This window comes from Methylophilus sp. 42 (assembly GCF_000384155.1).
Classification (GTDB): Bacteria; Pseudomonadota; Gammaproteobacteria; order Burkholderiales; family Methylophilaceae; genus Methylophilus.
Genome location: NZ_KB913031.1, coordinates 1439139 through 1554481, shown reverse-complemented (window position 1 = coordinate 1554481; position 115343 = coordinate 1439139). Strand labels below are relative to the sequence as shown.

103 protein-coding genes and 5 tRNA genes (2 of these 108 cut by a window edge) are annotated in these 115343 nt (G+C 50.1%); 43 read left to right on the top strand and 65 right to left on the bottom strand.

Annotated elements, in window-relative coordinates; genetic code table 11:
• The 6 genes in view from flhA to MET42_RS0107620 are tightly spaced (at most 18 nt apart) and all read left to right on the top strand, a layout consistent with a single transcriptional unit that may run on beyond the window.
• Nucleotides 1–411 carry the end of a flagellar biosynthesis protein FlhA gene (gene flhA, locus MET42_RS0107645; RefSeq protein ID WP_029512368.1) on the top strand. The gene continues 1677 nt to the left of window position 1, outside the view, so the window shows 411 of its 2088 coding nt (coding positions 1678–2088); its start codon lies beyond the left edge, outside the window; its stop codon occupies nt 409–411.
• Between the two features lies 1 nt (nt 412).
• Nucleotides 413–1768 carry a flagellar biosynthesis protein FlhF gene (gene flhF, locus MET42_RS0107640; protein ID WP_019882290.1) on the top strand — a complete coding sequence of 452 codons (1356 nt, stop codon included), beginning with the start codon at nt 413–415 and terminating at the stop codon, nt 1766–1768.
• On the top strand, nt 1761–2555 hold the full coding sequence (locus tag MET42_RS0107635) for a hypothetical protein (RefSeq protein WP_019882289.1): 795 nt from the start codon (nt 1761–1763) through the stop codon (nt 2553–2555). Before flhF ends, MET42_RS0107635 begins: the two co-directional genes overlap by 8 nt.
• Before the next feature lie 18 nt (nt 2556–2573).
• Nucleotides 2574–3308, top strand: a complete 735-nt coding sequence (locus tag MET42_RS0107630) for an RNA polymerase sigma factor FliA (protein WP_019882288.1) — start codon at nt 2574–2576, stop codon at nt 3306–3308.
• Complete coding sequence (locus tag MET42_RS0107625) at nt 3308–4060, top strand: flagellar motor protein (protein ID WP_019882287.1); 753 nt, start codon at nt 3308–3310, stop codon at nt 4058–4060. Before MET42_RS0107630 ends, MET42_RS0107625 begins: the two co-directional genes overlap by 1 nt.
• The gene (locus MET42_RS0107620; RefSeq protein ID WP_019882286.1) at nt 4060–4968 is read left to right on the top strand and encodes a flagellar motor protein MotB; all 909 of its coding nucleotides are present in this window, start codon (nt 4060–4062) and stop codon (nt 4966–4968) included. Before MET42_RS0107625 ends, MET42_RS0107620 begins: the two co-directional genes overlap by 1 nt.
• Here MET42_RS0107620 and MET42_RS0107615 read toward each other — a convergent pair.
• The 9 genes from MET42_RS0107615 to smc all read right to left on the bottom strand — a co-directional run bounded on the left by MET42_RS0107615 (nt 4965) and on the right by smc (nt 18576).
• On the bottom strand, nt 4965–7274 hold the full coding sequence (locus MET42_RS0107615) for a bifunctional diguanylate cyclase/phosphodiesterase (RefSeq protein ID WP_019882285.1): 2310 nt from the start codon (nt 7272–7274) through the stop codon (nt 4965–4967). The two genes, MET42_RS0107620 and MET42_RS0107615, sit on opposite strands and share 4 nt — an antisense overlap.
• Before the next feature lie 207 nt (nt 7275–7481).
• Entirely contained in the window at nt 7482–8009 is a 528-nt protein-coding gene (locus MET42_RS0107610) for a DoxX family protein (protein WP_019882283.1), read from the bottom strand.
• Nucleotides 8010–8081: 72 nt separating this feature from the next.
• Nucleotides 8082–8705: a sulfite oxidase heme-binding subunit YedZ gene (locus MET42_RS0107605; protein WP_019882281.1), complete on the bottom strand. Its 624-nt coding sequence runs from the start codon at nt 8703–8705 to the stop codon at nt 8082–8084.
• A 1-nt stretch (nt 8706) separates the two neighbouring features.
• Nucleotides 8707–9654, bottom strand: a complete 948-nt coding sequence (msrP, locus tag MET42_RS0107600) for a protein-methionine-sulfoxide reductase catalytic subunit MsrP (protein WP_019882279.1) — start codon at nt 9652–9654, stop codon at nt 8707–8709.
• Between the two features lie 177 nt (nt 9655–9831).
• Entirely contained in the window at nt 9832–10395 is a 564-nt protein-coding gene (locus MET42_RS0107595) for a PEP-CTERM sorting domain-containing protein (protein ID WP_232411384.1), read from the bottom strand.
• 174 nt (nt 10396–10569) lie between these two features.
• Nucleotides 10570–11391, bottom strand: a complete 822-nt coding sequence (locus MET42_RS0107590; RefSeq protein WP_019882276.1) for a hypothetical protein — start codon at nt 11389–11391, stop codon at nt 10570–10572.
• A 58-nt stretch (nt 11392–11449) separates the two neighbouring features.
• Nucleotides 11450–13537: an NAD-dependent DNA ligase LigA gene (ligA, locus tag MET42_RS0107585; protein ID WP_019882275.1), complete on the bottom strand. Its 2088-nt coding sequence runs from the start codon at nt 13535–13537 to the stop codon at nt 11450–11452.
• A gap of 1 nt (nt 13538) precedes the next feature.
• Nucleotides 13539–15014, bottom strand: a complete 1476-nt coding sequence (locus MET42_RS0107580) for a cell division protein ZipA C-terminal FtsZ-binding domain-containing protein (protein WP_019882274.1) — start codon at nt 15012–15014, stop codon at nt 13539–13541.
• 52 nt (nt 15015–15066) lie between these two features.
• Nucleotides 15067–18576 carry a chromosome segregation protein SMC gene (smc, locus tag MET42_RS0107575; protein ID WP_019882273.1) on the bottom strand — a complete coding sequence of 1170 codons (3510 nt, stop codon included), beginning with the start codon at nt 18574–18576 and terminating at the stop codon, nt 15067–15069.
• Nucleotides 18577–18666: 90 nt separating this feature from the next.
• Between smc and queF the strand changes: the two genes are divergently transcribed.
• On the top strand, nt 18667–19113 hold the full coding sequence (gene queF / locus MET42_RS0107570) for a preQ(1) synthase (RefSeq protein ID WP_019882272.1): 447 nt from the start codon (nt 18667–18669) through the stop codon (nt 19111–19113).
• A 166-nt stretch (nt 19114–19279) separates the two neighbouring features.
• Here queF and MET42_RS14590 read toward each other — a convergent pair whose 3' ends face one another.
• From MET42_RS14590 to MET42_RS0107550, 4 genes are all read right to left on the bottom strand, one after another.
• Entirely contained in the window at nt 19280–19432 is a 153-nt protein-coding gene (locus MET42_RS14590; protein WP_019882271.1) for a PEP-CTERM sorting domain-containing protein, read from the bottom strand.
• A gap of 321 nt (nt 19433–19753) precedes the next feature.
• Nucleotides 19754–19829, bottom strand: a tRNA-Glu gene (locus MET42_RS0107560).
• Nucleotides 19830–19917: 88 nt separating this feature from the next.
• Nucleotides 19918–19993, bottom strand: a tRNA-Ala gene (locus tag MET42_RS0107555).
• Nucleotides 19994–20172: 179 nt separating this feature from the next.
• Nucleotides 20173–20703, bottom strand: coding sequence for a glutathione peroxidase (locus MET42_RS0107550; protein ID WP_024930083.1), 531 nt, complete (start codon nt 20701–20703; stop codon nt 20173–20175).
• Between the two features lie 221 nt (nt 20704–20924).
• On the opposite strand from MET42_RS0107550, the gene MET42_RS0107545 reads away from it, so the two are divergent.
• Both MET42_RS0107545 and queD read left to right on the top strand, forming a co-directional pair.
• Nucleotides 20925–21098 carry a hypothetical protein gene (locus MET42_RS0107545; protein WP_228519760.1) on the top strand — a complete coding sequence of 58 codons (174 nt, stop codon included), beginning with the start codon at nt 20925–20927 and terminating at the stop codon, nt 21096–21098.
• Between the two features lie 117 nt (nt 21099–21215).
• Complete coding sequence (queD, locus tag MET42_RS0107540; protein WP_019882268.1) at nt 21216–21656, top strand: 6-carboxytetrahydropterin synthase QueD; 441 nt, start codon at nt 21216–21218, stop codon at nt 21654–21656.
• 38 nt (nt 21657–21694) lie between these two features.
• On the opposite strand, the gene rfbD is transcribed toward queD, so the two are convergent.
• From rfbD to MET42_RS0107505, 7 genes are all read right to left on the bottom strand, one after another.
• Nucleotides 21695–22615, bottom strand: coding sequence for a dTDP-4-dehydrorhamnose reductase (gene rfbD, locus MET42_RS0107535; protein ID WP_019882267.1), 921 nt, complete (start codon nt 22613–22615; stop codon nt 21695–21697).
• Nucleotides 22616–22630: 15 nt separating this feature from the next.
• A complete protein-coding gene (gene rfbC, locus MET42_RS0107530; RefSeq protein ID WP_019882266.1) occupies nt 22631–23182 on the bottom strand; it encodes a dTDP-4-dehydrorhamnose 3,5-epimerase in 552 nt (183 codons plus the stop codon).
• Nucleotides 23182–24063 (bottom strand): glucose-1-phosphate thymidylyltransferase RfbA, encoded by an 882-nt coding sequence (gene rfbA, locus MET42_RS0107525; RefSeq protein ID WP_019882265.1) that lies wholly within the window; start codon nt 24061–24063, stop codon nt 23182–23184. The genes rfbC and rfbA overlap by 1 nt, the downstream gene beginning before the upstream one ends.
• Complete coding sequence (rfbB, locus tag MET42_RS0107520) at nt 24063–25148, bottom strand: dTDP-glucose 4,6-dehydratase (protein WP_019882264.1); 1086 nt, start codon at nt 25146–25148, stop codon at nt 24063–24065. Before rfbB ends, rfbA begins: the two co-directional genes overlap by 1 nt.
• A gap of 112 nt (nt 25149–25260) precedes the next feature.
• Complete coding sequence (dnaQ, locus tag MET42_RS0107515) at nt 25261–25941, bottom strand: DNA polymerase III subunit epsilon (RefSeq protein ID WP_019882263.1); 681 nt, start codon at nt 25939–25941, stop codon at nt 25261–25263.
• A gap of 12 nt (nt 25942–25953) precedes the next feature.
• Nucleotides 25954–26379, bottom strand: coding sequence for a ribonuclease HI (gene rnhA, locus MET42_RS0107510; protein ID WP_019882262.1), 426 nt, complete (start codon nt 26377–26379; stop codon nt 25954–25956).
• Complete coding sequence (locus MET42_RS0107505) at nt 26369–27163, bottom strand: class I SAM-dependent methyltransferase (protein WP_019882260.1); 795 nt, start codon at nt 27161–27163, stop codon at nt 26369–26371. The genes rnhA and MET42_RS0107505 overlap by 11 nt, the downstream gene beginning before the upstream one ends.
• A 101-nt stretch (nt 27164–27264) precedes the next feature.
• On the opposite strand from MET42_RS0107505, the gene gloB reads away from it, so the two are divergent.
• From gloB to MET42_RS0107435, 14 genes are all read left to right on the top strand, one after another.
• Nucleotides 27265–28050, top strand: a complete 786-nt coding sequence (gloB, locus tag MET42_RS0107500) for a hydroxyacylglutathione hydrolase (RefSeq protein ID WP_019882259.1) — start codon at nt 27265–27267, stop codon at nt 28048–28050.
• A 201-nt stretch (nt 28051–28251) separates the two neighbouring features.
• Nucleotides 28252–29802, top strand: a complete 1551-nt coding sequence (locus MET42_RS0107495) for a transglycosylase SLT domain-containing protein (protein ID WP_019882258.1) — start codon at nt 28252–28254, stop codon at nt 29800–29802.
• 38 nt (nt 29803–29840) lie between these two features.
• Nucleotides 29841–31517, top strand: a complete 1677-nt coding sequence (locus tag MET42_RS0107490; protein ID WP_019882257.1) for a peptide-binding protein — start codon at nt 29841–29843, stop codon at nt 31515–31517.
• A gap of 2 nt (nt 31518–31519) precedes the next feature.
• Nucleotides 31520–32545, top strand: coding sequence for an ABC transporter permease (locus MET42_RS0107485; protein WP_019882256.1), 1026 nt, complete (start codon nt 31520–31522; stop codon nt 32543–32545).
• 28 nt (nt 32546–32573) lie between these two features.
• Complete coding sequence (locus MET42_RS0107480) at nt 32574–33395, top strand: ABC transporter permease (protein ID WP_019882255.1); 822 nt, start codon at nt 32574–32576, stop codon at nt 33393–33395.
• Nucleotides 33396–33432: 37 nt separating this feature from the next.
• Nucleotides 33433–34218, top strand: a complete 786-nt coding sequence (locus MET42_RS0107475; RefSeq protein ID WP_019882254.1) for an enoyl-ACP reductase — start codon at nt 33433–33435, stop codon at nt 34216–34218.
• 306 nt (nt 34219–34524) lie between these two features.
• Complete coding sequence (locus MET42_RS0107470; protein WP_019882253.1) at nt 34525–34950, top strand: hypothetical protein; 426 nt, start codon at nt 34525–34527, stop codon at nt 34948–34950.
• Nucleotides 34951–35036: 86 nt separating this feature from the next.
• Nucleotides 35037–35678: a hypothetical protein gene (locus MET42_RS0107465; protein ID WP_019882252.1), complete on the top strand. Its 642-nt coding sequence runs from the start codon at nt 35037–35039 to the stop codon at nt 35676–35678.
• Nucleotides 35679–36215: 537 nt separating this feature from the next.
• Nucleotides 36216–36482 (top strand): hypothetical protein, encoded by a 267-nt coding sequence (locus tag MET42_RS0107455; RefSeq protein WP_019882250.1) that lies wholly within the window; start codon nt 36216–36218, stop codon nt 36480–36482.
• A gap of 60 nt (nt 36483–36542) precedes the next feature.
• The gene (locus MET42_RS0107450) at nt 36543–37067 is read left to right on the top strand and encodes a hypothetical protein (protein WP_019882249.1); all 525 of its coding nucleotides are present in this window, start codon (nt 36543–36545) and stop codon (nt 37065–37067) included.
• Nucleotides 37068–37129: 62 nt separating this feature from the next.
• Nucleotides 37130–37546, top strand: a complete 417-nt coding sequence (locus MET42_RS14770; protein WP_157380506.1) for a hypothetical protein — start codon at nt 37130–37132, stop codon at nt 37544–37546.
• An 11-nt stretch (nt 37547–37557) separates the two neighbouring features.
• Nucleotides 37558–37974, top strand: a complete 417-nt coding sequence (locus MET42_RS0107445) for an RDD family protein (protein ID WP_019882247.1) — start codon at nt 37558–37560, stop codon at nt 37972–37974.
• A gap of 50 nt (nt 37975–38024) precedes the next feature.
• The gene (locus MET42_RS0107440) at nt 38025–38366 is read left to right on the top strand and encodes a hypothetical protein (RefSeq protein WP_019882245.1); all 342 of its coding nucleotides are present in this window, start codon (nt 38025–38027) and stop codon (nt 38364–38366) included.
• A 159-nt stretch (nt 38367–38525) separates the two neighbouring features.
• Nucleotides 38526–39146, top strand: a complete 621-nt coding sequence (locus tag MET42_RS0107435) for a cold shock and DUF1294 domain-containing protein (protein ID WP_019882244.1) — start codon at nt 38526–38528, stop codon at nt 39144–39146.
• Nucleotides 39147–39211: 65 nt separating this feature from the next.
• On the opposite strand, the gene MET42_RS0107430 is transcribed toward MET42_RS0107435, so the two are convergent.
• The 10 genes from MET42_RS0107430 to MET42_RS0107385 all read right to left on the bottom strand — a co-directional run bounded on the left by MET42_RS0107430 (nt 39212) and on the right by MET42_RS0107385 (nt 48921).
• Nucleotides 39212–41110 (bottom strand): SurA N-terminal domain-containing protein, encoded by a 1899-nt coding sequence (locus MET42_RS0107430; protein ID WP_029512367.1) that lies wholly within the window; start codon nt 41108–41110, stop codon nt 39212–39214.
• Nucleotides 41111–41437: 327 nt separating this feature from the next.
• Nucleotides 41438–41514, bottom strand: a tRNA-Asp gene (locus MET42_RS0107425).
• 163 nt (nt 41515–41677) lie between these two features.
• A tRNA-Val gene (locus MET42_RS0107420) sits at nt 41678–41753 on the bottom strand.
• Between the two features lie 61 nt (nt 41754–41814).
• A complete protein-coding gene (locus MET42_RS0107415; RefSeq protein ID WP_019882242.1) occupies nt 41815–42087 on the bottom strand; it encodes an HU family DNA-binding protein in 273 nt (90 codons plus the stop codon).
• A 120-nt stretch (nt 42088–42207) separates the two neighbouring features.
• On the bottom strand, nt 42208–44643 hold the full coding sequence (gene lon, locus MET42_RS0107410) for an endopeptidase La (protein ID WP_019882241.1): 2436 nt from the start codon (nt 44641–44643) through the stop codon (nt 42208–42210).
• 135 nt (nt 44644–44778) lie between these two features.
• Nucleotides 44779–46068: an ATP-dependent Clp protease ATP-binding subunit ClpX gene (clpX, locus tag MET42_RS0107405; protein WP_019882240.1), complete on the bottom strand. Its 1290-nt coding sequence runs from the start codon at nt 46066–46068 to the stop codon at nt 44779–44781.
• 27 nt (nt 46069–46095) lie between these two features.
• Complete coding sequence (gene clpP / locus MET42_RS0107400) at nt 46096–46743, bottom strand: ATP-dependent Clp endopeptidase proteolytic subunit ClpP (RefSeq protein WP_019882239.1); 648 nt, start codon at nt 46741–46743, stop codon at nt 46096–46098.
• 3 nt (nt 46744–46746) lie between these two features.
• A complete protein-coding gene (tig, locus tag MET42_RS0107395; protein ID WP_019882238.1) occupies nt 46747–48057 on the bottom strand; it encodes a trigger factor in 1311 nt (436 codons plus the stop codon).
• A gap of 303 nt (nt 48058–48360) precedes the next feature.
• The gene (locus MET42_RS0107390; protein WP_019882237.1) at nt 48361–48735 is read right to left on the bottom strand and encodes a RidA family protein; all 375 of its coding nucleotides are present in this window, start codon (nt 48733–48735) and stop codon (nt 48361–48363) included.
• Nucleotides 48736–48836: 101 nt separating this feature from the next.
• Nucleotides 48837–48921: transfer RNA gene (locus MET42_RS0107385), tRNA-Leu, on the bottom strand.
• A gap of 146 nt (nt 48922–49067) precedes the next feature.
• Between MET42_RS0107385 and MET42_RS0107380 the strand changes: the two genes are divergently transcribed.
• Genes MET42_RS0107380 through MET42_RS0107365 form a run of 4 tightly spaced genes read left to right on the top strand, consistent with a single transcriptional unit; the run spans nt 49068 to nt 55003 of the window.
• A complete protein-coding gene (locus MET42_RS0107380) occupies nt 49068–49304 on the top strand; it encodes a hypothetical protein (protein WP_189524813.1) in 237 nt (78 codons plus the stop codon).
• A gap of 45 nt (nt 49305–49349) precedes the next feature.
• Nucleotides 49350–50768, top strand: a complete 1419-nt coding sequence (locus MET42_RS0107375; RefSeq protein WP_019882234.1) for a TolC family protein — start codon at nt 49350–49352, stop codon at nt 50766–50768.
• Complete coding sequence (locus tag MET42_RS0107370) at nt 50765–51829, top strand: efflux RND transporter periplasmic adaptor subunit (protein WP_019882233.1); 1065 nt, start codon at nt 50765–50767, stop codon at nt 51827–51829. Before MET42_RS0107375 ends, MET42_RS0107370 begins: the two co-directional genes overlap by 4 nt.
• 36 nt (nt 51830–51865) lie before the next feature.
• Nucleotides 51866–55003 (top strand): efflux RND transporter permease subunit, encoded by a 3138-nt coding sequence (locus tag MET42_RS0107365; protein WP_019882231.1) that lies wholly within the window; start codon nt 51866–51868, stop codon nt 55001–55003.
• 30 nt (nt 55004–55033) lie between these two features.
• On the opposite strand, the gene MET42_RS0107360 is transcribed toward MET42_RS0107365, so the two are convergent.
• Genes MET42_RS0107360 through MET42_RS0107345 form a run of 4 tightly spaced genes read right to left on the bottom strand, consistent with a single transcriptional unit; the run spans nt 55034 to nt 59308 of the window.
• Nucleotides 55034–55705 (bottom strand): hypothetical protein, encoded by a 672-nt coding sequence (locus tag MET42_RS0107360; protein WP_019882230.1) that lies wholly within the window; start codon nt 55703–55705, stop codon nt 55034–55036.
• Nucleotides 55706–55722: 17 nt separating this feature from the next.
• The gene (gene pabB / locus MET42_RS0107355; RefSeq protein WP_019882228.1) at nt 55723–57174 is read right to left on the bottom strand and encodes an aminodeoxychorismate synthase component I; all 1452 of its coding nucleotides are present in this window, start codon (nt 57172–57174) and stop codon (nt 55723–55725) included.
• Nucleotides 57165–58235, bottom strand: coding sequence for a hydantoinase/oxoprolinase family protein (locus tag MET42_RS0107350; protein ID WP_019882227.1), 1071 nt, complete (start codon nt 58233–58235; stop codon nt 57165–57167). The genes pabB and MET42_RS0107350 overlap by 10 nt, the downstream gene beginning before the upstream one ends.
• Nucleotides 58232–59308, bottom strand: a complete 1077-nt coding sequence (locus MET42_RS0107345; RefSeq protein ID WP_019882226.1) for an ATP-grasp domain-containing protein — start codon at nt 59306–59308, stop codon at nt 58232–58234. The genes MET42_RS0107350 and MET42_RS0107345 overlap by 4 nt, the downstream gene beginning before the upstream one ends.
• Between MET42_RS0107345 and MET42_RS0107340 the strand changes: the two genes are divergently transcribed.
• Nucleotides 59303–60010 carry a HisA/HisF-related TIM barrel protein gene (locus MET42_RS0107340; RefSeq protein ID WP_019882224.1) on the top strand — a complete coding sequence of 236 codons (708 nt, stop codon included), beginning with the start codon at nt 59303–59305 and terminating at the stop codon, nt 60008–60010. The two genes, MET42_RS0107345 and MET42_RS0107340, sit on opposite strands and share 6 nt — an antisense overlap.
• A 64-nt stretch (nt 60011–60074) precedes the next feature.
• Here the strand turns inward: MET42_RS0107340 and hxlB are convergent, their stop codons facing one another.
• The 3 genes from hxlB to tal form a co-directional block, all read right to left on the bottom strand.
• Nucleotides 60075–60611, bottom strand: coding sequence for a 6-phospho-3-hexuloisomerase (hxlB, locus tag MET42_RS0107335; RefSeq protein WP_019882223.1), 537 nt, complete (start codon nt 60609–60611; stop codon nt 60075–60077).
• 102 nt (nt 60612–60713) lie between these two features.
• Complete coding sequence (hxlA, locus tag MET42_RS0107330; RefSeq protein WP_019882222.1) at nt 60714–61346, bottom strand: 3-hexulose-6-phosphate synthase; 633 nt, start codon at nt 61344–61346, stop codon at nt 60714–60716.
• 172 nt (nt 61347–61518) lie between these two features.
• Complete coding sequence (tal, locus tag MET42_RS0107325) at nt 61519–62472, bottom strand: transaldolase (protein ID WP_019882221.1); 954 nt, start codon at nt 62470–62472, stop codon at nt 61519–61521.
• Nucleotides 62473–62746: 274 nt separating this feature from the next.
• Between tal and MET42_RS0107320 the strand changes: the two genes are divergently transcribed.
• Together MET42_RS0107320 and MET42_RS0107315 are read left to right on the top strand one after the other, a co-directional pair.
• Entirely contained in the window at nt 62747–63898 is a 1152-nt protein-coding gene (locus tag MET42_RS0107320) for an aromatic ring-hydroxylating dioxygenase subunit alpha (RefSeq protein WP_019882220.1), read from the top strand.
• Between the two features lie 11 nt (nt 63899–63909).
• A complete protein-coding gene (locus MET42_RS0107315; RefSeq protein ID WP_019882219.1) occupies nt 63910–64809 on the top strand; it encodes a DMT family transporter in 900 nt (299 codons plus the stop codon).
• A 63-nt stretch (nt 64810–64872) separates the two neighbouring features.
• Here the strand turns inward: MET42_RS0107315 and MET42_RS0107310 are convergent, their stop codons facing one another.
• The 5 genes from MET42_RS0107310 to typA form a co-directional block, all read right to left on the bottom strand.
• Nucleotides 64873–65493: a response regulator transcription factor gene (locus tag MET42_RS0107310; RefSeq protein ID WP_019882218.1), complete on the bottom strand. Its 621-nt coding sequence runs from the start codon at nt 65491–65493 to the stop codon at nt 64873–64875.
• Between the two features lie 28 nt (nt 65494–65521).
• Nucleotides 65522–66823: an ATP-binding protein gene (locus MET42_RS0107305; RefSeq protein ID WP_019882217.1), complete on the bottom strand. Its 1302-nt coding sequence runs from the start codon at nt 66821–66823 to the stop codon at nt 65522–65524.
• 139 nt (nt 66824–66962) lie between these two features.
• Complete coding sequence (locus MET42_RS0107300) at nt 66963–67778, bottom strand: polyphosphate kinase 2 family protein (RefSeq protein WP_019882216.1); 816 nt, start codon at nt 67776–67778, stop codon at nt 66963–66965.
• Between the two features lie 157 nt (nt 67779–67935).
• Nucleotides 67936–68190 carry a hypothetical protein gene (locus MET42_RS0107295; RefSeq protein WP_019882215.1) on the bottom strand — a complete coding sequence of 85 codons (255 nt, stop codon included), beginning with the start codon at nt 68188–68190 and terminating at the stop codon, nt 67936–67938.
• A gap of 214 nt (nt 68191–68404) precedes the next feature.
• On the bottom strand, nt 68405–70210 hold the full coding sequence (gene typA / locus MET42_RS0107290; protein ID WP_019882214.1) for a translational GTPase TypA: 1806 nt from the start codon (nt 70208–70210) through the stop codon (nt 68405–68407).
• 387 nt (nt 70211–70597) lie between these two features.
• Here typA and MET42_RS0107285 point away from each other — a divergent pair, with 387 nt between their 5' ends.
• Both MET42_RS0107285 and MET42_RS0107280 read left to right on the top strand, forming a co-directional pair.
• Nucleotides 70598–72163 (top strand): DEAD/DEAH box helicase, encoded by a 1566-nt coding sequence (locus tag MET42_RS0107285; protein WP_019882213.1) that lies wholly within the window; start codon nt 70598–70600, stop codon nt 72161–72163.
• A gap of 9 nt (nt 72164–72172) precedes the next feature.
• On the top strand, nt 72173–73609 hold the full coding sequence (locus tag MET42_RS0107280) for a DEAD/DEAH box helicase (RefSeq protein ID WP_019882212.1): 1437 nt from the start codon (nt 72173–72175) through the stop codon (nt 73607–73609).
• A gap of 78 nt (nt 73610–73687) precedes the next feature.
• Here the strand turns inward: MET42_RS0107280 and MET42_RS0107275 are convergent, their stop codons facing one another.
• The 8 genes from MET42_RS0107275 to dnaE all read right to left on the bottom strand — a co-directional run bounded on the left by MET42_RS0107275 (nt 73688) and on the right by dnaE (nt 86195).
• Nucleotides 73688–74113 (bottom strand): group II truncated hemoglobin, encoded by a 426-nt coding sequence (locus tag MET42_RS0107275; protein ID WP_019882211.1) that lies wholly within the window; start codon nt 74111–74113, stop codon nt 73688–73690.
• Nucleotides 74114–74117: 4 nt separating this feature from the next.
• Nucleotides 74118–75314, bottom strand: coding sequence for a formate-dependent phosphoribosylglycinamide formyltransferase (gene purT, locus MET42_RS0107270; RefSeq protein WP_198289765.1), 1197 nt, complete (start codon nt 75312–75314; stop codon nt 74118–74120).
• A gap of 155 nt (nt 75315–75469) precedes the next feature.
• On the bottom strand, nt 75470–76039 hold the full coding sequence (locus tag MET42_RS0107265) for a PEP-CTERM sorting domain-containing protein (protein ID WP_232411379.1): 570 nt from the start codon (nt 76037–76039) through the stop codon (nt 75470–75472).
• A 142-nt stretch (nt 76040–76181) separates the two neighbouring features.
• On the bottom strand, nt 76182–77597 hold the full coding sequence (locus MET42_RS0107260) for a sigma-54 dependent transcriptional regulator (protein ID WP_019882208.1): 1416 nt from the start codon (nt 77595–77597) through the stop codon (nt 76182–76184).
• A gap of 23 nt (nt 77598–77620) precedes the next feature.
• Entirely contained in the window at nt 77621–80023 is a 2403-nt protein-coding gene (locus MET42_RS0107255) for a TonB-dependent receptor (protein WP_019882207.1), read from the bottom strand.
• Between the two features lie 212 nt (nt 80024–80235).
• The gene (tilS, locus tag MET42_RS0107250; protein WP_019882205.1) at nt 80236–81684 is read right to left on the bottom strand and encodes a tRNA lysidine(34) synthetase TilS; all 1449 of its coding nucleotides are present in this window, start codon (nt 81682–81684) and stop codon (nt 80236–80238) included.
• 1 nt (nt 81685) lies between these two features.
• Complete coding sequence (locus MET42_RS0107245) at nt 81686–82681, bottom strand: acetyl-CoA carboxylase carboxyltransferase subunit alpha (RefSeq protein ID WP_019882203.1); 996 nt, start codon at nt 82679–82681, stop codon at nt 81686–81688.
• 34 nt (nt 82682–82715) lie between these two features.
• Nucleotides 82716–86195, bottom strand: coding sequence for a DNA polymerase III subunit alpha (gene dnaE, locus MET42_RS0107240; RefSeq protein WP_019882202.1), 3480 nt, complete (start codon nt 86193–86195; stop codon nt 82716–82718).
• A gap of 183 nt (nt 86196–86378) precedes the next feature.
• Between dnaE and tpx (MET42_RS0107235) the strand changes: the two genes are divergently transcribed.
• Nucleotides 86379–86885, top strand: a complete 507-nt coding sequence (gene tpx, locus MET42_RS0107235; RefSeq protein WP_019882200.1) for a thiol peroxidase — start codon at nt 86379–86381, stop codon at nt 86883–86885.
• An 88-nt stretch (nt 86886–86973) separates the two neighbouring features.
• The gene (gene tpx / locus MET42_RS0107230) at nt 86974–87477 is read left to right on the top strand and encodes a thiol peroxidase (protein ID WP_019882198.1); all 504 of its coding nucleotides are present in this window, start codon (nt 86974–86976) and stop codon (nt 87475–87477) included.
• 62 nt (nt 87478–87539) lie between these two features.
• Here the strand turns inward: tpx (MET42_RS0107230) and fabF are convergent, their stop codons facing one another.
• The 8 genes from fabF to MET42_RS0107190 all read right to left on the bottom strand — a co-directional run bounded on the left by fabF (nt 87540) and on the right by MET42_RS0107190 (nt 93977).
• Nucleotides 87540–88772 (bottom strand): beta-ketoacyl-ACP synthase II, encoded by a 1233-nt coding sequence (fabF, locus tag MET42_RS0107225; protein ID WP_019882197.1) that lies wholly within the window; start codon nt 88770–88772, stop codon nt 87540–87542.
• A 52-nt stretch (nt 88773–88824) separates the two neighbouring features.
• Nucleotides 88825–89061 (bottom strand): acyl carrier protein, encoded by a 237-nt coding sequence (gene acpP, locus MET42_RS0107220; RefSeq protein WP_019882196.1) that lies wholly within the window; start codon nt 89059–89061, stop codon nt 88825–88827.
• Nucleotides 89062–89147: 86 nt separating this feature from the next.
• Nucleotides 89148–89888 carry a 3-oxoacyl-ACP reductase FabG gene (gene fabG / locus MET42_RS0107215; RefSeq protein WP_019882195.1) on the bottom strand — a complete coding sequence of 247 codons (741 nt, stop codon included), beginning with the start codon at nt 89886–89888 and terminating at the stop codon, nt 89148–89150.
• Between the two features lie 9 nt (nt 89889–89897).
• On the bottom strand, nt 89898–90821 hold the full coding sequence (gene fabD / locus MET42_RS0107210) for an ACP S-malonyltransferase (protein WP_019882194.1): 924 nt from the start codon (nt 90819–90821) through the stop codon (nt 89898–89900).
• Nucleotides 90822–90898: 77 nt separating this feature from the next.
• On the bottom strand, nt 90899–91843 hold the full coding sequence (locus MET42_RS0107205; RefSeq protein ID WP_019882193.1) for a beta-ketoacyl-ACP synthase III: 945 nt from the start codon (nt 91841–91843) through the stop codon (nt 90899–90901).
• A 48-nt stretch (nt 91844–91891) separates the two neighbouring features.
• Complete coding sequence (gene plsX, locus MET42_RS0107200; RefSeq protein ID WP_019882192.1) at nt 91892–92944, bottom strand: phosphate acyltransferase PlsX; 1053 nt, start codon at nt 92942–92944, stop codon at nt 91892–91894.
• A 157-nt stretch (nt 92945–93101) separates the two neighbouring features.
• Nucleotides 93102–93281 (bottom strand): 50S ribosomal protein L32, encoded by a 180-nt coding sequence (gene rpmF / locus MET42_RS0107195; protein WP_018985326.1) that lies wholly within the window; start codon nt 93279–93281, stop codon nt 93102–93104.
• 189 nt (nt 93282–93470) lie between these two features.
• Entirely contained in the window at nt 93471–93977 is a 507-nt protein-coding gene (locus MET42_RS0107190) for a DUF177 domain-containing protein (protein ID WP_019882191.1), read from the bottom strand.
• Nucleotides 93978–94312: 335 nt separating this feature from the next.
• Between MET42_RS0107190 and MET42_RS0107185 the strand changes: the two genes are divergently transcribed.
• The 5 genes from MET42_RS0107185 (at nt 94313) to MET42_RS0107165 (ending at nt 100639) form a co-directional block, all read left to right on the top strand.
• Nucleotides 94313–95731, top strand: coding sequence for an acetyl-CoA carboxylase biotin carboxylase subunit (locus tag MET42_RS0107185; RefSeq protein WP_019882190.1), 1419 nt, complete (start codon nt 94313–94315; stop codon nt 95729–95731).
• A 39-nt stretch (nt 95732–95770) separates the two neighbouring features.
• Nucleotides 95771–97624, top strand: coding sequence for a sodium-extruding oxaloacetate decarboxylase subunit alpha (gene oadA / locus MET42_RS0107180; protein WP_029512362.1), 1854 nt, complete (start codon nt 95771–95773; stop codon nt 97622–97624).
• Nucleotides 97625–97674: 50 nt separating this feature from the next.
• Complete coding sequence (locus MET42_RS0107175) at nt 97675–98271, top strand: Maf family nucleotide pyrophosphatase (RefSeq protein ID WP_019882188.1); 597 nt, start codon at nt 97675–97677, stop codon at nt 98269–98271.
• A 109-nt stretch (nt 98272–98380) separates the two neighbouring features.
• The gene (locus tag MET42_RS0107170) at nt 98381–99820 is read left to right on the top strand and encodes a DUF4139 domain-containing protein (RefSeq protein ID WP_369751523.1); all 1440 of its coding nucleotides are present in this window, start codon (nt 98381–98383) and stop codon (nt 99818–99820) included.
• Between the two features lie 105 nt (nt 99821–99925).
• Entirely contained in the window at nt 99926–100639 is a 714-nt protein-coding gene (locus MET42_RS0107165; protein ID WP_019882186.1) for an SAM-dependent methyltransferase, read from the top strand.
• A 62-nt stretch (nt 100640–100701) separates the two neighbouring features.
• On the opposite strand, the gene MET42_RS0107160 is transcribed toward MET42_RS0107165, so the two are convergent.
• Complete coding sequence (locus tag MET42_RS0107160; RefSeq protein WP_019882185.1) at nt 100702–101283, bottom strand: PEP-CTERM domain protein; 582 nt, start codon at nt 101281–101283, stop codon at nt 100702–100704.
• Between the two features lie 504 nt (nt 101284–101787).
• Between MET42_RS0107160 and MET42_RS0107150 the strand changes: the two genes are divergently transcribed.
• Together MET42_RS0107150 and MET42_RS0107145 are read left to right on the top strand one after the other, a co-directional pair.
• Nucleotides 101788–103815, top strand: a complete 2028-nt coding sequence (locus tag MET42_RS0107150) for a calcium-binding protein (RefSeq protein ID WP_232411377.1) — start codon at nt 101788–101790, stop codon at nt 103813–103815.
• A 116-nt stretch (nt 103816–103931) separates the two neighbouring features.
• Nucleotides 103932–104588 carry a PEP-CTERM sorting domain-containing protein gene (locus MET42_RS0107145; RefSeq protein WP_148296195.1) on the top strand — a complete coding sequence of 219 codons (657 nt, stop codon included), beginning with the start codon at nt 103932–103934 and terminating at the stop codon, nt 104586–104588.
• Between the two features lie 60 nt (nt 104589–104648).
• On the opposite strand, the gene mutL is transcribed toward MET42_RS0107145, so the two are convergent.
• Nucleotides 104649–106529 (bottom strand): DNA mismatch repair endonuclease MutL, encoded by a 1881-nt coding sequence (mutL, locus tag MET42_RS0107140; protein WP_019882182.1) that lies wholly within the window; start codon nt 106527–106529, stop codon nt 104649–104651.
• A gap of 34 nt (nt 106530–106563) precedes the next feature.
• Between mutL and MET42_RS0107135 the strand changes: the two genes are divergently transcribed.
• Nucleotides 106564–108087 carry a helicase-related protein gene (locus MET42_RS0107135; RefSeq protein WP_019882181.1) on the top strand — a complete coding sequence of 508 codons (1524 nt, stop codon included), beginning with the start codon at nt 106564–106566 and terminating at the stop codon, nt 108085–108087.
• A gap of 659 nt (nt 108088–108746) precedes the next feature.
• Here MET42_RS0107135 and MET42_RS0107125 read toward each other — a convergent pair.
• Together MET42_RS0107125 and tsaE are read right to left on the bottom strand one after the other, a co-directional pair.
• Complete coding sequence (locus MET42_RS0107125; RefSeq protein WP_019882179.1) at nt 108747–110069, bottom strand: N-acetylmuramoyl-L-alanine amidase; 1323 nt, start codon at nt 110067–110069, stop codon at nt 108747–108749.
• A complete protein-coding gene (tsaE, locus tag MET42_RS0107120; protein ID WP_019882178.1) occupies nt 110069–110527 on the bottom strand; it encodes a tRNA (adenosine(37)-N6)-threonylcarbamoyltransferase complex ATPase subunit type 1 TsaE in 459 nt (152 codons plus the stop codon). The genes MET42_RS0107125 and tsaE overlap by 1 nt, the downstream gene beginning before the upstream one ends.
• Between tsaE and queG the strand changes: the two genes are divergently transcribed.
• Nucleotides 110526–111614: a tRNA epoxyqueuosine(34) reductase QueG gene (queG, locus tag MET42_RS0107115; RefSeq protein WP_019882177.1), complete on the top strand. Its 1089-nt coding sequence runs from the start codon at nt 110526–110528 to the stop codon at nt 111612–111614. The genes tsaE and queG overlap by 2 nt on opposite strands.
• A gap of 8 nt (nt 111615–111622) precedes the next feature.
• On the opposite strand, the gene MET42_RS0107110 is transcribed toward queG, so the two are convergent.
• The 3 genes in view from MET42_RS0107110 to MET42_RS0107100 are tightly spaced (each overlapping or abutting the next) and all read right to left on the bottom strand, a layout consistent with a single transcriptional unit that may run on beyond the window.
• A complete protein-coding gene (locus MET42_RS0107110; protein WP_019882176.1) occupies nt 111623–112552 on the bottom strand; it encodes an ROK family protein in 930 nt (309 codons plus the stop codon).
• On the bottom strand, nt 112545–114077 hold the full coding sequence (gene malQ, locus MET42_RS0107105) for a 4-alpha-glucanotransferase (protein WP_019882175.1): 1533 nt from the start codon (nt 114075–114077) through the stop codon (nt 112545–112547). The genes MET42_RS0107110 and malQ overlap by 8 nt, the downstream gene beginning before the upstream one ends.
• Nucleotides 114046–115343, bottom strand: the 3' portion of a protein-coding gene (locus tag MET42_RS0107100; protein ID WP_019882174.1) for a glycoside hydrolase family 57 protein. It continues 409 nt past the right edge of the window; only the last 1298 of its 1707 coding nucleotides appear in the window; the start codon falls outside the window, past its right edge — the gene reads right to left on this strand; its stop codon occupies nt 114046–114048. Before MET42_RS0107100 ends, malQ begins: the two co-directional genes overlap by 32 nt.

Sequence of the window (115343 nt, the reverse complement as noted above, 5' to 3'; positions counted from 1 at the left end):
CTGGCTGACCATGCACAATACACCCAGGACACGAATGACCTGACTTCCATGGTGCGTATCAAACTCGGCCGCGCCATTGTGCAGGACCTGTTCCCATACAGTAATGAAATTACCGCCATGACGCTGGATGGCCAACTGGAAAGACTGTTGTTGCAAGCCTTGCAAAACAATCAGTCCAACCAGAGCGTGATTGAGCCTGGCATTGCAGAAAGACTGTCGCAACAGACTGAAGTCGCTGCCAGACAACAAGAGCAAATGGGCCTGACACCCGTTTTGCTGGTCGCTGCCCCGCTACGCCAGGCTTTATCCAGATTTTTAAGAAGAACCGTCCCGCATCTCAGAGTGCTGTCGCATGATGAGCTGCCAGATAACAAATCCATTCGTGTCACCAGTTTAATCGGAGCGCAATAATATGAACATCAGAAGATTTTTTGGCAAAAATGCACGTGAAGCATTGGCGCAAGTCAAACAGGCATTAGGGGACGATGCCATTATTGTCGCGAACCGCAGTGTCAATGGCGGCACCGAAATCATGGCCATGCTTGAAACGGATATTGCATCCAACGCCAGCTCAGCGCCGACCGATATGGGCACGGATCAATCTCGCAGCTTGCTGGACTTTGTGAATGCACAAGGCCAGCCGACTCGCCAGGCAGCGCCGCAAGCGGTGATGTCTGCACCTGGCGTGCAAAATAACACGCCCGTGGCTGAAGAGCCCGCCGCCAATGAAGGCGCCATCATGGATATGCTGAAACTGCATAGCGAGCAACAAGAACAGGCTTACCAGGTGGCAACGCAAACACTGGAAGACAAAATGATGGGCATGATGCAGGAAATGCGTCAGATGCGTAGCCATTTTGAAACCCAAATGAGCGCGATGACCTGGCAGCATCACTTGCAACACAGCCCGGCTAAATCGAAAGTGCTGAGCACCCTGCTCTCTGCCAACTTCAGTGCCTCCCTGTCACGCCAGATAGCTGAAAAAATGCCACAGCATATTGATGTCAACAAAGCACCAATGTGGGCCAAAGAAGTGATTAGCCGTAACCTGCATACACTGGACGACGAGGATGCATTGCTGGACCGTGGTGGCATCTATGCGCTGGTTGGCCCGACAGGTGTGGGTAAAACTACCACCACAGCCAAACTGGCCGCGCGTTATGTGATGAAACATGGCACCCAGAACCTGGGCCTGATCACCACCGACAGCTACCGTATCGGCGGTTACGAACAACTGCGTATCTACGGCAAGATCCTGGGCGTGATGGTGCATGCCGTCAAAGACGAAGAAGACCTGAAAATTGCGCTGAATGAACTGAAAAACAAACATATGATCCTGGTAGACACGGTGGGTGTCAGCCAGCGTGATCAAGCCGTGACTGAGCAGCTTTCCATGTTAAGCCGTGCCGATAGCCCAATTCAGAAATTGTTGTGCCTGAATGCCACCTCTACCGGTGACACGCTGACCGATGTGATGCGTAGCTACAAAAAACATGATATCGCCGGTTGTATCGTCACCAAGCTGGACGAAGCCGCAGCGATTGGCAACGTATTGGATGTATTGATCCGCGAACGCATGCGCTTGTTCTACACTACCAGTGGCCAGCGTGTGCCTGAAGATATTGAAGTGGCCGACAAACCAGCCCTGATCGAACGCGTGCTGACACCGCATCAGGCCAGTTTGCCTTACCAGTACCTGGACGAAGAGTTGCCACTGGTGATTTCCAGCATGATGCAAACGGCTGGCCAGGAGCAGCAACATGTTTAATTACCGCGACCAGGCAGATGGTCTGCGCCGCATTATGGCCAAGACGTCGGCACGGATTATCAGTGTGATCGGCGCCAATGGCCAGCCAGCCACGCCATGGATGCGCAATCTGGCATTGGGCATGCTTGCCCCTGAGCAACGCTTGCTGTTGATACACGCGAACCGCCAGCCAGCGCTCGCGCACTCATTACAGTCGATTGTGACGCACAACAGTGCACTCAAACGCGCCATTCTCAAACATCCGCAAGGCTATGACCTGACCTGTTTGGCTGAAAATGACCTGTTAACCTCGCCTTTATCTCAAGATTTAAAAGTGCAGCTGGACGGTATAGTGAAGCAACTTTCGTACGATTACGATACCGTCATGATAGAAGCACAGCTGGATACACAAGACCACAGCTTGATGATGCCATTGATTGCCGAGCATGAACTGGTGATTCAAATGGACAGATCTGAAGCGGCCATTAAAGCCGCCTATACGACGATCAAGCATATCAGCCAGCAACATGGCCAGATTCCTTTGGGTGTGGTTGTCACAGGGGCCAATCATGATCAGGGTCAACAATACTTTATGCGTTTGAACCAGGTATGCAAACAGTTTCTGGGCGTCACCCTGGACTTTATCGGTGCGATGCCGGCAGAAGAGCCAGCGGGTGCCGCGCAGAAAAAAACAGGCAATGCCAAGACAGAGGTCGCCAAGGCTGGACAGACCGCATTGGCGTTTAAATCAGTGGCACATCGTCTCGAAAAACAACGGATCACCACGCCATCGCTGGCTGTTGCCTAAAGTAAAAAGAGGAAAAACATGTATACCGCTAAAGGCAAGACTCAAAATACAGATCAAATGCTGAAACAGCATAGCGGCTTGGTCAAAAAAATGGCTTATCAGTTAAAAGCCAAGCTGCCCTCCTGTGTCGAGCTCGATGACTTGGTGCAAGCTGGCATGATCGGCCTGATGGATGCGATTCAGCGTTACGAAGATAATCACGGCGCACAATTTGAAACCTATGCGTCACAGCGCGTGCGCGGAGCCATGCTGGATGAGTTGCGCGGCGCGGACTGGCTGCCACGCGGCATTCGCAAGAATATGCGTGATATTGAAGTTGCCGTGCAGCAACTGGAACAAAAGTTTGGCCGTCCGCCAACTGAGTCCGAAATTGCCAAGCATATGAACTTCACGCTGGATGACTACTATGATGTCTTGAGCGATTGCCAGGGCCACCAGCTGATTTACTACGAAGATTTTCAGGACGACGATGGCGGCGAGCACTTTCTTGACCGTTATGTCGATGACGATACCAGTGACCCAGTCAAATCATTGCTGGAGAGTGATTTCCGCGAAGCATTGATCGACTCGATCGACCACTTGCCCGAGCGCGAAAAAATGCTCATGGGCTTGTATTACGAGCAAGAGCTCAACCTGAAAGAGATCGGCGCCATTATGAGCGTTTCAGAATCACGCGTCTGCCAGTTGCATAGCCAGGCAGTGGCGCGCTTGCGTGCGTCTATGCGCGATAAATCCTGGACCGGAGTGGCCTAATGGATTGGGGCAGTATCGCCGGGCTGGTCATCGCCCTCGCCGGACTGGTAGTTGGTCAAGTCATCGACGGCGGTCACCTTAACTCGCTGATGCAGCCTGCAGCGTTTGTCGTCGTCATTCTCGGCACGACTGGCGCGGTGTTACTGCAAACCGAATTCAAGCAATTCATCAAAGGCATGCGCATGCTACGCCTGGTGTTTGTGCACCCACAGGACGATAGAAAAAAACTCGCCATTAAAATCAATCAATGGAGCTTGCAGGCGCGCAAGGAAAGCGTGTTGTCGCTGGAAAGTTATATCAAGCGCGAGCAAGATCCTTTCGTACGCAAAGGCTTGCAATTGCTGGTTGACGGTACGCCCGCTGACCGTATTCGCGAAGTGTGTGCCATTGATATGTACTACTATGAATTACAGGAACGCGAAGCCGTCAAAATCTGGTCGGCTGCTGGCGGTTATGCGCCAACAGTTGGTATTCTGGGCGCTGTACTGGGCCTGATTCACGTCATGGAAAACCTGTCTGACCCGGCCAAGATCGGTAGTGGCATTGCGGTTGCCTTTGTGGCCACCATTTATGGTGTGGCATTGGCTAACCTGGTATTTTTGCCGATTTCAAATAAATTAAAAGGCCATGTCCAGCACGAAATGTCCAGGCGTGAGATGTTACTCAATGCCTGGGTGTCGATTGCTCGCGGGGATAACCCTAAACTGGTCACTGAGCGCCTTGAGTCCTACCTGCACCTGCGGGAGTCCTGATGTACAGACGCCAGAAGCTGGATGAGGATGATGAAAGCCACGAACGCTGGCTGATTTCTTACGCCGACTTTATCACCCTGCTATTTGCCTTTTTTGTGGTGATGTACGCGACCTCGACCATCAACCTGAATAAATACCGCGCACTCTCCAGTGCCGTGGTCACTGCGTTTCAAGGCAAGCCTGGTCAAACGGATGCACCTGAAGCCCAGACACAAGCCACGTTGCAAAACCAGAGCTCCGTGCTCAAGCCCTTGCCATTAAGCTATCTATATCAAGAGAAAAAGCTGCGCGACCAGGAGAAGGTACGCGCAATCGGCCAGCAAGTGGCGAATGCACTCACGCCATGGATAGAGCAGAAACTGATCACGGTGTACCAGTCTGAGCTCGGGATTGAGGTTGATATTCAAAGCAGCCTGCTGTTTAACAACAATCAGACGAGCTATAACGCACAAGCACCTGCGATCTTGAATGCACTGAGTGCGCAGCTAAAAAACGAATATCGCACCATACAGGTCGAAGGCCATAGCGATAAACAACTGTTTAGTGGTCAGGCAGATGCAGAAACCAAGCGTTGGGAATTAACGGCAGCACAAGCCGCGCATATCACCGCCAGCCTGGTAGCGCAAGGCATTGCCAGCAAACAACTGACCGCCATCGGCATGGCAGAGACCAAGCCTGTGTCGAGTAGTGACAATGCGCTGGCACAAGCAATGAATACGCGCATGACTATCCGTATTTTAACGGCTGAAAGCAGTGCCCAGCAAACCAGCAATGTGGCTAACAGGCAAGAGATACAGGCTGGTGCAGTGGATGCCACATCGCCGTCAACAGACGCCGCATCTAGTTCAGCACCGGCACCAGAAACAAGCCAAGAGACAACCAGCGCAGCAACACCATCAGTCCGCTAAACCAGCGCTTCCTGCAACCAGTCGTTAAACTGTTCAATCGGCATCGGCTTACCGAATAAAAAACCCTGATAGCGGCGGCAGCCGTTATTCAATAGCAACTCCATCTGCTCTTGTGTTTCCACACCTTCAGCGATCACACTGAGATACATGCTTTGTGCCATGGCAATAATCGTCCGCACAATCGTACGATCATGGCTATCGGTGACAATATCATTCACAAACGAGCGGTCGATTTTGAGTTGATACAGCGGTAACTTCTTCAAATACTGTAGCGACGAATAACCAGTACCAAAGTCATCCAGCGAAAATTGAATCCCCAGTTGGCTCAGTTCGGCCATGATACGCACGGCGTCATCCACGTTTTCCAGCAAGACGCTTTCTGTGAGCTCCAGGCGCAATGCATTGGGGTTAATCTGATGGCGCTGAATACAGGCTTTGACCATCGCCACAAAATTGGCCTGGCAAAATTGGCGCGCGCTGATATTGACCGATAAACTCAGCTCGCGGGTATTTAATGAGCGTTGCCAGAGCGCAACTTGGGCGCAAGCCTGGTCTAGCACCCACATGCCGATTTCGATAATCAGGCCACTGGTTTCAGCCACAGCAATAAATTGCAACGGTGAAATCAAGCCCCGCTGCGGATGCAGCCACCTTAACAAGACTTCTGCACCAAACGGGCGCCCGGTATGATCGACCTGCACCTGGTAATGCAAGCGCAACTGTTGCTGGGCGATGGCTTCACGCAGCTCTGTTTCAAGCATGACCTGCGTCGCAATTTCAGTCTGCATGCCTGGCTGATACACACAGGCATGGTTACGTCCGCCCTGCTTGGCTTTATGCATGGCAATATCAGCGGCTTTCACATAATCGGTGTCGTCCGTGCTGATATCGTTAAAGCTGCATAAGCCCATGCTGGCCGTAATCGGCAATTTTTGGCCACTGACTTTAAACGGGCGTTCAAACACCTTTTGCAGTTTACGCTGCATGGACAATAGCTGCTGCAACGCTTTATCTGCGGATGCCGCCAGGCCTGAAAGCAAGACCAGAAACTCGTCGCCACCCATACAGGCAGTAAAGTGCGGCTCGGCTACTTTTTGCAACCGTTCTGCTACTTGCTGTAACAAGCTATTGCCTGCGGCATGGCCATGCGCCTCATTAATCCATTTAAAGTGATCGAGGTCGATATATACCACGCCCCAATGCGCATCGGTAGCAGGCTGCGCACGTAATTGCTGCAGCACCTCATAAGCCCTTTTGCGGTTGGGCAAGCCAGTGACAGGCTCCAAGTAGGCCAGGCTTTGAATCGATTCTTGTGACAAGTGGCGATCAACCACCAGGCTCATCAGTTTGGTCGCCTGCTCTATCATGGATTGCTCAAGCGCACTTGGCGTTTGTGGCTGGCGATAATAGATGGCAAACGCACCCAGTACCTCACCATCTGCATTTAAAATAGGCTCAGACCACCCTGCCTGCACGCCTGAGGCCAATGCAGCCTCCCGGTGATTGCCCCAATAAGGATGCGTCATCACATTTTCGACAATCACCCGCTGCTTGATTGCGATGGCGGTTGCCAGCGAGCCATTACCGGCTTCAAGCTGCAACTGGCGCAAGGTTTGCAACAATGCTTGTGGTAAGGAGGGAGCAATCACGGTTTGTACCAGTTTGCCCAGATTTTTTGTCAACACCAGCGCGCAATACACATCGGCGTGCATCGCCTCAATATCACGCACCATTTTTTCTAAAATCCTGACCGCATCCTGTTCTTTTAGGATCAACTCCAGAATAGAAAATTGGAAGCGCTCATAGGCAATCGCGCGTAACTTCTCTTGTTGAAACGCCAAAGCAGACTGCTGTTCATTGGTGATCTCCCGCACCAGCAACAGGCTGCGCGGTTCACCAGTCTCCAGGCTAAAGTAATGGGCACTGCATTCCAGCCAGCGGTTTTGGCTGTCATGGCAGGCAATCTGTATCGTACGCTGAGTAATTTCTGGCGCAGGCTGGGCCAGGATGGATTTAATCGGGTCATGTGTGATCAGTGGCAGGCAAGCCCACAAGTCACAACCCGACTCAAGTGTATGGCAGACCAAAACCGAGCGGCAATTGCCGAGAGAATCAGTCTCTGCCGCAATATAAAAACCGGAATAATCGACCAGTGAGCGCCACTGATCAAAGGCGTGACTTACGCCCAAAGAAGCGCCAAGGCCCAAAGAAGCGTTCAAGCGCGCTGAAGCCTCCGAACTGCGTGACGCACTCAAGACCTGACCTGCCAATACCACTGCATTTGGCTCGATATTTACTATAGACATCGCATACTTTCACAACCGCAGTGCAAAATCTAACTGCCGACAACTAGGCACCCTCTGCCCGTCGGTTGTTAAGATGACACACCCCCGAAGAATTTTAGTTGGGAGTCAATCCAGCATTGATTGCTCCCTTTTATATTTACGATGATGTGTCAAAAAGCAAATTGATGTCAAGACAAATTCATGACTAAGGCCAGACATTAACAACTGTCATCTGCGACCGTCACATAGATGTGACAACAGGCGGTCAAAACTCCATTTTCCGGCCCCTTGCGTCACCAGAGGCAACAGCATCAACAAGTAAATCAGGGGCAGTTTGTAGTTACCAAACCCATCCCCCTCCACGTCCTCAAAACGGTAACCGTTGAATAAATCCGCCATACTGCTCCAATGCTCTGGCCAATGCACGCTGGCAATCGCTACCACGGTCAACACCATTAGGCTGAGGCTGAAAAAACGTGTAAACAGTCCCAGCAGTAGCGCAGCAGCACCGACTAATTCAAAGGTCATGGCAATATTCCAATTGACCTCCACGGGCAACAAATCAAACGGGAAAGGAAATTGCAAGTCTGCAAACCAGTTTTGACCGTGCAGTTTGGCCCACCCTGCTTCACCGAACTCCCAGGCCAAGATCAGGCGCAAGAGCAAACCCGGTAGCCAGTCATTCACCGTGTGGAGCGTTAAAATCAGGGATTGATATTTGAGAACGAAAGAGTGACGAACGAAATGTTGAAACATGGGCGGCTGCCTTTCCAGGATTGAAGTAGTATTGCTTAGTCTTCAATCTAGAAAATACCTTACATATTACCGCTAACTTTTTCTATTATTTGAGAAAGGTAGCCAACGAAGTGCTATCAACAGCGCAAATACCAGACTGTAAATCACAGGCTCAGTCACATCTTTTTTCACCAGCCACCAAAAGTGTAGCAACACCAGTACGCCAATCACATACACCAGCTTATGCAAGCTTTTCCAGCGTTGCTTGAGTGCTTTTATCGCGCGCTGGTTAGACGTTGCTGCCAAGGGCAAGGTCAGCAACAAGGCAGTCGCCCCCACCAGCACGTAAGGATGCTTGACGATATCTTTCACAATATCGGCCCAGTCAAACTGGTAATCCAACCAGAGATATGTCGTCACGTGCAGGCAGGCATAAGCAAACATCCACAACCCCAGCAAGCGACGCACCGCAATCAGCCAGGCTTGTTGCGTGAGATGCCTGAGCGGCGTGATGCTGAGCGAGAGCAGTAAAAACACCAATGCCCAGGTGCCGGTAGAGCGCTCAATAAACTCAACGGGGTTTGCGCCAAGACCATCGGTAACGCCCAGGTAAATCAAGCGCGAAACAGGGATGCATGCACCCAGCCAGATCAGGCATTTAAGGTACTTGATTGCAACCTTTGCTGACCATGCAGAGGACCATTGCGGCATAGTCATGCTAGAAATTTTTCTGCAAATCCATACCGGCATATAACTGCCCTACTTCATCATAGCCATTAAACAATCTGGTTTTAATTCGCCCGGCAAATAAGCCTGCGCCGATGCGTTTTTCAGAGGACTGTGTCCAGCGCGGATGATCCACCTGCGGATTCACATTGGCGTAAAAACCATACTCGCGTGCACTCGCTTTCATCCAGGAGGTATTCGGCATCTGCTCAACAAAACGAATCATACTAATGGCCTTGGCCCCTTTAAAACCATACTTCCATGGCACCACCAGGCGCACAGGCGCCCCATTCTGATTAGGCAACACCTTGCCATACAAACCAACCGCCAGAATCGTTAATGGCTGCATGGCTTCATCCATGCGCAAACCCTCGTTATAAGGCCAATCCAGCACCGGAATACGTGCTCCAGGCATATGGCGTGGATCGTTATAAGAAATAAACTCAATATATTTGGCATTGCCGGTTGGCTGCGCCCAGTCGATAAGCGCTTTGAGCGGCAACCCGACCCACGGAATCACCATAGACCAACCTTCCACGCAACGCATACGGTAAATGCGCTCCTCCAGTGGTGCCAGTTTCATCAGTTGCTCAATACTGATGGTCTTCGCCTGCTTCACCGCGCCTTCAATCCTGATCGTCCACGGCGTCGGCTTAAACAACACCGCCTCGCGCGCCGGGTCTTCCTTGCCTGTGCCAAACTCGTAATAATTGTTATAGCTGGTCACATCTTCAACGCTGGTCAGCTTCTCTTCTTTGCCATAAGCTGTTTTATGGAAATCCAGCGTTTGTGCCGCGTGCGCCTGCGTAGGGAGTAAAAGACTGGCTGCCGCCACGCCCGCCGCTTTTAATACAGTACGGCGCTGCTCAAACACGGCTTGTGGCGTGATTTCTGAAGGCAAAATACCGCTAGGATTGCGGCGATTGTTATCCAGTAGCATAAAATTTCCTGTCTGCCTGATTGTGTATGCTTATTTGTCGCATATGACAGGGAAACCTTACAGGGGATTCCAGCAAAAAGGTAAATCTTTTGCAAGTGAGGCGCTAGGACGAGAGAACGGGCTTTCAAAAACAAAAAAGGCGCCTAAAGCGCCTTTTTCACTGCGTAGCTAAGCGAATTAAGCGCGCCTGCGTTGCACTAAAGAAATAACTGCCAGGCCTGCCAGCAAAAAGCCTAAAGTATCTGGTTCAGGCACGACACTGTTGCTCACACTCGCCTCTGTATTCACACCTAATGCAATAGAACCCAGACCGCCCGGCACTTCATTTTTCACAACCAGTGCCAGCGAATTGAATTCGCCAGAGATCGCAGCAAAGGTATAGCTCAAATATGTCAGGCCGGTACCACTGGTGCTCGTCCAGGTCCAATCGCCTACATCCACACCATTGACCAGTACATCCCAATCTACTGACGCGCCTTGTGACAGCACATTCTGAGTGACATTCAACTCCAGTTCCAGGCTGGTCGCGCCGAACAGGCCGGATCCGCTAAATGTTTCACTCACTTGATCACCACGTGAAACAGACCAGAAATAGCCGATATCTATTGCTGACAGAGAACCGACAGAACTCACCACATTGGAAGTGTAGCTTGGAAAATTAAAGTTGTATGTGGCGGCATGTACCATGTTTGTGCCTGCCAGCATAAGTGCAGACAATGCCGCACCTACGATGCTTTTCATAGCGATCGCTTTCATTGAAAATCTCCCCTTATATATATACATTAATTAAATTGATGCCGGCGAAATGCTAGTGCATTTTAATGGCAATGTCGAGTGACACTCAGACTAGGTCATCTTTAGTCATTGCTCATGGATCAAGATGCAGACATTACGGCGTTGATTGTTGCGCGTAACCTATTTGGTTTTCGCCAGCAATTCATCCAATTCAGCATCTTTAAACTTGGCAGCAATCGCCTCAGCTTGTTGTATTAATTGCTGCGCACCAGCCACATCGCCTTGCGCACGTTTGTTTTCTGCCCAATAAATCGCGGTTTTAGCTTCATAAAATTCGCCACCATTGTCGTGGGCATATTCCATCAGGCGCTGGTAGGTTTTGTCTGCACTCACGTAATCTTTTTTTGCTGAAAACAGCTGACCCAAGGTCAGGCTGGCTTCTGCGTATTGATCAGGGGTGCCAGACTTGCGCAGCATCATGACGCCTTTTAATTGGTGCTCGATGGCTTTATCTACTTGTTGCAGTTTCTGGTAGGCCATGGCTTCGTGAATGAAACTGTCAGCGCGCTCGTCGTCGTTCATGGCAAGTTTCTCGCCAACTTCAAATGACTTGAGTGATTCAGCGTATTGGCCAATCTCGAAATAAGCTTCGCCGATCAGGTTATGCGCGACACGCGCATAGCGGCGCATATTTTGCTGCTCGCTGAATTTGAGGGCTTGCTGATAGCTTTCGAGCGCGGCGTCATGCACTTTAGCTTCAAGCTGCGCGTTACCAAGTAACATATGGGCAGAAATCAGATCCAGGCCGGTAGGCTTCAGGCTGATGGCCTGTTTAAAGCTTTGTTGCGCAGCGGCATTTTGGGCCAGCCCGGATTGTGCACGGCCTTTACACAGCCAGAACTCTGCCTGGCTGGCGTGTTGCTCAGCGACCTGGATGGCTTGTGCATACTGCTGGTTTTTTACCGCGCTATCGCAAGTTTCTAACGCAGCATCTTTAGCCATTGATTCATTAATAATCAATAAATTAAACAATACTATTAAAGTTAATTTTGAATTCATATCAAAACAAATCCGATTGTGTGAGTGAGGTTTCTGAGAGTGTTAACGCAGGTGCTTCAATTAAGTCTGTCGGCGTTGCAGAGGGTTGCAACATCGCAAGTAAAGCAGACTCATCCAGCACAGGGATATTCAGCTGCTGCGCCTTTTCCAGCTTACTGCCTGCCTCGGCGCCAGCCACCACATAGCTGGTTTTGGCTGAAACGCTACCGCTAACTTTACCACCAACCGCTTCAATCATCGCCTGCGCCTGATCGCGTTTGAGCGTGGGCAAGGTACCGGTGAGTACAAAGGTTTTTCCGGCAAATGTGGCTGATGTGGTTGTTTTGGCAATATCGGCCCACTGCACGCCAAGTGCACGCATCTCGGCAATGACTTCACGGTTGTGCGGCTCCTGAAAAAACTGGTAAGCGGCTTCAGCCACAATCGGGCCGACATCGTTGACCTGCATCAGCGCGTCCACATCAGCGGCCATCAAGGCATCGAGATTACCGAAATGTTGCGCCAGATCCTTGGCTGTTGCTTCACCGACATTGCGTATGCCTAACGCGTAAATAAAACGTGGCAACGTGGCCTGTTTGCTTTTTTCAATGGCGGCCAGCACATTCTGCGCAGACTTCTCGGCCATGCGCTCCAATTCGCTCAATACGGGCAAGCTCAGGCGATAAACATCGTCCAGATGATGCACCAGGTCGCGCTCAACCAATTGATCCACCAGTTTTTCACCCAGGCCTTCAATATCCATGGCGCGGCGGGAGGCAAAGTGCGTAATCGCCTGCTTGCGCTGCGCCGGGCAAATCAGGCCGCCAGTACAACGTGCCACGGCTTCGTCTTGCGGCCGTACGACGTGTGAGCCGCATTCCGGGCATGTGGATGGCATGACAAACACACGTGCATCTGCCGGTCGTAATTCAGGCTTGGCAGCTACCACTTCAGGAATCACATCGCCTGCCCGCCGCACAATCACGGTGTCGCCGATATGAATATCTTTACGGCGTAACTCGTCCTCATTATGCAAAGTGGCATTAGTCACGGTGACGCCACCGACAAATACAGGCTTCAGACGCGCCACTGGTGTAATCGCACCAGTGCGCCCTACTTGCACGGTAATATCTTCCACCACCGTGACAGCCTCTTCGGCGGGGAATTTATGGGCGATTGCCCAGCGTGGTGCACGTGAAACAAAGCCGAGCGCATCCTGCAGGCGAAAAGCGTTCACCTTGTAGACCACGCCATCAATATCAAATGGCAGGCTACTGCGTTTGGCGCCAATCTCGGCATAATAGTCACGTAGGCCTTGCGCACCAGTTTTAACGCCACGCAGCTCAGAGACCGGGAAGCGTAAATCAGCCAGGTATTGCATGGCCTCAGCATGCGAATGCAACGCCGGGATGCCTTCACTAGCCCCCAGGCCATAAGCAAAGAAATGCAAGGGCCGTTTAGCCGTAATATTTGAGTCTAGCTGACGCAGGCTACCTGCCGCGGCATTGCGCGGATTGGCAAATAGTTTGCCACCGGCAGCCGCTTGTTGCTGGTTAAGCTTTTCGAAGTCTTTTTTCAGCATGAGCACTTCACCACGCACTTCAAGCAATGCGGGTGGATGCGCAATATTCAGGCGACTGGGGATGGCACGGATGGTTTTCAGGTTATGTGTCACATTCTCGCCGGTATACCCGTCACCACGCGTCGCACCTTGTACAAACATGCCATGTTCGTAAGTCAGCGTGATCGCCAGACCATCGAATTTGGGCTCTACGGCGTAGTCTACTTGCGACTGGTCTGCGCCTTCACGTACACGCCGGTCAAATGCCTCTAGCTCTTCGTCACTAAAGGCGTTATTGAGCGACAGCATGGCCTGCCGGTGCTGCACACTGTCGAATGCAGCCAGCGCCAGGCCACCTACACGCTGGCTGGGCGAATCTGCCGTAATCAGTTCGGGATATTGCTGCTCGAGATCAAGCAGCTGTCGGTAAATGCCGTCATACTCATTATCACTGACCAGCGGCGTATCAAGCACATAGTAGTGATAATCGTATTCGGCAATGCGCTGCTTAAGCTGTTGTAAAAGCAGCGCAGCTTCTTGAGCTGGCATATTAAGAGAACAGGCGTTTGGCGTGGCTGCTGCCAGGAGTGATCCCCTGCGCAGCCATGGCATTGGAGATATTTTTCAGTTGCTGGCGGATTTTATCCAGTTGTGCATCGCCGATGGCCTTGCGATTCACATCAATCATGCTGGCACTCAAACTGCTCGCCATGCTTGCAGCAATATCCACCATATGGTCAAACACACGCAAGCTATTTGGCGTGGTCGGGATATCCAGCTGGAAGGTGACACCAGTCATGACGGCCGTTTTCAGCATATCCGCCGAAAACGGTTTACCTTCATAGTTACGCACAGAAAACTCCAGCTGGCCTTCTGTGTTGAATGACTCAAAGCGGCCATCTACACTCAGTTGCATACCACAAGCCTCGGCCAGGCCCCGTAACTTGGTCGCGTGGAACATGCCCTGATTAGCCAGCACATGAAATTCGACTGCTTTATCGACTTCAATACAAAATGCGTCAATAGATTGCGATTGTTGTGACGGCTCGTAACCGCCTTGCCAGTGCACAGTGAGCCCAAGCGCACGCGCCAGGGTTTCCATGGACTTCTGGAATCGTTTAAGGGTTTCTTCATCCACCGGGCCACCGCGGTCGGCCAACTGCAAACTACAGGCAACCTGGCTGGCGGGTGTCTGGTCTTGCATGGCTTTAGCATCCAGTGCCAGCACATCTTGCCAGTCGCCAGTGGTCGAGCTTTGTGCCCACAACGTTGCATGCTGCGGAAAGGTTCTGACTTCAGCTTGCATGTCTTCGAGCTCTGCCAGCATCACGCCCAGCGGTGCATCGATCAGCCCAACCCAATCCATAGAGGTATGTACGGCGGCTGGCAGCACAGATTCTTCAATGTGCGCAGTCAGGACTGAGTCATCTTCGTCGTCTCCTGAAGAGTCTTCAGGAAAATCTAAAATGGGCTGTTCAAAGGCTGGTTGCTGGATGTCATCAAAAGATTGCGCGACGGGGGCGCTTGCCTCAGGCTTGGCTGAAATAACCGGTTCGACCTTCACAGGCTCAATCCTTGCAGGTTCTGTCTTGGCTGGCGTCACTTTTGACGACGCAGCAACTGCTGCTTCACCTGGCTGCTTGTTTAAATTCAAGCCATTTTTATCGAAATTTGCCGTTGTCGCTGCATTAATTCTGGCTTTAGCGGACTCACCTACCGTGAAGTCAGGTTCAACCTTGGCAGACTGGCGCACGCGTGGCTCAGACATCCAGCCTTCGACGTCTTCTGAAACCACATGTTTATCCGTGCTGGCTTTTTTAAGTGGCTCTTTTTTCAAGCCATCGGCTTTAGCAGCATCACTGGTTTTCACAGAAGAAGTGTCGCTATCCAGAACATCACCACGGGTATGGCTAAAACGATATTCAACATCTCTGCGATATTTTTTTTCCTGCCACCAGTTAAAAACTACCACTGCCAGAACGATGCTGACCCCAAGCAACACCAATATCATCCACAAATCAGACATGTGACCTTACAATCCTTAATAACGCTTGCATAATAATACAACAAAACTGGCATTAAGCCGCATGCATGCGTATCGCTTCATCGATATCAACATCGACAATTCGCGATACACCAGACTCCTGCATCGTGACCCCAATCAACTGTTGTGACATCTCCATCGTGATTTTGTTGTGCGACACAAACAGGAATTGCGTTTTTTCTGACATCACACGTACCAACTGGCAAAAACGCTCGGTATTACTGTCATCCAGCGGTGCATCCACTTCATCCATCAGGCAAAATGGGGCCGGATTTAATCTGAATAAGGCAAACACCAGCGCCATCGCCGTCAGCGCTTTTTCGCCGCCGGAAAGTAGTTGTATCGTCGTGTTTTTTTTGCCTGGCGGCTGCGCAAACACCTGTACACCAGTATCCAGTATCTCGTCACCAAGTAATTCAAGTTTGGCATTGCCGCCATTGAACAAGGTCTGGAACAATTCGCCAAAATTGCGGTTGGCTTCATCGAAGGTCGCACGCAGCTTGCCGCGCGTTTCTCTGTCGATTTTCTGAATGGCCTCTTCCAGCGTTTCACTGGCAGTCAGCAAATCTTTTAACTGGCTATCCAGGTAACCTTTGCGCTCTTTCTCCACCGACAACTCTTCAATCGCCGCCATATTCACAGGCCCCAATTGCTGTATCTGTTGCTGTAGCTTCTGGGTATTTTGCGCCAAGGCCTGCGCCTGGCTATCCAAGCCCAGGCCTTGCTGAATCAGCGCCTCATCCAGGCCGGTTTCAGCCAAAGCGGATTGGCATTGCTCCACTTGCAGGCGACACTCCTGCTGCTTAAGGCGGCGTTGCTCTACAGCATCCCGCAGCGGATGCAATTGCTGCTCGATTTGCAAGCGATGCCGCTCTTGTACCTGTAATGCAGTTTCTTGCGCTGCAGACTGGTTTCGCGCTTGCGCAAGTGCCTGTTCACACGTGTGCTGCTGCGTCAACGCGTGGGCCAGATTGGCCTTGAGCGCTTCCATATTGCTAATCGCCAATGCCTGCTCAGTCTCAAGCAGGCGATGCTGCAAGTGCTGGCTTTCCTGTTCGTTCTGCGTCAATCGCTGTTGTAAATCACCCACCGCATTTTTAAGCAGCGTTTGCTCAAACACTTGTGACTGATGCGCTTTTTCCGCCTGCTGTACAGTATCACGCAAATTAAAATAGGTTTGCTCGGCCTGCTGTTTTTGTGCCTGCGTTTCACGCGCGGTTTGCTCTAGCTCGGCAAATTGTGCTTGATGTTTGGCAATCGTTGCCTGCGCCTGTGCAACTTCCGCATTCAGTCCAGCCTGGCGGCTTTCAGCCTGTGCAATATCTTGTTGCAAGGCGGTCTGGCGGCGCAAGGCATTATCATGCGCCTGTTGCAGGCGTGATACCTGCAGTTGCGCTTCATGCATGCTGCTCGTTAGCTGCTTAATACGCTGGTGGCTTTGCTGTTGTTGCTGGCGCGTTGCCTGCAAACTGGTTTCCAGCAATTGCACTTGCTGCTGCGCAGCTGTGACGTCGTCTTGCGACTGGCTCAAACCTGCCTGCAATGTATCCAATTGCTGCTGACGCTCTAGCACGCCTTGCATTTGATTTTGGCGTCCATGAAAAACGGCACTATATCGCTGGTAAACATCGCCATTTTTGGTCAGCAAGCTTACCCCTGCTGGCAATGTGGCTTGATAATGCGAAAGTTGCTGCACGTCATCTAGCACATACACCCCAGCCAGCCAGTGCTGCAAGGCCGCAGAGACTTCTGCTTGCTTGATCGTCAATAAACTATACAGACTAGGCAAACCATGCCATTGCTCTGGCAATATTTCAGTCGCGATCGCCGCTTGGGCAACTGCCAAAGCCGCTTGCGGATGCGGCAATTGCGACCAGTCAGGGTGATTTTCCGGTAATACCGCATTTAATTTATGCCCCAGGAATACCTCCAGGGCGGGCTGCCACTGGCTATCAAGCTGTATCGCCTGCCACAAGCGCGGCGCTGATTGCATGCCTGTTTTTTGCAGCCACGGTCCTAATTGCTGATCCTGCTTCATACTTTGCTGCAATTTTTGCAGCGACTGAATCTCGGCTTCTAATTGATGTAGCGCGCGTTGGGCCTGTTGCCAGTCATGGCGCGCTTGCTGCAACGCCTGTTGCTGCGTATTTTCTTCTGTACGCAAATGCGTCAATTGCAGCTCGTCGTGCTGCAAGGCCGCTTGCTGCTCAGCTAACTGCTGCTGATGCGCGCCCAAGGCCTGCATGTCCGGCAAGGCCCACTGCCCCAGTTCATGCTGCAATTGCTGTAAACGTTGCGCGACTTCAGCCAGGTTACGCTGGATAAAATTCACATTATTTTGTTCCAGCTGCATGTGCTGGCGGCTTTGCTGTACGGCTTGCTGTGCCTGGTTCGCAGCTTGCTGAACCACCTGCAATTGGCTCGCTTGCTCTGGCAACCCTTGCTGCATGCTGTTCAAATCAAGCGCATGCTGCGCTACCGAGTTTTCGGTTGTGGTCAGTGCACTATTTTTTTCTACCAGCTGCATTTGCAGCTGTTTGTGCTGCTGCGCCCTGTGCTCCATCTGCCGCAATAATTGCTGCTGTTCTTGCAACAAGCGATCCCGCGCCTCTTCAGATTGCTTCACCTGTAGCCCGAGGGTGGAAACCTGTGAATTCGCCTCATAAAATGCGGCTTGTGCAGTATGTAACTGATTGGAAGTTTCCTGATGTTGCTGTCGTAACAGCTCAAGCTGCAGCTCGTGATTGCGCAAGCTGGCCATTTGCGCCTCTAGGGCATTCACGGCTTGCTCAACCGCTTGTGAGGCCGTTTCATGTGCCAGCACGGCGTCGCGTTTACGTAGCCACCACCATTGCGCCTCGGCTAATTGATGTGCCTGTTGCAAAGCCTGAAACTTTTGCGTCACTAACGCCTGCGCTTCCAGCTTGATAATTTGCTTGTTCATTTCACGCGAAATATCTTCTACGCGTTCAAGATTTTCACGCGTATCCCGTAAGCGCAGCTCAGTCTCACGCCGGCGCTCTTTATATTTGCTGATGCCGGCGGCCTCTTCCAGAAATACACGCAACTCTTCCGGCCTGGCTTCTACAATCCGTGAAATGGTGTTTTGACCGATAATGGCATAAGCACGCCCGCCCAGGCCAGTGCCTAAAAACAAATCGGCAACATCGCGTCGACGCACCGCAATATTATTGATGTAATAGGTCGAGCCCTTATCGCGCTCAATCACCCGTTTGACGGAGATTTCGGCATATTGGCTCCATTCGCCATTGGCGCCCCCCAGGCTATTATCGAAAATCAGTTCAACACTGGCCCGAGAGATCGGCTTTCGATTGGACGAGCCATTAAAAATAACGGCATCCATGGCGTCGGCACGCATTTCCTTGGCAGACGATTCCCCCAGCACCCAGCGCACGGACTCCATGACATTCGATTTGCCACAGCCATTGGGGCCAACCACACCCACACGTTGCCCATGCAGATGTATGGTGGTCGGATCGACAAAAGACTTGAACCCCGCCAGTTTTAAATGAGTCAGACGCAAAGTAAGAAAACCGCTTATAAGAATTTGAATGGTTGCTTAAGCGGTATAATACCCATTTTTATCAAGAAACAATCAACAAACATGAGTGCAATGAACGAACATTTACTCGGTGGCAAGCCAACAGCCCAAGCGGCAAAGACGCTGGAGACTTTTGATAACCCGAATCCTAACCGCGATTTTCATATTCATATGGAAGTGCCGGAATTTACCTGCCTGTGCCCGAAAACCGGTCAGCCTGACTTCGCGGTGATTTACCTGGACTATATTCCTAACAAATTGTGCGTGGAATTAAAGAGCCTCAAACTGTATATGTGGTCATTCCGTGACGAAGGCTGTTTTCATGAAGCCGTTACCAACCAGATTCTGGATGACCTGGTCAGCGCGATCGATCCGAAATTCATGCGCGTGACTGCCAAGTTTTATGTGCGTGGCGGGATTTTTACCAATGTGGTGGCAGAACACCGCGCAGCGGGCTGGCAGCCTCAGCCATATGTAGAGTTATCGCAATTTTCTGCGCAAAGTAATATTCGCGGATAAAAGCTAAAGCGAAGAAATATCAAGCCCGGCCTGCCGGGCTTTTTATCGCCATGTGATATCACACAAGAATCTCGCATCCCCTTTATACGTTCAGGCGTATCTTCGCAATACGCATAAAAAAGCCCCACATTAAGTGAGGCCCTTTATTTCAGCTGACAACTCAGGACTATTTCTTTCTAGCCACGATCACGCCAATCAGCCCTAAACCCATGGCAATTAAGCTCATGCTTTCGGGTTCTGGTACAGAGAGTGGCTCAGAGGCTGCATAAGCCACCGTTGAAACCAGCAGCCCTGCAAGTAAGGTTATTTTCGATAGCATATTTGTTTCCTTCTATTTTTATGAATGCCGAATCCCATCATGGGTGCACGTTAATAGCATTAACGTTCGATAAGCCTTAAATCTTTAATAGTTAGCGTCAAAGATATGTTGAGTATCAGTTTGAGATATAACTTCACTCCAACAAAACAGGACATGTCATACATGAGCCCATACGGAGAAATCCCGAGGACTTTTTGTATAACATTGCTATTGAGAATAGTATTAAGAAATAAAACAGATTTTTCGCATATGTGCGATACATGAGCACATATGGATTTTCTACATGATTGAATTTACTGCTAGAAATCACTGAGTGATTTTTGGCGTCCCCACGGGGATTCGAACCCCGGTCGCCTCCGTGAAAGGGAGGTGTCCTAGGCCTCTAGACGATGGGGACCTAAGAAATTTAACAACCTGCGCATTATACCAGTTTTTCAAATAATTGAAATATTTATTTTTAAAAAAATTCAATATTTTCAATCACTTGGTGGAGATAAGCGGGATCGAACCGCTGACCTCTTGCATGCCATGCAAGCGCTCTCCCAGCTGAGCTATACCCCCGAATCTCTGGTATTGCAGTTCTTCGTTTTGCAGTGCAATTCAAAGAAGGCGCCATATTAATGATGGCTAGAAGTCTTGTCAACGGCTTTCAACATAAATCTTTAAAAAAACTGCATATCGTTTTGTTTACAGCGCTGACCTGCTGAAAAAATCAGCAAATCAGCCCGCGATGACGGAAACTATTTGAGGTAGGGCTTGATCTTGCTCATGATCTCTTCGCTCTCTGGCCGCGTCATGCTATTAAATGAATACACTTTTTGGCCACCAGGCAGAATGACATATTTATAAAAATTCCATTGCGGTGCCTGCCCGGTTTGCTTGATTAACTGTTGATACAAAGAATTAGCACTACTGCCGGTGACACTGGATTTCTCAACCATGGGGAATTTGACAGAATAAGTCAGCTTGCAAAAGTCACCAATTTGCTTGTTATTGCCTGGCTCTTGCCTGAAGTCATTAGACGGAAAGCCAATGATCACCAGGCCTTTGTCCTTATATTGGTCATATAAAGACTCCAGTGCTTCAAATTGTGGCGTGAAGCCGCACTTGCTGGCCGTGTTCACAATAAGGATAGGTTTATCCTGAAATTGACAAAAATCGACAGTTTGCCCTTGCAGGGTCTTAAATTGGTGTTGATATATTGGCAGACAGTCAGCCTGCGCCAATGAATAGCCTCCCAAGCCCAACAACATGAATATCACACCTCGCATTGCATCTCTCCTGAAACTTTTGTTTATGTTATGCCTTTACAGACAGTCAGTTAGCTTGATTGTTCTGTATGAATGGCGCATATTTTACTTTTTTTAATAGTTGCCGTTAATAAAATTGTAAGGAACAAAAATGATCATTGGCATAGTCTATGCTAATGCATTATTAAGAACAGTAAGGACTGACATGTTTGAGTAAATTAACGATGTACTGGGAGACCACCATGTTACAAAAAGCAACGCCTACCGACAAATTTAAAAAAATTGATCAAATGCTGGAAGATTTTGCCGGCGATGAAGTCGATGATTTCGAGTCTAGCTATGGCAGCTATGAGAAGAGCCACAAGCACTACTCTGCTGACGAAGATGCTTTAATGAATATTGACGATCTGTATTAATCTGCCCGAAGCATGAATGCAGGCGCTAATGCCTGATCAATCATCACGCACAGCGTGCACCATTGCTGACTGATATCACGGTGGTTACTGATTATAGTTGCCTGATATAATGCCGGGATGGAAATTACTACACGCTTGGAATTCGATGCCGGACATCGTATTCCTGATCATAAAAGTCAATGTCGCAATCTGCACGGCCACCGTTACGCCATAGAGATTACCCTCTCGGGCGACATCATCCACGCTGAACACGCTTCAGAAAACGGAATGGTGATGGACTTTGCCGACGTCAAACGCATTGCCCGTGAAACCATCGTTGACCGCTGGGACCATGCCTTCCTCGTCTACCGGGGAGATGCCGCCGTTCTGGACTTTCTCAATAGCCTGCCAAATCACAAAACCATTGTATTCCCGACCATTCCAACGGCCGAGAATATGGCTGCAGAGGCCTTCAGATTGCTCAAAGCGCAATACAGGGACACTTTTGGCAACCATCTGAAACTGATGAAAGTCAGGCTCTACGAAACGCCCAATAGCTGGACCGATGCGTTTGACTAGGCCTAACCAGGTTCAAACGAATTAGTCATTAAAACAGGTTAATCAGTCGCGGCGGCGGCTAATTCAGCCATCACCTGATTTAAGGCGATCGACCACTCCGGCAAGGTCACACCAAACGTTTGTTCAAGCTTGGCGGTTGAGAGCCTTGAGTTTGCCGGGCGTTTGGCTGGCGTGGGATATTCGGCTGCCGCAATAGGCTGCACGTCTTTCACGGCTAAAGCTGGCCAGCCGCGTACGCTCTCTAATGCACGATACTGCGCCACGATTTCACTGGCAAAGCCAAACCAGGATGTTTCTCCGCTATTCACCAGATGATACACACCAGTTTGTGTCACATCTTCCTGATGCCAGCGTGTGACTAATTCTGTCACTGCTTTGGCAATGGCAGCATCTGATGTCGGTGCGCCGTACTGGTCTGCCACAATACGCAAGTTTTCGCGCTCTTTGGCTAAGCGAATAATGGTTTTTAGAAAGTTTTTACCATAGCTGCCATAAACCCAGCTGGTACGTAAAACCAGGTGCGGCAGCCCAACTTGGCGAATCGCCTCTTCACCGGCCAGCTTGCTAGCGCCATAGATGCTGATCGGGTTAACGGTATCGCTTTCTACATAAGCAGAGTGTTGTGTGCCGTCATAGACATAATCGGTTGAAAAATGAATCAGCCCGGCGTTGAGCCTGGCGGCTTCTTCCGCCAATACGCCTGGCGCAACCGCATTAATGGCATAGGCCAATTCACGCTCAGACTCTGCTTTATCCACCGCCGTATACGCCGCCGGATTAACGATCAAATCTGGTGCAATTTCGCGCACCATGCGCCTGATATGATCAGGCTGCGTTAAATCCAGCTGGTGGCGGTCACAGGCCACCACTTGCCACTCATTGGCTAACTCTAAAGCCAATTGTTGCTGTAATGCGTGACCCACTTGACCGCTGACGCCGGTTAACAGAATTTTTTTCATAGCTCAATCAACTGGTCAAATGACATCAAATTTAGGTGCATCTGCCCAGGATAAGCCCTGCTGGTCTTTGGCCGACAGGCTAGGCGCCTGAGTCAAGGGCCAGTCTACGCCCACCGTGGCATCATCCCATTTCAGGCAAGCCTCATGCTGCGGCGCATAATAGTCGGTGGTTTTATACAAAAAGTCTGCCGTCTCAGACAACACGACAAAGCCATGTGCAAATCCCGGCGGAATCCACAGCTGACGGTGATTTTCCGCATTCAAATGTGCACCCGTCCATTGGCCAAAGGTCGGCGAGTCACTGCGCATATCCACCGCGACATCAAATACCTCGCCCTGCACCACCCGCACCAGCTTGCCCTGCGGTTGCTGTATCTGGTAATGCAGGCCGCGTAATACACCTCTGCCAGACCGCGAGTGGTTATCTTGTACAAATTGCACATCCAGCCCGGTGCAATCTTTAAAGGTGTTGGCGTTAAAGCTTTCCAGGAAAAAGCCACGGGCATCGCCAAATACTTTAGGCTCCAGAATCAATACTTCTGGAATGTTTGTTGCCAACACTTGCATTAAAACACCTGCTCTTTGAGAATTTGTTTCAGATACTGCCCATAGCCATTTTTGGCATATTTATCAGCCAATTTATCCAATTGCTCGGCATTGATAAAACCCTGGCGGTAGGCAATTTCTTCCAGGCAGGAGATTTTCAAGCCCTGGCGCTTTTCAATGGTTTGAATAAAGCCACTGGCTTCAAGCAGAGACTCGTGGGTGCCGGTATCCAGCCATGCCATGCCACGGCCCATGACCTCAACGTTGAGCTCACCCCAGGCCAGGTATTGCTTATTGACATCGGTAATTTCAAGCTCACCGCGTGGCGAGGGTTTGAGGTTTTTGGCAATATCGACCACACGTTGATCGTAAAAATACAAACCCGTCACTGCATAGCGGGATTTCGGCTGTGTCGGCTTCTCTTCTAGGCTAATGGCGGTGCCTTGCGCATCAAACTCCACTACGCCATAACGCTCGGGATCATTCACCGGGTAAGCAAACACAGTCGCGCCCTGCTCACGCTGCCCGGCAGCCATGGCCATTTCGCCCAACTCATGCCCATAAAAAATATTGTCGCCCAGTACCAGTGCGCTGGTATCGTTTCCAATGAAGGACTCACCGAGGATAAATGCTTGTGCCAGGCCATCTGGAGACGGCTGCACCTGATATTCAATGCGCATGCCCCACTGGCTGCCATCGCCCAGCAGCTCTTTAAAACGCGGGGTATCCATGGGCGTGGAAATAATCAGCACCTCGCGTATGCCTGCCAGCATCAGGGCCGACAAAGGGTAGTAAATCATGGGTTTGTCATACACGGGCAACAGCTGCTTGGAAACCACTTGGGTCACCGGGTACAAGCGTGTGCCGGAGCCACCGGCCAGTACAATGCCTTTTCTTGCCATTATGCGAGCTCCTCTCCACGTTCGTGGTAATTCTTGTTCAGCCAATGCTGGTATTCACCGCTGGTGACACGCGCCACCCACGCATGATGCTCCAAGTACCAGCGCACGGTTTTACGGATACCGGTTTCAAACGTTTCCTCTGGCTTCCAGCCCAGCTCTTGCTCAATCTTGCTGGCATCAATCGCGTAGCGCGCATCATGGCCCGGCCTATCCTTAACAAAGGTCATCTGGTCACGGTAACTGCCTTGCGCTTTTGGTCGCTCCTGATCGAGGATATCGCACAAGGTATGCACCACATCGAGGTTGGTTTTTTCATTCCAGCCACCGATGTTGTAGGTTTCCCCTACTTTGCCTTTGGCCAATACCTCGCGAATCGCACTGCAATGGTCTTCGACATACAACCAGTCGCGAATATTACTGCCATTACCATAAATAGGTAATGGTTTACCAGACAAGGCATTGTGTATCACCAGCGGAATCAGCTTTTCCGGAAAGTGATACGGACCATAATTGTTGGAACAGTTGGTGGTCAGCGTCGGCAAGCCATAAGTGTGGTGATAGGCACGCACCAGATGGTCAGAGGCCGCTTTTGAAGCTGAGTATGGGCTATTCGGCTGATAAGTATTGGTTTCCTTAAACGCCGGATCATTTGGCCCCAGCGAACCGTAGACTTCGTCAGTGGACACATGCAGGAAGCGGAACTGCTGTTGCTCGTCCACCGGCAACGCTTGCCAATAGGCGCGTACTTCTTCCAGCAAGTTAAAAGTACCCACGACATTGGTTTGAATAAAGGCATCCGGCCCATGGATAGAACGGTCCACGTGGCTCTCGGCCGCGAAATTGAGTATCGCACGCGGCCGATGCGTTTCCAGCAACGCTTTAACCGCCACACGGTCACCGATATCCGCATGCACAAAAATATGGTGAGGATTTTGGCTGATACCGGCCAGGTTTTCCATGTTGCCGGCATAGGTCAACTTATCCAGATTGATCACTGTCCCCAACTTGTGCCTGACCCAGGCATTGACAAAGTTGCTGCCAATAAAACCGGCGCCGCCGGTAACTACGATTGTTTCTGTAAGCATAAAAGACCTAAATCCAGAATAGTTTTACCGATTGATACTTACTGCATATTAGCTTATGGCGTCTGATCTCAAATGCCCGATAAGCAGCCATGACATCATGTTAATGCTGTCGCTACCATGAAGTTGCACCGGCCTTGGCAAGGCCGCTGATGTATTGTTGATGCGCGTCCAACTCTTCTGCATCTGCCGTGACCAGCTTTAATGCAGAAAAATCTACTGCCAGATGCGTATGCGTCGTTTGCTCTACCGGGCTGGATAACTCCATCAGCAAGCTTTCCTGGCCACGCGTCATGGCGATATAGACTTCAGCCAGCAACTCCGCATCCAGCAAAGCGCCGTGTAAGGTACGCTGCGAGTTATCAATGCCAAAGTGGCGGCACAAGGCATCCAGGTTGTTACGCTGCCCTGGCCGCATTTCCTTGGCCATTTTCAAGGTATCGATAATGCCGCTGACATAGGTCTCCAGCTTGTCCTGGCCGAGTTTGGCGAGTTCCATATTAAGAAAGCCAATATCGAACGGCGCATTATGGATAATTAACTCGGCACCCCGGATAAACTCGACAAACTCTGCGGCAATACTTGCGAATAACGGTTTGTCCTGCAAGAACTCCAGAGAAATACCATGCACTTCTTGCGCGCCTGGATCGATCTCACGTTCTGGATTGATGTAGATGTGAAAATGGCGCTGGGTCGGCCTGCGGTTAAAGATTTCTACTGCCGCAATTTCAATAATGCGATGGCCCTGGTCCGGATATAAACCGGTGGTTTCCGTATCGAGAAAAATCTGTCTCATGCAATCCCCCTGTTAACCCGCTGCAACCGTCAGCACGCCCTGATTGGCCAGTGCATCGGCGCGCTCATTGCCTTCATTACCGGCATGTCCTTTGACCCAGATCCATTCGATCTGGTGCGTGACTGCCAGTGCGTCCAGCATTTGCCACAAGTCAGCATTTTTGACCGGTTTTTTATCTGCTGTTCGCCATTGCTTTTTTTTCCAGCCTGCCAGCCACTCTGTCATACCTTTTTGCACATAGCTGGAGTCTGTATACACCTTCACCTGAGAGGGCTTTTTTAATGCTTGCAGCCCTTGAATCACCGCCATCATTTCCATGCGGTTATTCGTGGTCAGCGCTTCGCCCCCAAACAGTGACTTTTCATGCTCACCTGCTTTGAGCCATACACCCCAGCCCCCGACGCCAGGATTGCCTTTGCAGGCACCATCAGCGTACATTTCTATCCATTGTTGTGTCGACATCCGCGCATTCTAACTGTTTTTGTGCCTGTTTTTGTATGCTGGACTGGCCTTTTCGCACTTGCAAAGCATGGTTGAGCGGAGATTTTTTCCATTCAGGTTTCAGCAAGCGCACATTCAATACCCTTTTTTTGGCAATCAGGAAATACACACCACCGGTCATGCCACAAGTGTGCCGCCCCCAACGCTCAAGGCAAGATTGCCGCGCCAGCCACAACGGGTCATTCACCGGCAAGGCATGCACCAGGCTACCGCTATGCACCACTTCAAATCCCAGCACGTTGAGCCAATCGCGTATACGCCAGGCAGTGAACAAGCGCTGAAATCGTCCAGCCTGCTTAAACTGGCCGACCCGGGCGCGCAGCCCTAACCCACTCAGCGGTGTGATGCCCGTCAGTATCAGCGTGCCTTCAGGTACCAACACGCGGAATACTTCACGTAGCGTCTGTTGCGGGTCGGCACACTGTTCCAGCACATGCGGCATGCACACCAGGTCCACCGACTGTTCGGCAAAAGGCAAAAACTCACTTTCACAAAGCAATGAAGCATTTGGCGCAGCGGTGAGTTGCAAGGAATGTTTGTAGGGGATGCGGCATTGCTCAAGCAAGTCATGCGTCGGCCAGCCGATCTGCAAGGCATGAAAGCCAAACACATCAGCGACCGTTTGCGCATAGAGCGGAATCTCGCGCTGCGCGATGTAGCTGCCCAAAGCCATGGCTTCAAAAGCAGTTGTATTCAAAGTAGCAGACTGGCTGGATTGCAAGGTAGACTCCCCAAAATGCCAGAGTTAAAACAAAGCGAACAAATAAGCGCTTAAACACGATTGTGCCTTGACAATCATGACCATTTTTTCAATGATGCGGGATGCACGTCACTTCTGCAAGCATAGAGATCACCGCACTGCCCGCTTTTAGCGATAATTATTTATGGCTGATTCACTGTGGTCAACATGCGCTGGTGGTCGACCCTGGTGATGCCGAGGTCGTAGCACAAGCGCTACAGGATCGCCAGTTGCAACTTGATGGCATATTGCTGACCCACCACCATGCAGATCATGTTGGCGGGGCCGCAGCGCTACAGCAGCGCTGGCAATGCCCGGTCTATGCGCCGGACAGCGACCACCCGGCTTATCAGTCATTGCAGGCCAAGCGCGTCAAACAAGGTGATCACCTCACATTTGCACACTTTGGCACTGGCACATTAACTTGCGATGTGCTGGCTTTGCCAGGGCATACCCTGGATCATGTAGCTTACTACCTCAACCACCAGCACCTGTTTAGTGGCGACGTATTGTTTGGCGCAGGCTGTGGCCGTTTGTTTGAAGGTACGCCCTCACAAATGTATGCCTCGCTGCGACACATCGCTGCACTGCCAGCTGACACGCTGATTTATCCGGCGCATGAATATACGGCCCACAATATCGCTTTTGCACAAACAGTGGACCCCGACAATCCGGACTTGCAGCAGCGTGCGCAAAATACTGCGAATTTACGCGCGCAAAACTTGCCCACATTGCCCACCACCTTGGCCCTGGAATTAGCAACTAACCCTTTTCTGCGCTGCGAAGCCTTGTCAAAACAAATAGCTTTTCAGCACTGGTCGCCGATTGATGTGTTTACCGAACTGCGCGCCCGGCGCAACCACTTCTGATGCAGATCGCCTGTGCAGACATAAAGACTTGTCTCACTGAAAAATTAACGTAGAATGATGTCCTCCTTAAAGCGCTTGTATGCGTTACGTCAATCACGTGCTGGTTGGCATGGCCACCTGGCCGCCCGGTTTCATCAATGCATGCGCAAGTTTTTTCGTGTATCCGCTTGCGCGACAGTCTCAGGATTAAGTATTACCGTCATGCGTTTTAAAAAATTACTGCTATGTGCCGCCCTTTCGGCCTTTCCATTATTGGCATTGGCTGAATACGTAGAGCCAGCCAGCATGTCGGATGACAACGGCAGTTATGATGAAAGTTACGGCGGCCCGGAATCAGAAAACTATAATTCCAGTTACCAGTTTGAAGACTCGTTAACCCTGCAAGATAGCCTGTGGGATCGTGTGCGTGACGGCTTTAACATGCCTGACATAGATTCCACCTATACCAACAAGCACGAGCAGTGGTATGCCTCACGCCCGGACTATGTGTCACGCATGCTGGAGCGCAGCAAGAAGTACCTTTACCATATTGTGGTTGAAGTCGAAAAAAGAGGCATGCCGACTGAAATCGCGCTGCTACCCATGATTGAAAGCGGCTTTAACCCGAAAGCACTGTCTACCAGCAAAGCCTCGGGTATCTGGCAATTCATCCCCTCTACCGGCAAAGACTTTGGCCTCAAGCAAAACTACTGGAAAGACTCACGTAAAGACGTCACCGCTGCCACCCAGGCTGCGCTTAACTACCTGCAAAAACTCTACACCATGTTTGGCGCCTGGGATCTGGCGCTGGCTGCTTACAATGCTGGTGAAGGCACCGTGGCACGTGCGATTGAGCGTAACCGCCAGTTAGGCTTACCGACCGACTACCAGCATTTGTCTTTGCCTGACGAAACGCGTAATTACGTACCAAAATTGCAGGCGATTAAAAACATTATTTTCCGCCCTGAAAACTATGGGTTAACGCTTAATGAAATCCCCAACAAACCATATTTCACTACAGTGCAAGCGCCTAATAAAATCGACGCCAAACTGGCGGCTGAACTGGCAGGGATTTCACTGGAGGAATTTAACGCGTTGAATCCCAGTTTTACGCGCCCGGTGCTGATTACTGAAAATAGCCATCAAAAGCTATTGTTACCTACCTGGGCTGCCAGCAACTTTACCAACAACCTCAGTGGTTACAATCGGCCATTATCTAACTGGCACAGCTACCAGCCCAAGCGCGGTGAGCGCCTGGGTGTGATTGCCAGCCAGTTTGGTATCAGCATTTATGAATTGAGCGCCACCAATAACCTCAAGCCTAACCGTAACCTGATTGTGCGCAGACCACTGCTGGTCCCTGCCAGTGTGCAATCCGGTCTGACGCGCCCGATTGATGTCGCCGCGATGGCACAATTACCGATTGAGATCCCAGTTGAAAGAGAATATTCAAGCAAATCCGTATCCATCTCGCATAAGGTGAAACAAGGTGATACATTGGCAAAACTGGCAAAACGTTATGGCATCACTAGCAAACAAATCATGCAGCAAAACCACCTAAAATCGAAAAATCTGGCCGTTGGCCAGGTATTGCAGTTCGAAAAGCAGGAAGAGAAAGCCAGCAACACTAGCCAAACACGCGGATCAAAAACAAGCGGGAAATCTAGTCACAAAAAAACAACGGCCTCTAGCAAAACACGCACGAGTACATCCTCTGCTGCACATAAAAAAACGACCGCGACCCATAGTAAAAAAACTAAATCGACACACTGACACGGCCCCACACCATGACAAACCAACCATTGTCCGGCATGCATAACATTCGCACCAAGCGGCATGTGTCGACCGGTCAACGATTTGCCGTCGGCGTGTTGTCTAGCTGCTTGATCGCTTGCGGCTCAGATCAACCGGATAAAAATATCCCAGCCCTTAACCAGACCTACCCTGCACAACCTGGCGGCACTATGATCAGCGCCATGCCCTCAGACCCGAGCAGCATGATAGGCATGGTTGCGGGTGAATCTGCCTCTCTGGCGATTGGCGCTTACCTGTTTAACTCAGTGCTCAAGTATGACCAGAATCTGGATTTGACCGGTGAACTGGCTGAGTCATGGCAAGTGGCCGATGACAAGAAAACCATTACCTTTAGATTGAAACCCGGCTTGCAATGGGCGGATGGCAAACCACTTACCAGTGCAGACATCCTATTCACCTGGCAACTGATTACCGATGAAAATACGCATAGCCCCTATGCCTCGGACTACCAGTTAGTCACAAAAGCCGAGGCACCGGATGCCCGCACGTTTATCGTGCATTATTCACAACCGTTTGCGCCAGCACTCGAGAGTTGGGCCAGCTTGCAAGTATTGCCCAAACATAAACTGGCCGGACAGGATATCCGCACCACCAGTTTTGCGCAAAAACCGTTAAGCAGCCATTATTACCAGTTAAAAGAATGGCGACATGGTGAATATATCAAACTGGAAAAGAATCCTAAATCCGTGTTAGGCCCGGCCAACATTGACCATTTGATTGAGCGCATTATCCCCGATCCGGCGGCACAATTTCTGGAGTTAATGGCGGATAACATTGACAGCATGAATATGGACCCGATTACCTATGCGCGCATCATTCCATCACGCCCAGCCCTGCAAGCCAGGCTCAATCAGTATAAAGAGCTGGGCAATAGCTACACCTATCTTGGCTTTAACCTTAAACGCAAACCATTTGATGATGTACGCATCCGTAAAGCAATCAATTACGCCATAGACAAGCAAGAAATTATTGACGGTGTTTACTTAGGTTTGGGCATTACCATTGCCTCCCCTTACAAGCCCGGCACGCGCTGGAGCAATCCACAACTGACGCCCTACCCATTCGACCCAACGAAAGCAAAACAACTGCTGGCAGAAGCAGGCTACCAAGACAGTGACGGTGACGGCATTGTGGAACGCAACGGCAAAAAATTATCGTTTGAAGTGCTGACTAACCTCGGCAATAAACAGCGCGAAAAAACAGCGGTGATTATCCAGCGCCGCTTGAAAGAGGTCGGCATTGAAACGCATATCCGCACCCTGGAATGGGCCAGCCTGCTGACCAACTTTATTAAACCAGGCGACTTTGACGCGGTCGTCATGGGCTGGGGCTTGGGGTTAGATCCAGATCAATACACCATCTGGCATTCCAGCCAGCAAAAGCCTGGGCAATTCAATTTTATTGGCTATAACAATCCAGCCGTGGATAAATTACTCGAGCAAGGTCGCCTGGAATTTGATCCGGAAAAACGTATGCAGATTTATCATGATTTTGCCAAGGTGCTTTATGATGATAGCCCACTGGTGTATTTATCTGCAGGCTACGGCCTGACGGCCATCCATAAGCGCATACAAGGTATTATGAATCCAGTACCGCCTGCAGGTGTCGGCTACGACTCACAAAAGTGGTACGTCCCCGAACCACTCAGGCGCACGCAAATACAGGCAGAATAGGCATGCTTAATTATTTGATCAGGCGCGTATTATGGCTGATTCCGATGTTGATCGGCATCAGTCTGATTTCTTTTTTCATCATGCACCTGGCTCCTGGCGATATCACCAGTAGCGAAGCGGCATTTGATCCCAAATCGTCTGAAGAATCGCGCCAAAAGCTACGCGAACTCTATCATTTAGACAAACCCATCATCGTGCAATATGGCTTGTGGCTGGAGCGCATGGTGCATCTGGACTTTGGCCACTCGTTTGCCAGCCATCAAAAACCAGTGTTTTGGGCAGAAACCGATAAAGAAGGAAACACCACGCCTGGCATGATTCAAGAGGCGTTACCTATCACGCTGCTGATGAATATCGTCGGCTTGTTGTTGACCCTGACACTGGCCGTGCCGCTGGGCGTCATTGCGGCCAAGAAGTATGGGCAGTGGCCAGACCGTAGCATCACGCTATTTAACTTTATTGGTTTCTCTATTCCCGGTTTTTGGCTGTCTTTATTATTGATGTATTGGCTAGGCGTGATTCACCCCTGGTTTCCCATTTCTGGCCTGCATAGCCTCAACTACGCCCAACTCGACGCCTGGCAAAAATGCCAGGACCTGTTTATGCATTTATTTCTGCCCGTGGTGATTCCAGCCATCACAGGCCTCGCCGGTGTCACCATGTTTGTTAAAAACGGCATGCTGGATGTACTGAGCCAGGATTTCGTCACCACCGCGAGAGCAAAAGGCCTCAGTGATCGTACCGTCACTTACCGCCATGCCTTGCGCAACGCGCTATTACCGCTGATTACCCTGATCGGCTTATCCCTGCCCGGCCTGATTGGCGGCTCGGTGATTGCCGAAACCATTTTCGCCATCCCCGGCATGGGTAAATTATTTTACGAAGCCGTCATGATGCGTGATTTTCCCGTTGTCATGGGTATTTTGACCATAGGCTCAGCACTCACCCTGATGGGCAACCTACTGGCCGACCTTGCTTATGCCTGGGCAGATCCGCGCCTGCGCAGAGGCGTCATGCCGCAACGCTAAATAGAGAACGATAAGCAGAGAACATACAATGCAAAGAATCCTGCAAAATCCGTTGGCGCTGACCGGGCTCTGCTTCATCGGCGTCATTCTGCTGCTTGCGCTGCTCGCGCCATTGATCGCGCCCTATGACCCGGATGCGATTCAAGTCAAACAAATCCTGGTTGCGCCTTCAGCCGAACACTGGATGGGCACCGACGGCCTTGGCCGTGATGTCTGGAGCCGGATGCTGTTTGGCGGTCGCGTATCCTTGTTGGTCGGCTTAGTTGCCGTGGGTATTTCGACCGTAATTGGCGTCATTCTCGGCGCCCTGGCTGGTTATTACCGCGGCTGGGTAGACACCGCCATCATGCGCCTGGTCGACATCATGCTCTCCATCCCCAGTTTTTTCCTGATTCTGGCGGTGATCGCCTTTTTAAGCCCTTCGATTACCAACGTCATGATCGTGATTGGCCTCACCTCATGGATGAGCGTCACACGCCTGGTCAGGGCCGAGTTCCTGAGTCTGACCCAGCGTGAATTCGTCACCGCTTCAACCGCCTTGGGCGCACAAGACTGGCGCGTCATTTTTAAACATTGCCTGCCGAATAGCCTCACGCCTGTTTTAGTCAGCGTGGTGTTAGGCATTGCCAGTGCGGTATTGCTCGAATCCGGCCTGAGCTTTCTGGGCCTCGGTGTGCAACCGCCACAAGCCTCTTGGGGCAACATTCTCACCGACGGCAAGGAGTATATCCAGTTTGCCTGGTGGCTCTCGCTCTACCCTGGACTTGCCATATTAATTACCGTGTTAGGGTATAATCTGCTCGGCGAAGGTTTGCGTGATGTGTTTGACCCGCGTTCTCACACCCGCTAGCCCAATTAACTGAACTCATTACCAAACAGGAACAAGCATGGCATTTCTTGCTGGAAAAAAAATTCTGATTGCCGGTTTGCTGAGCAACCGTTCAATCGCTTATGGCATTGCTGCCGCAATGAAGCGTGAAGGCGCTGAACTGGCCTTTACCTATCAAGTCGACAAACACGAAAAGCGTGTGCGCGACCTTGCTGCTGACTTCGAGTCCGACATCGTTTTACCCTGTGACGTTGCTGAAGATGCGCAAATCGACAACCTGTTCGTAGAGTTGGCTAAAGTCTGGGATGGCCTGGACAGCTTGATACACTCTATCGCTTTTGTGCCTAAAGTCGCCCTTGATGGTGACTATCTGGACAATATCAGCCGCGAATACTTTCATATCGCGCACGATATCAGCTCCTACAGCTTCTCTGCCATGGCGAAAGCAGCCTACCCAATGATGCAAGGCCGCAACGGCAGCCTGCTCACACTGAGCTACCTGGGTGCAGAACGCACCATGCCTAACTACAACGTCATGGGCGTGGCTAAAGCCAGTCTGGAAGCCAACGTCCGCTACCTGGCACAAAGCCTTGGCCCCCGTGGCATCCGCGTCAATGCAGTTTCTGCTGGCCCGATCAAAACGCTGGCTGCTTCAGGCATTGCAGACTTCGACAAGATGATCGGCTTCAATGAAAAACACGCCGCCCTGCGCCGCAACGTCACGATTGAAGAGGTGGGTAACGTTGCCGCCTTCTTATCCAGCGACCTGGCCTCTGGTGTCACTGGTGAAATCACCTACGTGGATGGTGGTATGAATATTACCGCAGCGGGTCAAATCGACTAAAACGATTTTTCTAGCAGAATAAAAAACGCCTGAACTCTCAAAGTCAGGCGTTTTTTTACAGCTCAATGCTGAACACTTGCATGATTTAACAATAATGCAGTAAATTACTTAGAACTTATTCGTCGTTATCTAAAACGGTAAATAAAGACAAGGTGCACTAAAATATAAATAGAATTAAAAGTGGTGCACGAAAAAATAGTAACTATATGATTATTAAAAAATAATGAATAATTTTATGTTTATATACACTATCCCCAATAAAATATTAAGTTCGCTTTTGGTGTTTAATTTACGTTGGGCATCAGTATGTTGAACATTGAGTTTGAGCCAGAAAATCAATCCGAGCTATGTAAATGCTGTGGTGGGCTAACTACATCGCTCACCCGCTTTGTTTACAACGATGATGACGCTTATGCTGTTTATTATGCGAAATTTTCTAACAACCACCCTGAGCGTGTTGTCGTTGCAACAGTGAGTTTAGGTGAGTGGGGAGAGGGTTCAACGCCAGCCCAGAGAGTGGCTTTCGCATTCGAACTAAGAAACTCAGAAAATGAGTATCAAGTTGGTTTAATTGATGCTCAGTTTTCACCGTGGCATGAAGCAAAAACGATTGGACGTACTCTAAATCGAGATGAGGCACTGGCTCATCCGCTGCTTAAAGAGGCATTCCATGTTACCGATCACATGGTTACAGATGATGAGCCAATCCGAGAGTATTTAAATGCACAGTAAAGTTATGCCCAACCCATCCATCAAGCGGGACGCCTAACGGCGCCCCTTATGTCAAACGTTAGATTTCATTCGAGTCTGCACACACTATGACCAGTGATCTTTGGAACATTTTTTTAAACGTTGTCGCCGCATTTATCTATGCGGGAATCGTGTGGCTTTGGCAAAACCGAGCTAAGAAGAAACAGTTACCGACACAACCACCACCTACATCTGCGCCAATATCAGGTAATGAGCCAACAGACCGCCGTGCACGCAATCTGCAAGCCCTAGAAGCTGGAACGCAAGCATTTCTCTTTTACTTGGTTACGTTTGCAGCCTTGTATCTATCAATCACAATGCCTGCGCTGTTTAAGGCTCTGTTTGCAAAAGAGCCGGTGTTACTAAGCCAAGCTAGGTACATTGGGGAATTCTTGCCTTCAATCCCGATTGGGAAAGATTACTTACAAATCTCGTTTTTTGTTGTAGCCGCTGTCATCTATTGGCCTTTGCTTATCCTTTCTGAAGCAATCATGTCACTGCTTTACCCATTGGTTGACGCATTCCGCCCTGTGACAAAGAGAATATGGAATGCAATCACAATGCTAGTTTTCCTTGTGTTTTGTATCCCGGTGGCAGCAACATCGATTTGGCTCTTCTATGAAAAGTCATACACTGATTCGTTGTTAACTGTTTTGTTTTTCATTTTTCTTGCCTTTGCTCTTGGGCAGGCGCAAGGCGGACGCAGATGAAACCAACATGGCGCCCAACCTCGCTCCCTTTGGTCGCTGGACGCTGCGCGAGAAGACCGCGCAACGCCGGTTAGCTCTACGTTAGACGACATGTGGCCTTTTTCTAAAACGAAGTTGAAACCCAGCTCAAACGGAGTTGGTCAGCTATTTCTGTTCAAAGAGCGCATGTTTAAGGAGGGTGCCTCGCAACCCATTCTTCAACTGGGTCTTCGTTCTTTTGTTGAGACATACATACCCGAGGCTGAATTTGAAGTCTTGTTTGGTGGTTACGCTGCTCGAAACATCTGTGGTGAAAAATACATTGGGGTGTGGAGCGTTCGAGTTGCAAGCCGTATGCGGCGTATTTTACGAGAGCGAGGTGCCTCGTTCACCTTGATAAATAATCATCCACGTGAAACTAACCTAAGTTTTAGTCTAACCCATCAGTCAAGCGGGACTGGCGAAAACAAGCATCTATGAAGTTAGTTTTAATAACTTCGGCTGTGCCGCCATCATCGCCAGCCCCTTACTTCAAACGTTAGGCATAAGGAGACTTCTGTGACTTACAAAGTCGAGCACGCGGGTCGCACCAATAGTTCATTTGACGACTACAAGTACAAAATATTTGAGGATGGTCGCTTGGTCGCGGAGTATTGGCATGACTACCGAGGAGATGATCACGGCATCAAGTTTGTTAACGGCAAAGAGGAGAATGGACCGCTTGGTCGTATGGTCGATTTCCTTGAAGGGGGGGGCCCGCAACCTTTGGTACTCTCTTTGAAGGCCATTACTTACCTTAACAAGGTGTTACATGAAACTGCCTAACCCATCCATCAAGCGGGACGCGCTAAAGCGCGCCCCTTATCTCAAACGTTAGGCAACATCATGAAAACATTTCTGATCTCTCGACTACTTTTTCTCTTTTTTCTCTTTAGCTGCCTTCCATCGATAGCCGGTACGCTTTGCAAAAAGGATGAAGTGAACTACTTCACATGCAATATAAAGTCTAGTGAGAAAGTTGTTTCTCTTTGTGGAAGTAATTACTGGGATTTAGAAAAACGAATATTAATAACCGATGCATGGCTTCAATACAGGTTTGGGAAACCAAATAATGTTGAGATTGTTTTCCCTACGGAGAAAAAAGATTCTTTGGCCAAGTTTGAAGCTGAGTATTACCACCCATATCACGGCTTTCTGCATTCCATAGGCTTTAAAAATGGGGGCACTAATTACAGCATTGATGTTGTTGAGACTGAAACCACTACCTTTTATGGTGTTACTGTAAAGCGAGGCAATAAAACTATAGAGCTTGCCTGTTCTGGTATGCCATCTACTCCTAGAGTTGTTTCGGGTATAAATTTTTACACGCTTATTGAAGAGCTTGCTGATAAGGACAATGATAGTAAGTGATAAAAAGGCTAACCCATCATTCAAGCGGGACTGGCTCAAGCCAGCCACTTATAGAGCCAATCATGTTCATCCGCCTCATATCTCTAATTACTGGGCTGCTTGCTTTAACAGCGCCAGTCTTGCTGGCCTTACTTGTCTCGGGCGCTCTTGAGCCTTTACGTCCTGTTCGGTTTTCATATTTATCAACATTCATTCTAGCTGGGTTGGTTTTATCAATTGGTTATTTTTGTGTTGCAGTTTTTGCTCGCAAACTTGCGGCCTTCTGTTTAACAATTCGTTGCTTAGTCACGCTTATGTTGGCTTTGCCACTTACCTTCGCTCTGTATCTCGCAATCGCGAGTGATGTGTTACTTGTTACCATTGCTTGGTTAGCTATTTCCACTTTTACAGTCTGGCTTCTTTTCGTTTGCGTGTGGCCTGGCTCTAGCCCATCATTCAACAGGGACGCGCTAATGCGCGTCCCTTATCTCAAACGTTAGGCAATTAGCTCATGAACTCACAACAAATAGAATCGTCAATTAAGCTGGCCCACCCAGGAAAACGGTTTCAAGGGCAATTCATAGATGGGCTGGTTTCTTATTTGCTCGGAATAATAGTGTTCTACGTATCTGATTTCTTTATCAGCAGAGAGCCCGCCGTATATTTTGGCTTTGCTGTTGGTTTTTTGTACTTCCTGTTATCAGACGCTTTACCTAATGGTCAAAGTGTTGGTAAACGGCTTCTAAATATTCGGGTAATTCACAAGGAAACGAAGCTTCCCTGCTCTTTGTTTCAATCATTTCTACGAAACGCTACGTTTCCGCTAGGCATCCTTGATTGGGCTCTAATATTTTTTGGCGCACATCGCAGACTGGGCGACTTCATTGCGTCCACGATAGTTGTTAAAAATGATAGCAAATCGACCTAATCCCTCCATCAAGCGTGACTTGCTAAAGCCAGCCTCTTAATTCAAACGTTATGTATAAAGACACCAACTACACTCCTAATCACATACCTGCAAATGAAAGAATGCAAAATATTGTTTTCTCTCTTTTGCTAGCTGCCTATGGCGCATATGGTGTCTGGGTTAACGATCTGTATATCCCGGGGAAACGCTCTAAAGGCATTCATCTTCACGATGTCCCTGCTTGGATAATGTATGCAGCATTTATTTGTGCCTGTTTAGTGATGCTCTCAGTGGTCGTCGACCATTACGACAAACGTAACAACGAGACCAATTACAAGCTATTCGCAAATGTTTTTAAGTATCTTGGGTGGGGATTTTTTGGGCTTTCCTTAATAATGGCAATCATTCGGTAATGCATAACCCATCCATCAATGGGACGTGCTAAAACGCACTGCACTTCGCAACCAAACCTTACCAATGAGATGCGAACATAAGATCTACTATAGTATTCACAAGCGCTCCACTGTCAAAATAGCCAAAGTTAATTTGACAGACGAGCCATAGATTTAAAAATGTTAGGTAATCGTGTTATGCGCTATCAAGGCAGAGTCACCTCTTGGAAAGACGAACAAGGTTTTGGCTTTATCACACCGCATGGCGGTGGCAACCAGATGTTTGTTCATATTACGGCTTTTACGAATCGTTATCGCCGACCGATGAATAATGACATTGTGACTTACACAGTCAAAAAGGCTGAAAATAGAAAACTGCAGGCTGAACACGTTAAATACATTGATGATGCAGTACGATCCAAAGATGGTACCTTTCTGTTACTTTTTGCCATTGTTTTTCTTGCCTGCATGGCTACCGCGGTCTTTTTGAGAAAACTACAGCCACTTATCTTTTACCTTTATATCGCAGCAAGCATTTTGTCGCTGATCGTCTATCAGCGAGATAAATCAGCAGCCAAGCGAAATCTGAGACGCACACCAGAAATTACATTACATATACTGGCATTGATTGGTGGCTGGCCGGGCGCAATCCTGGCACAAAGGTGGTTTCGCCACAAATCGAAAAAGCTTTCTTTCCAACTCTTATTCTGGATGACGATTACTCTTAACTGTGCCGCGCTTGCCTGGTTGCTTTCATCTGGTATTACAACCGCTTTGAGTTTTTTTGCCAGTTCGCAATAAAAACCTCTCTATACAAAATAAAAAAGGAGGGCAATGCCCTCCTTTCTTTACTTCAGCTCGCTAAATTATTCATTACCTTTTGATAACAATACTTTCGCATTGAACTGAATATCTTTCTTGGCTTTGAGTGAGCCGACATAAGCGTGGGACATTTCATCACCCAATGCTGCCTGATAGGCTTTAAACGCTCTGTCAGCCACGTCCGGCTGGTCTTTGAGCTTCTGGTTAACCGCAATCACTTTAATCACGGTGTAGCCCTTATTAGCTTCATTAAAACCATAGTAGGCTGGCAAGGCATGCGTATTCACCTTAAACACATTTCTCATCACGCCATCGCTTAAACCTTGTGCATTTCTGCGATCAATTGTCACCGGAGTGATCCAGTCAGTGTCCGCCGCTTTACCTGCTTTAAGGTCTGCCAGCAGTGCTTCACCTTTTTGTTGTGCCAGCTTGCCTGCGGCTTCGGCTTTCAACAGTGCCTCAATGCCACCTTTCACTTCATCAAAGCTACGTGGTGCTTCTGGCGCATACTCGACCACGCGTCCGGCGATCAAGTTGTTTGGTGACACTTCAACAGCTTCGGTATTGCGTTTTTCTTTCAGTACTTCATCAGAAAATACCAAGGTTGCAAAACGATCACTCTTAAAGAATTTAGAGATTTCGTCTTTGCTCATCGCCGGAGAGGTTTGTACTTGTACATTAAACTTCTTGGCGACCGGGTCCAGGCTGCCGGATTGCTCGTAGACAGTGTTACCGAAGTCATCTGCCAGTTCTGCATATTTGGCTTGTGCTTTCTGGAACAGCAATTCTGCTTTCAGTTTGAGTTTCACAGAGTCGAAGTCAGAAGACTCACCAGTAATGCCAGTCAGCTTGATAATGTGGTAACCAAACTCGGACTCAACCAGGTCACTCATATCGCCGACCTTCATCGAGAAGGCTGCGTCTTCAAACGGTTTCACCATAGCGCCACGACCAAAGCTACCCAGGTCGCCACCCTTACCAGCAGAACCGGTGTCTTGTGAATTTTCAATTGCCAGCTTTTCAAAGCTCTTGGGGTTGGCTTTGACTTGTTTCAGAATAATCTCGGCTTTCTGTTTGGCGGCTGCTTTTTCAGCTGGCGTTGCTGTGCTGCTGAAGCCAATCAGGATATGACTGGCTTGACGCTGTTCGTCGCCTTGCAATTTAGCCGCATTTTCGTCGTAGAACTGCTTCAACTCTGCATCCGTCACACTTACCTGCCCCATCAAACCAGCGGCCGTCAGCAAAGCAAATTGCAGCTTCACCTTGGCTGGCGCGATGAACTTGGTTTTATGCTGATTGTAATAGGCTTGCACTTGCTCTGGTGTGACGTTGACCTGATTCACGAAATCAGACACTTTAACGTCAACCACAGTGACTTCACGTTGCTCAAACTCTGACATGAGTGATTGCTCAGCCACTTTTTTCGGCATAAACACCAGGTTAGTCAAACCATCACGCACCTGCTGTACAGCCAGGTCCTTACGTACGCTTTGTTCAAACTTGGCTGGGGTCAGTTTATTTTGCGTCAGCAGCTGATTATAAGTCTCTTCAGAAAACTTACCGTTGCTCTGAAATTCTGGCATCCCTAATACGTGTTGGCTCAATTGCTCATCACTGATCTTGAAGCGATAGTCCTGAACTGCGCCTTCTACCAAACGGCGGGTAATAATGCCATCCAGCACGGACTGCTTGAATGCCGGGCTTTCCAGCATGGCTGGATCAACTTTTTGCCCTTGTGACTGCATGTAGTTACGTGCATTTTCAACGGCGTTAGAGAACTCCTGTAAAGAGATCTTTTGGCCATCTACTTTAGCCACAGCGACTTGACCACCGGCCTGATTTAAATAGGAGTCGATCCCAAACAATGCAAATGGCACCACAATCAGCGCCAGAATGATTTTTGCCATCCATCCTTGTGTATGTTTTCTTAGTGCTTCCAACATTTTATAGTTTCCATTACCTGATTTTTTGCAACGGTAAACTATACCATAAACCCGCCAATATAGCCGGATTCCAGCCTAGTGTTCATACTTTGACAGCGGCTTTATTGGCAGGAAACAAGTGGGCGCATCAGTACGGGATGCTTAGAATGAAGCATTATTAAATGTGCATGCCGAAAGCTTGAGATCCATGCATGACGCAATGCAAAAAATATCGATTTAAATATTCAATCTAAATTGAAATGCAAAGCTTAAAGGCGGATATGAATAGCAAAGAGATGACAGAAATGCAGAAAAGAAAAAAGCCCTGAATAATCAGGGCTTTTTATTTGGCGGAGCGGACGGGACTCGAACCCGCGACCCCCGGCGTGACAGGCCGGTATTCTAACCAACTGAACTACCGCTCCCGGTAATCGTTAAGCTGAAATTATAACATCGTTTTTTATAAAATCAACAACTATTTTTTAATTATTAATCAGCACTTAGCTTCACTAATTAAAGTAACTTCTCAAGTACTGCGTCACTCAAAAAATTAAGAGCGCATACTTCGCACTCTTAATTTTAATTGTTTGGTGGGTGCTAACGGGGTCGAACCGCTGACATTCGCCTTGTAAGGGCGACGCTCTACCAACTGAGCTAAGCACCCGTAACAACCACTTGTGTTGCTACTGCTGGCAGAGCAACTAACGCTGCTCAACCAAAGAATGCTAGTTTACAGCATCTTTAAGGCCTTTACCAGCCCTAAATTTAGGAGATTTTGCAGCTTTGATATTAATTGTTGCGCCGGTACGAGGATTACGGCCAGAACGGGCAGAACGCTCACCTACATAGAATGTACCAAAACCAATCAAGGTTACCAGATCACCTTTTTTCAATGCGCCGGAAATAGCCTCAGTTGTTGCATCCAGAGCACGAGCCGCAGCGGCTTTAGAAATACCAGCAGCACTTGCAATATGATCTATCAATTCTGATTTATTCACGTGTTTCCCCTAATAACTAGTTAAAAAGACAGGTACATCCTGTACCGTCTTTATATCAAGCCGCAAAACGAGCTGTCAAGCGCTAATCCGGCCTTTTGACAATAATTCGCATCAATTTTACTAATGCGTGACAGCTTGCTCCGAATTCGCATCCCCAGAAGCGACAATCTCAACAGCTGGCGCATCGACTACCAGAGGTTGCGGCGCACTTTCGAGGGCCAAATCCAGCACCTGATCGATCCATTTTACGCAATGAATCTCCAGATCCTTCTTGATATTGGCCGGAATTTCGACCAGATCTTTTTCGTTGGCAGAAGGAATTAGCACTGTTTTAATCCCACCTCTATGGGCTGCCAACAGTTTCTCTTTCAATCCGCCAATCGGCAAGACTTCACCACGTAACGTAATTTCGCCTGTCATCGCGACATCAGCACGCGCTGGAATGCCAGTGAGTACCGATACAATCGCTGTTGTGAGGCCAATACCAGCACTTGGGCCATCTTTAGGGGTCGCCCCTTCTGGCAAGTGAATATGGATGTCCTTCTTCTCGTAGAAGTCGGTTGGGATGCCCAAGCCTTCTGAACGGCTACGCACAACGCTCATCGCAGCGGTCACAGACTCTTGCATCACATCACCCAGCTTACCAGTGGTAATGGTTTTGCCTTTACCTGGCAAAGTCACGGCTTCAATGGTCAGCAACTCGCCACCGACTGAAGTCCAGGCCAGCCCTGTCACCTGCCCCACCTGGTTTTCTTTGGCAGCAACACCAAAGTCGTAGCGCTTTACGCCCAGATATTGCTCAATGTTTTTGCTAGTAATATTGACCTTCTTAACCGTTTTGCTTTTACCTTTAGCCAGCAATTGCTCTTTAACGGCTTTACGGCAAATTTTGGCGATCTCTTGCTCCAGACGGCGAACACCGGCCTCACGCGTGTAATAACGCACGATATCGCGCAATACACTCTCGGCCACAGAAATATCTGTGGTTTTCAGCGCGTGCGCTTTTAATTGCTTAGGCAGCAAGTAGCGTTGAGCGATATTAATCTTTTCGTCTTCGGTGTAGCCGGACAGGCGAATGATTTCCATACGATCCAGCAATGGCTCAGGAATATTCATACTGTTAGCCGTTGCCACGAACATGACGTCGCTCAGGTCATAGTCCACTTCAACATAGTGATCGGCAAAAGTATGGTTTTGCTCTGGGTCCAACACCTCCAGCAACGCGGAAGATGGATCACCACGCATGTCTTGCCCCATCTTGTCGACTTCGTCGAGCAGGAATAAAGGGTTTTTCACGCCAACCTTGGTCATGCTCTGCAGCACTTTACCCGGCATGGAGCCAATGTAAGTACGACGGTGGCCTCGAATTTCGGCTTCATCACGCACACCGCCCAATGCCATACGCACAAACTTGCGGTTCACGGCTTTAGCGATGCTCTGTCCCAGAGAGGTTTTACCTACCCCTGGAGGGCCCACCAGGCACAAGATGGGGGCCTTGAGCTTGCCTACGCGTTGTTGTACTGCCAGATACTCCACAATCCGCTCTTTGACTTTATCCAGGCCGTAATGGTCTGCATCCAGAATCTCTTCTGCGGTTTGCAGATCTTTGCTGATTTTGGTTTTCTTTTTCCAAGGCAGGTTAAGCAAGGTATCAATATAGTTGCGCACCACGGAAGCTTCAGCTGACATCGGGGACATCAATTTGAGTTTCTTGAACTCGGCAGTGACCTTAGCCAAGGCTTCTTTAGGCATGGCCGCATTTTTGATGCGCTGCTCAAGCTCTTCCATCTCGGCATTTTCGTCTTGCTCGCCCAACTCTTTCTGAATCGCTTTGACTTGCTCATTCAGATAGTACTCACGCTGGCTTTTCTCCATTTGGCGTTTCACACGGCCACGGATGCGTTTTTCTACCTGCAAGATGTCAATTTCAGACTCCATCAGGAACAGCAAGTGCTCCAATCGCTCGATGACACTGAGCATTTCCAGTACTTTCTGCTTTTCCTCAAGCTTGAGGGTCAGATGTGCAGAAATGGTATCCGCCAAGCGACCAGGCTCGTTAATCGTCGCCAATGAGGTCAGGATTTCAGGGGGAATCTTTTTGTTCAGTTTGACGTATTGGTCAAACTGGGTCATGACGGTACGCATCAAGGCTTCAGCCTCTTTGTCGTCCTGGTCGGTTTGCTCAACTTCTACACCCAATGCCATAAAGCAATCGTCGGTTTCCATAAAATCGGAAACACGCACACGATGCAGACCTTCAACCAATACTTTCACGGTGCCATCCGGCAACTTCAGCATTTGTAATACGGTTGCCAGCGTCCCGATTTCGTACAGGTCTTCTGCCGTAGGATCGTCTTTGTTGGCCGATTTCTGGGCCACCAGCAAAATCTTTTTATCGCCTTCTGAGGCGCGTTCCAGCGCTTTAACCGACTTGGTGCGGCCAACAAACAGCGGAATCACTAAATGCGGGTAGACAACGACATCGCGCAATGGCAATAACGGGATTAAAGCGTTTTCTTCGGGTATCTCGGAGTCAAGCAAAGTGTGTTCTGTCATAGCGTCTTTCAAAAAGTGTCAAAGGAGCCAGTCCTTTGCATTTAGATGGGAACATTCTTTGAGAATTCAAGAGAGCAGGCATCTAATGTTGTAGATGCTATCTTGCAATAGCCAGGTGGCTATTGCAAGGGGGATTTAGTTTGCGTTTTCAACGCGTTTTTGCGCATCCTGATAAATCAGAATTGGTTCGGAAGTGTGTTCAATCACGCCAGCATCTACAATCACCTTAGCCAGGCCCTTGAGTGATGGCAATTCATACATGAGGTCAAGTAATGAATGTTCCATGATAGAACGCAAACCACGTGCACCGGTTTTACGCTCAAGCGCTTTTTTAGCGATCAAAAGCAGTGCGGAATCTTCAAACTCCAGCTCCACGCCTTCCATCTTGAACAACTTCATATACTGTTTGGTCAATGCATTTTTCGGCTCAACCAAAATCGTCATCAAAGCCGCTTCATCCAGAGACTCCAGCGTTGCCACCACTGGCAAACGACCAATAAACTCAGGAATCAGGCCAAACTTGATCAGATCTTCTGGCTCAACTTCGCGCAGGACTTCGCCAACAGCACGTACATCCTCTTTGCTCTTCACTTCAGCGCCAAAACCAATGCCGCCTTTTTCCGAGCGATGACGAATGACTTTTTCCAGACCATCAAATGCACCACCGCAAATGAACAGGATGTTAGTCGTGTCCAGTTGCACAAATTCCTGGTTAGGATGTTTGCGGCCACCTTGTGGTGGTACAGAAGCAATCGTGCCTTCGATCAGTTTCAGCAAGGCCTGCTGCACGCCCTCACCTGACACATCACGCGTAATAGATGGGTTGTCAGATTTACGGGAAATCTTGTCAACTTCATCGATATAGACAATACCGCGCTGCGCTTTCTCAACGTCGTAGTCACACTTTTGCAGCAATTTCTGCATGATGTTTTCAACGTCTTCCCCCACATAACCAGCTTCAGTCAACGTGGTGGCATCGGCCATGACGAATGGCACATCCAGCAGGCGTGCCAACGTTTGTGCCAGCAAAGTTTTACCTGAGCCCGTTGGCCCGATTAGCAAAATATTGCTTTTTTGCACTTCGATGTCATCTTTACCGGTCTGATTGGCGTCAGACAACGGGTTGTAACCCAGGCGTTTGTAGTGGTTGTATACCGCTACAGCCAGATTCTTTTTCGCCTGTACCTGGCCAATGACGTATTGATCCAGAATCAGGCAGATTTCCTGTGGTGTCGGCAGTTTTTTATCTGCGGACTTGATTTCGTTCAGGCTCTGGATTTCTTCGCGGATAATGTCGTTGCACAAATCAACGCATTCATCGCAAATGAATACAGAGGGACCAGCAATCAGTTTTTTGACTTCGTGCTGGCTTTTGCCACAAAACGAGCAATATAAAAGCTTTTCGCTATCAGATTTGTTTGCCATGCTATTCCCCTGCTGGTTGCTCGCTGATTAAACAGCGCTACGTGCGGCAATCACCTGGTCTACCAGACCATAAGCCTTGGCAGCGTCAGCACTCATAAAATTGTCACGATCGGTATCGTTGGCAATAGTTTCAATATTTTGACCCGTATGATGAGCCATGATGCCATTCAATTTGTCTTTGAGGTACAAAATCTCTTTGGCGTGAATCGCGATATCAGACGCCTGGCCCTGGAAACCGCCCAGTGGCTGATGAATCATCACGCGAGAGTTAGGCAGGCAAAAACGCTTGCCCTTGGCGCCTGCAGTCAGCAGAAACGCGCCCATGCTGGCCGCCTGGCCAATGCACAATGTGCTCACGTCCGGTTTGATAAACTGCATGGTGTCATAAATTGACATACCGGCAGTCACCGAGCCGCCTGGAGAGTTAATGTACAAGGAAATATCCTTGTCCGGATTTTCTGCCTCAAGGAACAACAGCTGCGCCACTACCAGGTTGGCTGTCATATCATTGACAGGACCCACCAGGAAAATGACGCGCTCTTTGAGTAATCTTGAATAGATGTCATACGAACGCTCACCGCGGCCACTTTGCTCAATGACCATTGGGATATAGCCAAGCCCTTGCGGCTCCATTCTTTGTTGCATCATGCCCTCGTTCGCGTTCATATAATTCATGGTTTAAGCACCTGCCATCATCAATTCATCAAATTTAATTTTTTTGTTAGTGACTTTGGCTTTATCCAGCACCCAAGCCACTACATTCTCTTCTGTTGCCAATGCTGCAGGCTCATCCAGACGTTTAACATCTGCATAATACCAGCTGACCAGCTCATCAGGCTTCTCAAAGCTTTGCGCAAAGCTATCAACCATCGCACGTACTTGATCAGCTGACGCTTGCAAGTTATTGGTATTCACCAACTCAGTCAATACCATACGCAATTTGGCGTTACGTTGCGCCTGTGTTTCAAACACAGAAGGCTCCATCGGCACTTGCGCTGGATCTACACCACGTTGGCGCAGGTTTTGTGCCGCTACTTGCATCAGGCGGTTGGTTTCAGCAGACACAATCGCTTTTGGCAATTCGAAGCTGGTTTCATCCACTAGGGCCTGGAATACAGACTCTTTGACACGCGCTTTGATACGCTTGTCGACTTCTTGCTCCAGACTTTGTTTGATTTCAGATTTCATGGTGTCAAGGTTACCGTCTTCCACGCCCAGGTTTTTAGCAAACTCAGCGTCGATTTCAGGATAAACCGGTTGTGACACAGACACGAATTTCACGTCATAAGTCACTGTTTTACCTGCTAATTGTGCAGGATTGTGATCAGCCGGGTAAGTAATATCGAATGACTTCTCAGTACCCGCTTTACCACCGACCAAGGCATCATCAAACTCCTTGACGCGGCCTGGCTCACCAATCACCAGGTCAATACCACGATCGCCCGTGCTTTCAACCTGTTGACCATCGATAGAAGCCGTCAATGTAATGTTAATACGATCCGCCTTTTTAGACGCACGTTTCACAGGCTCGTAACTGACGCGCTGCTTCACCAACACATCCAGTGTTTTTTCTACGTCAGCATCGGACAACTCCAGTGCCGGGCGCTCGATTTTCACTTTGCTCAGATCACCCACAGCAACTTCCGGGAAAATCTCAAAAGTAGCGATGTATTCAAACTCTTCTGCAGCATCTTTAAATGGCAGGTGTTCAATATTCGGGAAGCCAGCAACACGCAGTTTGTTCTGCTCAACAGCATCGCCAAAGCTGGTCTCAACCGCTTTGGAGTAAACCTCGTCACGCACCTGATCACCATAGTGCTGATTAACCAGGCCAATAGGCGCTTTGCCCGGACGGAAACCAGAAAATTTGGCTGTACGAGAAATTTGCTGTAAACGTTGTCTGATTTGCCCTTCCAGCGGAGCTAAAGGGACTTTGATAGTCATGCGACGTTCCAAGTTGCTGACTGTTTCAACAGATACTGCTGCCATGCTGAACTTCCTGTAAAAATCGTTTTAATAACGATGGGTTATGTAAGTAGACGCCTGCTTGTGCGTCTTAATAAATGTTTAAACACAACCTGACCACACTCTAAAGGCTTTTAATGGCGATCAAATTATGAAAAAAGAGCCTAAAAATATAACACAAGTCTCAATTGAAATAAACTTCAAGCCGATGCCTACGCAATAAGCGTATCACTTCGCTTCATCAAATAGAATAAAGCTAGTCAAAAAGCCTGTGTTTAAGTGTTATATGGCGCCAGAAAAACAGACTTCAAGCGCCATCTGCCAGCATTATTTTAAAGCAACAATAGCTTCAATTTCCACCAATACATCGCGTGGCAACTTGGCCACTTGCACAGTAGAGCGCGCAGGCGTATGTGTCACAAACGCTTCAGCGTAAATCTGGTTCATCGCAGCAAAATCATCCAGGTTTTTAAGAAACACCGTTGTTTTAACCACTTGCTGCAAGCTGCCGCCTGCGGCTTCAATAATTGCTTGCAGATTTGCCAACACCTGGCGGGTTTGTGTCACGATGTCGCCATCATTCAAACTGCCGTCCGGACGCAATGCAATTTGGCCAGAGGTATAAAGAATATTACCGACGACAACCCCTTGCGCATAAGGGCCAATCGCAGCGGGTGCATTTGGTGTTTGTACAATATTCATATGTCATCTCTTTCTGCTCATTATCCAACGCTAAAAACAATAAAGGCCTCCTGCAACGGAAGCCTGTTATTTCGTTTATGCACCACCCGATTATAATAAGGTGGTGCGAAAGGAGAGACTCGAACTCTCACGCCTCGCGGCGCTGGAACCTAAATCCAGTGCGTCTACCAATTCCGCCACTTTCGCATCTTGCCAGCCAACACCGACAATTCGCTATTATAGCCCATTTTTAAGCGATTCCACAAACTTGGAGCGTTCACATTGACAAGCCTGACGTTCAACTGCAAGATGCTGGATTAAAGATCATAAAGAAGTTGTTGATGGGACAGGATATGCATTCAGCCGAAGAAAATATGCTTAGAGCGGAACTTGAGCTTTTAATGCGAGAGCGTGAGATTTTGCTCAAAATTACTGGTGTGGCTGCCGGTTTAATCGCAGAACTCAATACAACCGACTTGCCGATTCGCACAGTCGAAGCAGCGGATTTGCTGGCAACTACCATCAATCAGTTGCCAGAAGAACTGTTGCAAGACGCGCTGGATGCTGTCCACGCGACCATCGTCGAATAAATTCTCGCCGGGTGCTGGTGTGTGTGCACCAGCCCTGCAAACGCCATGCGTCTGCTCGCCTACCTTTCCCCGCTGCTGTTAACGGCGTGCGGCATTGCCTTTCAGGCCAAGCCTATTCCACAGCAACAGAATATTGATGTCATTCAACAGGCAACGCCTGCTGCAGATGGTTTTAAAACCTTTATTGAATCTAAATCGCCACCCATGCCGTGGCCGATTAATGCGTGGGATCTGGATAGCCTGACGCTGGCAGCGCTCTACTTTCACCCTGCTCTCAAAGTCGCCAAGTCTGACTACGCCGTGGCCTTGGCAGGGATTACCAGCGCCGGTTTGCGCCCGCAAGTTGGCCTGAATGGCCAGTTATCGCACAGCAACCGTGCCAATGGTGATATTAATCCTTGGTCTTACGGTTTGCAGGTGGATCTCCCGCTGATTACCGCCAACAAGCGGCAGATCAATATCGACATTGCACAATACCAGGCCGACATTGCAAAAATAATGATTTCGGAAACTGCCTGGACTTTACGGCAGCAACTGAGCCTGGACTTGATTCTGCTGGCTGAGCAACAAGCCATGCAAGGCAACCTGAGCAGATTGCAGAAAGCCCAGCAGACACTGCTTGCCGCCTACCAGAAGCGGCTGGACTATGGTGTAGCGGGCAAATCAGATGTACTGCCAATCCGCCTGCAACATGACCAATCCGCCTGGCAATTGCAGCAACTGACCTTGCAAATCAGGCAAACCGAGCAAAAGATTCTGCATGATGCCGGCCTGACCGAGCAACATAATCTGCCACTTAATATCGCCCCACTTCAGTTGTCGCAGATATTGAAAGCACGCTTTGCACAGTCGCAGGCCTATGCAGATGCGTCCACCATCCAGAATACCGCTTTAACCAACCGCATGGATATCCAGCGCGGGCTGGCACAATATGCAAAAGCTGAATCACAACTCCGATTGGAAATGGCCAAGCGTTACCCGGACCTGTCACTCAACCCGGGCATGATTTATGAGTATGGCGACAAAATCTGGTCTTTGGGCATAGGCACTATGCTTAACCTGCTCAATAAATCTTCTGACCTGTGGGCACATGCCGAGCAGGTGCGGCAGAATGAAGCGGTTCGCTTTTATGCCTTACAACACCAGGTCATCCAGCTTTCAGAGCAGTCTTTTATCAAGTACCGCGACGCTGCCAAGCTGTTGGTAACATTAACCCATGAATATGAACAGCAATCCGGTCGCAAACTGCAACTGGAAAAGCAGTGGCATCAAGGGCTGATCGATAAAACAGAATACCTGCAAATAGAAATCCAATTCTATAGTGCACAGCAGCGCCTGATCACGCAACAGGCCAATGTCATGCGTGCATTGCAGGAGATTGAAAATGTGATGCAAAAACCGATTGCGCTATCACAACGTGCAACGGCTTTTGCCAACCAGCAACAAGAGGCGCCAGCAAAATGAATAAAAAAGCACTCTGGATTATCGGGGCCCAGATTATTTTAATTGTCATTCTGATTTGGGCCATCGTGTTTGTTGGCCGCGATGAATATGAGTCGATTCAGGATGATAGCGAAGAAGAAATTGAAGGGCCGGTGCGCGTCACTGAGCAAAACGGCCTGCAAGTGGTGCAACTCAATCTGGCGACGCAACAAAACAGCGGCATCAGTGTACAACCATTACAGCCCTATGATTACCACGGCAATATCAAAGTGCTGGGTTCTGTGATGTCAATTCAAACTCTGGTCGACTACAACAGCCAATATCAACTACTTAAATCACAACTGGCGCTGGCTGAAAGTGTGCTTCCCAACCACCAGTTACAATATCAACGCTATAAACATCTGAATGAAGACGACAAGAACGTCTCTGATAAAGCCGTGCAGGAAGCGCAGGCATTGGTGATTAACGACCAAACCCAGATCAAAACCGCACAGGCACAGCTGAAAGCACTCACCGACACCATTATTGCGCAATGGGGCCAACCACTGGCCATGCTGGTGACGCAGCACCCGTCACCCGGCCCACTGCATGAGTTGCTGATGCAAAAGAAAGTCTTGGTGCAGGTCAGCTTCCCGCTCAATTTCAAGGCGCCGGAGGGCAACTCCAGCCTGTATATTTCGCCTATCCAAGACGAAATTGCACCGATTAAAGCCGACTATGTGTCGCAATCCATCCAGACCGATATCAGCAATATTGGTAAAACCTATTTCTATAGTGCGCCAGCAGACTATTTGCGCGTCGGTATGCGTGTCAATGTCGTGCCGGCACAATCTTCTTCTGCCACCATGAAAGGGGTCATTGTGCCTAACCAGGCCATTGCCTGGCATGGCGGCATGGCCTGGATTTACGTTAAAACCAAGCCGGATACCTTTTTGCGCAAACCAATCGCCTCTGATATTGAGCTGGACAATGGCTGGTTTGATAACAGTATCGCGCCAGGCACTGAAGTGGTGACCCGCGGCGCGCAGCTATTATTGTCAGAAGAATTCAAGTTTCAGATCAAAAATGAAAATGAAGACTAAGCTGAGAATGCTGACAAACCATAGAGGCCTGCAAACATGATGGCGGCACTGGTCAGGTTTGCCATCCGCTTTTACGGCGTGATGATCGGACTCGCCCTGCTGGTCATTGTTTATGGCGCCTACAGCCTGACACAGAGTGACCTCAACGTATTCCCGGAGTTTGCCCCAACGCAGGTGGTGATTCAAACCGAGTCGCCAGGACTCTCGGCTAGCCTGGTCGAGAAACTGGTCACGCAGCCGATTGAAAATGTCATTTCGGGAGCGATCGGCATTAAAAGCCTGCGCTCGCAGTCGATCCCTGGTCTGTCTATTATTACGGTGATTTTTCAGGATAAATCAGACATTTACCGTAACCGGCAAATCGTCGCCGAACACCTGAATATGCTGGGCAGCCAGTTGCCGCCCGGGATTGTGCCCAATATCACCCCGCTCACCTCCTCGGCCAGCACGGTGATGGGCATCGGCGTGACCTCAGACAAACTGTCACTGATGCAACTACGCACCCTGGTCGACTGGCACCTCACACCGCATTTGATGGCGATTCCTGGCGTCGCTGATATCAACGTCTACGGCGGCGAAGTGCGCCAGTTTCAAATCAAGATTGATCCACGCAAACTGATGCTGTATCAATTGAATGTGCAAGACGTCGTCAATGCGGCCAGCCGTGCCACCGGCGTACGTGGCGCAGGCTATATTCAAAACGACAACCAGCGCATTATCCTCAATAGCCAGGGCCAGACCACTACGCCGCAACAATTAGCCAATATCACCCTATTACGCAAACTGGGCCGTACCATCCGCATCAGTGATGTGGCAGAGGTCGCCGAAGGGGCTGCCCCTTCTATCAGCGCAGCGGCCATCAATGGCCATCCCGCGGTCTATTTATCAGTACAAGGCCAACTGGGCGCCAATGTCTATGCGTTGACCAAGCTGCTGGAACGCAAACTGGCAGATATCAAGCCCAGCCTGACCGCACAAAAAGTGACCCTGCATGAAGGCTTGTTCCGTCCGGCCAACTTTATTGAAACCGCCATACACAGTTTGCGTACGGATATTTTAATCGGCTCATTCCTGGTGGTGCTGGTGCTGTTTGCATTCCTGTTTAACGTGCGTACTGCAGTCATTTCAGCAACAGCGATTCCATTGTCGTTGCTGACCGCGATTGTGGTGCTGTATCAATACGGCGTTGGGCTGAACATTATGGTGCTGGGCGGCTTGGCTATTGCCTTAGGCGAAGTAGTTGACGATGCCATTATTGATACGGAAAATATTTTCCGCCGCTTGCGTGAAAACCGTTTACTGTCGCAACCGCTGCCCGCGGCACAAGTGGTATTTCGTGCCTCCATGGAAGTCCGCAGCTCCGTGGTCTATGCCACCATTATCGTGGCACTGGTCTTTTTACCGCTGCTAACCTTGTCTGGCGTGGCTGGTAAATTATTTGCCCCTTTGGGCTACGCGTATATTTCAGCCATCCTGGCCTCACTGCTGGTTGCCCTCACCCTCACGCCCGCGCTTTGCTACGCCTTGCTGGCCAACGCACCATTGCAAAACGAAGACTCACCGGTGTTGCGCTGGCTGAAGCAGCGCTACGTGAAACTGCTGCACCAAATTGAGCATCGTTACCAGTTGATCCTGATGACCAGCTTTGTCTGCATTGCGCTGGGCCTGGCTATTCTGCCTTTATTCAGAAGCCAGTTTATCCCGGCGTTGCGCGAAGGCCACTATATCCTGCATATGACAACGGTGCCTGGCACCTCGGAAATACAATCACTCAAGCTGGGCAACCAGGTCACCAAAGTACTGCTGGAGATTCCTGGCGTGAAAAGTGTCGCACAATGGGTAGGCCGCGCGCCCAATGCCGCCGATACATTTGGCACGCATTACAGTGAATTTGAAGTCGAAATCGGCACTGTATCCGGCAAAGAGCAAGAACGTATTTTTCACGATATTCGCGAAGAGCTTGCCGGCGAAACAGAAGATGACGATGGTGATGGCAAAGTCGAACTGGGCTTTGTCGGTGCCAACTTTGCCATTAATACCTTTTTAACCGAGCGCATTGAAGAAACCATCTCAGGCTATGCGGCAGGCCTGGTGATTAATATTTTTGGCCAGGACCTGGATGCGCTGGACAGGGATGCCCAGAAGGTTGCCAACCTGCTTGGCAGCATCCGTGGCGTGCGCGATGTGATGGTGCAATCGCCACCAGAAACGCCGGAAATTGTGATTCGCCTAAAACAGGAAAAACTGGCGCTATGGGGCCTGCAACCCGTAGACGTGCTGGATACAGTGAAAGCCTGTTACGAAGGTGTCCCGGTCAATCATGTGTTTATGGGCAACCGCTCCATCGGCGTCAGCGTACTGCTCAATGATGCCTCGCGCGACGATATTGCAGACATGCGCAATATCCCGATCTTCAACCCTGAAGGCCAAATGCTCAAATTGTCCGATGTCGCCTATGTGGCGCAAGAAGGTGGCCGCTCCAAGATTCTGCACTCGGGTGCCAAACGTATTCAAACTATCACGGCCAATATTGTTGGTCGCGACCAGGGCTTATTGCTCGAAGACATACGCAGTACTTTGCATAAAAAACTGCAATTAAACAGCGGCAACTACCTCGAGTTTTCTGGTGAAGCAGAAGCCAATGCGCAATCGCGGCAAGACTTGATTATTCACTCGCTGGTGGCTGGCGTGGCGATTTTTCTTATGCTGTATATCGCGTTTGGCCGCTTGCGTAACCTGATGCTCACGTTCGCCAACCTGCCGTTTGCGCTGATTGGCGGCGTTGTCGCTACCTTCTTTACCGGCGGCTGGATTTCGGTCGGCACACTGGTGGGCTTTGTGACCTTATTCGGTATCACGCTGCGCAACTCCATTATGATGGTGTCGCACTTTCAGCACCTGGTGGATGTAGAAGGCTATGAGTGGAATCTGGAAACATGTATCCGTGGCGCCTCTGAACGTTTGCCTTCAGTCTTAATGACAGCGTTGGTCACGGCACTTGGACTGTTACCGTTAGCGATTGGTAGCGGCGAGCCGGGACGGGAAATTGAGGGGCCGATGGCAACGATTATTGTCGGTGGCCTGATTTCTTCCACCATCCTCAACTTGCTGATTTTACCGACCATCATGTTGCATTTTGGCCGTTTCGAGAAAAGTGATGCAACAGTCTCCTAAGTGATTAAATAACCACTCAAAGCGAGCTTATTACTCGCTTTGCAAGAGGCGGTCTTTTAACAGCTTGGCCATTAAGGCTCCCCCGGCAAACCCCTGCTCAAACAGCGCATACTCGCTTTGGTGCACCACATAAGTCTGGAATTTAGCCTCTGCGAGCAAGCCAGATAAGCCCTGATCAACCATATCCATGGACTGCAACGCTTGCAGCCCTAGAGGCATCTGCCCATCTAGCAATCTGTCGTCTGATTTGACCAGCAATACATATTGCGCCTCCAGTTGCCAGGCGAGCCATGCAGCCAGGCTATCAGAGGTCACATCCCAACTTTCGGCCAGCACATGTTCATTGGCAAACGTGGTATTGAGCGCCATCTCGCTAGGCAGCCAGACCAGTCCGCGATGCTGCCAGCCGCTTTCTGCAATTTCAAGTGGATTTCGTACCAGGGCAAGCTCAGGCACCATGGCAACCAGGCTGCGCGCCATTTGATCCATGGCATAGATGGCCAGTGCATGCGCTTGCTGATCATCAATATGGCCGTCCGGGTGTACTGCCCGCATACGCTGAAAATCACGCACGGCATCAGCATACAAGCCGCCGCCAGGCACAATAATGACTTTGCCATCGCCCCAACGGACAACCAGTCGCAGCCACTGTACCAGGCTGTCGTAGTGTGTCACGCTACCCCCTAGCTTGATCACCCACATAGGCACGTTCCCGAATATTATTTTGTCATTTTAAAGTGTGCTACCAACTTGAAAAATTGCGAGGCTTTATCAAATGTTTCCTGATATTCCCTGGCGCAATCCGAATCAGCCACCACACCACCACCGGCAAAAAAAGTCATTTTATCATTACCTATCACGGCAGTTCTTATTGCGATATTCGTATCCATACTACCATCAAAACCAATATAGCCAATGCTGCCACAGTAAATACCACGTCGGTGCGGTTCCAGCTCTTCGATAATCTCCATGGCACGCAACTTGGGTGCGCCGGTAATGGAACCGCCAGGAAAGCATCCGCGCAATAAATCCAGCGCATGAAACTTTGGTGCCAGCAAGCCGCGCACAATACTCACCAAATGATGCACATTGGTAAACCGCTGCAATTTAAATAAGGCATCAACTTTAACCGACCCTACTTCGCACACCTTGCCGATATCATTGCGCAATAAATCCACAATCATCAGATTCTCGGCGCGATCTTTGACGCTATGCGCTAACTCCTCTGCGGCTTGCGCATCCGCAATGGCGTTCTGGTGCCGTGGGCGTGTGCCTTTAATCGGCCGCGTTTCAACTTTGCGATCAATGACCTGCAAGAACCGCTCCGGCGACATCGATAACACCGCCAGGGGCTTACCTGCGCCATCTTCTACTTGCAAATAAGCCATAAATGGCGCGCGGCTCAATTGCCGGAAATGGTCATAAGCCTCACAAGCATCTCCTGCCACATCCACTTCAAAGCGCTGTGCGAGATTAATCTGATAGCAATCGCCCGCGCGGATATAGTCTTTCACTTTTTGGAAGGCGCTGGCATAGGCTGCTTGATCCATATTCGGCCGAATCTCGCCAGTGACCTTAAACGCTGCTTCATGCTGCTCAATGGATGGTTGTAATAACTGTTGATGCAATGCCTGCAGGGCCTGCTCCTCGGTGAAACGAGCGTGCGATACCAGCTTGCTGATACCCAAATGGTGATCGACGATCACCGCCCAATCATAGATACCCACCAGTAATTCAGGCAGCGGCATATCCTCAGCAGCCAATGTTGGCAAGGTTTCGATACTGCGCCCCAGATCATAGGCAAAGTAACCCAGCGCACCGCCTGCAAATGGAATATCGGCTATGCGCTCAACCGCATGCGGCAACAACCATTGCTGGATAACCTGGAAAGGATCCAGCTGGGATTTCTCTATGATGGTCTGGTTCGTTTGGGCCTGCTGCGTATGCACTTCAGTATCAGGGTGGCGATGTATGATTTTGGCCACGGGCGCAGCCACCACAATATCAAAACGGGCACCCAGGCTGATTTCCTCATCTACACTTGTTTGCAGCTGGGACTGGCTGGCTTCCACCCGGCCGCTTTCCAGCAGCATCGGCCATGGCAGATGCCTGACTTGCCGCAGCCAGTGCATGCCCTCTGCATAAGGTAAATCCAATTGAATTAATGCCATGCTTGCCATAACCTCGCCACCGCATAGGCTGGAAAACAGACCTCTGCATCTTGTTTTAATTGTAAATTACCTGCGGACATCCATGCCGTGGCTGGCTGATAAACCAGGCCCAGACGCTGCGCCAGCGCTGCCACCAGAAAACTGCCCGCCCCCAGCCCCACCATGATCTGAGGTGACCTTGGCACCTGCACCATGATTGATTGTATGGCCTGTTGCAAGTGATGCAATTGCGCGGCTTTAAACGCAAGCGCCAGCGACTGCCAGACATCGTCCGTTTGATCTTCAACATCATGCCCCACCATCCGCGCCAGACGACGCATACTGTCAACCATAGCGCGCCCTTGACCGTCCGCAGTCTCGGCCAGGTCATAATCAGGGGGTAACTCGCCCAGCACGCGATAGACATCCGCAGTCGTGGCAAAATATTCTGCGGCGATATGGCGTGACTCAGGCTGCGCCTGCCCGGGTGCTAACCAAGTGATTAACGGTCCCAGTGCCATCAGCGGCGTGCGCACGACGCCGGTATAAAATAAACCCAGCTTCGCCATACGCTCCGCGTCAGACCAGCCCACGGGCACTACCTGCCGCTGCTCACACAGCGTGATATCACAAGTCGTGCTACCAATATCCACCACCAACATAGCGGCATCTGTCATGCTGGTCGCCAGGCATTGTGCCGAGGCATGCCAGTTCATGGAGGCAATATGCGCCTCCTGCCCTGCTACGCTGGCCGTAAAGCCTGCGCCTTGGGCCGCTGAGGCCAGGTAGAACTCGGCGTGTGGCAAATAGTCCTGCACCGTCTCGGCAATCGCTCGCACCCCCTGCAAGCGATTATCAAACAAATCGACCAGTTCACCGGTCATGGTGACCGCATGGTCACAAGCCTCTGCCTCCATTTGCCATTGATGCAACACATATTTGATGGCATCTTCCAGTAACGGCAGGCCTTTCCATAAGGCACAGGCTTGCTGTAATACGCGCACAATATCACCTTGCCCATCCAGCATCACCGCTTTCACATGCGCACCACCGATATCCCACCCTATGACAGCGCGTTTCATGCTGACAATACCTCAGTACGGCTTTTTGTAGCCAAGGACAAAGTACACGATGCCTGTGCTTGAGCAGTACTCAGTTTATTTTCTAAAATAGCATCCAGGATCATGGCGGCAGGATTTTCTGTGAGTAATGGCGATAAGGCGATATAAGGCGTGGTGAGGCGCGGATTCACTTCAACCAGCATCAATTGATCGTCTGGGGTCAAAATCATGTCTGCGCCCCAGTAGCCTAGCAGGCCAGGAATCGCACGGTGAACCTGCTCGGCTAACGCTTGCATCGCGGGCAGATGGGTGGCAGCTTCGTTCACGCCAGCGCCATCAAAATGGAAACATCCCTGCTGGATATCTATCCGTTGCCGATGCCCGGCAATCACCTGTACACGCTCTTGTGTCGATAACACCGACATGCTCAGCGCCAAGCCTGGCACATAAGGCTGCAGCAAAAGCTTAGCGAACAACAAAGGATTTTCAATTGATATTTTTAATTTAAAATCAATAAGTTCATTGATATTTTTAAAGTAATAAGTGAATTCACAACCTGCGCCATCATCGGGTTTCACTACCCAGCCAGTCGTCGTAGCATCGTAATACCAGTTCAGGCTTTCCAAGGCATCGGCTTGCGCTAAAAACACATGCGGCAACACGGTAATCCCCGCCTGCTGGCAAATCTCAGCCATGATCGATTTGGCACTGGTCTGCGCGATTGCGTCGGCACTACAGCCTATCCAGACTTTGCCAGCGGTTTGTACCAATTGCTGCATATGCTGCAAAATGCCTCCTGTTTCAGGCGCAATTATCCAGCAAGCATCAATGTCATCAGATGCTAATTGCTGGCGCCAAAGCACATAAGGATCATCACTGGCGTGTAATGGCAGGCTATGGGCATGGATGGGAGCTGCAACGCGGCTATCGTGGCTAGTGATACAATCAACGCCCAGCGCTGACAAGTCTGCCAGCAAGGCATCGCGCATCAGTAAGCCTTCCTGCAACAAGCTGGCAGGCAATGCTTCAGAGGCCAGGCCACCAGCGCTGACATATTCACAGACCCAGATTTTCAAGCGAGATTTATTGTGCATATTATTCCCGTCATCGATTTGATGCATGGCCAGGTAGTGCAAGCCATACAAGGGCAACGCCAGCACTACCGTGCGATCCAATCGCAGTTAACCGATAGCCACGCCCTGCTCGATGTCATCACTGCTATTTTACAAGTTTATGCCTTCGACTGCGTGTATATTGCCGATTTAAATGCAATCACGGGCCATCGTGACATGCCCAATCACCTGCCATTGATTAAACAGGTCATGACTGCCTTCCCGAACCTGCAATGGTGGGTGGATGCCGGACTCAATAGCACCGAAGCACTCAAGCCCTGGCTGGACGCTGGTATCCGCCCGATCATTGCCAGTGAAACCTTAACGGATATCCAAACCTATCAAGCCATGCGTGAAATAACGGCGCACAGTATTTTATCGCTGGACTTCTTTCAGGATGGCTTTCATGGCCCTGCTCGCCTACTGGCTGAGGCCAGCCTGTGGAGCCAGCCGACCATATTGATGAGCTTACCCAAGGTAGGCGCCAATCAAGGCCCAGAGGTCGAGAAAATCAGCTCCCTGAAGCAACAGCATCCACAGCAGGCGATCTATGCCGCAGGCGGTGTCAGACACATCGCAGATATACAGGCTTTGGCACACGCGGGGGCTGATGGCGTATTGATTGCCAGCGCACTGCACCAGAAACAGCTCACCGCCATCGACCTGGCAATATTCGCGCAATAAAAAACCGGCCATCAGGCCGGTTTTTTGACAGCGAAGCTTCGTGAGAAACTTATGCCGCTGACACTTACTCCAGGTTTGCGTGCAATGCGCGCATGCCTTCTTCTGTCAGGCCTTTAGCGTGGATCAATTCAGAAATGGCGCCTTCCAGGAATACCAGGGTAGACAATTCAAATTGACCGCCCATAGGCATGCCTTTAACCAATGGGAAGCTGTCATCTTGACCGACTTGAACAACCAGGTCAGCCACATCAGCCATGGCTGAAGTTTTCTTCATAGAGATAACCACCAGTTTGGCACCCACTTCTTTGGCTTTTTTCACAAATGGCAACAAGGTTGCTGTACCGCCAGAACCTGAAACCAGGATCAGCAGATCACCTTTTTTGATCGCTGGTGTCACCACTTCGCCGATCATGTAAACGCTGTAACCAGAGTGTACCAAACGCATAGCAAAGAAGCGTGATACCAACAGTGAGCGACCTGCGCCACCGATAAATGTTGAACCAGCCTCTTCAACCAGTTTCAGCAATTCAGCCGCTTTTGACTTGTCAGTCACGTCCAGAATACGCTTTAAGTTGTCCAGAATAAATTGTTGATGATCCATGTTTTGTCCTGTATTCAAAAAGTTTAATAAAAAACCCGACACATTGCTGGGTCGGGTTTTTTGTCTCGCTGATCAATAATTACTTATTGATACTTAACTGAATTAAGCGTGAGCGATAGCAGTGATTTCTGCAGCTGCAGCAGCTGGGTCAGCAGCGCCGTAGATAGCAGCACCAGCAACAATGATAGTCGCGCCAGCGTCACGTACTTGACCTGCAGTAGCGGCTTTAACACCACCAGCAACAGAGATCTCAACGCCCAGGTTCAAACCAGCAACAGCAGCCAGGTCAGCAAAAGGAGTTTGACCAGCAGCTTGTTGGTCCAAACCAGTGTGGATACCGATGATGTGAGCACCAGCAGCAGCAACTTCTTTAGTTTTAGCAACTTTGTCTTCAACGCTGATCAGGTCAACTTGAGCTTTTTTGCCGTATTTGTTAGCAGCTTTGATTACGCCTTTGATTGTACCGATGTCGGATACGCCCAAAACTACGCAGATGTCAGCACCGGCTTTGTAGAATGGCTCAGACTCGTACTCGCCTGCATCCATAGTTTTCAGGTCAACCAGGATCTTGTTGTTTGGGAACTTAGCGCGCAAAGTTTCCAGCAATTTGATACCGTTGTGCTTGATGCATGGTGTACCGATTTCCAGAATGTCAACGTGTGGAGCAACTTTTTCTGCCAAAGCGATAGTTGCGTCGAAATCCAATGAGTCTAATGCCATTTGTGTTAATGCCATGTTTTTCTCCAAAAATTAAAATTTAAATGCTATTACTAGCGTACTACCAATTCAAGCTGGTCGCTCATAGTAAGCTGGCAGCCAAAATAAGTCAATGTTGCAGGCCGATTTATGCCTGACTTAAAAGCCAAACGGGCAGGTCCCTGCCCGTTTGCATTATCGCATGGCGATATTACAGTTTTGCGGCTAATGCAGCTTCCAGTTTATTCTGGTCAGCCACGAAACCACGGATACCTTCAGCCAGCTTCTCAGTGGCCATTGGATCTTGATTTAGTTCAAAACGGAATTCTTCTTCTGTCAATTTAGCTGGCAATTCTTTAGTTTTGCCGCCATCTTTCAACACTTGAACCAAAGTACCTTCAGTTGCAGCCAGGTCTTGCAGCAAGTTTGGAGATACGGTCAAACGGTCACAACCAGCCAAAGCAATCAGCTCGCCAGTGTTACGGAAAGAAGCACCCATCACAACAGTTTTGTAACCGTGCTCTTTGTAGTATTGGTAGATCGCGCGTACAGAAACCACACCTGGGTCTGTTTCTTGTGTGTACTCAGTACCTGGGTTTTTCGCTTTGTACCAGTCAAGGATACGGCCAACGAATGGAGAAATCAGGAATACGCCAGCTTCAGCACAAGCACGTGCCTGGCCAAAACCGAACAACAATGTCAGGTTACACTGAACGCCTTCTTTTTCCAGGATCTCGCCTGCTTTAATACCTTCCCAGGTAGAAGCCAGTTTGATCAACACGCGGTCTTTGCTGATGCCAGACTCTTGGTACAGGCTGATCAGTTTACGGCCTTTAGCGACCATCGCGTCGATATTGAAAGACAGACGTGCATCTACTTCTGTAGAAATACGGCCTGGAACCACTTTAGTGATTTCAGCGCCAATCAACACAGCCAGTTTGTCAGCTGCGTTTTCAATTTGTTGCTCTTTAGAACCACCTTGTGCTTTTGCGTAAGCAATGGCAGTGTCAATCAATGGTGCGTATTCTGGGATTTGGCTAGCCTTCAATACCAGAGATGGGTTTGTGGTTGCGTCCACAGGTTTAACACTTTTGATTGCTTCAACGTCACCAGTGTCAGCCACGATGGTTGTGATTGCTTTCAACTGATCTAATAAATTTGCCATGCGATTGCTCCTATAAATTGCAATAATCGTTTACGTATAGTTATACATAGAAACCTTCAACATTATAACTGAATTTATTCGAGTTAGTTAAGCGTCCTTTGCACATTCCAGCGTGTCCACTGCTTGCATCCGGCCGTCAGCCGATGCAGTTTTATTGATTAGAATCAAACAATTGCTGCTGCTTCACCAGGCACTTTTGCCTGTTTCGTCTTTTCAATATGCCCCTTTTCGGGCACAATTCACCTTTTTTGCAAGTGATTAATCAGTTAGGCATATGGGTTCTGTCACCTCTTTAAATAAAGAACAAAACCAGACTCGCTTCGCACAACTCCCTGTTGACTGGTATCTGCATCCGGATGTGTATGCGCTGGAGCAAACGCATTTGTTCTCTCTGCTGCCACAATATCTGGGGCATGAGCGCATGGTTCCCAACCCGGGCGACTATCGCGCCCTGGACTGGATGCACAATGCTACCGCCTTGGTGAATCAACATGGTCAGCCACAACTGATCAGCAATATCTGCCGCCACCGCCAAGCGGTGATGCTCAATGGCCAAGGCAACACGCAACACATCGTCTGCCCGTTGCACCGCTGGACCTATGATTTAAACGGCCAGTTACTGGGCGCCCCGCATTTTGAACAAAACCCATGCCTGCACCTGGAGAAGCAAGCCCTGACTGCATGGCAAGGCCTGCTGTTTAAAGGCAGTGACACGGCATCCAAACAAAAAGGCCTGGACATCGCCCAGGTGCTCAAGCAACTGGGCTGCAAGCAGGACTTTGACTTTACCGGCTATCATTTTGAGTCAGCCATTGTTGACCACTACGATTTCAACTGGAAAACGTTTATCGAAGTCTATCTGGAAGACTACCATGTTGGCCCGTTCCACCCAGGCCTCAACCAGTTTGTTGACTGCGGCGAATTGAATTGGGAATTTGCTGAGCATTACAGCGTGCAAACCGTCGGTTACAAACCGCTACCGGACTACAGCCTGTCATCCGTGTACAAGCAATGGCAACAAGCCGTTACCGATTACCAGCAAGGCACACCACCCAAGTATGGCGCTATCTGGTTTGTACTCTACCCATTCCTCATGATCGAATGGTACCCCAACGTATTGGTGGTTTCGCACATTATCCCGACCGGCACAGAGTCTTGCCAGAATGTGGTCGAATTTTACTACCCGGAAGACATTGCCCTGTTTGAGCGTGAATATATCCAGGCACAGCAAGCGGCTTATTTTGAAACTGCGGTTGAAGACAAAGAAATTTGTCAGCGCATGCAAGACGGCCGCAAAGGTTTATTTATGCTAGGTAAAGATGAGCGCGGCCCTTACCAGCACCCGATGGAAACCGGCCTGGAACACTTCCACCGCTGGTATCGCAGACAGATGGAAGCACATCTGCCTGAACACTTGCAGCGCTAGGCAAGTTTCTTTTGTTCAAACATCGCTATGCTGCCTTCCGGCATCCCAAACACTGGCAGCTAGGCAGCTACTGGATGCTGCTGGCAGGTTTGGGCTTTGCCGTGATGGGCGCGTGCGTCAAAGCCGGGGCAGCGCGGTTTACCGCAAGTGAACTGGTATTCTATCGCTCAGCCTTTGGCTTGCTCATGATTGCAGCCATTGTCTGCTGGCATGGCAAACCGTTAAAAACACCATTATTAGCCATGCAAATGCGTCGTGCCCTGGTTGGTTTTACGGCCCTATTGCTGTTTTTCTATGCCATCGCGCACTTACCGCTGGCTACCGCGATCACGCTCAACTACACCTCACCCATGTTTTTAGCACTGCTGTCGCCATGGCTGCTTAAAGCAGAACGGCCACTCAACCGCCAGCAACGCTGGAGACTGAACCTGTGCGTCATCGGTGGCTTCGCCGGGGTATGCCTGTTGTTGCAGCCCGCATTCAATAGCAACCAATTACTGGCGGGGGGCGTAGGTTTGCTGTCCGGCATAGGTGCCGCTTTCGCTTATGTGCACGTCAAACAACTAGGCATTGAAGGCGAACCCGACTGGCGCACCGTGTTTTACTTTACCCTGGTATGCACCATCGCCAGTGGTGGCTGGATGCTGATTGACCATATGACAGTACTGCGCTGGCAGGATTTACCGCTACTATGCGGATTAGGATTATCGGCCACCTTTAGCCAACTGGCCCTGACGCGCGCCTACCGTACAGGCAACACCTTAACCGTTGCCAGCCTGGCATATAGCACCGTAGTGTTTGCAACCTTGATAGGCGTCATCATTTGGGGTGAGACCCTAAGCACACACGAGATTGCTGGCATGTTGCTGATTGTGGCGTTTGGCATATTAAGCTCACGCAGTACAAGATAAACGATTGATCCCAATAAAAAAGCCATTCTTGCAAGAATGGCTTTTTTATTTCATCCGCCTAACTTACGGCTCAAGCAGCCCGCAACGCATGGCAATCAGGGCAATCTCTGCCGAATTTTGCGCATTGAGTTTTTGTTTAATATTGTACAAATGCGTGCCTACCGTGCGTGGGCTCAGGAACAAGGTTTCAGCAATCTCATTGGTAGACTTACCGCGTGCCAATGACATAAACACCTCGAATTCACGCTCACTGAGCACATCCACCGGATTTTGCTCACCGGACAATTGCTGAATCGCCATTTGCTGTGCCACGCTGGCCTCGATGTATTTTTTACCCTGCGCTACACTGCGAATGGCTTTAATCAGCTCCTCAGCCGCGCTGCGCTTGGTGACATAGCCCATGGCACCGGCATTGAGCACGCGTTTGGGATGCACGGAATCTTCATGGGCAGACAACACCAGGATGCGGGCATGATTGTCTTTGGCCAGAATGCGTTCTATGGCCTCCATGCCACCAATCCCTGGCATGGTGATATCCATGACCACGACTTGCGGATGGTGCTCGACATAGGCCTTAATCGCGGCTTCACCACTTTCAGCCTCCGCAATGACCTTAATGTCCTGGTCTGACTCGAGCAGCATTTTAAAGCCCATCCTGACCACTGCATGGTCATCTACCAGCATTACACTTATCACGCTTATTCTCCCTTGTTTATGCTGATTGTATAGGCAATCGAATTTCCAATGTGGTTCCACGCCCAGCCTCTGGTTGCGAAACCACTTTAAACTGTCCATGCAAGGCCTGTACCCGCTCGCGCATGCCGAGCAACCCAAAATGCTTGCTCTGATCCACCGCATCCAGTTGCATGCCTACGCCGTCGTCACAAATCATCAGGCGCAAGCCTTGCGCATCAGTCAGCATGTGCACATTGATACATTGCGCATGCGCATGTTTGATGGCGTTATTGACGGCCTCTTGCACCATGCGATAGATATTGATATTGACGTTTTCACCCATGGGCTGGAATTCGCCTGATAAGTGCAACTGAATATTCAATTCAGGATGTTGCACCTGGTAACCTGACACCATATCACGCAAGGTTTCCACCAAGCCCATATTATCCATGGCTGCCGGACGCAACTGGCGAATAATATTATGCATGCCGTCGTAAATATGGTTGGCGGCAGCCACGATGGTTTGCGCATTGGCCGCAATATCTGGCGTGCTTTCTTTGGTTTTATTCACAATGGCCACGGCAAAGGTCTTAATCGCTGTCACATATTGCCCCAGTTCATCGTGCAACTCACGTGCCAGACTGCGTCGTTCGTCTTCAATGTGCTGCTGAATCAGCTGCGTCAACTGGCGGTTTTGCTCCAATTGACGCTCGGCATCCAGCGACAAGGCCATCTGGTTTAAGCTGAGGCCGATTTTGTCAAACTCAGGCACTGAAAAACGCTCCAGTCGCGTGGTCAAATCGCCCTGCTCTATGCGGTTAATGGCATGCAAAATATGTCGGACCGGGCGCAAAGCGTGGCTGAGCAAGCCATACACCAACAAGTTGAGCAAGACAAAAAAACCAACGCCCATCACTATTAACTGCAGAAAGCCTGACCAAGCCTCGCGGATAGAGCCTTCGGCATTAGAGCTAATGGTCAACACACCATAGCGCACACGCCGTGTCACGGTTTCCACCTTAGGCGCGACCAGTTTGGTAAACCACTCCGGCGGGTTGATTTCAGACTTGAAAGTTGAAGTCGGCGAAATATATAAAGGATTATTGGCGTAATCGTAGAGCTCAATGCGGCTACTGCGCACATAGCCCAGCGAACGCAGGAAATCTTGCAGCACGTAATGAGTGGGACCCAGACTGGGATTCATCGCCGAACTGACAATCACCGTATCCAGCAATTGCACCGTCACCCGCGTGGCGGCCTCTACCCGTTCACGGATGCTGTCTTTGGTATCGCGCACCAACACCACCGCGGCGGCCACCAGAAAGGCCAGCGACAGCATGGTGACTAACAAGTTGAGTCGAAAGCGTAAGCTCATGTTTTAATCGAGAATGAAAACCCAGCGTTATTAAACTGTAATACGGCCATCTATACACAGCGTAAAATCATTAAATTCACGTGTCTATGACTAATCTCTACGATTAATCTTTAATGGTGAGCTGATCCCACTCTTTGGGCTTGGCTGGATACGCCAGCGGCAATTGATTCAAACTCTCCAGCAAAATCTGGGAAACCAATAAATTACGGTTGGTTTTAGAATCAGCCGGAATCACATACCAGGGCGCATATTTAGTGGATGTCTCTTTCAGCGCCAGTTCATAAGCGTCCATATAGCGGTCCCATAAGGCACGCTCATCAAGATCCTTCGGGTTAAATTTCCAATGCTTGGTTGGATCATCCAGACGCTCTTGCAAACGCTGCTTTTGCTCGTCTTTGGAGATATGCAGAAAGCATTTAATGATAGTGGTGCCGGTTTCACTAAGCATGCGCTCGAAGTTATTGATTTGCTGGTAACGACGTTTGCATTCTGCGTCGTCTATCCAGTCATGCACTTTCACAATTAATACATCTTCATAATGACTGCGATTAAAAATAGTCAATTCACCTTTGGTCGGCACTTGGTTGTGCACGCGCCACAAATAATCATGCGCCAGTTCATCTGCGCTGGGCGCCTTAAAGCTGGCCAGGCGAATACCTAAAGGATCACAGGCGCTAAACACATGCTTGACTGTGCCATCTTTACCGCTGGTATCCATGCCCTGCAAAATCAGCAAAACCTTATGCTTTGCCTCTGCATGCAAAATATCCTGCCTGAGGTTAATTTGATGGGTTAATTCGGCCAACAAACTGGCATCACTTGCTTTATCACCAGTGCGGGCAGACCGATCGTCCGCCTTGAATTGCTTTAAGGAAAATTTTTTCGGATTAACACGGTACTGCTCTAGTGTAGCGGTCATAGACATGATCTGGTAATGGCTTGTTGGCAAGTGTATCGCAGTTAAATTGCAAACACCAAGGTAGCCTAACAAACCGATAAACCGCCGCCCGGAACACCGATATAAAAAAACAGCCTCTGACGAGGCTGTTATTAGGGGAGATTCCTTAACTTAAGGATTAATTGCGGCCAAACAGCAACCCAAACACACCACCAGACAATACACCGGAGAGCGCAGAAACAACTGCCGGACCTGACGGGCCATTTAACACCTGGCCCAGCGTTGTTGCGACACCGCCAATACCGCCGACTGCGGCAATCAACACATTACCAGCAGCCACGGTTTCTTCAGGCATGCCAAAAAAACCAATGCCAGCACCAAAACCACCAGACACAACATCCACCTCAACTACATTTAATTCACACATTGCCATTACATTTCTCCTTAATTGATATTAAAAATAAATTTTTCACGGCGTTAACTCAGATCGGCTAGCCAGCCACCAATGTGTTAACTTTAGTTATTTTATATGTTAATTATATCAATTATTAACATGTGTGAGAATTAAATAATATTAAAAAACTAACAGGATGTTACAGGCAATAAAAAAGCCAGCTTCTGCTGGCTTTTTTACCGATCAATCCTAATTACTTGCTGGAACGTTTACGCTCATGCTCCAACAGGAAGCGTTTACGCAGGCGAATTGTTTTTGGTGTGATCTCGACCAATTCGTCATCATCAATAAATTCCACAGCACTTTCCAGGCTGATAGAGATAGGCGGCACCAAACGCACCGCTTCATCAGTACCGGAGGCGCGCACGTTGGTTAACTGTTTACCCTTGATCGGGTTAACCACCAGGTCATTGTCACGGCTATGGATACCGATAATCATGCCTTCATACAAACGGTCACCCGGGCTGGAGAACATTTTGCCGCGGTCTTGCAGTTTCCATAAAGCATAAGCCACCGCTTCACCCTGCTCGGCTGAAATCAGCACGCCATTACGGCGGCCTGGCATATCGGCTTTCAATGGTGCGTATTCGTCAAAAATATGCGCCATCAAACCAGTACCACGGGTCAGTGTCAAAAACTCGCCCTGGAAACCGATCAGGCCACGCGCTGGAATACGGTATTCCAAACGTGTACGGCCATTACCGTCAGACTCCATATTTGACATTTCACCACGGCGACGACCCAACTCCTCCATCACCGCACCCTGGTTTTCGTCTTCCAGGTCCACAGTCAGGATTTCATATGGCTCACATTTTTCACCATTGATTTCTCTGAATACTACACGTGGTTTACCCACGGCGATTTCAAAACCTTCGCGGCGCATATTTTCCAGCAAAATAGTCAGGTGCAATTCACCACGACCTGAAACACGGAATACATCGGTGTCTTCAGTATCTTCAACGCGCAAAGCCACGTTAACCAGTAATTCTTTAGTCAATCGGTCACGGATCTGACGTGAGGTAATAAATTTACCTTCTGTACCAGCCAATGGTGAAGTGTTCACCATAAAGTCCATGGTCAGGGTTGGCTCATCCACGCCCAAATGCGGCAGGCCGACTGGTTTGTCACGATCACAGATCGTAAAACCGATACCGATTTCTTCAATACCTGAAATGATGACGATGTCACCTGCTTCAGCTTCGTCTACCGGCACGCGCTCCAGGCCTTTAAAGCCCAGCACCTGGTTGATACGGCCTTGTGCTACTTGTTCATCTTCGCGCATCACGGCGACGACCTGGCCTGGCTTGATACGGCCATTGGTCACACGGCCAACGCCCAGGCGACCAGTATAAGTAGAATAATCCAAGGCAGAAATTTGTAGTTGCAATGGCGCCTCGCTATCACCTTTAGGCGGCTCAACATGGCTTAAAATGGTGTCAAACAAAGCACGCATGTTGTCTGAAGGTTTGCTCATGTCTAAGGTGGCAAAGCCATTTAAGGCTGAGGCATAAACCACCGGAAAATCCAGTTGCTCATCAGTGGCACCCAGGTTAGCGAACAAATCAAACGTATGGTTGATCACCCAATCAGGACGGGCACTTGGACGGTCCACTTTGTTAATCACCACAATTGGCTTCAAACCCAGGGCCAGTGCTTTTTTGGTCACAAAACGCGTTTGTGGCATTGGGCCATCCACGGCATCCACCAACAACAATACGCCATCCACCATGCCTAATACGCGCTCTACCTCGCCACCGAAGTCGGCGTGGCCCGGTGTGTCGACGATATTAATATGTGTGCCTTCGTAGGTTAAAGCAGTGTTTTTGGCCAGAATCGTAATGCCGCGTTCTTTTTCCAGATCGTTGCTATCCATCACACGCTCAGTCACCGCTTGGTGTGAGGCAAAAGTACCTGACTGTTGAAGTAGCTTGTCAACCATGGTTGTTTTACCGTGGTCAACGTGGGCGATAATTGCGATATTTCTAAGGTTGCGTGCCATGTGAACTGCCATCTGTTTGGAAAGGGCGCGATTTTATCACAAATCAACTTAAATATTTGACTTTTAAAATAAAGTGGCTATACTGCGAGCAACTTTAAAACACGGCTGGTACTAGACCCGCCACATTTGTTTTAAATTCATTGCCCTGACCTGTCGATAACTCGCGAAATTTTGAGGTTATCATCTTTAGATGAAGTCTTAATGACACCATCTTCTTTTATCGGTTAGTGGCCATGCCCAAGCGCCGGTAAAAGCATCCAATCTTAAATGTTGCTTTGGCTTAGTTGATATTGCACCACTCGCATTCTTGAGTGCCATGCTGCTTCATTGGCTTTGCTTTATTGCTTTACTTGCGCCCTTTTTAATTGTTGATGAAAGGGACATTCCTTGTCTTTTGCAGATTTAAATCTCGACCCCTCCATTTTGCGCGCATTGACCGACGCAGGCTATGAAAACCCAACACCAATTCAGGCGCAATCCATTCCTGAAGCTTTGCAAGGCCGTGACATCATGGCCTCTGCCCAAACCGGCACTGGTAAAACGGCTGCCTTTACCTTACCAGCATTAAACCTGCTGGCGACACAACACCCTGTTCGCAGCCGTGGCCCACGTATTCTGGTACTGACACCGACACGCGAACTGGCAGCCCAAGTAAATGATGCTGCACGTAAATACGGCAAATTCTTGCGCGCACGTTGCATCAGCATCGTTGGTGGCATGCCTTACCCATTGCAAAACAAATTGCTGTCACAGCCACTGGACATTCTGGTTGCAACACCAGGCCGCTTTATTGACCACCTGGAACGCGGCCGTATTGATTTGAGCCGTTTGCAAATGCTGGTACTGGATGAAGCTGACCGTATGCTGGACATGGGCTTTATGCCTGATGTTGAGCGCATTTGTGAAGCATTGCCTGCCGAGCGCCAAACCTTGCTGTTCTCAGCGACACTGGATGGCATTATGGATATCGGCAAACGCTTCTTGCGCGACCCACTGACAATTCAGGTGGCAGGCCAGAAAGAAAGACACGCCAACATTGAGCAACGTTTGCACTTTGTGGATGACATGAACCACAAAAACAAACTGCTGGAACATTTGCTGATTGCACCAGATGTCAACCAAACCATTATTTTCACCAGCACCAAGCGTCACGCTGACTTGCTGGCTGAAGACTTGTATGCCGCTGGTCACAGCACAGCAGCCCTGCATGGTGACATGACGCAAGGTGCGCGTAACCGCACTTTGACCAAACTGCGCCATGGTGACGTGAAAGTACTGGTTGCAACCGATGTTGCTGCACGCGGTATCGACGTTCAAGGGATCTCACACGTCATTAACTACGATCTGCCGAAATTTGCAGAAGACTATGTACACCGTATTGGCCGTACCGGCCGCGCCAACAACACTGGCGTAGCGATTTCATTTGCCTCTAACGCTGACCGTCACCTGTTGCGCAAAATTGAGCAATACACTGGCCAAAAGCTGCAAGCTGAAGTGATTGCAGGTTTTGAACCAAAACGTGCTGCGCGTATGGATGATGGTGGTGATGGCAAACGTGGCGGCAGACGCAACGGCAAACCACAGGGCAAAGGCGGTTTCCGTCGTGACGACAGACCAGGCCAGAACAAATCATTTGGTGAACGCGTCGCCCGTGAAGGTAACCGCGAGAACAATCGCGATGCACAGGCCAACAAGCCACGTGCACCACGCACAACCGAGCCAAAACAGGACAAAGAAGTCAACGGTAACAGCAAGCACTATAATAAAGATACCGACTTCCAGTTTGCACGCGCATTGGCTGACGAATTTGGTCAACGCCGTCCACGTCCGGCAGGCAACAACCAGGAGCGTTTTGGCAACCCTAACGGTAGCCGTGGCAATAACAAACCACGTCCGGCAGGCAAGTCATTTGGCGACAATGGTGGTGCCAAACGCCCACGTTCATTTGCCTAAGACTCGCCTATGTCTGAGCAAACCACAGTAGATTTTCGTGCGCTCGGCCTGGCCGAGCCGCTGTTAAAAGCGATTGATGAGTCTGGCTATACCACACCAACGCCGATTCAAGCGCAAGCCATACCGCTGGCTTTACAGCGTATGGACTTGATGGCAGGTGCGCAAACGGGTACCGGCAAAACGGCTGCGTTTTCTTTGCCGATTTTGCATACCCTGCTGCCGCTTTCCAGCAGCAGTACTTCGCCTGCCAAGCACCCTATCCGGGCACTGGTATTGGCCCCTACGCGTGAATTAGCGATACAGGTCTATGACAACATCAAAACCTATGCCAAACACACGCATTTGCGTAGCCTGGTGGTGTATGGCGGCGTGGATATCAAAACACAAACGCCTATCCTCAAAACAGGCGTGGAAATTTTGGTGGCCACACCTGGCCGCTTGCTGGACCATGTTGAGCAAAAAACCTTGTCTTTGAGTCAGGTGCAGTTTCTGGTGCTGGACGAAGCAGATCGCATGCTGGACATGGGCTTTATGCCTGACTTGAAACGCATTCTGGCATTGCTACCTAAACAGCGTCAGAACCTGATGTTCTCAGCGACTTTTTCTGATGAAATCAAAAAACTGGCTGATGCCTTTTTGAACAACCCGACCTTGATCGAAGTGGCGCGCAGCAATGCGACCAATGACAATGTCGAGCAAAAAGCGTATCTAGTGAATAGCGACCAGAAACAGCGCTTCCTGGTGCAGCTACTTAAGCAATACGCCAACCAGCAAGTGATTGTGTTCACGAAAACCAAGCTCTCGGCCAGCAAGCTGGCGCGTGCGCTGGAACGTGACCAGATTCCATGCAGTGCGATTCATGGGGATAAGTCCCAAAAAGAACGTATTGAAGCCCTGGACGCGTTTAAAGCAGGCACTATTCACGCGCTGGTTGCCACCGATGTGGCGGCACGCGGACTGGATATCAGTGACTTGCCACTGGTGATTAACTATGAAATCTCGACTGCACCGGAAGACTATGTGCACCGAATTGGTCGTACCGGCCGCGCAGGCGCCAAAGGCATTGCCATCTCGCTGATCGACGAAGATGAAACCAAATACTTCGACGACATCGAGAAGTTGATTAAAAAGCAGATTCCAAAAGAAAAAGCCACGATCAACACCGCTAGCCGACCACGCACGTCAAAAGCCACAAGCGCAGACGAAGGCTGGTTCCAGCAACCTTATCAACCTGCGGCAGCGGCAGCACCAAAAGAAGTGCCAGCCAAGCCCTCTACTGCCAAGCGTAAAGTCGTTGCAGCCCTGCTAGGAGGCTTTGGTTTTAAGGCCACACCGCAGACACGCAATCAGGCCAAGCGCGGCGCAGGGAATAAACCGCGGCAGAAAGCCCAGGCTAGCGACATTGCCCAGGCTGAAGTCGTAGAAGCGATCAGCGCACAGTCGTAAAAAAAGCCCCGTTCGCGGGGCTTTTTTTATTGTGCAACGAAATGCGCAAGCAATATAACGATGAGGCGACAAAGGCCGCTAGCCTTCGCGATTACGCATAAAGTCTGCCACGCCGTAGAGCTGATTGGCAATATGCTTCATGAGCGACTCTTCGAACTGCAGCGTATGCATTGCTTTAATCATACAGTACATCCATTGATCGCGCGCCGACTCGTCAATCGGGAATGGCATATGCCGCGCCCGCAAGCGCGGATGGCCATAGCGCTCAATATATAACTGCGGGCCGCCGGTCCAGCCCATTAAAAACATAAACAGCTTCTCTCTGGCCTCGGTTAAATCCGGCTGATGAATGGCGCGTAAACCAGCCGCTTTAGGGTCTGTATCCATGGTGTCGTAAAAGGTCTCGACCAGGTTGCGTATGGTTTCAGCGCCCTTTTCAGCCCCGCCCAGCCATTCAAACAAAGATTGTTTGGCCGCATTAGGCTCTTGTATCTCTAATGCCATGCTATTAGCCTGCGACTTTTGGCGTCACCAGAGCAGCCGCTTGCTTGGCCAATTCACGCGCCGCTTCGGTATTGTCTGCTGTTGCCAGCGCAACCCCCATGCGGCGGCGCACAAATGACTCCGGTTTGCCAAACAGGCGAACTTCACTATTGGGCACAGACATCGCAGCTTCCAGGCCATGATACTCAAGTGCCTGTGCATCTGCACCGCCATAAATCACGGCGCTGGCCCCAGCTTCGCGCTGCGCCACATCTACCGGCAAGCCTAAAATCGCACGTGCATGCAATTCAAATTCATTCAGGCGTTGCGTACACATGGTCACCATTCCTGTGTCATGCGGGCGCGGGCTAACCTCGGAGAACCAGACCTGCTCCCCTTTGACAAACAACTCGACGCCAAACAGGCCTTGTCCGCCCAAAGCATCAGTCACTTTTTTGGCAACGTCTTGTGCATTTTTTAACGCTTGCGGATGCATGGCTTGTGGCTGCCAGCTTTCTACATAATCGCCCTGCTTCTGCACATGACCAATCGGCGCACAGAAGTGTGTTTCAATCTGGCCGGATACATTTTTAGCACGCACCGTTAACAAGGTGATTTCATAATCAAAGTCAATCTGGCCTTCTACAATCACCACGCCCTGATTCACGCGGCCGCCACTGGCGGCATATTCCCAGGCAGTGTTCACCTCAGACGCTTGCGTAATACGAGACTGGCCTTTGCCTGATGAAGACATGGTGGGTTTGATAAAACATGGATAGCCAATACCGCCGTCAATCGCGGCCTGTAGCTCGGCTTCTGAGCGTGCAAAAGCATACGGCGACGTTGGTAAACCTAATTCTTCAGCCGCCAGTCGACGGATACCTTCACGGTTCATGGTCAATTGCACCGCACGCACCGTAGGCACCACGGTGACACCCGTCGCTTCGATTTCGGCCAATGCTTGCGTATTCAATGCCTCGATTTCAGGCACAATATAATGTGGCTTTACCTGATTCACCAGGGCTTTTAAAGCCGTGGCATCCGTCATGTCAATGGCGTAAGCATGATGCGCAACCTGGTGTCCCGGTGCATGCGCATAACGATCCACCGCAATGACTTCCACCCCCAAACGCTGCAAGGCAATAATCACCTCTTTACCAAGCTCACCACTGCCTAACAACATGACTTTGGTCGCATTTGCGCTCAACGGGGTACCAATCATTTTCAGCTCCACTGTAAAAGTGCAATGATACCATGGGCGATTTCGCTGGCGCCTGATCAGGATTGATTTATGTCACAAGACAACCACGCGGCAAAGCCCAGGCCAATAACAAAAAACCTCGCTAAAGCGAGGTTTTTAAATACAGTAACATACCATTAACGCGACTTACGTTTTGCCAATAGGCTGATCGCCGCCAAACCGGCAAACAACATGGCGGCATTTTCAGGCTCAGGCACGGTCGTCACATTGACCGCAATCTTGCCAGCATTGTCGCCGAAATTTGAATCCCAGTAATACAACTTTAGTACACCACTCTCAGCCGCAACGCCACTATAACTGGTGCCTAGCGCGATATAAGTACTGCCGATGCGGCCAACCAGCTGGCCGAAATTGGCTGTAAAGCCATCCATCGTCACTGGGCCATAGTTAATTCCGATCAACGTACCCACCGCCTCACCGGAATCATCTGTTGCTGTCGCATACAAATTACCATTCAAGCCATCGGCAGTAGAAAATCTTGGCAATGCGCCAGCACTCCACAAATCGTCTACACTCACAGAAATATTAAATACATCGCCTGCGTTCAGCGTAATCGTATCCAGGCCACTGCCTACACCTTGAGCAATACTGTTGTCATAAGCATCCACATTGTAAGTGGCTGCATACGCCTGATGACTAACTGTTAATGCGAGCAACAATGCACTACATAATCGACTGACTGACATACCCCGCTCCTCATCCAATATTATAGAAATGTTTAATGACGTTATGCTCAATCCTGAGCGTTGTCAATAGCCCATCAAAACCGGGCCATGACAACTAAGTCATTGAGCAAAAAAGGATTCTGCGATGGAGGCGGATGCTTATTTATACTGAGATACCATGCTTGTCCATGCGATAGCGCATGGTCATTCTGGTAATGCCCAACAACCTGGCTGCTTTGGAAACATTGTGGCGTGACTGTTCCAGCGCATTCAACAGCATGGCTTTTTCTGCATCATCCAGCGTGACTTGTGCCTCGCCTTGCGTTGACGAGTTTGTATTGACGGCCGCCATCTGCGGCAGGCCCAAGTCATGCTCTGAAATCATCGCCTGCGTGCACATCAGCACGGCACGGCTGATCTGATGACGCATTTCACGTACATTACCAGGCCAGTGATAGCCTTGTATCGCCATCAGAGCCATTGCACTGAATTCATGATGTGGCAATGCATAGCGCTTCTCGGTCATCTGCCTGAAGTAATTTGCCAGCAGCAACACATCCTGGCCACGGTCACGCAGCGGCGGCATCTGCATGGTGATGACGTTTAAACGGTAATAGAGGTCAGAGCGGAAACGTCCTTCACTGGACATCTGGTACAAATCACGATTGGTGGCCGCAATAATACGCGCCTGCACCGGGCGCTCTTTGGTTGAGCCCAGGCGTCGCACCATTCTGCGCTCCAGCACATTCAGCAACTTAGCCTGCAAACCCAGCGGCAATTCACCAATTTCATCCAGGAACAAGGTGCCATCTTCAGCAGACTCAATCAAGCCCGGACGTGAAGCTACAGCATTGGTAAACGCGCCCTTCTCATGGCCAAACAACTCGCTTTCAATCAGCTCGGCTGGCAATGAAGCACAATCGACATGCACAAACGGTTTGTCATGATTGGCACAACTGGCGTGCAAGTAGCGCGCGACCACATCTTTTCCGGTACCAGTTTCGCCGGTAATCAACACCGTAGGCTGTACAGCATCACTAAGCGCGCTTAATTGCGCAATACGGGTAATCTGCTGTCGCACGCTTTGCATGGCAGCACTCTCACCGATCAGCTGCACTGACTCATTGACGATAGTATCGCGTTGCCTGGAGTAGTCCAGGCTAGTTTGCAAATCGGTGGTTTTCTCATTCTTTTGAATAATGAGCAGTAATTCTTCAAGGTCGATAGGCTTTTTCAAGTAGTCTATCGCACCCATTTTGATCGCATTGACCGCATCAGTCACATCGCCAAAAGCGGTCATAACGATGGTGTTGATATTCTTGGCAACAAAGTCTGATAACAAATCCAGGCCATTGCCATCGGGCAGGCGCATATCCAGCAGCGCCATATCCGGTTCAAACTGTTTCACCAGCAATCTGGCATCATGCAAAGACTCTGCGTGCTCACACTCAAATCCGGCTTTTTGCAGGCGTTTAACCACCGCCTTGGCAAACAGCACTTCGTCTTCTACCAACAGAATTTTTTTCTTGAATGGTAAAAAAACCGATTTATCCGTGGATGATGAAATTTGTGAAAGCACGCGTCGTCCTTAATTATTGTTATTTAGTCACGGTCGTAACTAGCTAATGATGGCTTGGCACCAAATTCATAACGGAAGCCCAGCCAGCCAGCGCGAGGTGCACCGACCATCAGCAATTTAGAAGGTTCTTCGTTGCCTGAGAACTGACCGCCCTCAATCCAGTTTTCACCCAACAAGCCACCTGTCGCATATTCTTTGTCAAAAATATTGATGGCTTTAGCAAAGAACTGCCAACCACTGTTGCCAAAGCGATAGCGCGTATCGATGTTGACGATAGTGAAACCACCCACTTTGCCAGAATCCTGTACGTGTTCATCATCCCCATCATTGGCACGATGCTTGTTGTTCTCGTTACCACGCACATATACGTCTGAATAGGTATTGATGTTGCTGCCTACCGTCCATTGTGACGTCACTTGATATTGCAAACGCAATTTCAAGGCATGCTCAGGCAAGTTAGGCAGTCGATCACCTTTGCCCACCTGGATAGCGGTGCCATCAGAAGACGAGTTCACTTCATTGGTGATTTCAAAAGGTGTTTGGTAAGTCGCGCGCACAAAGCTGTAGCCGACATTCCATGACAAATCACCTGTCACGCCATTTAAACCGGCATCGAGGCCAACGCGGCGGGTTTTACCAACGTTGTCAAAATAGCCCATGCCATTGGTGGCATTGGTGGCAATAAACTGAATATCGTCGTGGTTCTCAGTGCGATAGACCGCGGTAGACCAGCGAATATTGTCGCTTAACTGGCCACGGGCGCCGACTTCAAAGGTTTTAGCCACCACTTTTTTCAGCGGCGGGTCACCTGCCATCGCATTCGGCAGCTTGCATGGTACAGCCGGGTTTGCGCAACCCAATTCCATAGAGGTTGGCGCGCGCATACCTTCGTTATAGCTACCGTACATGGTCAACGCTTGTGTAGGCGTAAAGTTCAGGCCAACTGCCGGGTTGAGTCGGTTAAAGCTATGATCGCCAGACAATGTTTCCGGGTCAGTCACATCTGGAATCAGGCGGTCACGGTTTTCAACCTTGATATGGTTGTAGCGGCCAGACATGGTTAAATGCCATTGATCGGTCAAGGACAAAGTATCCGTGACAAATGCACCCCAACTGGTGGTTCTGCCATTCAGTTTCACTGCCGCTTCGTCACTCAACTCACCCAATGCATCCACACCACGCGAGGCATTAATCAGCCCATATTCGGTAGATTGCGAGAACTTGATTTTGGAAAAGTCATAGCCCGCACCAACAATAAACTGGTTTTTCTTTTCAAACAGCGGCTGGTTGAAGGTCAACTGGGTATTAAAACCATGGCCTCTTTGACGCGTATTACTACGATTCAAAGCCCCTGAACAGTTTTCTTCAGAGTTGTTGCCTGCCTGACAATCAGCAAGCGCTGTGGCCAGTTCTGCACTATCGATTTCACCATCCGCATTCAGATCCAAAGCTCCTGAGCCGTTAAAATCATCATTGACATCCCCGTTCAGGGTTTTACGGTTGGATTGACGGAAATAAACATTACCAGTCAATTGCACGTCATCATTAAACCAATGACTACCGTTCAAATTCAAGAAATTCATGCTGTTTTTGGTTTGATCTGGACGCGTATTGATGGCGCTGCGGCCAAAATCCTGAATCAGCTCTTTTTGAACCAATCCATTACCAATCATATTGTTATCAGCACCGGTGTAGCTCAACTCCAGGCGCGTGGTCTCATTTTGCCAGCCCACCTTGCCAAATAGTTGCTTCACCGTGCTTGGCGAGTAATCACGCCAGCCATCTTCGTCAAAATAATTGCCGGAGATAAAGTAATCAACAGAGTTATCTTCTGACACTCCACCAAATTCGGCAGAGGTATTCTTGCGTCCCCATGAGCCAAAGCTTGACTCAATGGCGCCACCTTTATGTGTACGGCCATTCTTGGTCGTCACAGACAAAGCACCACCGAGCGTATTCAGGCCGTAAACAGGGTTAGACCCTGGAATCAGATTCATGTTTGCAATCGCATTGACGGGAATCAAATCCCAGTTCACCACATCACCGAAAGGCTCGTTGACGCGTACGCCATCAACAAACACAGACAAGCCTTGTGGCGTGCCCAACAATGGCGATGCCGTAAAACCACGGAATAACACATCAGGTTGAAACGGGTTATTCTGTGACTCATTCACGCTCACCCCCACCATGTTGTTATTCATAAAATCAGCGATCGTATTGCTGTGCTGATTCACAATTTCCTTACCCTTGGCTGACTGCACGTTCGCAGGTACTTTTTCCAGTGGCAAACCCACGCCAGGCAGCGGTGTAGTCCCGACAATTTCCACCTTCTCCAACTTCACGTCTTCAGCATGCACTGTCATCGCCTGCGCTGCATAGGCAGACACAATTGCAAGCAGCAATGGCTTGATAGTATTTTTATTCATAACGAATGATCCTTTTTCCCGAGAATACTTTTATTGAATAACTTTTGATTTAAAAGTACTTCTTAAGAGCAATAACTGTTCCGTTTATGCCATCAAAAAAAAAGATCATTGAAATCAATTAAGTACCATTTCGATGGTGGATATCAACCATAAAAATGGCTCATTGCAACCAATTTTATGGTTTAAACTGGTTTATTACAACCAATTTTAATTTAGCGAGGCTGAAGGAAGATTTCGAGACCGTAAGCATTACGGCCAGGGCGCCAGGCTTCATCGACTGCAATGGCAGCGAGAGCAACCAGCGTTTGTGATGTGCTAGGCTGAGTAGTGGTGACTTGAACCACGGGGTAAAAAGCACGTTGCCAGGGTGGAATCCCCAGCATTTGAAAAATCACTTTTAATTCACGTCTTGGACGTTTAGCATCGGGCTGCAATGCTTCACCGCCTGTTCTGGGTGAAACCAACAGCGCCAGCCCCTCTGGCAATGGAATCGGCTGGCCATAACGCTTGTTCAGCGTGATGGCGGCGGGAGAAATCCCCAGCCTGGCCAATGCGATCCCGCGCCCTTTACTGACTTTGAATTGTACTTGCCAGTCACCCCAGGTTTGCGTTTGATGGCCCTGCCACACAAGGGGCGTTTGCGGCAATGCGGCCGGTTTGGCGACACAATACAGGCGCTGCTGATAATGATGCAGATAAGCGCGATGATCCGCAGCCTGGCCTTGTAAGGGCAGGTGTAAATAACGGTGCGACTTCACTGAGGAAAGCTGCTTCCAGTAATCCTGCAATTGTTCTGTATTCGGCATACGCAGTTGGCGTTGCTGAAACCAGAAGCGCAACAGGTTTTTTGCACGCACGTCGCCCAGCGTGTGCAGATGCGGGATAGCGATCGACTGTCCCAGCCACTCCTCCCGCACATCGCATTGCAGCAAGTCTTGCTGTGCGAGCGTGTCTAGTAAAATTTGGGCATCTGCAAGATGACTGGCACTACGCAGCAAGGCGCTATCCAATTGCGGGTAGCGCTCACGCAATACAGGCATGGCTTTTTGACGCATGAAGTTGCGGTCATAGCTAATGTCGGCATTGCTTTCGTCTTCTACCCATTTTAGCTGTTGGGCCGTCGCATATTGCAGTAGCTCAGCCTTGGGCACTGTTAACAGCGGCCTGAGCAAATAACGCTCAGCATCCCAATGGCTCATGGCGCTGAGGCCTTTTACCCCGGCACCACGCATCAGCTGCAACAATAAGGTTTCTGCCTGGTCTTGCATGTGATGGGCCGTGACAATCGCATCCGCGGCCAATTGCTGGCGTACTCGCTCTAATGCCTGGTAACGCGCGTCGCGTGCAGCGGCCTCAACGCCCAAGCCACTTTGCAAATCAACATGCACTTTTTCACTATAAAAAGGGATATTGTTATCAGCACACAGTTGTTCACACATCTGTAGCCAGTTGCCAGCATGCGGGCTGAGGCCATGGTGCACATGCATGGCAGATAAGGTAAACGATAACGGGGTCGTCAGTTGTGACAAGGTGTGCAGCAACACAATAGAATCTACACCACCACTAAGCGCAAGCAATAAATGGGGTGGCTGAGAATGCGGGGTAGACTCCCCAGCCAGAAAGGTCTTAATGACATTTTCTAACTGAGATAGTAAAGACATGCTATTTTTCACTGCTGGTTTTAAATTTACCGTAACTCATCAAACGCTGGTAGCGCGACTCGAGCAGCTGCGGTACTTTTTTAGCTTGTAACGTTTTGAGTTGCTGACCAATGGCCTGGCCAATACGCTCCATCACTTCTTCGTAGTTACGATGGGCGCCGCCCAATGGTTCACTGATAATATTATCGACCAGGCCCAGGGATTTCAGTCGGTCTGCAGTGATGCCCAAGGTTTCCGCAGCGTCAGGTGCCCTGCTCGCGCTTTTCCACAAAATAGAAGCACAGCCTTCAGGCGAGATGACTGAATAAGTCGAATATTGCAGCATGTTCAAATGATCAACGACGCCCAACGCCAGCGCGCCACCTGAACCGCCCTCGCCGATGACTACGCCGATAATCGGTGTTTTGAGCTCAGCCATCACATACAGGTTACGTGCAATCGCTTCTGATTGGCCACGCTCTTCGGCACCGATACCAGGATAAGCGCCCGGGGTATCGATAAAGGTAATAATTGGCAGATGGAATTTTTCGGCCAGGCGGAATAAGCGCAAGGCTTTACGATAGCCCTCAGGACGCGGCATGCCAAAGTTGCGGTATTGACGCTCTTTGATATCACGGCCTTTTTGGTGGCCCATGACCATGACAGGAATGCCTTTGAAACGGGCAATGCCACCGACAATCGCCGGGTCATCGGCAAAGGCACGGTCACCGTGCAACTCTTGAAAGTCAGTAAACAAGGCATTGATGTAATCGATGGTGTAAGGGCGTTGCGGATGACGCGCGACCTGGGAAATTTGCCAGGCAGTCAGGTTTTGGTAAGTATCTTGCAGCAGCTTGGTATTTTTCTTTTGCAGCAAGTCCAACTCTTTGGAAATATCCAGCGAGTCATGTTCATCGTGTGAAACTTGCAAAGCTTCAATACGCTTTTCGAGGGCAGCAATTGGCTGCTCGAAATCGAGATAAGTCAGTTTACTAGGCGTGAGACGTTTTGCACTCATAATGAATTCCAGTGTGAATTCTTAGAAAAAAAGTTTAGGCATTATAAAGGATTTTGACGTTTTCTTTTGACAACCAGCCCTGCAAATTCTGCAACAGGTCGTCATGCAGCACGACTTGCCAGTCATCGCTCAGCATCAGGCTCACTTGCGCCGACTGGTTATGGTAGTCCACCTTGATCGGGCAGCGCTTTTGCTCTTCGCCCGCGTAACGGTAAGGCGTCAGCACATTCATCAACCTTTGCACATCAGAAGTGCCATTGCAATTCAGGGTGAGCATTTGCGCAAAGCGGTTGCGCACGGCCGCCAGGTCATAGAGTTTTCTGGCGCTGACACGAATACCGCCTGAGAACTCATCATTGCTGATGCGGCCTTCCACCACCAGCAATTGGTCATCTTTAATCCATTGTGCGTGTTGCATGAGCAGCTCTGAGCCAACCACCACATCCACCCTACCCACAGCATCATCCAGCGTGACGATCGCCATCTTGCCGCGCTGGGTCATACGCACGCGCACGCCCATCACCACACCCGCCAGTAATTTGGGCTGATCCTGCGGTGCCAGTTCGCTGAGATTGCCTTTAATAAACGGCCCTAATTGTGGTTTATAGCTCAAATACGGGTGGCCACTCAGGTAAAAACCAAGCGCCGTTTTCTCTTCTATCAATGCCTGTTCTGGGCTCCAGGGTGCGATACCAGGCAAAGCGTGACGGGTTTCAACCACGCCGCCAAACAAGCAATCCTGCCCGGCATGCGCCGCACTTTGTTCGGCGACACTAATCGCCGTATCCAGCCCGGCCAGTAACGCAGCCCGATTCTGCTCCAGCTTGTCGAAAGCCCCGGCGCGAATCAGTGATTCAATTACCCGGCGATTGACTTTGCGCAGATCCAAACGCTGGCAAAAATCAAAGATATCCTTGAATGGCCCTTGTGCCTGACGTGAGGCCATGATCAGCTCGATCGCCGCCAAACCAGTGCCTTTAATGGCACCCAGCCCATACAATACTTGCTGCGCACTCAGCGGCTTAAACTGGTAAATACTGGCGTTCACATCCGGCGGCAGCACATCGACATGGTTAGCCCCGCAGTCATCGAAAAACGTATGCACGTTATCGGTGTTGTTCATATCGGCCGACATGGTTGCCGCCAAGAATGCAGCCGGATAATGCGCTTTAAGGTAAGCGGTATGATAAGCAACCAGCGCATAGGCCGCCGCGTGTGACTTGTTAAAGCCATAGCCGGCAAATTTTTCCAGCAAGTCGAACAGATCGTTAGACTGCTGCAGGGTTAAGCCATTTTTCTGCGCGCCTTCGTTGAAAATTTCGCGCTGTTGCACCATTTCTTCAGGTTTTTTCTTACCCATGGCGCGCCGCAGCAAGTCAGCGCCACCCAGGCTATAACCAGCCACCACCTGCGCGATCTGCATCACTTGCTCCTGATACACGGCAATGCCGTAGGTTTCTTTCAGGATAGACTCGGTGGACGCATGCGGATACTCCACACGCTGCGTACCATGTTTACGGCGGCAGAAGTCAGGAATCAGGTCCATAGGACCCGGTCGATACAAAGCTACCAGGGCAATAATATCCTCAAACAAGTCCGGCTTGGCCTGCTTGAGCATGTCTTTCATGCCGCGCGATTCCAGCTGGAATACCGCGGTGGTATTGGCCGTTTTCAGCAAATGGTAACTGCGTTTATCGTCTAGCGGGATGGTCTCGAAACTCAGCGGTGGCAACTCTTCTTGCGCGCGCTGGGCATTGGCATTTTCCAGTGCCATATTGAGAATGGTCAGCGTACGTAAGCCCAAAAAGTCGAACTTAACCAGGCCAACGGCCTCCACATCGTCTTTATCGTATTGACTGACCAGGCTATCACCATTCGGCTGACAATACACCGGTGAAAAATCAGAAATCTTGCCTGGGGCAATCAACACGCCACCGGCGTGCATGCCGATATTACGCACTAAGCCCTCAAGGCGGAGCGCCAAGGAAAGTAATTCTGCGACTTCTTCCTCTTTTTCGCGGCGCTCTTGTAACTGCGGCTCTTTTTCCAGCGCTGATTCCAGCGTGATGCCCAACTCCAGCGGGATCAGCTTGGCGATGCCATCGACGAAGTTAAACGGTAAATCCAGCACGCGGCCCACGTCGCGGATCACCGCTTTAGCCGCCATGGTACCGAAGGTGGCGATCTGCGACACCGATGCCAAGCCATACTTATGCTTGACGTAATCGATGACGCGATCTCGTCCTTCCATACAGAAGTCAATATCGAAGTCGGGCATGGAGACCCGCTCAGGGTTGAGAAAACGCTCAAACAGCAAGTTGTATTTGAGTGGATCCAGATCGGTAATCCCCAGGCTGTAAGCTACAAGTGAGCCCGCACCTGAGCCCCGGCCTGGCCCGACTGGCACGCCATTATTTTTGGCCCAGTTAATAAAGTCAGCAACGATGAGGAAGTAGCCAGGGAAGCCCATCTGCACAATGATGTTGCACTCGAACTGCAAGCGGTCTTCATATTCCTGGCGCTTGGCTTCGCGCTGCTGCTCATCCGGATATAAATAGGCCAGACGGTGCTCCAGCCCCAGTTTTGACTGGTCCACCAGGTACACATCCAGGCTTTCGCCATTCGGCGTCGGAAAGTCTGGCAAATAGTTTTTACCCAGTGTCAGCGTCAGGTTGCAACGCTTGGCAATCTCCACCGAGTTCTGTAACGCCAATGGCATATCGGCAAACAGGGCCTGCATCTCGGCCTGCGTTTTCACATATTGGGTCGCGACAAACTTGCGTGGACGCCGTTTATCGGCCAGCACATAGCCTTCAGCAATACAGGTACGCGCCTCATGCGCCATATAGTCATCTGCTGTTTGGAATTGCACCGGGTGCGTCGCTACTACTGGCAGATCCAGTTGCTGCGCCACCAGCACGGTTTGCTGTATCAGTTGCTCTTGCGCGTAAGCTTCAGGCGTGCCAGCTTCATGCACGCGCTGCACTTCAAGATAATAGCGGCCAGCAAATACCTGCGCCCATTGCTGCGCATATTGCAAAGCCGCCGCTTGATTGCCTGATTGCAAGGCGAGTCCAACATCGCCTGCCGCGAAACCTGAAAGCACTAACAAGCCGGCATTTTTCTCTACCAACCACTCGGCCTTGATTTCTGCGCGTTCGCGATACTGGTTTTCGAGATAAGCACGGGATAGTAATTCGCATAAATGGCGATAGCCTTGCTGGTTTTGCACCAGCAATAGCAAGCGCTGCGGTTGATCGCGCTGTACCGTATTTTCAATCCAGACATCGCAGCCAAGCACAGGCTTCAAGCCTTTGCCACGGGCGGCTTTATAGAATTTGACTGCGCCAAACAGATTAGAGAGATCAGTCAGTGCGATAGCAGGCATCGCATCGTTTTTGGCGGCTTTGACATAGTCGTCAATGCGCACCGTGCCGTCCACAATGGAATACTCACTGTGACAGCGCAGATGAATAAATACTGGTTGAATGGTGGGAATTTCAGACGCTTCCATGGCTTTATTTTAACCGCCAACACGCTTTTTTGTACCTATGACGGGTGCAAATAATCTGGTTGACAGCGTTAAAATTCCAACGAAGGAAAGGATAAGACTGTGGCAGCGCAAACAATAAAAAATTTAATCCGCCAGGCATAATGCTCTATGATGTCAGGCGTTTTCGTGAATAGATGACTGATCATGCCTAATGCCACCGCTTTACTGGATGACCCGATACTGGTTGAAGATGACTTGCCCAGGCTTGGCCAAACCCTGCCGTTCTTTCAATTGGTGAACCATGCGCTGGAAGATGTTTCATTAGACACCTTTCGTGGCCAGCGTAAAATCCTGCATTTTTTCCCAGGCATAGACACCTCTACCAGCGCCAATAGCGTACGCAGGCTGGACGGCATCGGAGCAAGCCTGGAGAATACCGTCATTCTCCACATCTCGCCTGATTTACCCTTCACCATGACACGCTTCTGCAGCGCAGAAAATCTGTCTGCAGGCATTCATTTATCCACCATGCGTGGCCGTGACATGCTTAAGAACTATGGTGTGCTGATGATGACCAGCAAACTGGCAGGACTACCTGCGCGCGTGCTGATGGTCGCTGACGAACATGACCGCGTATTGCATGTGGAACTGGTCAAAGAATTAACCAGTGAGCCCGACTACGATGCTGCCCTGGCTGCACTACAAAAATGATTCCCTTACTTTTTATGTGGTTGATTGACATTGGCTGACAAGTTAAAGTGCTCGTTTAACACTCATTCATCATGTTTTGGAGAAGATTATGGCAAGCGTAACGCTTAAAGGTAACCCGGTCGCCGTTGGCGGTAAATTTTTGGCTGCAGGCGACGCTGCCCCGGCTTTTCAACTGGCAGATGCCAAACGCAATCTGGTTGGCCTGGATGCCTACGCCGGCAAGCGTAAAGTACTGAACATTTTCCCTAGCATTGATACACCAACTTGCGCGACTTCAGTACGCACGTTCAACAAAGAAGCCAGCAGCGTGAACAATACCGTTGTATTGTGTGTATCTGCTGACTTGCCGTTTGCCCAAAGCCGCTTCTGCGGCGCAGAAGGCCTGGAAAACGTAGTCACCCTGTCCACTTTCCGTGACACTGCAAAATTTGCCACTGACTACGGCGTATTCATCACTGACAGCAGCCTGGCGGGCTTAACTGCACGTGCTGTTGTAGTGCTGGATGAAAACAATCAAGTATTGCATAGCGAACTGGTGGGCGAAATCGCTGACGAGCCAAACTATGCTGCTGCGCTGGCTGTATTGAAATAAGCAATTAGCACGCAATAAAAAAGCCAGCAGATGCTGGCTTTTTTATTTGGCTAAGACGACGCCTAAACGCGCTTGAACAACAGGCTGCCGTTAGTGCCGCCAAAGCCGAAGTTGTTTTTCAGGGCATATTCGATCTGTAGATCACGTGCGGTGTTGGCACAGTAATCCAGATCGCATTCCGGATCCTGATTAAACAAGTTAATGGTAGGCGGTGAAATCTGATTGTAAATAGACAATACAGTAAATACAGACTCCAAGCCACCGGCGCCACCCAGTAAGTGACCGGTCATAGACTTGGTGGAGTTCACCACCAGTTTATAAGCGTGGTCACCAAACGTCGCTTTAATCGCGTTGGTTTCGTTGGCATCACCCAACGGCGTGGATGTCCCATGTGCATTCATAAACTGCACCTGATCAGGGTTAACGCCTGCATTTTTCAGAGCGTTTACCATGGATCGACGTGGGCCATCCATATTTGGCGCGGTCATGTGATAGGCATCGGCACTTAAACCATAGCCAGCCAGTTCAGCATAAATTCTGGCACCACGGGCTTTGGCGTGCTCATACTCTTCAAGCACCATCACCCCGGCCCCTTCACCAATGACAAAGCCATCACGGTCTTTATCCCAGGGACGACTGGCCGTTGCCGGATCATCATTGCGACTAGACAAGGCGCGCGCAGAGGCAAAGCCACCAACGCTCAGCTCGGTAATCGCTGCTTCAGCGCCACCAGCCACCATCACATCGGCATCGCCGTACTCAATCATGCGTGCTGCTTCACCAATGCTGTGCGTGCCTGTGGTACAGGCCGTCACCACGGCGATATTCGGGCCTTTTAAGCCCAGCATGATCGACAGGTTGCCAGAAATCATATTGATAATGGTGCCAGGAATAAAGAATGGCGAGATCTTGCGTGGGCCACCTTCGTCATAACTGTCGTTAGTGGACTCAATCAAGCCCAAACCACCAATCCCGGAACCGATGGTGACACCGATGCGCTCGGCATTGGCGTCAGTCACCTCCAGGCCAGAATCACGGAAGGCTTCCAGGCCTGCTGCCAGGCCATACTGGATAAACGTATCCATACGGCGGGCATCTTTAGCCGGAATAAAGTCTTCAGCGTTAAAGCCTTTGACTTCGCCTGCAATTTGCGAAGCGAATGGTGTGGGATCAAATTTGGTGATGCGGGTAATGCCTGATTGACCAGCAACCAGATTGTCCCAAGCGGTTTGGGTACCAATCCCTACTGGAGACACCACGCCCAAGCCAGTTACTACTACTCTGCGTTTCGTCATAATAGAAAATCAGCCCTCTTGCGAGGGCTGATTGAAGAATGAAGTCAATGAATTACTTGAGGTTTGCGTTGACGTAGTCAATCGCTTGCTGCACGGTTGTGATTTTTTCTGCTTCGTCGTCAGGAATTTCGCAATCGAATTCTTCTTCCAAAGCCATCACCAATTCTACGGTGTCCAGAGAATCTGCACCCAGATCATCTACGAAAGATGATGTGTTTTTAACGTCAGCTTCGTTTGCACCCAGTTGTTCACAAACGATTTTCTTTACGCGTTGTTCGATGTCGGACATCTAAAATACCCCTTTGTTGATAAGTGTCGTGTTCAATAAACCGGTATTCTAGCAAAACTTGCCCAGAATACCAAAGAAACTATATATTAAGCGCAGTACATACCACCATTGACATGGATGGTTTCACCAGTAATGTAAGCAGCCGCAGGCGACGCCAGGAAAGCAACCGTGGCGGCGATTTCATCGACCTGCCCCAAACGGCCGACCGCAATGCGCTCCAGCATTTTGGCTTTAATCTCTTCTGGCAGTTCGGCCGTCATGTCGGTTTCAATGAAACCAGGCGCGACACAGTTCACCGTAATGCCACGACTACCAACCTCTTGCGCCATGGACTTGGTAAAGCCGGTCATGCCTGCTTTCGCGGCAGCATAATTCACTTGCCCGGCATTGCCCATATGACCTACCACGCTGGAAATATTGATAATGCGACCCTGGCGCGCCTTCATCATCGGACGCAACACCGCCTGGCTCATACGGAACACGGACTTCAGGTTGGTGTTCAATACAGCATCCCAGTCTTCATCCTTCATGCGCATCAGCAAGGTATCTTTGGTGATGCCAGCATTGTTGACCAGAATAGAAACTTCACCGTATTGTTCAGCAATCTGCTTTAGAACCGCTTCGATCTGTTCTGGCTGGGTCACATCCAGCGCCAAGCCAACGCCATTCACACCGGCGGCCTGCAGGTGGGCAGTAATCGCTTCTGCCCCGCTGGCCGAAGTGGCCGTACCAATCACGGTTGCGCCCTGCTTACCCAAGGTCTGCGCAATCGCTGCGCCAATGCCACGGCTTGCGCCAGTCACCAATGCTACTTGTTGATTCAACATATTCACTCCTTATTGCGCAACAAATGCTTGCACAGATTCATCATTGACCAGTGCGACACAAGTCATGTCAGCCACAATGCGCTTGGCTAAACCAGCCAGTACCTTGCCCGGGCCACATTCGGCAGCACTCAACACCTCTTGCGAGGCTAATTGTTGCACGGTCTCTACCCAGCGGACCGGGCTATGCAACTGGCGCACCAGTGCGTCTTTAATTTGCGCGGCATCGCTATATGCCACCACGTCCGCATTGTGCAATACCGGCACCACAGGCGCTTGCACATCCACGTTTTGTAAATACTCACGCAGCTTATCCGCCGCAGGCTTCATCAGCTCACAGTGCGATGGCACGCTGACAGGTAACGGCAAAGCACGTTTAGCACCTTTAGCTTTGGCCAACTCCATGCCGCGCTCAACCGCGGCTTTGTCACCAGCAATCACCACCTGGCCGGGTGAATTAAAATTCACGGCCTGCACCACCTGGCCTTGGGCCGCTTCGGTGCACACGGCACGCACGGTGTCATCATCCAGGCCTAAAATAGCGGCCATGGCGCCCTGACCTTCCGGCACTGCCTGCTGCATTACCTGGGCGCGAAACTTGACCAATGGCAAGGCATCTGCGAATGAAATAGCACCTGCAGCCACCAACGCAGTATATTCACCCAGGCTGTGACCAGCCATGGCTGTTGGCAGCTTGCCACCAAGTGCCTGATACACGCGCCAGGTAGCAACCCCTGCAGTGAGCATGATAGGCTGTGTATTTTCAGTCAGGTTAATTTCGTCATTGGCTTCTGTCGCCATTTTCCAGAAATCGACACCCAGTACGGAGGAAGCCTCATCAAAGGTTTGCTTGACGATGGCATGTGCCTCCAAGCCCTGCATCATGCCGACGGACTGTGAGCCCTGGCCTGGAAAGAAAAAAGCAAATTTAGACATAATGTTTGATCGCGTATTGACTAAAAAATAGGCAGGTCATCACATACATGACGCCTGCACACAGAAATTGCACTGGTTTAATACTTGACCAGCGCAGAACCCCAGGTAAATCCACCACCAAACGCCTCCATGAGCAGAATCTGCCCGCGTTGGATGCGGCCATCACGCACGGCAGTGTCCAGCGCCAAGGGTATAGACGCTGCAGAAGTATTACCGTGTCTATCTACCGTGATCACCACTTTTTCCATAGGCAGATCCAGTTTTTTGGCGGTTGCTTGCAGAATGCGAATATTGGCCTGGTGCGGCACCAGCCAGTCGATGTCAGACTTTTGCATATTATTCGCTGCCAGCGTCTCATCCACAATCTGGTCAAGCGTATTCACCGCCATTTTAAACACAGCATTGCCTTCCATCACCACGGTATCCGGACCACCATCCGTATTACGTGGCACATGCAGGTACGTTTCGTAATTACCATCGGCATGAATATGGGTAGAAAGCACCCCAGGTTGCTCGCTGGCTTGCAGAATCACCGCACCAGCGCCATCGCCCCATAAGATACAGTTGCTACGGTCGGTGTAATCAGTGATGCGGGTAAACGTATCTGCGCCGATGACCAGCACGTTGCGGTACTGGCCTGACTTGATAAATTGATGGGCAGTGGTCAGCGCATAGACGAAGCCGCTACAGACGGCCTGCACGTCAAATGCCGGACAGCCGCTGATGCCTAATTTGCGTTGCACCATCGTCGCTACGCTGGGGAAGATTTTGTCTGGTGTGGTCGTCGCCACAATAATCAGGTCAATATCCTGCGCCTGAATGCCTGCAGCCTCAATAGCATTGCGTGCTGCATGGGTAGCCAAGTCACTGGTGCGCTCATCCGTGACACGATGGCGTTGCTTGATACCGGTCCGGGCAAAAATCCACTCATCGGTGGTATCGACCATCTTTTCAAGATCGGCGTTGGTTAAAATAGTGGGTGGCAGATAGCTGCCAGTGCCTGCGATGCGTGCGTTAATCATCCGTACGATTATGCCTTAATTGGGTCAAATTACCTAGCCGAATGCAGCTCAGGACTGCTCGGAAGTCGTCAGGTGCTCAATCTCAAGCTGAGCCTGAATACGCTTCAAAATACCGCTCTGCGCCTCTTCCATGGCGACATGAATCGCATGGTAAAAACCGACGCTGTCCGCTCCACCATGGCTTTTCACCACAATACCGCGCAAGCCTAAAAAGCTGGCGCCATTATAGCGACGCGGATCCAGGCGTTTTTTGAACGCTTTTAATACCGGGAAAGCGCCGAGCGCCATCAACTTGGTCAACCAGTTACGCTTGAATTCCTGCGTCAGGAACTTGCCCATCATGTGTGCCAGGCCCTCAGTGGTTTTTAATGCCACATTACCGACAAAGCCATCGCAGACCACGACATCGGTTGTGCCTTTGAAAATATCATCGCCTTCCACGTTGCCGTAAAAGTTCAAATGGCTGCCACGCAGCAACTCCGCCGCCTGCTTGGCCACTTCATTGCCCTTAATATCTTCTGAGCCAATATTAAGCAGGCCGACAGTAGGATTGGGTTTATTGCTGATACAGCTCACCACCATCGCCCCCATAATGGCAAACTGGTACAGGTGCTCTGGGGTACAGTCAGCATTGGCACCGAGGTCGAGCATAAACGTACTGCCATTTTCAGAAGGCAACGTCGAGGCAATGGCCGGACGGTCAATACCAGGCAAGGTTTTAAGCACAAAACGTGCTGTCGCCATGAGGGCGCCGGTATTGCCTGCGCTGACACAGGCTTGCGCCTCGCCGGTTTTGACCATATTGATGGCCACGCGCATGGAAGAATCTTTTTTATTTTTCATCGCGCTTTGTGGCGATTCATCCATCAACACCACTTCGCTGGCATGATGCACACGCAAACGCGGATTAGGCGATACATGCAATGCTTTTAATTCGGCCTCAACCGCATCTTGCAAGCCAACCAGAATAATATTGAGATTAGGATTTTCGTTTAAAATACGCACTGCCGCAGGCACAGTCACATGTGGACCGTGATCTCCTCCCATGGCATCAATGGCAATCACTACTTCTTGTGAATGCACGTGTTGACCAGTTGTCATGTCATTTCCCAAATTTACTTTCCATGCACGGCACCTGTTATTAAAACACAGTGCTCAATTACTCAGATGCAGGCAAGTGCAGGCTTACGCCAGATACACAAACGCCGCGCATTTTACTGCGCGGCGTGTTTTAAAGCTTGACGCTTTAATGCAGCGATTATTCGCCTTTAGCTGGCATCACTTTACGGCCACGGTAAAAACCGTTAGGGCTCACGTGATGACGCAAATGTACTTCACCAGTCGTTGGCTCAATCGCCAAAGGTGGGTTTGTCAAAAAGTCGTGTGAACGGTGCATACCACGCTTGGACGGTGTCTTTTTGTTTTGCTGAACTGCCATTTATATACTCCAAAATCAAACCGCCACACCTCAGAGAATGAAGTTAAAGGGCAGTTATAAATAAACTTAAAATGCTACCTAATCCGCAATTATAAAATATTCCAGAGACAACTGCAAATAAATCCTGCAAATATCGCTTTTGATTTGCTTTTTTGCGTTTTCAGCGTGCACAAACAAAACGCTCAGCGATCATTTATCCAGCTTTAACTGCTTGAGTGCCGCAAACGGATTAGGTTTTTCACCGGCAGATTGCTGCAAACTGACGCACGCTTCTTCATGCATCACCGCAATTGGCAAGGCCATCAACAACTCATCTTCAACCAATGACTCAATGGTCGTTTCATCCCCCTCTTCCAGCCAGTCTACGTGCTCATCTTCAAGCAGCGCTTCCGGCGGCTCATCGCACAATGCAAATTCAAACTGCAAGTCAAGCACTTGCGGCAACGGGGCAAAACAACGCTGGCAAACCAACGGTAACGCCGCCTGCACCGCTAAGGACAGCATAGGCAAGGCAGTCTCACTAAAAAAGCGCGACGGCAACCCTTGTAATTGATAATGCACGCGCAACGCACCTAATTCAGCGGCATCAGTGACGCCCAATGCTTGCAAGGCTTCTTGCAAGCGCGGCAAAGATGACAGCGCCAACTCACCCTCACTGTTTTTTTGCTGCCGGGCCAGCTCCTGAAATCGCGTCATAAGCTAAGAAAACTCTAAATATAAACAAGCATGACACTATAGCAAACTCGGCCGATCTTGACGACCAGCCACGCAGCAGACACGGCCAAAAATGACGTTCTACTTTTTAAGACCTCGGTTTGTTGTTATAATGACGTCGCATCACGCGGCGCTCTTTATCAAGGGCGCACTCATGGTGCCGGTTTGCATAATCGGCCATCCGTTCAGGCGGCCTTGTTAGTGCAAAACCACAACCAAACCAACTCAAAGCGCTTTAAATACAAGCAGTTGCTAACTAAATAAACGGTTGAGTTACTAAAAGACTCTGTCCTTTTTTCTTGCTTTAAGGGTAATGTGTGTTTAAGAAAATTTTAGTCGCGAATCGCGGTGAAATTGCGGTACGTATTGTGCGCGCCTGTTCAGAAATGGGCATCAAGTCGGTGGCCATTTACGCGGATGCCGACCGTCATGCCTTGCATGTCAAGAAAGCTGACGAAGCCTATAATATTGGCTCTGACCCGGTGGCAGGCTACCTGAACGCACACAACATCGTGAACATTGCTGTGGCTGCAGGCTGTGACGCCTTGCATCCTGGCTATGGCTTCCTGTCTGAAAATCCTGAGCTGGCTGAGGTCTGTGCCCGCCGCGGTATTAAGTTTATCGGTCCTGAAGCTGACGTGATTCGCCAGATGGGTGACAAGATTCAGGCGCGTAACGCCATGATCAATGCGGGTATCCCCTGCGTGCCGGGCAGCGATGGCAACCTGGAATCTCTAGATGCCGCTGTGCAACTGGCTAAAAAGATTGGCTATCCGGTGATGTTAAAAGCCACCAACGGTGGTGGTGGCCGCGGCATTCGTCGTTGCGATAGCGAAAAAGAATTATTAAGTAACTATGACCGCGTGATTTCCGAAGCCAGCAAAGCCTTTGGTAAACCTGAGGTCTTCCTGGAAAAATGCGTTGTCCATCCTCGCCATATTGAAGTACAGATTTTGGCCGATGCACATGGCAATGTCATCCACTTGTTTGAACGCGACTGTTCTATCCAGCGCCGTAACCAGAAACTCATTGAAATTGCACCCTCGCCACAGCTGTCGCAAGCCCAGCGCGATTACATTGGCGGCCTGGGCGTCAAGGCCGCGAAAGCCGTCGGTTATGAAAATGCCGGGACGGTCGAGTTCCTGCTCGATTCAGACAACAATTTCTACTTCATGGAAATGAACACCCGCTTGCAGGTGGAACATACCGTGACTGAAACCATTACCGGTGTCGATATCGTACAACAACAGATTCGTGTCGCTGCCGGCTTGCCACTGCAGTACAAGCAAAGCGAAATTGCTTTCCGTGGTTTTGCCATGGAATACCGTATCAATGCCGAAGATCCACAAAAAGATTTTCTGCCCAGCTTTGGCAAGATCACGCGCTATTATGCACCCGGCGGCCCCGGTGTGCGTATGGATGCGGCGATTTACAGCGGCTATGTCATTCCGCCCTACTACGACTCCATGTGCGCCAAACTGACGGTTTGGGCTTTGGATTGGGAAGGTGTGATTGAGCGCGGTCGCCGTGCGCTGAACGACATGGTGGTGTATGGGGTCAAAACGACGATTCCTTACTACCAGCAAATCATGCTACACCCGGATTTCCGGGCTGCCGATTTCAACACCAGCTTTGTGGAACAACATCCCGAGCTGACTGAATATGATGTCGGATTACCGAAAGAGTTGATGGCCGCAGCGATTGCTGCCGCGATTGCTGCCCACGAAGGCATTTGATTAACCGTATTGCAGATATTAATTTAGATCGACAAGATTATGAGCAAAATACATGTCACCGAACTCGTTTTAAGAGATGGACACCAATCCCTGATCGCGACGCGCATGCGTACCGAAGATATGCTGCCGATTGCCAGCAAACTGGATGAGATTGGTTTCTGGTCCTTGGAAGCCTGGGGCGGTGCCACCTTTGACGCCTGCGTGCGCTTTCTGAAAGAAGATCCATGGGAGCGCTTGCGCAGTCTGCGTAAAGCATTGCCTAATACACCTATCAACATGCTGTTGCGTGGCCAGAACTTGCTGGGCTACCGTCACTACTCTGACGATGTCGTGCACGCTTTCGTCAAACAGGCGGCTGACACTGGTGTCGATGTGTTCCGCATTTTTGATGCGATGAACGACATCCGTAACCTGAAAACAGCGATTGAAGCCGTTAAAAACGTTAAGAAACACGCGATTGGCACCCTGTCATTCACTACCAGCCCGGTGCATGACATCGATTATTTCGTGAATATGGCCAAAGAGCTTGAGGGCCTGGGTTGTGACAGTATTGGTGTCAAAGACATGGCAGGTTTGCTGACGCCAACCCTGGCGGGCGATCTGGTCAAAGCATTGAAAGCCGCTGTCAGCGTACCGGTTCACATGCATAGCCACGCCACCTCTGGTTTGGCCAGCATGGTGATGCTGAAGAGCGTTGAAAACGGCGTGGATATTATTGATACCTGTAACTCATCCTTCTCTGAAGGTGCCAGCCATCCGACCACTGAGAGCCTGGTGGCCGCATTAAAAGGTACGGAGTACGACACCGGCCTCGATTTGGGTAAACTGCAGGAAATCACCGCTTACTTTAAAGAAGTACGCAAAAAATACTGGCAGTTCGAAAGCGAATTTACTGGCGTGGATACCCGCGTCTTGGTCAACCAGGTACCAGGTGGCATGATCTCCAACCTGTCTAACCAGTTGAAAGAACAAGGCGCGCTCAACCGTATGGATGAAGTGCTGGCTGAGATTCCACGTGTACGCCAGGACCTGGGCTACCCTCCATTAGTCACTCCTACCTCACAAATCGTGGGTACACAGGCTGTGTTGAACGTATTGACCGGTGGCCGTTACAAGTCCATCACCAACGAAGTGAAAAACTACCTGTTGGGCCAATATGGTAAAGCACCTGCTGCTGTGAATGCAGAGGTACGCAAACAAGCGGTAGGCGATGCAGAAGTCATCACTTGCCGTCCGGCAGACTTGCTGCAACCAGAACTGGCAAGACTGCAATCTGAAGCTGAGCGTTTCGCCAACAATGAGCAAGATGTACTGACCTACGCCATGTTCCCGGATATTGGCCAGACCTTCTTGCAAGAACGCAATGCCGGTTCATTGACACCAGAACCGCTACTGAGCAAAGACGCCGTGACTCAGCAAACCGCTGCTGCACGCTACGCGCCTAACGAATTTAACATCACACTGCACGGTGAAACCTACCATATCAAACTGACCGGTAGTGGCCACGCTGGTGAAGAGCGCAAGCCTTACTACGTTAAAGTCGATGGCATTTCGGAAGAGGTGTTTGTAGAAACGCTGAGCGAAATGGAAGTCAGTGGTGGTGCGAATAATGGCTCTGCTGGCGGCAAGAAAAAAGCGTCTGTGGCGGCCAGCGGTCGTCCACGCCCTAGCCACCCAGGTTGCGTCACCACCGCCATGCCAGGCACCATTGTTACGGTCAAAGTCAATGTCGGCGACAAGGTCAACGCAGGTGATGGCGTGCTGGTGATTGAGGCGATGAAAATGGAAAACGAAATCCAGGCCAGCAAATCAGGCACTGTGGTTGCGATCCATGTCGCCAAAGGTGACAGCGTCACCCCGGATGAAACACTGATTGAAATTCAACCGGAATAATCCAGTGCACAAAAATCCCTGAAGCAATTCAGGGATTTTTGCTTTTAGCCATGACAAAATCTATCATTCTCGCCTCTTCTTCTCGTTACCGCCGCGAAGTGCTGCAAAAGCTGCATATCCCGTTTGAGTGCATCTCGCCCGAAATTGATGAAACCCCGCTTGATGGCGAAAGCCCTGAGCACACCTCGTTACGCCTGGCCGAGAGCAAGGCACGCAAAGTAGCCGAGAGCCAGCCTCATGCGCTGATTATTGGCTGCGACCAGGTGGCGACAGTCGATGGCTTGCAGATAGGCAAGCCTGGCAATCACGAGATTGCGGTCAAACAACTGACCATGCTTAGCGGCAAAGAAGTGATTTTTCATAGTGCGCTGTGTTTATACGATAGCGGCAGCCAGTACATGCAATCGACTAGTGTGCCCTACTTTGTTAAATTCAAAGCATTAACGGCCCTGCAAATTGAAACCTACTTGCGGCTGGAGCAACCCTACGACTGCGCAGGCAGCGCGAAGTCTGAGGGCATGGGCATCGCGCTGCTAGACTATATGCGCGGTGACGACCCCAATGCGCTGATTGGCCTGCCAGTGATCGCACTGGTCAATATGCTGCAACAAGCTGGCGTTGATGTCTTATCCACCTCCAGGATTTAACCCCGTTACCTCTGGCGCCGAATAAAATCGTGTGTTAACTTTTGAACGGCTGTTGCGTTAAGGCAGTCTCAAGCGTATACGCTTACATACAAAAAACGAGAGGATATTCATGCGATTCAGCTCCCTGCTGTTATTTTCCCTGGGTAGTGTTTCATTGTGCAGTAGTTCATTAGCACAAGCAGAAATGACGACGACCAGTCCGCAATCAGACCAGACCAGCGTCGCGGTGACCATCTACAACGAAGACCTGGCGCTAGTGAAAGATAACCGTAAACTCAGTTTGAATAATGGCTTATCTGCCTTGTCATTCCGTGATGTCAGTGCGCAAATCAAACCCGAAACGGCCTTGTTGCGTAGCCTGTTACCCAATACCAGCCTGCAAGTGCTGGAGCAGAACTTTGACTTTGACCTGCTCACCCCACAAAAACTGCTGGAGAAACACGTAGGCCAGCAAGTCACGATTATCCGCACTAATCCAAGCACAGGTGCCGAGACCCAAGAAACCGCAACCGTGTTATCCGCACAAGATGGTGTCGTGCTCAAAATCGGCAACCGCATTGAAACTGGCATCCCTGGCCGCATCGTTTACCCTAACGTGCCAGGCCTACTCAAAGACCGGCCAACCCTGACCACGCAGGTGCAATACAAGGGCGCAGAACAAAGCAACCTCGAATTAAGCTACCTCACCGGCGGCCTGCAATGGAAGGCCGACTACGTCGCCGAGCTGAGCAGCAAAGAAGATGCCATTGACCTCTCCGGCTGGGTCACACTCACCAATACCAGCGGCACAGCTTACCCTAATGCCAAAGTGCAACTGGTGGCAGGTGACGTTAACCGTGTGCGCGAAACCATCCGCCCCAAAACCATGATGATGCGTTCTGAAGCCATGGTGGCTGATGCAGCCATGCCCAGCGAGCAAGGGCTGCTTGAATATCACCTGTATACGCTACCTCGCACGACGACCATAGGCGAGAACCAGACCAAACAAGTCGCCCTGCTTTCTGCCCAGCGTATTCCTGCACGTAAAGAGCTGGTATTAACGGGCGCCGATTATTACTATCAAGGCCAGTACCGCGACGTTGAGAAAAAACAAAAAGTGCAAGTGTTTGTCGAGTTTGAAAATAAGGAAAGCAGCAAGCTAGGCCTGCCTTTACCCAAAGGCACCATGCGCGTGTATAAAAAAGATAATGATGGCACCGCACAATTTGTCGGTGAAGACCAGATCGACCATACGCCGAAAAACGATACCGTACGCCTTAAACTCGGCAACGCGTTTGATGTCACCGCCGACCGCGTGCAAACCGACTTTAAAAACCTGAGCAAACCAAACCAGACGCAACTTTATGAAAGCGCTTATGCCATCACCCTGCATAACGCTAAAAAAGAAGCCGTGACAGTGACGGTGCAAGAGCCGATCAATGGCGACTGGAAAATCCTCAATGAATCACAAGCACATAAGAAAACCAGCGCGCATCAAGCCACCTGGCAAGTCAATGTGCCTGCTGAAGGTGATGTGACGCTTAAATATCGTGTACAAGTGAAGTATTAATCTCTCGCCATCCAAGCAGTCTCAGAAAAAGCATTCTTGCAAAAGAATGCTTTTTTTATGCCCTGCATGGGATAATCCGGCTTTTAAAAATCTATCGATCATATTATGGCTGCCGGCACTTTATACTTTATCCCCGTCCCTCTCGCTGAAGGCACCACCCCGCAACAAGTGCTCCCGCCAGAAGTCGTGCAACGCATGCACAGCCTGCGCCACTTTATTGTCGAAAATGAAAAAACTGCGCGCCAGTTTCTAGCCGCCAGCGGCCATCCGGTGCCTATCCGCGAATTAAACCTGTCAGTGCTCACTAAAGATACGCCTAGCAAAGACCTGGCTAAATTATTGCAACCCATACAGCAAGGCACTGACGTAGGGTTAATGAGCGAAGCTGGCTGCCCGGGCATTGCTGACCCTGGCGCCGCATTAGCTGCGGTTGCACATCACAAAGGCATACGTGTAGTGCCTTTAATCGGCCCTAGCAGTTTGTTACTGAGCTTGATGGCCAGCGGCCTCAATGGCCAGCGATTTACGTTTTTAGGCTATTTGCCCAGCGATAAAAACGAGCGTATCAAAACCATCAAAGGCATTGAGTTTGACTCCAGAAAACAACAGGCCACACAGCTGTTTATCGAAACGCCTTACCGCAACCAGCATGTGCTGGAAGACCTGGTTGCCAACCTGCAACCGCTCACGCTGCTATGCGTGGCATGCAATATCACTGCACAAGATGAATTGATTGTGACCAAAACCATCGCCGACTGGAAAAAATCAGCGTTGCCGGATGTGCATAAAAAACCTACCGTATTTTTGCTACTTGCATAATGAATAATTAAGTGCATAAAAAAGCCCCGCATCAAGCGGGGCTTTTCATAGCCAGCGATCAATCAGACTGAGCGACGTCTAACAACAGAGGCCATCAGGCCAAACCCTGCCAGCAACATGCTAAAAGTGTCAGCTTCGGGGACTGGTATCGTTGGCGTCATGGTTACCCAATAAACGCCCAAACCATTGTTTTGATAAGCCTGAAAAAATGGAAAAGTCACTAATACCTTGCCATAGTTACCTGCATCCGTTTTAACCGCAAATACTGAGTTAGCCGTGAGCAAATTCCCGACATCGCCACCGCTAATCCCTGTAGAAGAATACGTCAACGCCTCAAGATCACTCACCGTCAATGCATTAAAACTCAAACCACCAACACCTACTTGGCCGACATAAGCGAGTTGAGCCGTTGAATAAGACATCAATACGCGGCTCGTTGACGTAATTTGCTCCCACCACACATCTGCACCAGGACCAGTTGTTAATGACCCGGTATCAAAATCGAATAAATAAGTACCCGGAATCACCGTGACGCCTTCTGAAACAGACGCGGCCTGTGCACTGGTGGCGACACCGCTCGCCATCGCCAAAGCTAATAATCCAGTGGCTATGCCACGCTTATATGCATGTTTAAACAATCTCATCTCAGCTCTCCAAATTAATATAAAAGTCCACCATTATTAACTTAATTTAACTAAATTTGCAACAGGTTAAATTGAAACATCACCCGCACATCCATATGATTTTCAGGCACGGCCTGATAAAAGCGGGTGATAAATTCACAAATAATGTGGCATCCTTACACGCAATCAATATTAAAGGCCAGCGATGCATCCTCGCATAACTCAGCACGCGCTCGTATGGGCGGCCCTTTTCTGTCTCCAGAACGGACATGCGGCTGCAGGGTTGATCGAAATAGAAGGTCATGGCTGGCATATTGCCATCACGCCTGAACAGCTGGCCCTGGTTGGCAACAAACAAGACTCAAATTAATCCAGGCCATCATCGCGGGCGAAGAGCAGTCTACTTTTCTGGCAAAAACGCTGCAAGCCACCTACCCGGAACGTCAGCTATTTTATGATTACGTAACCAACCGGCGCGGGAACCCCGCCAACAACCCTCATATCCTATTTACCCAAAAGCCGTCTTTGCTGGCGCTGGAGATACAAGACTCCCCCGCATACATGCTGATAGGCACGCATGAGGCTGATTATCTGGCAGGAGATGAACGCGATAACTGGCTCGCTGGACTCGCGGGCATTGATAGCTATGACGCAGGCACAGGAGACGACATACTGTTGGTGGAAAATCCTGAGTCGCATATTAAAGGCGGTGAAGGTATAGATAGCGTGGTCTTTACCTCACCACAAAGCAATGTCTTGAATCTGGCACAGTCAGACATTGAAATTGCATTTGGCCATCGTGGTAATGATATTTTAATTGGCGGCGGTAGAAGCTCCGTCTACATCAACGCAGGTGCAGGCGATGATATCGTGATCGGCGGAGCCGCCAATGATGTACTGGTCGGAGACCTGGGCAGTGACCTGGTGGATGGTGGCGCCGGCAATGACCTGATATATGGCGGGGAAGGCCAGGACCAGCTACTCGGCGGGACTGGAGATGATATTCTGCTTGGGCAGCAAGGTGACGATAAGCTCAACGGTAGTACAGGCAACGATGTACTGGAAGGTGGCGCTGGCGACGATACGCTGGAGGGCAGCGAAGGAGTGGACATGGCCGCTTTTACCGGCAACCTGGAAGAATACCGATTACAAAAACTCAACGACGCCAGTTGGCGCATCAGCGACCGGATAAATGCGCGTGACGGGAGCGATATACTGGTCAATATCGAAACGCTGTACTTCAAGAACACCGGCTGGGTGGATCTGACCATCCCTGAGCCTATCCCAGTCGCGGATGCGATCACTTTGCATGACGGTGACTTTCAGATCATGAAACCGTTTGGCAATCCAACCAAGGTCATGGTCATAGATGCGAATCGCCTGACGGCTAATGACATCAGCATGCAACCTGGCCCACTCAAAATACAAGCCATTGCAGACAAATACGGTAAAGAAATCCGCTTAGACAATCTGGGAGATATTGACGCAGGCAGCATTATGCTCACATCTGACAACAAGATTGTGTTTTCGCCTACCATCGCTAACAACTTTTCCTTTAGCTTCAATTACATACTTAAGGCTGTGAACCCAGAAAAACCAAGAACCATTTACCATCTGCTGTACAAACAATCCCACCGCATGGCTGCAAAAGTCACGCTTTCAATGGACGGCCCTTCCCGCACAGCAGAAACGTCTACGAGCTTTACATGCGAACAACATTGCGTACTGTCTGAGGCGTTTAAAAAGCTTCAATTATTAGGAAACCACCACATCAACGGCAATGGCAATTCACTAGATAATCTCCTGATCGGCAACCCGGCAAATAACATACTGGATGGCGCTGAGGGGGAAGACATCATGATAGGTGGTGCTGGTAACGATACCTACTATGTCGACCATGCACATGATATGGTTAAAGAAAATGCAAACGATGGCAATGATACGGTCTACAGCAATACAGACCAATATCAGCTACCTGAACACGTTGAAAATCTGATATTGCTGCCAGATGCCACAGATGGCAACGGCAATCAACTGGATAATATTATCTTTGGCAATGCCAGAGATAATACACTCACAGGCGCAGAGGGAAACGATATCCTCGACGGCCAAGAAGGCAACAATACGCTGGTTGGCGGAAGAGGCAACGACCATCTCATCGCCCTCAAAGGCAAAACGCACATCATTTTCACCCGTGGTGATGGACAAGACAGCGTACAGCAAAATAACCAGTCACAACTCACGCTAGTGCTCGGGCAAGATATTCCAGCCAGTGAAGTGTCTCTCGCGCGCAACAACCAAAATCTACACATCAGGCTTGCGCACAGCAACGACGAAATCACCCTACTCAACTGGTTTGTCAGCCAGGGAACTCTCACTATTCAGAGCGGGGATGCTAAACAATTACACAACGCACAGGTCGATGACTTTTTTCATACATTCCCAGATGTGGAAAAACAGCAGGCATCTGCTGAAGAGTCACCCGCAGCATTAGAACGTCAAAAAGAAAAGCTACATGCTTTATGGCAAAAATCTGCGTTACAAGCTGAATAACCACACGGCCAATACATGACCTCTACCCATAAGGACTATTCCACATCGAATTAAATCCATGTTAAATTTAGCAACCTTTTTAAAGGTTAATTAAACAAAAACATAGGGAGACTAAAATGAAGAAGTTAATAATGGGGATGGCACTGATCGGTGCTATGGTGAGTTATGATGCATCAGCCGTAGAAGTAAACGCAGCCATCACAGGCCAGGATATTGAGTGGAGTCAATTCGGTATCGGTGGCGTTACCAGCGGCACCGCATTTACCTACACAGGCGGCACTGGTAGCGTATATTCAACCGCAGGCACACTGCAAGCTATACAACAGGGCACAGGCTGGAATGGCAACATGCCTGCCAATGAGCCTCTGCTGTGGACAGGGTCCGGCGCAGGCCCAGAAATCTCACTCAACTTCGATAGCGGTATTTTTGGCGCAGGCGCATATATCCAGTCAAATTATTATGGTAGCTTTACCGCCCTGATCCAGGCTTATGACTTCTCCGGCAACATTCTGGAGTCATACACTGAAGATGGCCTCTCAGACAGCAATACCGGCACGGCTATTTACTTAGGCGTTGCGCGTAACAATGCAGATATTTTCAAAATCACTTACACACTGACATCAGCCCCTTTCAACGCGTTGAATGACTTCGCCATTTCCGGCGTCAATGTTGCTCAAACTGGCATCAGCACAGTACCAGAAGCAGACACCTATGCATTAATGATGTTTGGTCTGGCCTTGGTCTCCTTGATCAGCCGTCGTAAACAACACTAATCATTCGCACCCCGCAAAAGGCCAGACACCTGGCCTTTTGCTTTTGCAGTAGCCTGATCGCTACTGCCCGCGCATAAACATCTTGTCCAAATCATTCAGACTCACCTGAAACCAGGTCGGTCTGCCATGATTACACTGCCCGCTGCGCTCTGTCGCTTCCATATCCCGAAGTAAGGCATTCATTTCAGTAATCGTCAGTTGTCTATTTGCACGCACCGCTGCGTGGCAGGCCATCGTACCTAGCACCTCGTTCTGACGTTCCAACAACACACGACTGACACCGTATTCGTTCAGGTCGCGCAATACCGCGCGCGCCAATGCCACGGCATCTGCACCTTGCAGCATGGTTGGTATGGCGCGGATCGCAATCGTGGTTGGTGATAATGTAGCTAGATCAAAACCCAGCTGCTGCAAAGTATCGCTACCTTGCAGGCTTTGCAGCGTGGCGACTTCGACTTTCTCAGCGTAAAAGCTGATCGGAAGTAGCAAGGGTTGCGTAGCGATCGCCTGTTCACTAAGCGCATTTTTCAGGCGCTCATACATAATGCGCTCGTGTGCGGCGTGCATATCAACCACCACCATGCCTTGCGTGTTTTGAGCAAGGATATAAATGCCATGCAACTGTCCCAACGCAAAGCCCAGCGGATATTGTTGTGGCGCTTCGCTTGTTGCTTGAATTAACTCGACTATGGGCATTTCCTGCAAACCGACAGAAGAATGACTTTCTTCCAGATTCCCAGCCGTTGTTGCAGGTTTTAAATCACCATAGAGCTGACCGTAAAACTGCTGTGCCAGCGCAGCGCCATTGCTCACACTTGGCTGGTAATTTCCTCCAAACGCCGGGCGACTTTGCAAAGGCATTTCAACCTGCTCACGTGGCATGTTAAAAGCGGGCGCATTGCCAGGTCGGAACGGGTTAAACGGCGCTTGCACGGGCTGGCTGGCCTGAATTTCGGCCGAGGTTTTACCCAAGGCTTTATGCAGGCTATGGAAAATAAAACGATGCACGGCTTGCGACTCGCGGAAGCGGACTTCGGTTTTGGCCGGGTGTACGTTGACATCCACCAGCGATGGATCGAGCTCTAAAAACAGCACGAACGCGGGATGTTTGTCCCCATGCAGCACATCCTGATAGGCTTGTTTAATGGCGTGAGCAATCAGTTTGTCGCGCACAAAACGGCCATTCACAAACACATATTGGCTATCGCGGCTGTGACGCTGGTAAGTCGGCGACGCCGTCATGCCCCACAGGCGCAAGCCACCGCTCTCTTCTTCCAGCCAGACGCTTTGCGAGGCAAACTCACTACCCAGTACGTCAGTGATGCGTTGTTGCGGCGTATTCGCCGCCAGACGCGTCATCGCCTTACCATTATGCTGCAATAAGAAGCCGACATTGGGCCGTGACAAAGCGACACGGGTAAACGCATCTTCGCAATGGCCAAACTCGGTGTTTTCAGTTTTAAGGAATTTGCGCCGGGCCGGGGTGTTAAAGTACAAATCATGCACTTCGACGATCGTGCCTGCATCCAATGCGGCTGGGCTCACGGTTTGTCCTTGCGTGCCCTCGGCGGCAATTTGCCAGGCATGGCTAGCCGCTTGCTGGCGGCTAGTCAACACGGTACGTGAGATTGAGGCGATACTTGCCAGCGCTTCACCCCTAAAACCCAAACTACCCACTTGTTCCAGGTCTTCCAGGCTTTGAATTTTGCTGGTGGCGTGCCGCGTAAGCGCAAGCTCTAGCTCGTCTTTGGCAATACCATGGCCGTTGTCAGTCACTTTGAGTAACTTCATGCCGCCTTGCTGTAAGGCCACCTGCACTTGCGTGCTGCCTGCGTCAACGCTGTTTTCCAGCAATTCTTTGAGCGCCGAGGCTGGGCGCTCGACCACTTCTCCAGCAGCAATTTGTGAAATGAGTTGGTCAGGCAGTAGTTGGATTTTCATCCTGCCATTTTAAACCGTTTGGTAGAATGACTGCATGTTCGCCAACGAATTTCAGCAATATTTATCGCGCTTTACGCTCGCCCGACAGTTGGGTCGCCAGCATCATTTTTACGTGGGCCCGACCAATTCTGGTAAAACCTACCAAGCGCTTGAGACCTTACGCCAGGCCGCGTCTGGCGTTTACCTGGCGCCATTACGCTTACTGGCGATGGAAGTGCGCGACCGCCTGATGCAGGCTGGCGTACCGTGTAACCTGGTCACTGGCGAAGAACGCGTGATGGTGCCTGGCGCCAAACATACGGCCTCGACCATTGAAATGTTACGGCCAGATATGGCGGTAGAGGTCGCTGTGATTGATGAAATCCAGATGCTGATGGATCCGGATCGTGGCAGCGCCTGGACCGCCGCACTGGTGGGTGTTCCAGCTAAACAGGTGTTTATTTGTGGTGCCAATAGCGTGACAGAAAGCTGTACGCGTGTGCTGGACGCCTTAAATGAGCCTTATACCCTCACCCACTTGCAACGCATGACACCGTTGTTAATTGAAGACCACAGCATTTGCGGTGCACGCTACCACGCGGCCAAATTACACAAGGCCTTACAGCCTGGCGATGCAATTGTCGCCTTTAGCCGCAAAGATGTGCTGACACTGGCTGCACGTATCCGCCAATGGGGCTTAAGCGTCGCCACCATTTACGGCGCGCTATCGCCAGAAGTCCGCCGTGGCGAATCTGCCCGCTTTGCCAATGGAGAAGCGCAAATACTGGTGGCAACAGATGCCATTGGCATGGGACTTAACCTGCCTATTCGCAGAGTGATTTTTGCCAACATCCATAAATTTGACGGCATCGCACCGCGCCCGCTCAATGCCACCGAAATGCGCCAGATTGCGGGTCGTGCAGGCCGTCACGGTCTCTATGACACCGGCTATGTGACAGTACTGGAAGATGACGAGCAATGGCATTTGCAAGCCATGCTGCAAGTCGATGATACGGTGCCGTTATTTGCCCTGCCAATCGCGATGGGTGGTGGCGATATTGAAGCCCTCAGCCAGCAGATCCCAACCTGGCGCCTGGCAGAATGCGTGGAGTATTTGCATAATCAATACGCTAGGCAACACGACCAACAGCACTTGCAATGGCAAGTCACCGCATTGCAATATCAACAAGCCTTGCTCATAGACGAAGTAGCGCCCACACTCAGCATGCGCGACAAATACCGCCTCATGTGCGCGCCGCTGGCAATACAAGTGCCGATTGCAAGGGATTATTTTATGCAATGTGTCACCGCTGTCGCCACGCAACAAACCCGCTCATTACCCAATATGCCGGATTGGCTGAATGGACAACAGGCACAATACCTGGAGCAGGCCGAGTTGATTTGCCAGCATTTGAGTTTGTATAGCTGGCTGTCGTATCAGTATCCGCAGATTTTCCCGGATAGCGGGTTGATTGATGATGCGAGGAAAAAGCTGAATGCTTATATCAGCAGAGCGTTGCGGGTACAGGCGGGATATGGGAAGACGCAGCGGGAAGCGGAGTTGGCGCAGTATCGCTAAATGTGAGCTTCATTAATAATTTGAAGTATTTATTTCGCCTCTCGGCGAGTCACTTTCTGGTGCTTGTCCCCCAGAAAGTAACCAAAGAGGAAGACACCCAGCCATCACGGCCTGACGGCTCCCTTGCGTTGCTCAACGAAGGACTTTCGTCCGTTCCGGACTCCAGGTGGGCGTCCATCGAAACTCGCCCTAGCGGCTTGCACACCCCGCAAGCCACCGCGGAACTCGGACAGCCGATAGCCGACTACCCCCACTTCGTCTCCGCTACTCAGCGTGATGGGATGGGATTTGTCTCATTTAAGAAGCAGCGTAGAAGTTTGAACAGTTAAAAACAGATTCTTTTTTAAATTCACTAGGGGTTGCAGTCGCATGATGTTCGGGGTCCCCATCTGCCGCGCCGAGTAGCGCAGGCAAAATAAGGAGAAAGGGAGCGACTGTTCGAATCCCGCAGTAGCTCACGTTGTGTGTGAGCTACCAGGTTGAGTTTCGTGACCGCTTATTTTGACGAGCAACGCAGGAAACAAGCGGAAGCTGGGGTGCATTTCTTTTGGTTACTTATTCTTTGGGCAAGCAAAGAAAAGTAACTCGCCATAAAGGCGAAAAGAAACCTCACCTAAACGAAAAAACCTAAAAATTACCTTTTCAAACAACCCCAAAACTTACTTCTTAGCAAACGAAGGATTCGTCGCCACGTACGACTTCACACCCGATAAAATCGCATTCACCAATTTATCCTGGTAACCATCATCATTCAACCTCGACTCTTCATCTGGGTTACTGATAAACGCCGTTTCTACCAGAATGGACGGAATATCCGGTGATTTCAACACCGCAAACGCAGCCTGTTCCACGTATTTGGAATGCAGGGTATTAATTTTGGCAATACGCCCCAACACTGCCTTACCCATGCGAATACTGTCATGAATGGTCGCAGTTTGTGATAAATCGAGCAGCGTACGCGCTAGGTCCATGTCGCGTGTATCCAGCGAGACACCACCGATCAAGTCCACGGCGTTTTCCTTTTTCGCCAGGTAGCGCGCGCCAGCACTGGTGGCGCCGCGTTCGGATAATGCAAACACAGATGAGCCTTTGGCGGTGCTGTTCACAAACGAGTCGGCGTGGATGGAAATAAACAGGTCAGCTTTGGCGGCACGGGCTTTTTTCACACGGTCCCCCAAGGGCACAAAATAATCGCCATCACGGATTAAAATCGCCTGCATATTATCTTCGGCATCTATCTGCTGCTTGAGTTTGCGCGCAATCGCCAACGTGATGTTTTTTTCATGGCTGCCATTAGCGCCCCTTGCACCAGGATCTTCACCACCATGGCCGGCATCAACAGCAATGGTAATCAGCTTTTGGCCGGGCTTGGCTTGTTTCGGTTTATCAGCAACGACAGGTTTTTCTACTGGCTTTTCACTATTCGCCGTAGCGGCTGGCGCTTCACTCGCAGGCTCTTTGACGGCAGATGGTGGTGGTGTAGATTCAACCGATTTTTCATCACTATTGACTGGCGGAACGTCTTGTAACTGTTTTGAGGGCGTCAACACGGGTGTCGCGACCGCAGGCTCTGCATTACCAGTTGCTGGCGCAATACTAATGGCCAGGCGTTGTTGCGAACTGCCTGCATTCATATCAGTCACCAATGGTTTGATGTCGGACTTGATATCGAATACCAGGCGGGTAGTATGCTCAGTAAATGGTGCAATACGGATTTTGGATAAATAAGGATGCTGCGCATCCAGTTGAAATGGCAAGGCTTTGAGTGTGGGGCTGATCGCCACGGCATCCATATCAATGACCACGCGGAACGGATTATCCAGTGTGAATACGCGGTATTTGACTTGCTGATCTAACAGCAACTCAACCTGCACCTGGCTGCCATGTTGTTGCAGGTTAGCCAGAATCACTTCGGCGGCGTGCGCCACGCCAATAAGAGAACACACGGCTGTGAGCAGCCATAAGGTTAAAATCTTGCGCATTACTGGCATAGTCCTTCCAACGCCAGCGCGTGCTGACTGGTGATATGCAGCACGCGGCCGTGCGGCAAAATATCAAATCGAATCTCTATATCGGCTTGTGGCAATACCTGCTCGGCACGCTCAGGCCACTCAACCAGGCAAATACTGTCGGCATTGAAATAATCGCGGAATCCGGCAGCTTCCCACTCCTCGGGGTCCTGAAAGCGGTACAGGTCAAAATGGTAACATGAAGCGATGGCCAGATTGTATGGCTCGACGATGGTATAAGTCGGACTCTTGACCTTGCCGATATGACCCAGCGCGTGCAAAATGCCGCGCACCAGCGTCGTCTTGCCCGCACCAAGGTCGCCATGCAGGTAAATCACCTGCCCCGGTCTCAATTGCGTTGCCAGCACTTCTGCGGCATGCACAGTCGCTGCTTCGTCTTTTAAAATCTGTGTAGAATACGTTTCTGTCATGTCACATCAATCACATCCCGTCCCCATTCAATTGCCTGATGAGCAAGCCGCCGCACAGATGGCAGCGACCATCAAAGGCTGGGCGCGAGAATTGGGGTTTGGCAGCATCGGCATCACCGATACTGACTTATCTGCCGCTGAGCCGGAGTTTTTAAACTGGCTGGACAAACAATACCACGGCGACATGGATTATATGGCAAAACATGGCACCAAGCGAAGCCGTCCGGCAGAATTGGTGCCGGGCACACTGCGCGTGATCTCGGTCAATCTGAATTATTTGCCTGAAAACGCAGCTGACGGCTGGCAGGTGCTGGAGAATCCAGACAAAGCTTATGTTGCCCGCTACGCCATGGGCCGTGATTACCATAAGGTGATGCGGCAAAAGTTGCAGCAACTGTGTACGCGCATCACCGAGACTTATGGCAGTTTTGAATACCGTGTGTTTGCTGACAGCGCGCCGGTACTCGAAGTGGCATTGGCCACCAAGGCTGGCGTTGGCTGGCGTGGAAAACATACTTTGTTACTCAACCGACAACAGGGTTCATGGTTCTTTCTGGGCGAAATTTATACCAACCTGCCCTTGCCCATCGACCCGCCAACGAGCGCGCATTGTGGCAGTTGCTCAGCCTGTATAGACATCTGCCCTACTCGCGCCATTGTGGCGCCTTATGAGCTGGACGCCAGGCGCTGTATTTCTTACCTGACCATTGAATACCAGGGCAGCATTCCACTGGAACTACGGCCACTGATCGGCAACCGCGTTTATGGCTGTGATGACTGCCAGCTGATTTGCCCATGGAACAAATTTGCCGTGAAGAGCCAGGAAAGTGATTTTGCCGTCAGACACGGGTTGGACAGTAGTGATTTGGTCGATTGCTTTGCCTGGACAGAGGCCGAATTTCAAGCGCGCATGGCGGGGAGTGCGATTTACCGTATTGGCTACGTGCAATGGTTGCGCAATATTGCCGTTGGCTTGGGCAACGCGCCCAGCTCACCGGCTGTGCTTGCGGCACTGCAGGCGCGGCAAGACGATAGCCATGCCCTGGTTAGGGAACATGTGGCCTGGGCATTGGCGCAACATCAGTAAAACGTGGCCTAAACAGCTAATAGCGCAGCACCCAGCATGCCTGCCACATCACCAGAGCGGGTGATATGCACCTGGATTTTACCGCGCAACACTGGAATCAAGTCGTGTTCCAAGCGTTGCTGAAATGCGGCTGACATCAATGACCAGGCAGCCACCACACCACCACCGATCAGTACATTTTCCACATCGACCACTTTCAGCACACTGGCCAGCATTTGCGCCAGTTTACTGCCAGCATCAGCATAGACTGCCTGGGCATGACTATCGCCTTGGTCAGCAGCCACAGCAATCGCCTGGGCAGTCAGTGTGTGGCCAGTGAGGTCAGCATAGGCCTGGCTGATGCCTGTGGCAGAAGCATATTGTTCGACGCAGCCCTGATTACCGCAACCACATAAACGCCCTTCTGGCACGACAATAATATGGCCCGCCTCTAGCGCATAGCCATGATGCCCGGCCCACACTTTGCCATTCACCACCAATCCGGCGCCCACACCTGTGCCCAGGCCGATGTAAAGCAGGCCACCCGCTGGTTGGCCTAATTGGCAATATTCTCCATAGGCAGCCGCATTGGCGTCGTTTTCAACGCGGACCTTGATCCCCAGCAAGTCCGTCAGGTCATGGCCAAGATTGACATCCCGCAACCCTGGCAAATTGGGCGATTGCGCCAGTATGCCGGTTTGCGGGTTAATAAACCCGGGAAAACCGATGCCTATGGACTGAATGGCTGGATATTTGCTTAGCAAAGGGCGAATAGCATCTGCCGTCACCTGCAAAATGGTTTGCCAGGCTTGCGCTGGCGGATATTGTTTGCAAATGGCAGAGTAATTGGCCTGGAAGCGTGTTTCTTCAACCAGCGCCAGGTCAGAAAACACGCCCAGGCGTAAATTCGTCCCGCCTACATCCAAGCCCAAACGATACACAGCATTTGCTTCAGGCATGCACGCGGTCACTTTCTTCTACTAATTGTCTGAAAGAGTGCAGTTTATCATCGCTTAACTGCGCCCATTGCATGCGCCAGGCCCAATTGCCCTCTATGGTGCCCGGCGTATTCATACGTGACTGGCTGTCTAGTGCCAGAATATCCTGCATGGGCACAATAGCCAGGTTAGCCACACTATTAAACGTAAGTTGTATCAGCGCTGTTGGCATGTCAGGCTGTTCTTGATTTAAATGCTGGCTTAAATAGTGATGCAAGTGGTTGCGTACATGCTCTGGCGCAGCCTGATACCAGCCTAACGTGGTGTCGTTATCGTGAGTGCCGGTATAGGCAACACTATTTTCTTCGATATTCTCTGGCAAATAGGGATTATCCTCATCGCCACCAAAAGCAAATTGCAAAATTTTCATACCAGGCAACTCAAACGCATGTCGTAAAGCATCGACTTCGTCAGTAATGATGCCCAGGTCTTCAGCCACCAGGCTGAGTTGTGGAAAGGTCTCGGTAATGGCTTGCAACAACGCATGCCCTGGTGCATCCTGCCAGGTGCCGTTGATTGCGGTAGGCTCCAGTGCAGGAATTTCCCAGGCGGCTTGCAAGCCACGGAAATGGTCAATACGCAGTACATCAAACAATTGCGCCTGGGTATCAATGCGGCCCAGCCACCAGGCAAACCCATCGGCTTGCATCACTTGCCAGTCATAGTGTGGGTTACCCCAGCGCTGGCCGGTTTCAGAAAAGTAATCAGGCGGCACGCCGGCCACCACCGTCATATTGAGTTCAGCATCCAATTTGAACCACTCAGGATGCGCCCAGACATCTACGCTATCGTAGGCAACAAAAATCGGGATATCGCCAAATAACTTGATGCCGCGCTGGTTGGCATACAGTTTAAGTTGCGCCCATTGCTGAAAAAACACGTATTGCGTGAATTTAATCAGCGTCAGTTGCTCCTGGTGTGCGGCGGTAAAGGCCTGCAAGGCCAGCACATCATGCAATCTGTAAGCCTCCGGCCATTGCTGCCAGCTTTGCTGCGCATGCTGCTCACGCAAGCTCAAAAATAAGGCAAAATCTTCCAGCCAGTAATGTTGTGTCTGGCAAAAACGTGCAAAACCCGACCAGGTAAGGCCGCGACCGTCCGCTTTAGACGGCGCGCTGCCAGACTGCACACGTAACATGATTTTAGCGATTAACGCAGGTAATGGCAGCTCAGCCTCTTCAGGCTGGCACCAGCCCTCTTGCAACAACTGCCTGGGACTGATCATGCCAGTATGCCCGGCATGCGCCGACACGCTTTGGTAAGGCGACTGGTCACCGTGTGGCTGGTTGACTGGCAAGGTTTGCCAGATGGCCACCCCCATTTCCACCAGTTTATCGACGAAACGATAGGCATCCGGCCCAAGATTGCCTTCAGGTAATGAAGTGATGTGCAGCAACACACCTGCTTGTCTAGCTTGTGTCATGAGATTGGCATTCAGAAAAAAATAAAATCGGTCAGGATTGCCCGCGACGCATGGTGCCTGCATTTTCAGCGTCACCGCCGCCCAGGCTAATGGGCTGAGACAAATGCGCTGGCGGCACTAGGCCCAGCAACTGATAGAGGTTGCTCAAATTGCGGCGGTATAGCTGGTCAAAACTTTGCACGCTTTGCGCATTATTGTAGTCGCCAAACCACCAAAACCAGTCAGAGCCTTCACAAAGCGCCAGTTGTTGCTGGCATTTCTGTTTGGCAGTCGCAGATAACTCATGCACATGCTGGTCATATTGCCGTTTGGCTTCACACAGCAAATCCCAGGCACGGTTTTTCGCCGGTTCGCCGATCCAGGTGCTAAAGGTGCCATAGACCCAGCTACCGGCACAAATATCATTCAGCAACTTGGGCTCCGGCAGTTGCTTGGTTTGCTGCATAGCCAGCACATCACTAAACGTGGTCATCTGGATATCAGCATGCGTCGCCAGGGCGTGATAGAGCTCCTGCAAAAAGTAAAAACCGTTGTATGGGTAATATTCCCAGGCATTTTCGCCATCCAGAATCACACTCACCACCGGCGTTTCATCTTCGCTGTGGGCAAGAATGTGCTCCAGCGACTGCACAAAATCATGTACCGCTTCGCTGGCATATTGCTTGGAGTACTCAAAACCGATTTTGTCAGAAAGGTGATCGTCGCGGAAAAAGCAGACGATATCTTGCTGGCCATTGGTGATTTTGTATGGCTGATAGAGGTAATCTCGCGGCTGCTCATGCGGCAGGCCCAATTTGCGCAAACTATTGGCCAGCACACCCTGCCCGGTCGCGGCCCAAGCGACACCTTGTTCGGCTAATAACGACAATGCCGCATGCGAAACAGCGCCTTCGGCTGGCCACATGCCAAGCGCCTTTTGGTGAAAGATTTTTTCATGATAGTGCTGGGCGGCCTCTACATGGGCAATGGCCCGTGTATACCCATCAGGATAATTCGCCGAATGTGGCAAAGGCGCTTCCGGCATGGCATCGCGTGTGCTTTTCAAATCGATGAGCAAGGGCAAAATCGGATGGTAGTAAGGCGTGGTAGACATCTCGATCTGGCCTTTTGCCAACAAGGCCTGGTAGCGAGGCAAAATGCCCTGCAAGGTTTCGCTGATCACACCCAGCAATGCCTGGCGGTCTTTGAGCGTAAACAGCAAGCCTTTTTGCATCAGTGCCTGCACCGTTTTGTTTTTGCGCCGCAACCCCTCGCCCGTCCACGCCAGGTGGTACCAAACCAGCAAGTCCGCTTTATATTGGGCTGAGAGATAATGAAACTGGCCGTTTT

Excerpts from the sequence above, each read along its gene's own strand:
- flhF (WP_019882290.1), top strand. The coding sequence starts at position 413 with ATGAACATCAGAAGATTTTTTGGCAAAAATGCACGTGAAGCATTGGCG.
- MET42_RS0107635 (WP_019882289.1), top strand. The coding sequence starts at position 1,761 with ATGTTTAATTACCGCGACCAGGCAGATGGTCTGCGCCGCATTATGGCC.
- MET42_RS0107630 (WP_019882288.1), top strand. The coding sequence starts at position 2,574 with ATGTATACCGCTAAAGGCAAGACTCAAAATACAGATCAAATGCTGAAA.
- MET42_RS0107625 (WP_019882287.1), top strand. The coding sequence starts at position 3,308 with ATGGATTGGGGCAGTATCGCCGGGCTGGTCATCGCCCTCGCCGGACTG.
- MET42_RS0107620 (WP_019882286.1), top strand. The coding sequence starts at position 4,060 with ATGTACAGACGCCAGAAGCTGGATGAGGATGATGAAAGCCACGAACGC.
- MET42_RS0107615 (WP_019882285.1), bottom strand. The coding sequence starts at position 7,274 with ATGTCTATAGTAAATATCGAGCCAAATGCAGTGGTATTGGCAGGTCAG.
- MET42_RS0107610 (WP_019882283.1), bottom strand. The coding sequence starts at position 8,009 with ATGTTTCAACATTTCGTTCGTCACTCTTTCGTTCTCAAATATCAATCC.
- MET42_RS0107605 (WP_019882281.1), bottom strand. The coding sequence starts at position 8,705 with ATGACTATGCCGCAATGGTCCTCTGCATGGTCAGCAAAGGTTGCAATC.
- msrP (WP_019882279.1), bottom strand. The coding sequence starts at position 9,654 with ATGCTACTGGATAACAATCGCCGCAATCCTAGCGGTATTTTGCCTTCA.
- MET42_RS0107595 (WP_232411384.1), bottom strand. The coding sequence starts at position 10,395 with ATGAAAAGCATCGTAGGTGCGGCATTGTCTGCACTTATGCTGGCAGGC.
- MET42_RS0107590 (WP_019882276.1), bottom strand. The coding sequence starts at position 11,391 with ATGGCTAAAGATGCTGCGTTAGAAACTTGCGATAGCGCGGTAAAAAAC.
- ligA (WP_019882275.1), bottom strand. The coding sequence starts at position 13,537 with ATGCCAGCTCAAGAAGCTGCGCTGCTTTTACAACAGCTTAAGCAGCGC.
- MET42_RS0107580 (WP_019882274.1), bottom strand. The coding sequence starts at position 15,014 with ATGTCTGATTTGTGGATGATATTGGTGTTGCTTGGGGTCAGCATCGTT.
- queF (WP_019882272.1), top strand. The coding sequence starts at position 18,667 with ATGAACGAACATTTACTCGGTGGCAAGCCAACAGCCCAAGCGGCAAAG.
- MET42_RS14590 (WP_019882271.1), bottom strand. The coding sequence starts at position 19,432 with ATGCTATCGAAAATAACCTTACTTGCAGGGCTGCTGGTTTCAACGGTG.
- MET42_RS0107550 (WP_024930083.1), bottom strand. The coding sequence starts at position 20,703 with ATGCGAGGTGTGATATTCATGTTGTTGGGCTTGGGAGGCTATTCATTG.
- MET42_RS0107545 (WP_228519760.1), top strand. The coding sequence starts at position 20,925 with ATGTTACAAAAAGCAACGCCTACCGACAAATTTAAAAAAATTGATCAA.
- queD (WP_019882268.1), top strand. The coding sequence starts at position 21,216 with ATGGAAATTACTACACGCTTGGAATTCGATGCCGGACATCGTATTCCT.
- rfbD (WP_019882267.1), bottom strand. The coding sequence starts at position 22,615 with ATGAAAAAAATTCTGTTAACCGGCGTCAGCGGTCAAGTGGGTCACGCA.
- rfbC (WP_019882266.1), bottom strand. The coding sequence starts at position 23,182 with ATGCAAGTGTTGGCAACAAACATTCCAGAAGTATTGATTCTGGAGCCT.
- rfbA (WP_019882265.1), bottom strand. The coding sequence starts at position 24,063 with ATGGCAAGAAAAGGCATTGTACTGGCCGGTGGCTCCGGCACACGCTTG.
- rfbB (WP_019882264.1), bottom strand. The coding sequence starts at position 25,148 with ATGCTTACAGAAACAATCGTAGTTACCGGCGGCGCCGGTTTTATTGGC.
- dnaQ (WP_019882263.1), bottom strand. The coding sequence starts at position 25,941 with ATGAGACAGATTTTTCTCGATACGGAAACCACCGGTTTATATCCGGAC.
- rnhA (WP_019882262.1), bottom strand. The coding sequence starts at position 26,379 with ATGTACGCTGATGGTGCCTGCAAAGGCAATCCTGGCGTCGGGGGCTGG.
- gloB (WP_019882259.1), top strand. The coding sequence starts at position 27,265 with ATGCACGTCACTTCTGCAAGCATAGAGATCACCGCACTGCCCGCTTTT.
- MET42_RS0107495 (WP_019882258.1), top strand. The coding sequence starts at position 28,252 with ATGCGTTTTAAAAAATTACTGCTATGTGCCGCCCTTTCGGCCTTTCCA.
- MET42_RS0107490 (WP_019882257.1), top strand. The coding sequence starts at position 29,841 with ATGCATAACATTCGCACCAAGCGGCATGTGTCGACCGGTCAACGATTT.
- MET42_RS0107485 (WP_019882256.1), top strand. The coding sequence starts at position 31,520 with ATGCTTAATTATTTGATCAGGCGCGTATTATGGCTGATTCCGATGTTG.
- MET42_RS0107480 (WP_019882255.1), top strand. The coding sequence starts at position 32,574 with ATGCAAAGAATCCTGCAAAATCCGTTGGCGCTGACCGGGCTCTGCTTC.
- MET42_RS0107475 (WP_019882254.1), top strand. The coding sequence starts at position 33,433 with ATGGCATTTCTTGCTGGAAAAAAAATTCTGATTGCCGGTTTGCTGAGC.
- MET42_RS0107470 (WP_019882253.1), top strand. The coding sequence starts at position 34,525 with ATGTTGAACATTGAGTTTGAGCCAGAAAATCAATCCGAGCTATGTAAA.
- MET42_RS0107465 (WP_019882252.1), top strand. The coding sequence starts at position 35,037 with ATGACCAGTGATCTTTGGAACATTTTTTTAAACGTTGTCGCCGCATTT.
- MET42_RS0107450 (WP_019882249.1), top strand. The coding sequence starts at position 36,543 with ATGAAAACATTTCTGATCTCTCGACTACTTTTTCTCTTTTTTCTCTTT.
- MET42_RS14770 (WP_157380506.1), top strand. The coding sequence starts at position 37,130 with ATGTTCATCCGCCTCATATCTCTAATTACTGGGCTGCTTGCTTTAACA.
- MET42_RS0107445 (WP_019882247.1), top strand. The coding sequence starts at position 37,558 with ATGAACTCACAACAAATAGAATCGTCAATTAAGCTGGCCCACCCAGGA.
- MET42_RS0107440 (WP_019882245.1), top strand. The coding sequence starts at position 38,025 with ATGTATAAAGACACCAACTACACTCCTAATCACATACCTGCAAATGAA.
- MET42_RS0107435 (WP_019882244.1), top strand. The coding sequence starts at position 38,526 with ATGTTAGGTAATCGTGTTATGCGCTATCAAGGCAGAGTCACCTCTTGG.
- MET42_RS0107430 (WP_029512367.1), bottom strand. The coding sequence starts at position 41,110 with ATGTTGGAAGCACTAAGAAAACATACACAAGGATGGATGGCAAAAATC.
- lon (WP_019882241.1), bottom strand. The coding sequence starts at position 44,643 with ATGACAGAACACACTTTGCTTGACTCCGAGATACCCGAAGAAAACGCT.
- clpX (WP_019882240.1), bottom strand. The coding sequence starts at position 46,068 with ATGGCAAACAAATCTGATAGCGAAAAGCTTTTATATTGCTCGTTTTGT.
- clpP (WP_019882239.1), bottom strand. The coding sequence starts at position 46,743 with ATGAATTATATGAACGCGAACGAGGGCATGATGCAACAAAGAATGGAG.
- tig (WP_019882238.1), bottom strand. The coding sequence starts at position 48,057 with ATGGCAGCAGTATCTGTTGAAACAGTCAGCAACTTGGAACGTCGCATG.
- MET42_RS0107390 (WP_019882237.1), bottom strand. The coding sequence starts at position 48,735 with ATGAATATTGTACAAACACCAAATGCACCCGCTGCGATTGGCCCTTAT.
- MET42_RS0107380 (WP_189524813.1), top strand. The coding sequence starts at position 49,068 with ATGCATTCAGCCGAAGAAAATATGCTTAGAGCGGAACTTGAGCTTTTA.
- MET42_RS0107375 (WP_019882234.1), top strand. The coding sequence starts at position 49,350 with ATGCGTCTGCTCGCCTACCTTTCCCCGCTGCTGTTAACGGCGTGCGGC.
- MET42_RS0107370 (WP_019882233.1), top strand. The coding sequence starts at position 50,765 with ATGAATAAAAAAGCACTCTGGATTATCGGGGCCCAGATTATTTTAATT.
- MET42_RS0107365 (WP_019882231.1), top strand. The coding sequence starts at position 51,866 with ATGATGGCGGCACTGGTCAGGTTTGCCATCCGCTTTTACGGCGTGATG.
- MET42_RS0107360 (WP_019882230.1), bottom strand. The coding sequence starts at position 55,705 with ATGTGGGTGATCAAGCTAGGGGGTAGCGTGACACACTACGACAGCCTG.
- pabB (WP_019882228.1), bottom strand. The coding sequence starts at position 57,174 with ATGGCATTAATTCAATTGGATTTACCTTATGCAGAGGGCATGCACTGG.
- MET42_RS0107350 (WP_019882227.1), bottom strand. The coding sequence starts at position 58,235 with ATGAAACGCGCTGTCATAGGGTGGGATATCGGTGGTGCGCATGTGAAA.
- MET42_RS0107345 (WP_019882226.1), bottom strand. The coding sequence starts at position 59,308 with ATGCACAATAAATCTCGCTTGAAAATCTGGGTCTGTGAATATGTCAGC.
- hxlB (WP_019882223.1), bottom strand. The coding sequence starts at position 60,611 with ATGGATCATCAACAATTTATTCTGGACAACTTAAAGCGTATTCTGGAC.
- hxlA (WP_019882222.1), bottom strand. The coding sequence starts at position 61,346 with ATGGCATTAACACAAATGGCATTAGACTCATTGGATTTCGACGCAACT.
- tal (WP_019882221.1), bottom strand. The coding sequence starts at position 62,472 with ATGGCAAATTTATTAGATCAGTTGAAAGCAATCACAACCATCGTGGCT.
- MET42_RS0107320 (WP_019882220.1), top strand. The coding sequence starts at position 62,747 with ATGGGTTCTGTCACCTCTTTAAATAAAGAACAAAACCAGACTCGCTTC.
- MET42_RS0107310 (WP_019882218.1), bottom strand. The coding sequence starts at position 65,493 with ATGCTGGTAGATGACCATGCAGTGGTCAGGATGGGCTTTAAAATGCTG.
- MET42_RS0107305 (WP_019882217.1), bottom strand. The coding sequence starts at position 66,823 with ATGCTGTCGCTGGCCTTTCTGGTGGCCGCCGCGGTGGTGTTGGTGCGC.
- MET42_RS0107300 (WP_019882216.1), bottom strand. The coding sequence starts at position 67,778 with ATGACCGCTACACTAGAGCAGTACCGTGTTAATCCGAAAAAATTTTCC.
- MET42_RS0107295 (WP_019882215.1), bottom strand. The coding sequence starts at position 68,190 with ATGGCAATGTGTGAATTAAATGTAGTTGAGGTGGATGTTGTGTCTGGT.
- typA (WP_019882214.1), bottom strand. The coding sequence starts at position 70,210 with ATGGCACGCAACCTTAGAAATATCGCAATTATCGCCCACGTTGACCAC.
- MET42_RS0107280 (WP_019882212.1), top strand. The coding sequence starts at position 72,173 with ATGTCTGAGCAAACCACAGTAGATTTTCGTGCGCTCGGCCTGGCCGAG.
- MET42_RS0107275 (WP_019882211.1), bottom strand. The coding sequence starts at position 74,113 with ATGGCATTAGAGATACAAGAGCCTAATGCGGCCAAACAATCTTTGTTT.
- purT (WP_198289765.1), bottom strand. The coding sequence starts at position 75,314 with ATGATTGGTACCCCGTTGAGCGCAAATGCGACCAAAGTCATGTTGTTA.
- MET42_RS0107265 (WP_232411379.1), bottom strand. The coding sequence starts at position 76,039 with ATGTCAGTCAGTCGATTATGTAGTGCATTGTTGCTCGCATTAACAGTT.
- MET42_RS0107255 (WP_019882207.1), bottom strand. The coding sequence starts at position 80,023 with ATGAATAAAAATACTATCAAGCCATTGCTGCTTGCAATTGTGTCTGCC.
- tilS (WP_019882205.1), bottom strand. The coding sequence starts at position 81,684 with ATGTCTTTACTATCTCAGTTAGAAAATGTCATTAAGACCTTTCTGGCT.
- MET42_RS0107245 (WP_019882203.1), bottom strand. The coding sequence starts at position 82,681 with ATGAGTGCAAAACGTCTCACGCCTAGTAAACTGACTTATCTCGATTTC.
- dnaE (WP_019882202.1), bottom strand. The coding sequence starts at position 86,195 with ATGGAAGCGTCTGAAATTCCCACCATTCAACCAGTATTTATTCATCTG.
- tpx (WP_019882200.1), top strand. The coding sequence starts at position 86,379 with ATGCCTAATGCCACCGCTTTACTGGATGACCCGATACTGGTTGAAGAT.
- tpx (WP_019882198.1), top strand. The coding sequence starts at position 86,974 with ATGGCAAGCGTAACGCTTAAAGGTAACCCGGTCGCCGTTGGCGGTAAA.
- fabF (WP_019882197.1), bottom strand. The coding sequence starts at position 88,772 with ATGACGAAACGCAGAGTAGTAGTAACTGGCTTGGGCGTGGTGTCTCCA.
- acpP (WP_019882196.1), bottom strand. The coding sequence starts at position 89,061 with ATGTCCGACATCGAACAACGCGTAAAGAAAATCGTTTGTGAACAACTG.
- fabG (WP_019882195.1), bottom strand. The coding sequence starts at position 89,888 with ATGTTGAATCAACAAGTAGCATTGGTGACTGGCGCAAGCCGTGGCATT.
- fabD (WP_019882194.1), bottom strand. The coding sequence starts at position 90,821 with ATGTCTAAATTTGCTTTTTTCTTTCCAGGCCAGGGCTCACAGTCCGTC.
- MET42_RS0107205 (WP_019882193.1), bottom strand. The coding sequence starts at position 91,843 with ATGATTAACGCACGCATCGCAGGCACTGGCAGCTATCTGCCACCCACT.
- plsX (WP_019882192.1), bottom strand. The coding sequence starts at position 92,944 with ATGACAACTGGTCAACACGTGCATTCACAAGAAGTAGTGATTGCCATT.
- rpmF (WP_018985326.1), bottom strand. The coding sequence starts at position 93,281 with ATGGCAGTTCAGCAAAACAAAAAGACACCGTCCAAGCGTGGTATGCAC.
- MET42_RS0107190 (WP_019882191.1), bottom strand. The coding sequence starts at position 93,977 with ATGACGCGATTTCAGGAGCTGGCCCGGCAGCAAAAAAACAGTGAGGGT.
- oadA (WP_029512362.1), top strand. The coding sequence starts at position 95,771 with ATGAGCAAAATACATGTCACCGAACTCGTTTTAAGAGATGGACACCAA.
- MET42_RS0107175 (WP_019882188.1), top strand. The coding sequence starts at position 97,675 with ATGACAAAATCTATCATTCTCGCCTCTTCTTCTCGTTACCGCCGCGAA.
- MET42_RS0107170 (WP_369751523.1), top strand. The coding sequence starts at position 98,381 with ATGCGATTCAGCTCCCTGCTGTTATTTTCCCTGGGTAGTGTTTCATTG.
- MET42_RS0107165 (WP_019882186.1), top strand. The coding sequence starts at position 99,926 with ATGGCTGCCGGCACTTTATACTTTATCCCCGTCCCTCTCGCTGAAGGC.
- MET42_RS0107160 (WP_019882185.1), bottom strand. The coding sequence starts at position 101,283 with ATGAGATTGTTTAAACATGCATATAAGCGTGGCATAGCCACTGGATTA.
- MET42_RS0107145 (WP_148296195.1), top strand. The coding sequence starts at position 103,932 with ATGAAGAAGTTAATAATGGGGATGGCACTGATCGGTGCTATGGTGAGT.
- mutL (WP_019882182.1), bottom strand. The coding sequence starts at position 106,529 with ATGAAAATCCAACTACTGCCTGACCAACTCATTTCACAAATTGCTGCT.
- MET42_RS0107135 (WP_019882181.1), top strand. The coding sequence starts at position 106,564 with ATGTTCGCCAACGAATTTCAGCAATATTTATCGCGCTTTACGCTCGCC.
- MET42_RS0107125 (WP_019882179.1), bottom strand. The coding sequence starts at position 110,069 with ATGCGCAAGATTTTAACCTTATGGCTGCTCACAGCCGTGTGTTCTCTT.
- queG (WP_019882177.1), top strand. The coding sequence starts at position 110,526 with ATGTCACATCAATCACATCCCGTCCCCATTCAATTGCCTGATGAGCAA.
- tsaE (WP_019882178.1), bottom strand. The coding sequence starts at position 110,527 with ATGACAGAAACGTATTCTACACAGATTTTAAAAGACGAAGCAGCGACT.
- MET42_RS0107110 (WP_019882176.1), bottom strand. The coding sequence starts at position 112,552 with ATGCCTGAAGCAAATGCTGTGTATCGTTTGGGCTTGGATGTAGGCGGG.
- malQ (WP_019882175.1), bottom strand. The coding sequence starts at position 114,077 with ATGCAGGCACCATGCGTCGCGGGCAATCCTGACCGATTTTATTTTTTT.